We start from the raw sequence: 115,343 nt of genomic DNA on the forward strand, positions 1-115,343 counted from the left end.
ACCATACACTGTATTAACTTCAAACTTGTACAAGGGGGTTGCTTCATGCAATTGATCCGCCGCTTGGTTTCGTTTCGAGTGTCCAATCCGATTCTGTCAGGCCTCTGTCAGGCTTTTGTATGGATGTTTATCGGAGCATTAATCCTCTCCTTTTTTCTCTGGGTGAGCGGAATGCGGGAACAGGACCTCTCGTTGTATACTTATGTTGTGCATGGCTTATCGTTATTGGTTGGTGGTTTTGTGGCAGGCAAACGTTCTGGTGAAAAAGGATGGTACTACGGAGGAATTACCGGAATCGTATACGGACTGCTCGTACTGTTAATTGGATTTCTCGCGTTGGATGCTTCATTTAATTGGAAAGATAGTTTGCAACTGCTCAGCGCTTTCTTCATTTCAGCTCTCGGTGGCATGTTCGGCGTTAATACACATCGCTCCTAGCAGACTGGTGAAGAACATCGACTTTCCCTCATAAAACAAAAAAAAGAGAACCGGGTCTCCAGGAGATCCGGTTCTCTGCCAGGGAATACGCCATATAAACGCACCCTCGTTATTCTATGTTACAGCAACTATTCAACAGCCGTATCACGAGTTACAGCACTGCTGATTGCATTACGATCAAACGTCAGTTTAGTTACATCGTTTACACGCAATACAACTACATCATCTGTAATCTCAGCGATCGTACCGTGAAGGCCGCCAATCGTTACAATTTTATCGCCCTTTTTCAATTGGCTCAGCATGGAATTCCGTTGCTTTTGCTTTTTGTTCTGTGGACGAATCATCAAGAAGTAGAAGATTGCAACCATGAGTACCAAAGGTACGATCAAAGATACAATTCCACCGCCTGCTGGTGTTCCTGCTAGAGTCATTCCCTGAAACATTCAAACTCCCCCTTATCGACTATACATACAGATATTGCTTGTTACGCCGGTTCCCTCAACAACTCAATCAGAAACCTTTGTCATTGTCATGAAGACCATATTGATCGAAAAATTCATCCCGGAAATCAAGCAAACGATCTTCCATAATGGCTTTACGCACGTTACGCATCAAATTCTGCAAGAAATGAAGATTATGGATCGTTGTCAAACGCAGGCCAAATGTTTCATCTGCTTTGATCAGATGACGCAGGTAAGCTCTGGAATAGTTGCGACAAGTGTAGCAATCACACTCTGGGTCAAGTGGCCCAAAATCAGTTGCAAACTTGGCATTGCGAACTACCAGACGTCCTTGGCTGGTCATCGTTGTTCCGTTACGGGCAATCCGGGTAGGCAGAACACAATCGAACATGTCCACTCCACGAATAGATCCCTCAATCAACGCATCGGGCGAACCTACCCCCATCAAATAACGTGGTTTATTGGACGGCAACAAAGGTAACGTATAATCCAATACACCATACATCAAATGTTTCGGTTCTCCAACACTCAGTCCACCAATAGCATACCCCGGGAAATCCATGGAAGTCAAATCTGCGGCGCTCTGACGGCGAAGATCTTCATGCATGCCTCCCTGTACGATGGCAAACAGACCTTGGTCATGCGGACGAGCATGACTTTCAAGACAACGTTCTGCCCAGCGACTCGTTCGTTCGAGTGATTTTTTGACATATTCATATTCAGCTGGATACGGTGGACATTCATCAAATGCCATCATAATATCGGAGCCAAGTGCATTCTGGATTTCCATGGCCACTTCAGGAGAAAGGAACTTCTTATCTCCGTTCAGGTGAGAGCGGAAGTTAACGCCTTCTTCCGTAATTTTGCGCATCTCACTGAGCGAGAACACTTGGAATCCACCGCTGTCCGTCAGAATTGGACGATCCCAGTTCATGAACTTGTGCAATCCGCCAGCTTCACGAATGATTTCATGTCCTGGTCTCAGAAACAGGTGATACGTATTACTCAAAATAATCTGAGCATCCATGGCTTTTAACTCTTCAGGGCTCATTGTTTTGACGGTCGCCTGTGTACCTACAGGCATAAAGGTCGGTGTCTCAATCACACCGTGCGGTGTATGCACACGTCCCAGACGTGCGCCGGATTGTTTGCAAGTTTTGATATGTTCATACGTAATTGCTGCCATTGGTTTTAATCATCCTCTAAAAGTTAATCGTTATACCGTTATATTAATATATCAACATGGCATCGCCGAAGCTGAAGAACCGGTATTGTTCTTGAATGGCTTCCTGATATGCCTGCATAATATGTTCCCTGCCCGCAAGTGCACTAACCAGCATAACCAATGTGGATTTTGGGAGATGAAAATTCGTAAGCATCCCATCGATCACTTTGAAGGAGTAGCCCGGATAGATAAAAATACTTGTCCATCCGCTGCTTGCTTGCAGTACTCCATCTTCAAACTTGCTGCCCACTGTTTCCAGAGTCCGGCAACTGGTTGTCCCAACCGCGAAAACACGGTGTCCATTCTCTTTGGTCTGGTTAATAAGATCTGCCGTTTCTTGTGACAAAGAGTAATACTCCTCATGCATGACATGATCTTCTACGTTGTCTACCGACATTGGTCTAAACGTCCCCAGTCCTACATGAAGCGTAATGAAAGCGACATTAACGCCCTTGCCACGAATTTGATCCAACAATTCATCCGTAAAATGCAATCCCGCTGTGGGTGCAGCCGCTGATCCTTCATGCTTGGCATACACGGTCTGATACCGTTCGCGGTCATCCAAAGTCTCTTTAATATACGGTGGCAACGGCATCTCACCCAGACGGTCCAGAATTTCCTGAAAGATTCCATCATACGTAAACGTAAGTGTACGTGCCCCCATCTCGCCTTCTTCTTCAATGATTGCCTTCAGTTCGTCTCCAAATACGATAACCGAACCGGCTTTCAGCTTTTTACCCGGCTTAACCAGTGCTTCCCACTTGTCGCCCTCCACATTTTTAAGCAATAAGACTTCCGCTTTTGCTCCGGTGTCTTCCTTTGTACCGAACAGACGGGCTGGAAGAACACGCGTATCATTCAGAATCAATGTATCCCCAGAATCCAGAAAATCGATAATATCAGGAAACGTTTGATGATTAATCTCACCACTATCTTTGTTCAAGGTAAGCAAACGGGAAGCCGTGCGATCAAGCAACGGCGTCTGTGCTATCAATTGCTCTGGTAATTCAAAATCATATAAGTTCACATTCATTTTAGTTTCATTCCTTAACAATAGTCGCATTTTGATAATAGTGTTTCAATATTGTCTGGTAATCATACCCTTCATCTGCCATGCCTTTGGCTCCCCATTGGGACAAGCCCAACCCATGACCATTGCCCTGGCCGATGAACATGAAGTTTTGACCCTGCGTTACCGCTCTTGCTTGACCATCACCACTCATCACCACAAGAGCATTACCGGATGATGAGCCTGTACCAGAGGCAGACATTACAGCGGCACCATTTGAACCGGTTTTACTGGCTGTTTTGCCGTAAGCGCCTAATACAGTATAACTTCCGGTTCCTGCAATATCAAATAGAGTACTCGGTAATCCTCCAAGCGCAGAACGGTATGTATCAGCATATTTCACCGTCATAGCCTGGCCGTTGGCAGTGACTTCAAGTGCTCTTCCAGAAGGTCCACGCTTGGTTACTTCCAAGGTTGAGATTGAAGCAGGAACAGACGCTGTCGTTTTACCCTGAAGGGATTTAACCAACTGGGCAGACGTGAAAGGTCCTCTCACCCAAGCATAGTCGTTGGATTGAGCCACTTTTGCCAGTACAACAGCTTCATTGCCTGGATTCATTTTGGATACAGGTTCCACGGTGGACTGAATCAACGGAACAGGACGTACATTGGTGTTCTGAGCCGTTACCGTCACTTTTGCCAGACCCGCGTTGGTCTTGGTTGTTAATTCTTTGATGTTATCCTCACGAATGTACCCGCTAATGCCTGAACTGAGCAGCACATGGTACCACGTATGTAATCCTGCCTGCGCTGATGTATCCCCCGAGCTAATTACATTGGTGAACACACCTGCTCCGCCGTTCCATACCTCAGAAGGATGAGCCGTCTGACCGCCCGCATTGGAGGAGAATACAGCTTCGATGATTTTGCCACCGCTCTTAACCACTTCTCCGGCCGTTGCATCCACTGCACTGGTTACTTTATCGTTCTCCGAACCAATCCCGTTATAGGCTTGGCTGAGTGTCGTATCCACGACATTGGCAATTTTGAAACGATCTCCTTGTTGAAGCGCATAGGATCGAGCAGCTACTGCTTGAACTTTCAGAGCCTCAGCAGGCCAGGAGGAATATACCTCTGCCCCTACGACAGAGTACAGGTATTGTTCCAGTGGAACGACATTGACCAATGCCAGATCACCGCTGACGATGCTGATTTCCATATCTCCATGATACGTTCGCTGGGAACGTTCCACTACTTTGATGCCATTGCTATTCCCTTGTACCAATGCTTTGGATTCAGTACCTGCAATCGTGTAATGCGGAGCTGTTTTAAGCGCATCCGCACTTAATCCCGCATCCTGACGGATGATGAGACCTGCACTATTGTTAACAGTTGAGAGACTTATCCCTGGAATGGCCTCCACACTTTTCTTCACTGAGGATAATTCCGCATCTGTTACAGCTTCACCTACCCATACCGCATATGCTTGGCTTCCTCCACTCAGTAGGAGGACCGGATAAGCACTACTAACTCCTGCTGATAAAAGGTCCGCTTGCGTTGCCTCTGCTTCCTGAAGCGAACCATACGTTCCAGCAGACAGGCGCTTACTTCCGGTCACAGTTGGCTTTTGACCAGCCAATTGAGCTGCTGCTACCTTTTGTACCCGTGTAACAGCTTGTCCAGCCAGTGCCTCTGTTGCATAGTTACCTGTGTAGAGTTGATAGATGGCATTTCCATTCACAGACGTTGTAAACAGCAACGGCTTATCCGCGGTTGCCTGCAACAATTTGGCTGCTGCAGATGCTGCCTTGAAATCCCCTGTTTCCAACACTTTCACTCTGAATCCATCTGCACTGAAACGGACCTGTCCAGCCGGAAGACCTACATTTGCGCCACTTTCCGATTGGATACTCCATTGTCCCTTTGATTCAAGTGTAATAAGTGGTGTAGTTGATTTATACATACTGCCCAGATTCGCAAACATGGCTACACGGATTGTCTGTCCATCATTACCTGCTGCATACGCAGGCACTTGAAGACAACCTACTGTCAAAAGAGCTGCCGCCAGTACCTTCAATCGACGACTCCACTTCTTCGTTCGTATTGCTTTTCCCACATTCAGACTCCTCTCCATGCAATGCCTTCACTTTATATCGGATTAACAAACGTAAACTTCAATGTTTATGGTGAACCTTCAATTGGTAAACGTTCAAATCGTGGACTTTCACGTGGCTCGATTATTTTCCGTCTCTTGGTGGAACAGGTAGACCCAAATGATGATAGGCAAGATCTGTTACGATTCTCCCCCTTGGTGTACGCTGAATCATGCCAATCTGAAGCAGATACGGTTCGTAGACATCCTCAATCGTCTGACTTTCTTCACCGATTGTAGCAGCAATGGTATCCAAACCTACCGGGCCTCCCCGGAAGCTGTTGATCATCGATTTAAGCATCTTATGATCAATCTCATCCAGGCCACGCGGATCAATCTGAAGTCGTTGCAATGCTTCTTCCGCCAGTGTCTGCGTTATAATCCCATCACCACGCACCTGTGCAAAGTCACGTACTCGTTTAAGCAAACGGTTGGCAATCCTCGGTGTCCCACGTGAGCGCAATGCAATCTCTTGCGCAGCATCTCCCACAATCTCCACACCCAAAATCTCGGTAGAGCGCGAGACGATATAAGCCAGCTCATCAACCGTATAGAATTCCAAGCGGCTGATAACACCAAACCGATCTCGAAGTGGCGCAGACAGCAAGCCAGCGCGTGTTGTAGCCCCAATCAGAGTGAATGGCGGCAGATCCAGCCGAACGGACCGAGCACTTGGACCTTTACCAATCATTATATCCAATGCCGAATCTTCCATGGCGGGGTACATGACTTCTTCAACCGTACGATGCAAACGATGTATCTCATCAATAAACAGCACATCGCCTTCCTGCAGATTGGTTAACAATGCTGCAAGATCACCCGGGCGTTCAATGGCCGGGCCTGACGTAGTTCGTAAATTAACGCCCAATTCATTGGCAATAATATTGGCAAGTGTTGTCTTACCCAGTCCAGGTGGTCCATATAACAAAACGTGATCCAATGCCTCATTACGAAATTTGGCAGCTTCGATATATATCTTTAAATTTTCCTTCACCTGATTCTGTCCGATATATTCATTCAAATACCGGGGACGAAGACTCAACTCAACATTTTGGTCCTCCATCATCAGGTTCGCGGAAATAATCCGATCATCCATGTTCATCCCTACCTTTTTTTGCAGGCTACAGCTATATTATAATATGCAATTTGTATTATCCCGTAAACAGCATTTGCAGCGCTTTTTTCATCAACACATCAACGGAATCCGCTGTAGTAACATCCTTCTTCAATTTGAGCCATACTTTATCAAGTTCACTGTCAGTATACCCAAGTGCCTTGAGACCTTCACGTGCCTCATCCCAGGCTGAACCACTTCCCGACTCTTCCGATGGAGGAGCGAACAAACCTGTTGCATACGCTGCCGCGCCGAAACTATCCAGCTTATCCTTGAGATCCAGAATCATGCGTTGTGCAGTCTTCTTGCCGATGCCTGGCAATTTGGTCAAGAACGTTAAATTCTCTTGGTAAATCGCTGTAACCACATGTTCTGGTGTACCTCCAGCGAGTATGCCCAGCGCCACTTTGGGACCAATACCGGATACTTCAATCAGTTTGCGGAACAAACGCTGTTCATCCCGTGTCACAAATCCAAACAGCAGCATCGCATCCTCACGCACATGATGGTGAGTGTACACGGTAATTTCGCCTTCTTGCTTAGCGAACGCAAATGGATTCGGACAAAATACGCGATACCCCACACCATGAACGTCCAACACAATATAATCATTCTCTACATGAATGAACTGTCCTCTTAGAAAATCAATCATTTTCGCAATACCTCATTCAACTTGGAATTTAATGTATAAGAGTGCGCATGGCACACGGCTACAGCCAACGCATCCGCTACGTCATCCGGTTTAGGAATGACTTGAAGACGCAAGAACATTTTGACCATCTCCTGCACTTGCTTCTTCTCAGCCTTACCATACCCAACAACAGCCTGCTTGATCTGCATTGGTGTATACTCTGCAATAGGCAAACCCTTCTGTGCAGCAGCAAGTACCATGACGCCCCTAGCCTGACTGACAGACATCGCTGTTGTAACGTTCCGATTGAAAAAAAGTTTCTCCAGCGCTACTGCGTCCGGTTTGTACTTATCAATTAATTGCACCATACCTTCATATACGTGAAGCAACCGTTCCTCTTCAGGGGTATGAGCTTCCGTCTGAATACATCCATATTGTACGGGTACCACTTTACTGCCGATTTTATCCACAAAACCAAAACCAACAATCGCAATCCCCGGGTCAATTCCCAAAAAACGCAAAACCATCTCTCCCTCACAAAAGCGAACATATGTATCGTTCATTTCATTATAACAAAAGATAGACCCTGCGGCAGGAAAAACTTTGTCTAACCCATTACTCGTCTTTATTCGTGATTTTTTTCATGTTTATTCGTATTTTTATGTATTTCGGCACAAACGACAAAAAGGACATCTCTTCGATGTCCATCACCACATTCCACGTATATTGGATTTCTATCACTTAGCTTCGCGAAATACCAATGCCACTGGTCTCCAACCATCTAATTATTACTTCAGTATCTTAACGTTGTAAGTTAGCACAAAAGATTACCCGCCATTGCGGATTAAATGATGATCTTCATCCACCGCATAGTCACTAAACGTTGAGATTACGCTATCATACTCATCCTTGTCCTGAATCCGGATACCCTGCTGCAATTGCTCCAGCACCCCTTCAGGCAAAGAACTCTCCAACGTCCCCACATCCAATTGAAAAAACGTACGAATAACCTTCTCTTCTGCAGGCTTACCCTCATACAAATTAAGGTTCCCCACAGCATCTATGCTAATATACGCCTGCTGTTTGCAAAGCGGTGAAAGGTCATCTACACGTTGCTTCAAATGCAACTCATCTGATGTTCTAACGGTAGCATCCCATTCCGGATGTTGAACCAGCAGCATCTTCAACTGTGGTCTAGCCATCTTGCCCAACTGTTCTGTCTCCACTCCGCAAATGTACTGTGTTTCCAAAACCACACTCGTTAAATGATCCGGATCAGTATCAAGTTGCTCTACTAACGCCTGAATCTCCTGATCAGATCTAGTCTCCGGCGTAACAGGTCCCATCACACTAGTTGCCTCACTAAAATTAGTGGTCAGCAAACGTTCAATCGCCGATGAGATAGACAATCCGCTGTAAGCCAATATCGTAACTGCAAGCAAAGCAACCGTCATCCATACTGTTCGTTTCCACCGTCGCCAGCGTCTCTTGAATTGTTTCCTGAAGTTAAACGTGTTCACATGAACCCCTTCTATCACTTTTTAAACCTATTGTGACCTAAAGAACGAGGCTTTATGCAAAACTTGTCGTCTGAAGAGTAACCCGTATATTCATGAAGCAAGGGACCATGGGCCAATAGCTGATGGCATATTGAAAGTTATGTTAAGCACACATCGTAATCGTAATCCCTTTAATATCGCAACGTAATAAAGATAAACACAAAAAAAGTACTATCTATAAGTTAGATAGTACTTTTTCGAGATCGGGATGACACGATTTGAACATGCGACCCCCTGGTCCCAAACCAGGTGCTCTACCAAGCTGAGCTACATCCCGTTATATATACCGGCGAGAGGACTCGAACCTCCACGGTTTCCCACTCGATTTTGAGTCGAGCGCGTCTGCCATTCCGCCACGCCGGCAAATTATGAAGTTATAATGGCGCGCCCTGAGAGATTCGAACTCCCGGCCTTTTGATTCGTAGTCAAACGCTCTATCCAGCTGAGCTAAGGGCGCAAATATTGGAGCGGAAGACGGGAATCGAACCCGCGACCCTCGCCTTGGCAAGGCGATGCTCTACCGCTGAGCCACTTCCGCATACGGTATTGATAGATATAAAATGGCGGAACCGACGGGATTCGAACCCGCGATCTCCTGCGTGACAGGCAGGCATGTTAGGCCAACTACACCACGGTTCCAGATCACTTTCCATTGGGAAAGTCTAATTGCGGGGGCAGGATTTGAACCTGCGGCCTTCGGGTTATGAGCCCGACGAGCTACCGGGCTGCTCCACCCCGCGTCGTTATTAAAAATCTTATGGTGGAGGCTGAGGGGATCGAACCCCCGACCCTCTGCTTGTAAGGCAGATGCTCTCCCAGCTGAGCTAAGCCTCCATAATATGACCCGTAGGGGATACTCTCACTTCGTTCGAGACTGCGAAGCAGCTACTAACGAAGTACATCCTCCGACGAATCTTTGGGATTCTCATCCCTTGTTGAAGCAATAGGTATTGCTATGACCCGTAGGGGATTCGAACCCCTGTTACCTCCGTGAAAGGGAGGTGTCTTAACCCCTTGACCAACGGGCCTTAATGGCTCCCCGAACAGGGCTCGAACCTGTGACAACTCGATTAACAGTCGAGTGCTCTACCAACTGAGCTATCAGGGAATAATATGCATTTGCAGGGCAAATGCAATTCATCGTACAACGTCCACACGCAGAGCTTGTTTTCTATGTATGATGAAAGAGTTCGCTTGGCGGCGTCCTACTCTCCCAGGACCCTGCGGTCCAAGTACCATCGGCGCTAGAGGGCTTAACGGTCGTGTTCGGGATGGGTACGTGTGGAACCCCTCCGCCATCGCCACCAAACGCATAGCTTACATTTCAGAGTTCGTTCTCTGAAAACTAGATTCGAAACGAAACATGCGAATTATCACTTGCATATTTGGATAAGCCCTCGACCGATTAGTACTGGTCAGCTCCATGCATTGCTGCACTTCCACCCCCAGCCTATCTACCTCGTCGTCTTCAAGGGGTCTTACATACTGGGAAATCTCATCTTGAGGGGGGCTTCACGCTTAGATGCTTTCAGCGTTTATCCCGTCCGTACATAGCTACCCAGCGGTGCTCCTGGCGGAACAACTGGTACACCAGCGGTACGTCCATCCCGGTCCTCTCGTACTAAGGACAGCTCCTCTCAAATTTCCTACGCCCACGACAGATAGGGACCGAACTGTCTCACGACGTTCTGAACCCAGCTCGCGTACCGCTTTAATGGGCGAACAGCCCAACCCTTGGGACCTACTTCAGCCCCAGGATGCGATGAGCCGACATCGAGGTGCCAAACCTCCCCGTCGATGTGGACTCTTGGGGGAGATAAGCCTGTTATCCCCAGGGTAGCTTTTATCCGTTGAGCGATGGCCCTTCCATGCGGTACCACCGGATCACTAAGCCCGACTTTCGTCCCTGCTCGACTTGTAGGTCTCGCAGTCAAGCTCCCTTATGCCTTTGCACTCTTCGAATGATTTCCAACCATTCTGAGGGAACCTTTGGGCGCCTCCGTTACTCTTTAGGAGGCGACCGCCCCAGTCAAACTGCCCACCTGACACTGTCCCCGCACCGGATTACGGTACCAGGTTAGAACCTAGATACGATCAGGGTGGTATCCCAACGTTGCCTCCACGCAAGCTGGCGCTCACGTTTCAAAGGCTCCCACCTATCCTGTACAGATCGTACCCAAATTCAATATCAAGCTGCAGTAAAGCTCCATGGGGTCTTTCCGTCTTGTCGCGGGTAACCTGCATCTTCACAGGTATTAAAATTTCACCGGATCTCTCGTTGAGACAGCGCCCAAGTCGTTACGCCATTCGTGCGGGTCAGAATTTACCTGACAAGGAATTTCGCTACCTTAGGACCGTTATAGTTACGGCCGCCGTTTACTGGGGCTTCGGTTCACAGCTTCGGATTGCTCCTAACCACTCCCCTTAACCTTCCAGCACCGGGCAGGCGTCAGCCCGTATACTTCGCCTTACGGCTTCGCACAGACCTGTGTTTTTGCTAAACAGTCGCTTGGGCCTTTTCACTGCGGCCCCCTCGTGCTATTCACACTACCGGGGCACCCCTTCTCCCGAAGTTACGGGGTCATTTTGCCGAGTTCCTTAACGAGAGTTCTTCCGCGCGCCTTAGAATACTCTTCTCGCCTACCTGTGTCGGTTTGCGGTACGGGCACCTTCACCTGGCTAGAGGCTTTTCTTGGCAGTGTGAGATCATGACCTTCGCTACTACAATTTTCGCTCCCCATCACAGCTCAGCCTTATGATGTGCGGATTTGCCTACACATCAACCTCACTGCTTAGACGGACATCCATCAGTCCGCGTCACTACCCTACTGCGTCCCCCCATTGCTCATAACGGCTTACGGTGGTACAGGAATTTCGACCTGTTGTCCTTCGACTACGCCTTTCGGCCTCGCCTTAGGTCCCGACTTACCCTGAGCGGACGAGCCTTCCTCAGGAACCCTTAGGCTTTCGGCGGATCAGATTCTCACTGATCTTTTCGTTACTCATACCGGCATTCTCACTTGTATAATGTCCAGCGCTCCTTACGGTACACCTTCAACCCTTATACAACGCTCCCCTACCCCTGATGCAAGCATCAAGCCATAGCTTCGGTGGTGTGTTTAGCCCCGTTACATTTTCGGCGCAGAGTCACTCGACCAGTGAGCTATTACGCACTCTTTCAATGGTGGCTGCTTCTAAGCCAACATCCTGGTTGTCTGTGCAACTCCACATCCTTTCCCACTTAACACACACTTGGGGACCTTAGCTGATGGTCTGGGCTGTTTCCCTTTTGACAATGGATCTTAGCACTCACTGTCTGACTCCCGGAAGTAAGTCTATGGCATTCGGAGTTTGACTGAGCTTGGTAACCCTTGCGGGCCCCGCACCCAATCAGTGCTCTACCTCCACGACTCTGTTTTCCGAGGCTAGCCCTAAAGCTATTTCGGGGAGAACCAGCTATCTCCGAGTTCGATTGGAATTTCTCCGCTACCCCCACCTCATCCCCGCACTTTTCAACGTGCGTGGGTTCGGGCCTCCAGTGCGTGTTACCGCACCTTCACCCTGGACAGGGGTAGATCACCCGGTTTCGGGTCTACGTCCACGTACTATGTCGCCCTATTCAGACTCGCTTTCGCTGCGGCTCCGGCTCTTCACCTTAACCTTGCACGGGAACGTAACTCGCCGGTTCATTCTACAAAAGGCACGCCATCACCCCTAAAACGGGCTCTGACTTTTTGTAAGCACACGGTTTCAGGTTCTATTTCACTCCCCTTCCGGGGTGCTTTTCACCTTTCCCTCACGGTACTGCTTCACTATCGGTCGCTAGGAAGTATTTAGCCTTGGCAGATGGTCCTGCCGGATTCATACGGGGTTTCACGTGCCCCGCACTACTCGGGATCCGTCTCGGAGAGAGTCAACTTTCAATTACAGGGCTTTTACCTTCTTTGGCGGGCCTTTCCAGACCTCTTCGTTTAACTGACTCCTTTGTAACTCCATGTGAGACGTCCCACAACCCCAAAGAGCAAGCTCCTTGGTTTGGGCTTCTCCGCGTTCGCTCGCCGCTACTGACGGAATCACTATTGTTTTCTCTTCCTCAGGGTACTTAGATGTTTCAGTTCCCCTGGTATGCCTCTACACAACCTATGTATTCAGTTGTGAGTAACTGGAAATTACCCCAGCTGGGTTTCCCCATTCGGACACCCCCGGATCAAAGCTTGCTTACAGCTCCCCGAGGCAGTTTCGTTGTTCGCCACGTCCTTCATCGGCTCCTAGCGCCTAGGCATCCTCCGTGTGCTCTTAGTAGCTTAACCATATCGCTCGTGTTCGAGCTGTCACTCCGCTTGTTTTGGACTGCGTCCAAAGCCAAAAGTCGTTCCATTTCGATCACTCGCTCATGCAATCTACCGTTTTTATTGAAACTTGTTATACACAAGTTCAGCTAAAAAGGAATGTTCTAATTCGCGTTTGTTTCGTTTCGATATCTAGTTTTCAAAGAACAAGCTCCATGCAAAAGCAAGCTGTTTGAGAGTTTGAGCTCTCAAAACTGAGCAACGAGTGAGTAACTAGCCGACCTGGCTAGATTTTGTATTTGAATGTTTCCACGCGGGAAACGATTCTCCATAGAAAGGAGGTGATCCAGCCGCACCTTCCGATACGGCTACCTTGTTACGACTTCACCCCAATCATCTATCCCACCTTCGGCGGCTGGCTCCTTGCGGTTACCCCACCGACTTCGGGTGTTATAAACTCTCGTGGTGTGACGGGCGGTGTGTACAAGACCCGGGAACGTATTCACCGCGGCATGCTGATCCGCGATTACTAGCAATTCCGACTTCATGCAGGCGAGTTGCAGCCTGCAATCCGAACTGAGACCGGCTTTTTAGGATTCGTTCCACCTCGCGGCTTCACAGCCCGTTGTACCGGCCATTGTAGTACGTGTGTAGCCCAGGTCATAAGGGGCATGATGATTTGACGTCATCCCCACCTTCCTCCGGTTTGTCACCGGCAGTCACCTTAGAGTGCCCACCCGAAATGCTGGCAACTAAGATCAAGGGTTGCGCTCGTTGCGGGACTTAACCCAACATCTCACGACACGAGCTGACGACAACCATGCACCACCTGTCTCCTCTGTCCCGAAGGAAAGATACATCTCTGCATCGATCAGAGGGATGTCAAGACCTGGTAAGGTTCTTCGCGTTGCTTCGAATTAAACCACATACTCCACTGCTTGTGCGGGTCCCCGTCAATTCCTTTGAGTTTCAGTCTTGCGACCGTACTCCCCAGGCGGAGTGCTTAATGTGTTAACTTCGGCACCAAGGGTATCGAAACCCCTAACACCTAGCACTCATCGTTTACGGCGTGGACTACCAGGGTATCTAATCCTGTTTGCTCCCCACGCTTTCGCGCCTCAGCGTCAGTTACAGCCCAGAGAGTCGCCTTCGCCACTGGTGTTCCTCCACATATCTACGCATTTCACCGCTACACGTGGAATTCCACTCTCCTCTTCTGCACTCAAGTCACCCAGTTTCCAGTGCGATCCGGGGTTGAGCCCCGGGATTAAACACCAGACTTAAATGACCGCCTGCGCGCGCTTTACGCCCAATAATTCCGGACAACGCTTGCCCCCTACGTATTACCGCGGCTGCTGGCACGTAGTTAGCCGGGGCTTTCTTCTCAGGTACCGTCACCTTGAGAGCAGTTACTCTCCCAAGCGTTCTTCCCTGGCAACAGAGCTTTACGATCCGAAAACCTTCATCACTCACGCGGCATTGCTCCGTCAGGCTTTCGCCCATTGCGGAAGATTCCCTACTGCTGCCTCCCGTAGGAGTCTGGGCCGTGTCTCAGTCCCAGTGTGGCCGATCACCCTCTCAGGTCGGCTACGCATCGTCGCCTTGGTGAGCCGTTACCCCACCAACTAGCTAATGCGCCGCAGGCCCATCCCCAAGTGACAGATTGCTCCGTCTTTCCAGTTTCCTTCAGGCGAAGAAAACAACTATTCGGTATTAGCTACCGTTTCCGGTAGTTGTCCCAAACTTGAGGGCAGGTTGCCTACGTGTTACTCACCCGTCCGCCGCTAAGTCTCAAAGAAGCAAGCTTCTTATCAACTCCGCTCGACTTGCATGTATTAGGCATGCCGCCAGCGTTCGTCCTGAGCCAGGATCAAACTCTCCAATAAAGTATTGAAAAGAGCGATAAGCTCATTTTGAATCTGACGAGATTAAAAATCTCAATTGTGCTCCAGTCGATCCAAGCCAAGGCTTGTCTCAAACTTTCGCGTTCATTCTGCAAGCAGAATGTTTACTCACTCGTTGTTCAGTTTTCAAAGATCAAACTTGTTTCTTCATTTATTGTGTTTCCCGTGTCAGCCGTGTGTTTCAGCGGCGACTTAAATAATATATCATACGGCTGAATCTAATGCAACAGTTTTTTTCATTTCTTTTCTTTACTAGTTTTGCATTAGCTAAAGCGATCATATCGGTTCCCTAACTTGTCCTACTATCGCGGTACGCTCATAGGGTACAACAAATATTTTAGCACATATATGAAAGGGTTTTCAACATTTCTCCACAAAATGCTCCCATTATTCCTGAAAAATTATATTTCCTTTATATGCAATTCATTGTTCATTCAGAGTTAGCGGGAAGCCAGCTCCCTATTACAGAGTTAACTTCCCGCTAATATTATAGGTAACTTACTTCTCTATCGATCGCAGTCCTCTGGTTAGTTTTGTATCCATGGATTACGACGCTTTTTATTTGATTTCCGTTGGTTGGAAGTAGCTACACCCTCTCTGGATGTTTTTCCTGATACGGATACTTTGGATTTGTTCTTCAGAGGAGCCTTGCTCGTTCTGCGTTTTGCGGCTGCTGGCTTATTTCCGGTTTGCTTGGACTTCGCCTCCGAATCTGATCCAACCTCTTCAATGCTTACCTGACTTAAGTTAGCGTCTTCACGCCCTCCCTTTTTGCCACCACTGCCTTGCCCTTGAGGAGGATACATTTCGCCAAATGCTCCAAGTGGGGACGGCGGAACCATGTTCTGTGTAGGATACGGATTCTGATATGCATACTCAATAGGCTGGTTTGGCATCGTTGATGTAGACATTTCAGGTGGCATACCATACGAAGGACCGTACATGTTCATGTTCCAAGCCGGTTCCTGGTAACCATAAGAAGGATAAGTATACTGAGGGACATGTGTATGTGATCCACATCCGCATGGAGGATACGGAAGCATCGAGTATGGAGATATGAATGGTGGCTGATGATTCATATGACTAGGTGCTGCATACGTTGGAAATGGACTATTCACTTCGCCAGCTGGTGCAATCGGAAATGAGTTGTTTTGCATTTCTGGAGACAGATTTGGCATAACGTTATTGTGGTTATAGCTCTGCTCCGCACCCGTCCACGGGCTGTTAGTCATTTCACTGCCACTGTAAGGGCTAACTTCCGAAATCCCTGGAAACGGCGCATGATTACTCACTTCTGCCGTGTACATGTCTTGCTGAATACCATACGCCTCTTGTGCAGGAACCGGAATTTGAACATAAGGATGCTCCGCTGGCGCATGATGCAACTTGTTACCACAACCACAGGGCTTTTTCGTTGCTGGTGCAACCTCAGTTGGAGGCTCGGTATTAGGCATTACAGGCAAAGGCATAATTTCAGGCGAAAGATTAGGCATTGTATATTTCTTGGATTCCGCTACAGGTTTAACTTGAACTTCGGGTTTAACCTCTTCTTTTTTCGGCATTTCCTTTTCGGGTTTCACTTCAGGAAGTTCTGGCAACTGCGGCAGCACCTCCAGTTCAGGCTTCACATTCGGTTTTTCTGGATTAGCTGGTGGTGGAGCAGGTACTGGGACTGGAACCTCTGATACCGGAGCAGGAGGAGTTGGTGCAACTGGAGCAGGTTGTTCCGGTTCTTTGACTCCCGTGTATTCCTTACCTTCAGGCGACAATTTTTCATTTGCAGCAATGTTGCTGGCACCCGAGTTAGACATCGTGTTTCCTTGTGCATGCATCGAGGGAATGTAGACCGTTTCCCCCACCAGAAGAGCATTCGGATTTTTCAACTGTGGATTGGCATTGATCATATCTTTTAAAGGAACTCCCCAGGCTTGTGCCAACTTCCATAACGAATCTCCTTGCTGAACCTTGTGACTGTGGAGCATACCCTCCGGCTTCGGTGTTACTGGCTCTGCAGGGATTTTGACTTTCATGCCAATATCCAGCTTGTCGGGATTTGTGATTTGCGGATTAGCCGCGATCAATTTGTCCAGCGCAACATTGTATTTTTGGGACAGCAGATATAATGTGTCGCCTTTTTTCACCATGTGTATTTTCACAGGGAACTAACCTCCTAGACGTCATACTTGGGCAGTACATTCGCCCATACCGTTACTACATCCTATGCAGAAACCGGGCTAATGACATCAACTAAACAAAAAAAATCCTCCTGTCGCTAAAATCCCCATACACCAGGTATGCTGAATTTTATCGGACAAGGAGGATTCCTGTTCCCTATGCTATACAATTCTTACTTAAGATTCCCACACTTTATAACCATCTTTGTCAACAATCTGACGGAATGCTTCCAGCAGTCTCAGCGTTACAGGACCTGCGACACCCGTACCAATTGTTCTTCCATCCACTTCACATGCAGCGATAACTTCTGCAGCTGTCCCGGTGAAAAAGACTTCGTCTGCGATATACACATCATGCAGGGTGAATGGCACTTCTTTTAATTCAAGCTCCAGTTCTCCACATAGATCGATAATGGCTTGACGTGTAATCCCTTCAAGAGCACCGAGATAACAAGGCGGCGTGTATACTACACCATTTTTGATGATGAAGATGTTATCACTTGAACCCTCGGTAACGTAACCTTGGGAATTCAACATAATCGCTTCTCCAGCACCTGAATAGTTAGACTGGATTTTAACCAGGATGTTATTCAGATAGTTCAATGATTTAATTTTCGGATTCAAAGCGTCCGGGATGTTCCGACGTTGGGATACGGACACTGCTTTTAATCCAGTCAGATACGCTTCCTCCGGATAAATCGCCAATTGCTCCACGATGATGATTACGGATGCCTTAGGGCAACGAAGCGGGTCCAAACCAAGATTACCAGGGCCACGTGATACGATAAGACGAATATACCCATTACGCATATCATTGCGGCGCACCGTTTCAGCCATCACTTCCAACATCTCATCCATGGACAGCGGGATGTTCAAACTGATGGATTTTGCCGAATCATACAAACGATCCAAGTGAGCCTTACATCTGAAAATATTTCCGTTATAGATCCGAATACCTTCGAAAATCCCGTCTCCGTACAAAAATCCATGATCATATACCGAAACGGTTGCGTTCTCTTTGGTCACATACTGACCATCCAAATAGATCCACTGCTCTGCCACCGATGACTGCACCTCCATAAAATATCCATTTCCCTAACTCCGAATGTTATAACTCGTCCATTGTACACCAAATGAAAAGCTCTTACTTGTTCATTCTATCCAGAATTATGACAACCTTCGAACATTCCAACCATCATACAGGTCGATTACCTCGAAGGATATGTATAACAAGGATAGCTACCAAGAACACGCACCTGACAATTCAACGCCTCTATCTCAGCCATGGCCGCAGTGAGCAATACCGAATCGACCGTTTCCACAACATCAATGTAGAAATAATAACTGCCCAATCGTTTCTTCGTTGGACGAGATTCAAGACGGGTCAGATTCAGCTTCCGCCAGGCAAATGCCGACAATACCTGATGCAACGCTCCCGGTGCATCTTCTGGCAATGTCACGAGCAAGCTGGTTTTCACATGATCCGGTTCACGAGGAATAACCACAGGTTCATGGCCGATAAGCACAAAACGGGTATAGTTATTGTCATGATCTGTAACTCGTTCAGCCATAATGTCCAGACCATGCTTCTGAGCAGCAAGCTTGGTACCGATGGCTACCCAGCCCTTACCCGGATTTTTCTTCACAATTTCTACAGCTTCGGCTGTACTGTTCACACCTTCAAGATCCGCATCAGGTGAATGCAGCCGAATAAAGTTCTGACACTGCGGAATAGCCACAGGATGAGACATGATCTTGGTAATTTTACTAAAATCATACTCGCCGCTCTCCGTCCTGAATTCAACCCCATGTCCAATGACATTCTGGATGGACGGGTATATCCACTCTGCTTGCATTGGAATATCCACTTCATTCACAAGCCAGTCCATGTGAAGGCTAACGGAACCTTCAATTGTATTTTCCATCGGAATGACACTGTATTGTGTTTTTCCACTATCTGTTGCTCGAAAAACATCTGAAATCAGCTTGGAGTGAAGCAAATCTAACGGTTCACTGTTAAAAAGGAAATCAATCGCCTCATGGGAAACTGAGCCTTCAGGTAATACTGCAATTCTTTTCATGCATTAACTTCCCCTTTGATTCTGTCCAAAAAAAGGACGTTCGTCTTGATCAGGCAGCACGGTTACACCGTCCAAATCCGGATCGAGCCACAGTGCAGAAGCAGATATGCCCTCCCGCTCCATGGTGTTCAGCAAATATTGTTCCAATTCCGCTTTGCGGGTGTCATGACGATCTACCAAGGTTAATACGGTCGGTCCCGCTCCGCTCAGGGCAGCTCCCAACGCTCCATGATCGACAGCATGTTCCAATATCTCAGCCATGCCTGGCACCAATGATGCCCGGTACGGTTGGTGAATTCGATCTGACATCGCCTTCTGAATCATATCCAGTCGCCCACTCGCCAAAGCGGCAACGAGCAGCGAGGATCTGCTAATGTTATGCACCACATCAGACATGCCAAATTGCTCTGGAATAACATTCCTTGCTTTTGAAGTAGACAGTTGGAATTCAGGTACAACAACCAAAGCCTGCAAATCCTGGTGTGGCTCAATACGAATATGATCTACCCGCACACCATCCCATGCAGCCGTAATAATACCCCCATAGAGTGATGCACCCACATTATCAGGATGCTTCTCGAGGGAGGTGGCTATATCCAGAAGTTTCGCATCCGATAAAGGAGTACCAATTAATGCATTCGCTGCCGCCAGTGCACCAACGATGGCTGATGCACTACTGCCGAGTCCACGCGTAAGTGGAATATCGGAATACATGGAAATCTCCAATTCAGGTACAGACACCCCAGCTTCATCGAATACCATCTGTGCGACTTCGTAAATCAAATTCGATTTATCCGTAGGCAGGCCTGTCAAATGATCGCCGTGTAGATGAAATGTCGTCTGCTCGGCAGGTTTCATCTCCAACCAGGCATACAGAGACAATGCCATGCCCAGAGTATCAAAGCCCGGACCGAGATTGGCTGTGCTTGCAGGTATTTTTACAGTTACCTTTTCACGCAAACTCATACAGATTGCTGCTCCAATTGTGCAATGGCCGCCATTACTGCTTCTTCCGTATCTTCAACAACAAGCGGTTCAGTCGCTACTGTTTTGATCGCAATATTCGGATCTTTCAGGCCATTACCTGTCAGTACGCAAACTACAGTCTCTCCGCCTTTAAAGTACCCTTCGCTCTTCAGTTTGTATACACCAGCAAGGGAAGCCGCAGAAGCAGGTTCAGCAAAAATCCCTTCCCGAGATGCAAGCGTACGATACGCTGTCAGGATCTGTTCATCCGTTACATAGTTAATCTGTCCACCAGATTCCTCAGCTGCAGCTACAGCCGTTTTCCAGCTCGCCGGATTACCGATTCGAATCGCTGTGGCTACTGTTTCAGGCTCAAGAATCGGTTCACCTTTGACAATCGCCATCGCACCTTCGGCTTCGAAACCAACCATGCGTGGCAGCGTGTTGGATTTACCAGCCTCTTTGTATTCTTTGAAGCCTTTCCAATAGGCCGAGATATTCCCCGCATTACCAACTGGAATAGCCAGAACGTCAGGCGCTTCGCCCAGTTGTTCAACCACTTCAAACGCTGCTGTCTTCTGTCCTTCGATCCGGAACGGATTCACAGAGTTTACAAGCGTGATCGGATGTTTGGCTGTGATCTCACGCACAATCTCCAGTGCACGGTCAAAGTTACCATTAATCGCAATCACTTTGGCTCCATAAATCATGGCTTGGGCCAGTTTACCCAGTGCAATGTTATTATTAGGGATCAGCACGATACAATTGAGGCCACCACGTGCGGCGTAGGCTGCTGCAGCTGCTGACGTGTTACCTGTAGATGCACACATGATCGTACGGCTGCCCTCTTCCATCGCTTTGGCAACCGCCATAACCATACCGCGGTCTTTGAAAGATCCTGTAGGATTCAAACCTTCATACTTGAAGTATACTTTTAAGCCGAGCTCCTCAGACAGATTCTCTGCATAAATCAACGGTGTATTCCCTTCCTGAAGCGTAAGCAGTGGTGTATTTTCATTAACCGGAAGGTGCTCTCTGTACGTTTGCAAAAGTCCTTGATATCTCATTGTGGGTAAACTCCTTTATGTTTTAATAATCTGATATGATGACCTGATGATACGGGTATAATTTATAACGGAAATAAATGAAGATGCAGTATGGGGTGAGGACAATTATCCTTCGACCCGGTATACACTCTTAATGCGACGAATGACGCTGAGTGATTCAAAATGTTTTAACACTTTATCCATGCTTGCCTTACTTGCATTATGCGTAACGATAATGATCTCGGCATCCGGGTTGTGCTCATTCGGCTGTTGAACAACCGACGCCAGACTGACATCATATTCAGCGAAAATTTGTGTAATTTGTGCCAATACACCGGCTTTGTCGTCCACGTGCAGTAAAATAAAGTTTTTCGACACGATCTGCTCATCGCTTTGCATTCGCTTCTGCTTATAAGGAACAATTGCTTTGAGACCGTTCACGCCAAGTTTGAGGTTTTTGGTAACCGCCACAATATCAGCTACAACCGAAGTTGCCGTTGGCAGTTCTCCCGCACCCGCACCGTAGAACATAGTCTCCCCTACAGCTTCACCGTGTACATATACTGCGTTGAACACACCATTGACTGAAGCAATGGGGTGATTCTGTCTAACCATTGTCGGCTGTACGCTAATCGTAATCTCATCGTCAATCCGGTCCGCAATACCAAGTAACTTCATCTCATAGCCCAATCTTCTGGCATACGTTATGTCTTCACGGGTAACGGAGGATATGCCTTTAACAGTTACATCCTTCAACTCCACATTAGTGCGGAAACCCAGTGTGCTCAAGATCGCCATTTTGCGAGCTGCATCAAGTCCTTCCACATCGGAGGTTGGATCCGATTCAGCGTATCCCAGCGCCTGTGCTTCGGCCAGCACTTCTTCATAGGATGCACCTTCCTGACTCATTTTGGTCAGAATAAAGTTCGTTGTTCCGTTCACTATCCCCATAATGCGAGTAATCCGGTCGGAAGAGAAACCTTCAATTAACGTACGAATGATTGGTATCCCTCCCGCAACACTCGCCTCATAGAACACATCACATTGCTTTTCCTGCGCCTTCGCCAAAATCTCTGTACCATGCAGTGCCATGAGATCTTTGTTCGCTGTTACGATATGCTTCCCACGTTCCAACGCTTCAAGAATATACTCTTTCGTCTGATCAATGCCACCCATGACTTCAACGATGACATCAATATCCGGATGACGAATGACTTCCCAAGGATCTTCAGTGAGTTTGGCACGGTCTACAGCAATAACACGTTCTTTCTCTGTATTTTTCACCGCGATCTTCTCAATGACAATCGGCGATCCAACCTGACTGCTCAGATCCTCCTGATTCCCTTCCACAATGCGAACGACTCCCGTTCCCACAGTTCCCAGACCCAACAATCCGACTTTTACTGGTTTCACTAACGATCTACCCCCTAATGTCTATTCTTGTCTGTCAGTCCTGTATATTAAAGCCTCATTAACCTTGGCCTACAATACGTGTGCGTCTTACTCCAGGCATATCTTGCATTCGATCCAGCATTTCACCAATTTCGCCATGAAGATGTGTCGTTTCCACTGAAATGACAACATTGGCTCTTCCTTGAAGCGGTATACTCTGATTAATCGTGAGCACGTTGGCTCCATAACCTGCTACATGTCCAAGCACACGAGACAAGATCCCTGACTGATGCTCCAGATCAATAGAGATCGTTACAATTCTCTCCCGTTCAAGCTGGTTGATCAGATGAATTCCATCCTTGTACTTGTAAAAGGCGCTCCGGCTTAATCCAACCTGTTCAACCGCCTCATGCACTGTTTTAACATCACCAGAAGCCAGTAGTTCTTTTACCTGCATGGTCTTCACCACTGCCTCCGGTAAAATATCTTCCCGTACCAAGTAATAGCGTTCGTTCACAGAACGTCCTCTCCTCAAAGACTCATGTATTCATATAGTGGACATTATATAGGATCTACGACAAAAGGGCAATACATGACATGCCTATTTTTTTGAAATGTATTCCTCACAGTATACAAGTTTATGCCTCTCCCATGTCAGGAAAAAACAAAAAAAACGCAGAGCTGCGGGTCAACTTCCCACTTCTCTGCGTCTGTATATCAATCTGTCTATCCACGGAAGACGGTTACTTAGTAGTAACTGCTGCCTTCCACAAATTCAAATTCAAAGTCTCCAATACGCACGATGGTGCCTTCTACAGCTCCACGCTTACGCAACTCAGCGTCCACACCCATATAACGCATTGTACGTGCGAGTTTCAATATAGCTTCATGCGAGTTCAATTGCATCCGTTTCATCATGCGATCAATCTTGGCACTTTCGACAACGAACATTTCATTCTCACGCAAGATGCGGAAACCATCGTCCTCTTTTTTGTCCAAGCTGTACACTTTACGTTCGGATACGTCTGCTACCTCTTCAACCACTGGCTCGTCCGGAATCTGATCCAGGAGATCAGCGGCACGATACAGGAGCTCTTGAATCCCTTTACGAGTCAGAGATGAAATAGGCATCACTTCAATATCCGGTTGCACCTCACGAACTTGCTGCAAAAATTGCTCCAGGTTTGCTTCGGAGTCCGGCATATCCATTTTATTGGCTGCTACAACCTGCGGTCTCTCAGCCAAAAGCGGATTGTACAGTTTCAGTTCATCATTAATTTTCTGCCAGTCTTCAAATGGATCGCGTCCTTCTGAACCCGACATGTCCACCACATGAATAATAATACGGGTGCGCTCGACATGACGTAAAAACTCATGTCCCAGTCCGATTCCTTCATGTGCGCCTTCAATCAGACCAGGCAAATCGGCCATAACGAAGCTTCGGCCTTCTCCTACACCGACTACACCCAGGTTCGGTGTGATGGTTGTGAAATGATATGCACCAATCTTTGGCTTGGCTGACGAAACGACAGAAAGCAGCGTGGATTTCCCTACACTCGGGAACCCAACCAGACCAACATCTGCCATCACTTTTAGCTCTAATACGATGTAACGCTCTTGGCCTTCTTCACCATTCTCGGCAAGTTCAGGCGCAGGATTGTTCGGTGTGGCAAATCGGATGTTACCCCGACCACCCCGACCACCACGAGCAATAACAACTTGTTGACCGTGACGTGTCATATCCGCCAGTACTTCTCCACTGTCTTCATCCAGAATGACAGTTCCTGGTGGAATGCGCACAATCATGTTCTCAGCGTTTGCACCGTGCTGACTTTTATTACGTCCCTTCTCACCACGTGGGGCCTTGAAGTGACGCTGGTAACGGAAATCCATCAACGTCCGCAGACCTTCATCCACCCGGAAAATGATGTCAGCCCCTCTGCCTCCATCGCCCCCGGCGGGTCCACCGTTTGGAACATACTTCTCACGACGGAAGGAAATAATTCCGTCCCCTCCGTCTCCGGCTTTTACATAAATCTTCGCTTTATCTACAAACATTGGTTAACCCCTTCTTCCTATATTCCACACGGCATTCTGAATTGTATAAACGTATCCTCAGACGGAAACTGCTCCGTTCTGACTTTTTTTCCTTGGAGTACGGCAGTAAGCTGCCGCAATGTTTCCGGATCGGGTGTTTGATCCCCCTCCAGTCGGACAACCACATCTCCATGATCCTGCCCGAAGTTCAAGGTCAGTTTGCGAACCTCTCCCCAAGAAGACCGGCCGCCGCCATATTGATAGGCTCTGATTGCATCTGCAATCGCCCCGGTAAGTGACTCGCCATCCTCGGGAGAGACCAGAGCACTAAGCTGCAGCTCTTCTTCTATTTCCACATGCAATTCCAGCGGCATCCCACTGGCCCGAAAAGATTGAAGATAAAATACGAGCGAGGGAATACCCAACCTGGAGATTCGACTCTCTTCCGTAACCCGCTCTTTTATTCTTTCCACACATTGCAGGGATTTATCAAGTTTGCCCATCCGAAGATATCCATATAACACCTGAAGGTCGTTCATCCAGTCGTGTCGATGATGATTTAATGAAGCAATTGCTGTCTTTTCCATGGATTGTATGATGGTTCTGCGTTCCGCCTCCGCCTGTTTCTTCATCGCATTCACAGAAATGAACAATACTGCGACGGACCACAATGCGCATACGACGCTTGAGATCATCGCCGGATACAACATAACGAAAACCAAAGGAATCAGAAGTGAACATGCCGCAATCCACGGCACTCTTTTCCAAGATTTCATGGCTTCTCCCCGTTCTACAAAACTCGGTTGGTCTACACCCACCGTAACCAAGTATAACATGTCTTTTCTGCCAGTTCATTACCGAATAACCGTTGAATACAAAAAACCTTCGGCAAAAATGCCGAAGGCTCCTTAGGCGGAATGCCGATATTACGCTTCTACTGCTGCTGCTACAGGAGCAACATTAACAGGATAGATGCTTACTTTTTTGCGATCGCGTCCCCAACGTTCGAATTTTACAACGCCGTCGATTTTCGCGAACAAAGTGTCATCTTTACCGATGCCAACGTTAGTTCCTGGGTGAATTTTCGTTCCGCGTTGGCGAACGAGAATGCTACCACCAGTTACAGTTTGACCATCAGCACGTTTAACACCCAGACGTTGAGCATTACTGTCACGTCCGTTCTTCGTGGAACCTACACCTTTTTTCGATGCGAATAACTGAAGATTTAATTTCAACATGATTGGTTATCCTCCTTCTTTGCTTATTTGAATTGCTGTATTTTAATATACTTCCCGTATGACTCTGCAATATTAGAGAGCATAACCACCATGGATTCGAGTAACAGTTGTACCTGGGACCAGGTTTCCCCTCTCTCCAACAAAGGTAAAGAACCACTTAAAAAGCCATTCTTCATCTTGGCATCCATTTCGACACCGGTCAATGTTTCAATTGAGTTCACCGTACCCACTGTAACAGCGGATACCCCGGCACATACGATGTCTTCTCCCCGCTTGGCAAAATTGGCATGCCCTTCGATGGAAAAGCGTTCGATGCTCCCGTCCTCATCACGAAAGATTTGAACGATAATCACTTATCGCACCTTCTTTACGCTTTGATTGTTTCGATAGTTACTTTAGTGTACGGTTGACGGTGACCTTGCTTCACATGGTAGTTCTTTTTAGGTTTGTATTTGTATACGATAACCTTTTGTCCTTTGCCATGTTTCTCCACTTTAGCCGTTACAGTAGCTCCGGAAACCAACGGTGTACCTGCTGTCAAACCTTGATCGTTAGATACAGCCAGGACACGGTCGAACGTTACGCTTTCGCCATCGTTCGCAGTCAATTTCTCGATGAACAGAACATCGCCCTCTTGGACTTTGTACTGTTTGCCGCCTGTTTCAATAATTGCGTACATTTGCCTTGCACCTCCTCATGTCTCAGACTCGCCCGTTCTCAGGTGACAGCCTCCTTGCGGAACTGTTCTTATACCCGGCCAGTGCGGTTACAGCATGTGCAAGACCAATAGGCTAAACACATACTTGAAGATTATATCACGCAATATATCAAAAATCAATGCAAAGGTGAAATATATCTTTTTCCCGTTCCATGACAGGAAGAACACGGCTCAACATAGGGCAACGTACTTTCTTCCCGCACTTTCTTACGGGTAAGTTCGAGCAAACCCAGCTTGGTCCAACCCATTACAAACGCTTTGGTCCGATCCTTTTTGAGTTCACCCTCCAAGGTTGACGCAACTTCATGCCGATTCGAGGCTTCCTCCATATCAATGAAGTCGACAATTATCATGCCACCGATATCCCGCAGACGCATCAGACGGGCAATCTCCACTGCTGCCTGCATGTTGGTCTCCGTTACGGTCTCTTCTAGACTGTCACCGCCAGCTCCAGTATATTTGCCTGTGTTCACATCCACTACAGTCAGAGCTTCAGTATGGTCAATGACAATATATCCGCCTCCGGGCAGCCAGACTTTTCGGGCAAAATCCTTATTTAACTGTTCCTGTACACCATAGGCAGCAAAGATGGATTCTGTACCCCGATACACCTGAACTTTGGGTTGATGACCAGGACTAATCTCTTCCAGCAATGCTTTTACCTCACGGGCTTGTCCTTCACTATCGGTGATGACCTCATCACTGCCTGGTGTGTACACATCTCTGATGATTCGCTGCACCATGCTATGATCCCGATGCAGGAGGCTTGGCGAAGGCAAACTGTCCGCTTTTTCACGAATCAGGTACCACTGCGCACGTAATGTTTCCAAGTCCGACTTGATGGCTTCATGCTGCTCTTCTCCAGATACGGTTCGAATAATAAGTCCTTCTTCATCCCGCCTCAACTGCTCCCCAAGTGCCTTAAGACGAGAACGATCCCCTTCACGGGCAATCTTCTTGGAAACCGCCACATAGTCGGCAACAGGCATGTAGACAAGCCAGCGGCCCGGAAGTGAATAATGAGTCGTCACCCGGGCTCCCTTGCCTCCTACCGGTTCTTTCAGAACCTGAACAATGACTTCCTGACCTGGACGAAGCAACTCCGAGATGGAAGGCTTCACCTTAGGTTGCTTCTCCAGATGGGGATGTAACACATCATCCACATACAGAAACGCATTCTTTTTCTGACCGATATCCACAAAAGCAGCCTGCATACCCGGTAGCACATTAACTACCCGTCCCTTGAAAAAGGAACCCAACAGTCCACGTTCGCGTGTACGCTCTGCTGTAAATTCCACAGCTTTGCCTTCTTCCAGAAGCGCCATTTGCATGAGGTTATGTTCATTATGTACGATCATTTGTTTCATGGCTTCACCTCTAGAAGACAATTCAATTCATCCACATCCATTTCAGCTCTCTTTACCATTCTCATTGTACATGTATTAACCCATTTCAGAACAGGTCCACCAGAACACTACAATTTATCGCCATTTTGTTGAAAATAGGACCCGATAATGCGTTGTTCAGGCAATACGGCCATAATTTGTCCCTGTCTGTTCATCACGTATACCATATGGTATCTTTCTCTCTTTAATAGACGCAAAATAGTGTCCAAAGGTTTCGCTGGAAATGAGATTATTGGCTGCGCCAAACTGCCAGCAGCCGCGTGACGAGTGAACGCCCCTTCTCGATTCATCAGAAAACGAATAAAGCGATAAGGTACATTTCGGTAATCCGTCAGATTGGAATAGAACAAAAAAAGACCGATTAACAGAATGTTTAACGGTAAGCCGTAGTCTCCAGTAAACCATCGGCAGATCGCATACAAAACAACTCCTACGCTACACAGAATGCTAATTCTGTAAGTCCACATTAATGTTGTATAGTAGGGTGCCCACAGGCTGACAAGCGCCTGAACAATTTTTCCTCCGTCCAGAGGAAGTACAGGCAGCAGATTAAATAGGGCGATGAGCAGGTTTCCCTGAATGATATAATTGAGAAAAACCGGATCGCCGAGATGGCCATACTGCAACAATAAAACCACACCAACCATCAGCATGTTTTGTAATGGACCTGCAAGAGCAATCATGATTTCCCGGTAGGCCGTGATCGTACCTCCATCTTCAATAACCGCTACTCCTCCAAAAGGAAGCATCTGGATTGACAAAACACGATAGCCCAGAAGGGCCGCCGCCGCCGCATGTCCACACTCATGAATGAATACGATGGCAAACAGCGTAATAAGTTCAATGAAATGTCCAGTCAGGAGGGAGGCCATCATGATAATTACAAAAAACGGATGAAACGTAATACGGACCCCCCACACCCTAATCAAGGGCAACAACTTCCGCTGGGTCTACGTACTCCTCCCCCTCTTTGACCGCAAAATAGAGCGTGGCAGGTTGCTCACCACCCGTAGCTTTGAGACTCCCCACTGGATTCCCCGCTTCCACCCAATCATTCACGTTCACTTCACTTTCGTTCAGCCGACCGTATATTGCCGTGACATTGCCTGTATGTTGAATCACAACGGTGAATCCACTTGCTGCATCTCCGATAACCTCCATGACACGTCCAGCATCCGAACTTGCGACCTGTACAAGTTCTGCACCAGCAGCATCCGGAACGATCTCAATTCCTTTCATGCTCAGCGCGAATGGCTGAACCACTGTTCCTGAGATGGGTTTACCCAGTAATTGTCGTATGCCTGAGCCATTGACAGCATCCGTCGTATGACCAAGAACAGGCAGAAACGAAGGCGTTCCTCCAAAATGGCGTTCATACCAGGCTGCTGCAGAGGCAAAATCCATATCTCGATGGAGTGCATCGGCAATGACTGTTTTGGGAGCTTTCGTCCACGATGTATCTAATTGAAACAGCCCCCATACTCCGCCGAATATCAAAGCGCTAATGACCGTTCGTTTTAAAAGTGACTTGATTAGGTTGAATCTCGAATGCCCCCCTGGAACGAAACGACCGTTCTCTTTTTTCCACAACCATTCTGGATCTCTTTCTTGTATCCCTTCACTAGGCGTAAACGGTTTCCGGTGCATGATCTCATTCTTGTCCAACAATGAACCTACTTTTTGCTCCTGTAAGACCTCCACAGTGGCACCATCCATCAGTCGCCGAATGCGTTCTTCTCGTCTCTGCTTGATTCTGAGTTTCGTGTTCATGGAATATCCTCCCGCCGAGGCTTGTTTACTACATCCTATGAAGAGGTGGATGATAATATGAACAAGCCTGCCGGTCAGATAACAAAAAAAGCCGGGCTATGCGCCACGGCTGTCATGTATTTAAAATTATGAATAAGTTCGTTTAACGAGTTAACCCATTCCAAAGAACTTTTTGAAGCGAGAAAAAGCACCCTTCTTCTGCTCCAGCTGCATTAATGGGACCGTATCTCCCAGAATGCGGCGTGCAATATTCCGATACGCAATCGCTGCAAGTGAATCCGGATTCATGACCGTAGGTTCTCCTGAATTGGCAGCTTTGATGACCAGTTCATCATCAGGCACAATGCCAATCAGGTCAATATTAAGTACTTGTAAAATACCATCGATATCTAACATGTCACCCGATTTAACCATATTATTGCGAATTCGATTCACCACCAGTTTAGGTGATTGAATATGTGAACTCTCCAGCAGGCCGATGACACGATCCGCATCACGTACTGCAGCATTTTCCGGTGTAGTGACCACGATGGCCTGATCTGCTCCTGCTACCGCATTTTTGAACCCCTGCTCGATCCCTGCGGGGCAATCAATAATGACGTACTCAAAATCTTTTTTCAATTCAAGGATAATATCCTTCACCTGTTCTGGCGATACCGAGTTTTTATCTCTCGTCTGCGCCGCAGGCAACATGTATAATTCTTCGAAACGCTTGTCTTTGACCAAAGCCTGATTCAGACGGCAGCGGCCGTCCGCAACGTCGCACAGATCGTAAATAATACGGTTTTCGAGTCCCATCACGACATCCAAATTACGAAGGCCGATATCGGTATCTACCAGACAAACCTTTTTGCCGAGCAGCGCCAGCGCTGTCCCGATGTTTGCCGAGGTGGTTGTTTTACCCACGCCGCCTTTACCCGAAGTGATCACGATCGCCTCTCCCATGAGCTACACTCCTTTAAACACATTAAAATCTCGGCGTAACCGAACGATATTGCTCATTTTGTCTATCTGCATCTGATTGTCCTGTAAGTAAGCAAATTCCATTCCGGTCTCTCGGCTCTCCCATTCATCGGGAGGACGACTGATGATATCCGCAATCCGTAGCTGCGTCGGTGCAAATACCGATGCTGCAATGATTGCTTCCTCGTCCCCGCCAATTCCGGCATGAGCCATACCTCTGAGTGAACCCAACACATATATATCTCCGGTACACGTCACTGTGCCCCCCGGATTGATATCCCCAAGAAACAGGAGATTTCCTTCATGATGAAGCACCTGACCTGAACGCACCATACCACACATGGTTACAATGGGCGGCGGTCCTTTAACCTCCGGTTGGAGTGCAGGTGAATCGATGGATCGAATAAGCAGATTCCCTTTTTGTTTCAATATATCGAGAATTGCTTCTTTCTGGTCCTCTGTCACTTCGCGGGCACCCAACTTGATATCCACATGAACAATCGGTCCGGTCAAAATATTTTGATGGCTGTGTTCCAGCTTATAGCGGAGCTCATAGAGCAATTCCTCGAATTCACATTGATCGTCCAACAGGAAAACCAGGCCGTCTCGGATGCCTTTAATCGTTACGTGATTCGATTTTACCGTCATAAGCCTGTCCCTCCCATCTCATTACATTTCGTGCCCGGGGCCCCAAGTTCCTGCTTTGCGCTCCATAAATGTATTTAGGAAGCTTCTTCTGTCTTGCTCCGTCTCTTGCCGATCCGCTCCAGTTGTTTCCGAAGCGGGACATATATGATCAAGGCAAACACAAAATGAATGAACAAATTAGGAATCATGTATTCAATCAACGCCCAGTCAAAGGTCACGTGGTTAAGTTGGAAGAGCTTGTACAGGAAAAATAGCATGGTGTCATTCAGCAGACTTCCCAAAATGACAACCGATACCATAACGGGCAGTGGTGCACGAGGTGCTTGAAAAATGAGTCCCATCATGTACGCCGATAATCCCATCGAAAATCCATAAGGTCCAATCATCTCGCCGTAGAATACAACGTCATGCAATAGTCCAAAAAATATACCGAGCACTAGTGCCGTGTGTCGGTGATGATATACGGCGATAAACAAAATGACGATATAGACCAGATTGGCAGAAATACGCATCTGCCAGCCAGAAGGAATGAGCAGCGGCAAAATCGTACCTTCCGCAATGAACAAAACGAATAACAACAGGAACAAAACTTGCTTGCGCGTTACCATTATTCTTTTACCTCAGGCGGGATAATGACAATCAACTCTTTCCAATCAAGGAAACTTGCATATGGCTCAATTGTAGCTGTTTTGGTTAAACCATACTCACTTTTCTCGACACTCTTCACTTTCCCAATCCGCATGTACTTCGGAAAATTGTTTATAATTCCAGAGGAGATGATCTCATCATCCTTTTGGATATTAGAATCTTCTGAGATTTTGGTCATCTTGAGCATGCCCGTCTTCGGATCATAACTCTCAATCATACCAAACACTTTCTCCTTACCTACTGCCGTTGCTGCAATCGCGTTGGATGTTGGATCATTGGCGTCCATGGACGTTAACAGATTAACTGTTGATGTATAGGAGCTGACATGACTAATCACGCCGACCAGCCCTTCTTGCGAGGTTACAGCCATCCCCGGCTTAATTCCCGCATTTTCACCAATATCAATGTTAATGGTTCTGCTATTCGGATCTGAATTGGCACTGATAACCTGAGCAATTCGTGAACCATAATTATACCGGTTCTTCTGTTCTTCGGTGAAATTGAGCGCTTTCTGAAGCTGCTCATTCACTTGCTCCATATCATTGTACTTCAGCCGATCCCGGGTATAGTGACCCATCGCGATACGAAGCTCTTCATTCTCTTGATATACCGTACGCATGTTCGCTACATCTTTAAAAAAGCCCGCTACATAAGAAGCGGGCTTGTAAAATACGTATTGTACAAATCCAACTGAATCCTTCAGGAATTTCTCCGGCCAGGATAGAGTGGTTCGCGGACTGAGCGTAAAGCCCATTAACGCGATAAATGTAACAAGGCCCACCAGCAAAACAAAAAGTCTTTTGTTGCCTAGCAGTTTAAACAGTTCGAACACCCTCTAACATCCATATTCTCTTCCGAGCCATGCCCGGCGGGGAGACTGTCAGACTTGTAGTCCCTGCGAGAATATCAGCCGATCCTCCCCTGTTAAGCGGGTAATAGCTCATCCCCGGGGTTAACCGGGTCCTCTATAAAGATATCTTGCCACTTATTCGCAATGTCAAGTTAGGCAAATACCGATTAACGTTTGGAACGAACTGCCGAACTGCTTCTGCTTTTGAACAAATGAATATTCTCTAGCGCTTTACCTGTTCCGATTGCTACACAATCCAGCGGGTTCTCAGCCACAATGACAGGCATTCCTGTCTCACCAGCCAGAAGCTTGTCCAGATTGCGCAGAAGCGCCCCACCACCTGTAAGAACGATTCCACGATCCATAATATCGGCCGCAAGTTCAGGTGGGCATTTCTCAAGGGTTACTTTTACCGCTTCAACAATTGCATTCACCGTATCAGCCAATGCTTCGCTGATCTCGTCCGAAGTAATCGTAATGGTCTTCGGCAGACCTGTAACGAGGTCACGTCCACGAATTTCCATCGTTTCTACTTGCTCCAATGGCATTGCTGATCCGATGTCCATCTTCAACTGCTCCGATGTACGCTCACCGATCATCAGATTGTATTGGCGTTTGATGTATTGAATAACGGATTCATCCATCTCGTCACCTGCTACGCGAACCGAACGGCTCGTTACAATCCCACCAAGAGAGATAACAGCAACTTCCGTTGTACCGCCACCAATATCGACAACCATACTACCTGTTGGCTCCCATACGGGCAGATCCGCACCAATTGCAGCTGCAAAAGGCTCTTCAATGGTATAGGCTTCGCGTGCTCCAGCCTGTTTGGTTGCATCTTCAACCGCACGTTGTTCTACAGCCGTGATCCCGGACGGTACACATACCATCACGTTTGGATGACGTTGGAACATGGAGCGTTGTTTCTGCGCCTCACGGATGAAATATTTGATCATTGTTGCCGTTGTATCAAAGTCGGCGATAACGCCATCTTTCATTGGACGAATGGCACGAATGTTACCTGGTGTACGTCCAATCATTTTTTTGGCAGCTTCACCTACTGCTTCAATGCTTTTTGTATCTGTGCGTATAGCGACTACCGAAGGTTCGCGCACCACAATTCCTTTTCCTCGTACATAAACCAACGTATTTGCTGTCCCCAAGTCAATACCCAAATCTTTCGTAAAACCACCAAACATAACATAATCTCCTTTTCTGCCTCATATAGCCGCTCTATTCAGATCCAGAGCGTGATAATTTCATTCCCACGTAACACGTGGAGCTAATATTCGCATTTGTTTTTTTGCATTTGTAAAGTGAACCTATCTTTTACGGACAACGCCGTTAACATTCATAGGAAAACATCAACGCCAACCATTATATTATACTAAGCCCTTCTCCTTCAAACTTACGTACGTTCCATCTCCGATAATAATATGATCAAGCACGTCAATGCCAACAATAGCGCCTGCTTCAATCAGTCTCTTGGTTATTTGGATATCCTCCGGACTGGGCGTAGGATCACCGCTCGGATGGTTGTGTGCGCACACAATAGATGCGCTGCTGCATTTGATGGCAGCCCGGAACACTTCACGCGGATGTACAATCGAAGCGTTAAGGCTGCCCATGGAGAGTGTTTCCTGGGCAATAATATGATTTTTGCTATTCAGAAAGAGACACACAAAATGTTCTTTTTGCAAATAACGCAATTGTTCGATCAGGATGTCAGCTGCATCACGCGGTGTACGGATTGAAGCCGACTGTGTGAGTCTGCTCTTGGCAATCCGATGCCCCAGCTCAATGCCAGCTTTCAATTGTACAGCCTTGGCATTGCCAATCCCTTTCATCGCAGTCAATTCTTCCAGACTCAGATCCATTAACGAGCGAATGCCACCCGTTTCGGTCAGAATCCGCTGTGCCATATGCACCGCGGATTCCTGTCTTGTGCCTGTTCGAAGTAAAATGGCCAGCAATTCAGCATGGCTTAAGGCGCCCGCCCCATATTCCATCATGCGTTCTCTCGGGCGTTCTTCCTGGGGGATGTCGCGCATCATGTATTGAGGCGACTCCATATGTTCCCTCTTTTCATTTCACAACATTTGGCTTCATTCATGTTCGTGGCAACACATGTACGCCGAACCCGTCCAGCATGTCACTTAGCAAGGATAGCGGCAAGCCAACCACATTAAAATAACATCCTTCAATACGGTCGACCAGTGAAGCGCCAATGCCCTGAATGGCATAAGATCCTGCCTTGTCCGAAGGCTCACCTGTCTTCACATAAGCACGGATGGTCGCATCCGACAGTTCTTTCATCGTTACATCGGTCTGGCGGTAATGAACTAACGACTGTCCATTGCCCGCATCAATACAAGCGACGCCCGTAAACACCCGATGCACACGGCCCTGCAGCCGGGATAACATACGTTCAGCATCCGCTTCATCTACGGGTTTGCCCAGAATCTCACCATCCAGAACAACAACGGTGTCACTACCAACAATAATGGCTTCCTGCTCGCGGCCTTCAAGCCCCCGATACACAGCAAGCGCCTTGCGCAAAGCAAGCTCCTGTACCGTCTGTTCAGGGGTCCACTCTGGCGGTGTATCTTCATTGGCATGACTTGGTATTACATCAAACGCTAGGTGGAGTGATGCGATCAGTTCCTTGCGCCGAGGCGATGTGGAGGCCAGAATAATAGGGCGCTGCTTTGTGTTATCCAAAATGAACGGCTCCTTATGCCACGGCAACATCCTGTCCGGATCACGATAATAGATGTCACTGGTTAATTTTTTTCGTCATAACTCGTCATTCTCCTACAGTCTGCGATATAGCCACACAGCGGCAATCATACCGATCAGACTCAGAAGGCTCATTTGAAATTGAAGTGAAATATCATAACTGATAATATCAAGATCAGCCTGCGGCGACCAACGTATGGTCGTGGCTTTCGTAAGAAAGGCTACTGCCTTAACAGGCTGCAGTGCCTTGGCGATCCACGCTCCGGCCATCCAGCCGAGCAGCAGAAACAGCAATAACATGCCGAAGTTTTTTTTCATCGGTAATCTTCCCTCGCCATTTTTTGACACCCACATTATTATACGGGGTTTTGTACGTCAATACAAACACAAATCCGGCAAGGGGAACTATTTCCAGTTCCTTGCCGGATGGGTAATTCCAAGCGTTGTTATGGGAAAGAGCATGTTACTGCTTAATCGCTTCGAGCCATTTTTTCTGCTGTAGTACATATTCCATCAGATCGGACTGCACGGACCACATGTGCACATCATCCGGATTTTTGTTGTACTCTGCAATAGCCGTTATTGCATCGTTCATTGATTTCTCCATTCCACCAACAATAGGCTGTACCTCCGCAGTCAGGCCGGGTGAGAGACTATTCAAACCGGTTAACCATGACTGGTGTTTATTCTGAATCGCGGCCATCGTTTCTGCAGAGACTGCTGTCGGTGCAGATTGTCCCAACTGCTGAATGGACAAGGTAGACAATTGTTCGACCAGTGCAGAACTGTTTGTGAAGAAAAGCTGCACATCCTCTTGCTTGCCACCGAATATAGCCGGATTGATCTCAGGGTTCACGATCTCCTTGACATACAGTTCGACTCCCTGAGCTTTTAGCCTGGAGCTAAGTAGCTTGGCCTCTTCACGGTCAGCCGAAATGCCTGCATATACTCGATTACCATCTTCAGGATCAGACCCTGCGGCTATACCTGCCTGAGCCAGTTCAAGCTTGGCCTGCTCAGCTCGTTCAGGAGAACTGAACACGCCGTATTGAAGTGCATAATACGTGCTGCCAGTCGCCGCTGTCTGCTGTTCTGTACCTGCAGCCCCCTCCTGACCAGTCACAGTGGAAACTGCCTGATTGGCGGGCAGAAGATCGTCTGGCTTGACGGCTCCTTCTTTATTAAAAAATGAGAGAATCACCATGCCAAAGAGTGCTCCGGTAACAAGTGCCCCAGTGACAGAACCAATCATTTTCCAGCCCCTTGGAGGACGATTGCGCTTATAGGAATAGTTCTCCGAATCTGCAAGCCAGTCGTGGCCCTGATCCTCTTGGGCATTAGACCGATAGCGACGCTCTTCCTCCGGACCTTCTGAATAATTATCATAACCGTAACCGGAACGGTTTCCTAGATAATGGTGCTCATCAAAATTCGAGTTCGAATCAGGGCTCACCCTCTCGTCAGGTTCAGGTACAGTAGAGCTTGTCAGCACCGTCTCTCCCCAGTCTCCGGGAATATCCTCTGGCGTCCATGATGGGGTCGTATCCATCTGCTTAGGCGTTAGCAGTTGATTATGCGGTAATTCTTCACTTAACGACACCAATGGACTGGATGCGGAACTCCTCTTGTTTTCAGGCTTGTCCGACTCATGATCCCCGAAGCGAAACGTCATTCTAGCATTGCTCACCCGTACCCTCTCCTTTGTCCCATTTATATCAGCTATATGCAGAGAAGGCAGAAGACATTCCAATTAACGCAAAAAAACGCCTGCTTCATATCGAAGACAGGCGGTTTCGCAAATGATCTATTTCAAGCCTTTGGCAAGTGTATCTCCAACTTTCCAGATATCACCTGCACCCATCGTAATCACCAGGTCTCCTGGCTGCAAACGATGCTGCAGATCAGCTACAACTTCTTCTTTCGTAGGAAGGTACCGTGCAGAAGCATTACTGTTTTGAACGATTAGTTCAACCAGTTTGGCGGAGGTTACCCCTTCGATCTGTTTTTCGCCCGCAGGAGAATAGATATCCGTAATAAGCACCTCATCCGCTTCCGCGAAAGCACGACTGAACGCATCCAACAGGAAGAACGTACGCGTATAACGCTGTGGCTGGAATACCGCAATAATACGTTTGCCTGTCGCTTTGGCTGCACTAATAGTCGCTTCAATCTCCGTCGGGTGATGCGCATAATCATCGATGATCAGTATATCACGCGCCTCGCCCAATACCTGGAATCTGCGTTTGGCTCCGTGGAACTGGATGATCGCTGCCACAATCTTCTCAAATGGAATACCTGCTTCCAGACAGGTAATTACAGTAGCCATCGCATTATAAACGTTATGCTTACCTGGCACTGATAATTCCACCGTGCCCATAGGAGCACCCTGATGATTCATCGTAAAGGAGATACGGCGATCGCCCAATACAATATCCGTTGCCGTATAATCCGCAGCACGATCAATACCATAAGTTGTAATTCGTGACTTGAGTTCTGGCAAAATCGCTTGAACATTCTCGTCGTCTGAGCACACAATGGCTGTTCCTTCCGGACGAATCTGGCTCAGGAACTGCACATAAGCCTTTTTGAGTTCCTCAAAATCACTGTTGTAATTCTCCAGATGATCTGCCTCAATATTGGTTACAATACCGAGCCATGGATGGTACTGCAAAAATGAGCCATCGCTCTCGTCCGCCTCGGCAACTACCCAGTCGCCCTGGCCTGCCTTGGCGTTGGTGCCCACATTCATGATCTCTCCGCCAATGATATATGTCGGGTCCGTATCACATTTATCCATAACCAGTGCAATCATGGATGAGGTGGTGGTTTTACCGTGGGCTCCAGCCACAGCCACACCTTTACGTTCATTTAACAAACGTGCAAGCATCTGGGAACGATGCAGAATCGGAATGTTGAGCTCTGCAGCTGCTACCCGTTCCACATTATCAGCAGGCGCTGCCGTAGAGTAAACAACCAGGTCTGCTCCAGTGACGTGCTCTGCTGTATGGCCGATATATATTTTCGCTCCCTTGGCTGCCAACTTCTCGGTCAACTCCTGTGAAGCGACATCCGATCCGGTAACGGTGTATCCCATTTCCAACATAACTCTAGCGATGGCACTCATGCCATATCCGCCAATCCCTATAAAATGAACGTGTTCCGATGTATTTAACAAAACTTTCACCAACCTTTTTCAGAATCGGTTTGATGCAAAAGGGCTGCCCGCACATCCGCAATCAGGTACAGTGTGCCGGAGACCACCCCCAGATCCTCCGCTTCCGTCCGTGACTTCAATAGATCAAGAGCCTTTGCCCATTCGGGCTCGACGATGATTTCCAGTTCCTGCTTCGCAAAGGCGGGACGTACCCGTTCGACAATCTGCAGCAATTCATCTGCAGCCATTTTGCGTCGGAAGTCTGGCTCGGTCAGGATCAGCGTATCCACTAGTGGCAGTATATGCTGCAAATATGATTCGTGATGCTTATTTGCCAACATACCCATCATCAAAATTAACTTGTTGTGAGGATAGACATCCGTAATGCTCTTGGCCAGCGACTCTGCCCCTTCCGGATTATGTGCTCCATCGAGCACAATTCGGGGTTCATCGACGACTTTTTCGAATCTCCCTGCCCAGAAAGCATTCTCCAGTCCAAGTGCGATATCGTTGTCATCCAGCATAAATGCCATGTATTGTCTAAGCAATTCGAGCACCATCAGTGCGGCCGCTGCATTGTCACATTGGTGTGAGCCCTGCATGCGGATGCGAACGTCCAGGTCACGAAAAGGGCCTGTAAAATGAAAAGATTGTCCGTTCTCATTACTCTCCAGTCGATGATAAGAGAAATGATTTCCAGCCAAATACAGGCTTGATTGAAGCTGCTGTGCTTTCTCCTGAATCACTTTCACAGCTTCGGGTTGCGTCGCGCAGGTTACAACGGGTACTCCCGGCTTGATAATGCCTGCCTTTTCTCCAGCGATCTGCTCAATCGTATCTCCAAGCACATCCGTATGATCCATACCAATGTTGGTGATGACGGACACAACAGGCGAAACAATATTCGTTACGTCCATCCTTCCCCCCAGCCCCGTCTCCCATACCACAACATCAGGGTAGCACTCTTCTGCATAATACAGAAGCGCGAGAGCCGTAGACACCTCAAACATCGTTGGGGAACCAAGCGGTGTAGATGCCATTTCCATAACCAGCGGTCGCAAACGGTTAGAGATCTTCAACAGTGTCTCTTCCGGAATATCCTCGCCGTTGTATTGAAAACGGTTCGTAAACTTGGTGATATAAGGCGATGTAAAGGTACCCACATCATATCCAGCCTGAAGAAGCACTGACGTCAAAAAAGCGCAAGTCGAACCTTTGCCGTTCGTTCCCGCGACGTGAATAAATTTGAGACGTTGGTGAGGATTGCCTAACATAGACATCAGACCCTCGATTCGTTCCAATCCAGGTCGGATGCCAAAAGGAATAAGGCCATTGATCCAGTCCACGGCCTCGTTATACGTAAGTAAAGGAGCTGCTGCATCTGTCCCGTCTAATTCCGTCATCTGATTCACCTTCGGTTCCGAGTTTGAGTGAAAAAAGCGGCCGGATGGCATACTGGCTCTCCATCCGACCCAAATATATTAACCTTTCAGTTCCTTGATTCGTGCGATCACTTTATCCCGTTTATCGGAATAATCTGCTTGCTTGGCGCGCTCTTCCTCAATAACTTTGGCAGGCGCTTTGGCTACAAAGCCTTCATTCGACAGCTTTTTCTCCACACGGAGTACTTCGCCCTCAAGGTTCTGCAACTCTTTCTCCAGACGAGCCACTTCCTGTTCGATATCAATAAGACCAGCAAGCGGCAAGTATAGTTCTGCCCCTGTGATGATTGCAGTCATTGCCTTATCCGGGGAGCTCAGATCCAGCCCACTATCGAACTCGGACGTGTTACAGAAACGTTTGATGTAATGACTGTTACGTTCGATGATGCTGGACGCCTCAGGGCTGTTTGCTTTTACCATCAATTCAATCTTTTTGCTCATAGGCACGTTCACTTCTGCACGGATGTTCCGAACTGCACGAATGGTATCCATGAGCAGGTTCATCTCGGCAACAGCCTCTGGATTCTCAAAAGCAGGATCATATACCGGCCATGCTGCCAACGTAATCGTCTCACCTTCATGCGGCAGATGCTGCCAGATCTCTTCGGAGATGTATGGCATAAACGGATGAATCAGGCGCATGGTCTGATCCAGCACATAAGCCAGTACGGATTGTGTTTTCTTCTTGGCAACCGGATCTTCCCCATAGAAGGACAGTTTAGCGAACTCAATGTACCAATCACACAGGTCATCCCAGATAAAGTTATACAGCACACGACCTGTTTCCCCAAATTCATACGCTTCGATTAGACGCGTAATATCGCGGGAAGTTTCGTTCAGACGGTGCAAAATCCAATAATCCGCTGTACCAAGCTCTCCGCTGATGTCACGATCCTCATAGGTGAATCCTTCCAGATTCATCAATGCAAAGCGCGAAGCGTTCCAGATCTTGTTGGCAAAATTACGAGCCTGCTCCACCCGTTCCCAACGGAAACGGAGATCCTGGCCTGGCGTGCTGCTGGTTGAGATCATGTAACGCATTGCATCTGCGCCATATTTCTCGATCACATCCAGCGGATCTACACCGTTGCCCAGTGATTTGGACATTTTACGTCCATCTGCATCACGAACAAGACCATGCATCAGCACATCCTTGAACGGAATCTCATCCGTGAATTCCAGTGCAGTGAAAATCATACGTGCAACCCAGAAATATATGATGTCATACCCTGTCACAAGTACACTTGTCGGATAATAACGTTGCAGATCTTCCGTATCTTCCGGCCAGCCTAGTGTGGAGAATGGCCATAAGCCGGAGCTAAACCAAGTATCGAGTACATCTTCGTCCTGTCTGAGCTTGCGTCCTGCATTCTCTGGTAGCGTTGTCGGATCTTCAGCAGATACGATGATTTCACCCGTTTCCTCATCATACCAGGCCGGAATACGATGTCCCCACCACAGTTGACGGGAAATACACCAGTCACGAACGTTCTCGATCCAGTTCAGATATGTTTTCTCGAAACGGTCTGGAACAAAATTAACCCCTTCGCCGCTCTGTTGTTTCTTGATCGCTCTCTCTGCAAGTGGCTTCATCTCAACAAACCACTGAGTAGACAGATACGGTTCAACAACAGCGCCGGTACGTTCACTGTGTCCAACCTGATGCGTATGATCCTCGATGTTGATCAATATACCTTGCTCTTTCATATCAGCAACAATCTGCTTGCGGCATTCACTGCGATCCAGTCCCTGATACTTACCAGCTTCTGCATTCATTGTGCCACTCTCATCCATTACCGTAATCTGTGGCAGATCATGACGAAGACCTACTTCAAAGTCATTCGGATCATGTGCAGGCGTGATTTTTACTGCACCACTTCCGAACTCTTTATCCACATAATCATCAGCGATAATTGGAATTTCGCGTCCAATGATAGGCAGTACAAGGACTTTGCCAATCATATCTGCATAGCGCTCATCCTTCGGATGAACAGCGACCGCTGTATCACCCAGCATCGTTTCAGGACGCGTTGTTGCTACTGTAACGTAGCCACTTCCGTCTTTGAGCGGGTAACGCAGATGGTACAGGTGACCCTGAACCTCTTTATATTCAACCTCAATGTCAGACAGAGCAGTCCGGTTCACCGGATCCCAGTTAATGATGCGTTTGCCGCGGTAAATAAGGCCTTTTTCATACAGTTGAACAAATACTTTGCGAACCGCTTGGGACAGACCTTCATCCAGCGTAAAACGTTCACGTGAGTAGTCAAGGGACAAACCCATTTTGCCCCATTGCTGACGAATGGTTGTGGCATATTGATCTTTCCAATCCCATACTTTCTCCAGAAACTTCTCGCGTCCCAGATCATAACGAGTCAGACCTTCTTCACGCAGCTTCTGCTCCACTTTGGTTTGGGTAGCAATACCTGCATGGTCGGAACCCGGAAGCCACAGTGCATCATAACCCTGCATCCGTTTGGTGCGGATCAGAATATCCTGTAGTGTAAAGTCGAGCGCATGCCCGATGTGCAGCATCCCGGTCACATTTGGGGGTGGAATTACAATCGTATACGGCTCGGCATCTTTACGTTGACCGGCTTTGAAATATCCGCGCTCCATCCAGGTGGAGTACCATTTGTCTTCTGCCGCTTTAGGATCGTAAGTGGTCGGCATTTCTGTTGCAGCTGATTTTTTTTCCTCAGACATGTGTCATTCCTCCGTTACTTCATCTTCATCATCTTCGCCAAAAAAAACAAAAAAAACCTTTCATCCATCAAAGGACGAAAGGTTAGCTTTCGCGGTACCACCTTTGTTTCACGCCGAAAGCAAGGTAGACTTCCCCCTCTGTACATGACGTGACACTTCAAGCAGATAACGGCTGCTACCGGCCCATCCTACCTCAGAAATAAATGACGATAACGCTCATTCATCCCTTGAATTCAAACAGGCAACTCCCGGGCGACTTCGATCAGTTGGTTCCTGCGGAATCTCACAGCGTTGCAATTCCACTCTCTGAAAGGTCATACTGTCTACTACTCCCGTTCCACGTTGTTCTTCAAAAAACCTACACACATCATACCTTGCTCGTGCGCGATAGTCAACCTGACAACAGCGGATAAAGTGCGCTGGAATGCAGGTTTAGGGCAAATCATGCAAAAACCCGCAATCCTCAAGGGGATCACGGGTCATAACGAAGGCTTTAACTGCGGATTAAGGGATGTACAATATCTGACCTTCTTCCACAACTTGTTCAGATAATCGATTATACAACTGAAGTTCCCTCGTGCTCAATTGATATCGATCCGCAATGGCATCCAGTGTATCTTCCCGCTGGACGATACACAACTTCACTTTGCGGAATGGCGTCTGATCCACAATCGTTCCCAGGAACAGATTCTTCCATTCCACATCCTCAGGTGCATACGTTTCTTCCTGTATCACACCGGCTGGAACCTCTTCGCCTCTCTCCACTTCAGCATCGCGTGCTGATCTGCCGGAGGATAACAAGGAAGAGATCCCCACACCCTCCTCTTGTCTTGGAGCGGATTCCTTTTTACTGCCAAAAGCAACCTTCATCTCCGGCTTGTCTTCCGTCTCAGCAACAGGTTCAGGGACAAATGCTTCGTTCTGCACAAACTCATCTACCTCAGTCGCTTCAAAAGACTGGCGTTCTTCCTCTGCATTGACTGCTTCGGACGTACCGAATACACCTTGCCAGTTCTCCGCTTGTGGTTCAACCGGAACATCAACTGCCTGATTCTCCTGCTGAGGTACAGATCTCGCTGATTCGAAATGCCATACATCCGGTCCGTCCGGTACATCTGGTGCTGCGAACTCATTAGATGATTGAGCAGCAGGTTCTCGGACTTCTTGATCTGAATTTCTAGGCTCTGTAGGCAATGCATCCACGGAAGGCTCGGACCACGCTGAAGACTCATCTTCCAGAGGAAGCAATGGTTCCGACTCTGGGTAAGAAGCTAACCGATCAGCGGTCTCAGCCATAAATGACGAGATGGGAGAAGGTTCGCTGTATGGCTCCTGGGATGCCAGTTCATCTCCATTCGCTGTCAGAGATGCAGGATCTTCGTTTGCATCAGGTTGTCTGTTTTCGTTAGCGTACTCCGCACTTGGCTCCGCCGATTGGAGTGGCTCCGACGAGGATAAGTTTGCATATTCCTGATGATATTCCGGGGCACCATAGGCAAGCTCTGCTGCATTCGCAAGTCTCTCTTCCTCACTCCGCTGGAGCAGATACTCCTGTGCAAATGTGTTAGGATCGCTATCTGTCTCTTCTGCTTCATCGGAACGGTTGGATTGCTGAGCATCCGGTGAGTGGACTACTGTAAACTCATCTGCTGACCACACTTGCGGCTCTTCAGCATGAAAGCCCTCGATGCCTCGCAACGACAACACGCCAGTAATGTTCAGACTACGATTGGACAACAGATCCACGTCAAAATTCTCGATCTCAATGGAAATATCCTCAATCGATCTGACTCGGTTCAGCGGCACTGTAATCTCCACGGGAATGAAATGTTTGAGCTCCTCTGAAGCCTCATTTTCTCCTCTGTACGCACCTGTAAGTAAAAGATGCCCTCTTAAGGTGGCATGATCATCCTGCCCTATGACTTGAATGCGCGGGTATAATTCAATCTCCTCCAATTCCTCAATCGCAGGAACTCCCTCAGACAAATGAACGCGCTCATAAATATCGAACCGCAAACCATAAGGTTGATTCAACAAAGGTGGCGTCCTCCTTTCGGCATATGTTCACCATGATCCTTCTCATGGGACTGATCCATGGTCCAAATCCTTCGTTACCCCATCTATATGCCTTGAATGAGATGAGCATGCCACCTTTTGAAAAACCTTGCTATATAAAGCGAAATAGAGAATGTTGCACCTAGCCACTTCGATGACAGAATAACCTTCCGATCACTGTTATCCCTAGATTTTTTTGATTCCCTTCTTCAAAGGGAAAATCCGGGGATAGACTATGCTTCCGAAGCAGCTTTCTTTCAGAAAGCTTTTAGGCGACATAAAAGTATTAATACATCTTTTCGCGCTCTGCCAGTTGTGTAAAATCGGACGGCCAAGGGTCATTTACTTCAATCATGGCTCCAGTTAACGGGTGGTTAAACTTCAACACTTCTCCGTGAAGCGCCTGCCTATCAATGGCATCCGCTCTTCCTCCATACAACTCATCACCGATGAGCGGATGTCCCGCATAACTCAGATGTACACGAATTTGGTGTGTGCGTCCTGTGTCCAGCTTCAATCGTACAAGAGTTGCCCGTTCCCACACTTCGACGATCTCCACATGCGTAACAGCTTCTTGACCACCTTCAGAGACACGTCTGCGCTGTTTGTGATGTCTGTCCTTGCCAATGGGAGCATCAATTTTGTGCAGTTCGCGGGATAGTTGTCCCCCTGCAATGGCTACATAATGGCGACCAATCTCTTTGCGGCGCATCGCTTCATCCAGTTTGGCGAGAGCAAAAGCATTTTTGGCATACAGGACAGGTCCGGTTGTATCCTCATCCAGTCGATGAACATGGCGTACACTTGCCTGTATTCCGTTCATCTCATAATAGGAGGCAACCACATGATCCAGCGTGATGGCTTGATCAGAGCGGATTCCATCCGGATGCAGTTTCATGCCTGCCGGTTTGTGCATAACCAAACAGAAATCATCCTCAAACAAGACCTCCGCCTCAGCCCATCGTGGCTCGACATCGATTGGCTGAGACGCAAAAAGGGCCAGCCGAAGCCGGTCCCCTGCGAGTTGTATTCCTCGGTTTGCTTTAAGCTGACGTAGCAGTTTCTCCGGAAACTGAAGTTCAGACAATAGCCATTGCTCTGCAGCCATCTGTTTGTCCGAGCTGCCGGTTACGGCTTTGCCTGGCATCAGCTCAAGCCATTCCCCGCGGCGTTTCCAACTTTTGATCGTCATAGCGATTGAAGAGCTTTACGATTCGCCTCGATCGTATCGTCAATATCTTTCTCCGTGTGCACACCAGAGACAAACATGCCTTCGTATTGCGAAGGCGCAACACTCACACCTTGATCAATCATGGCCGCAAAATAACGACGGAATTGATCCAGATTGCTTTCTTTGGCAATATCATAATTAGTTACCGGAACGGCACTGAAGAATGGACAAACCATGGAACCCACCCGGTTAATGGTTATCGCGACACCCGCCTCAGATGCATTTTTCTCGAATCCGGCTTGCAGACGTGCAGACAGTGTCTCCAGACGGTCATAGACCTCTGGTGTTAACAATTTGAGCGTAGTATATCCTGCGGCCATAGCCAGCGGATTCCCGCTTAGTGTACCTGCTTGATAGATCGGTCCCGTAGGAGCAATCTGTTCCATCAGATCCCGGCGACCACCATAAGCACCAACCGGGAGTCCGCCACCGATAACTTTCCCCAGACAAGTCAGGTCGGGTGTAACCCCATATCGTCCCTGGGCACAGTTCAACCCTACGCGGAAACCGGTCATGACTTCGTCAAAAATAAGCAGGCTGCCATATTGCGTCGTCAAACTGCGCAAGCCTTCCAGGAAGCCGGAAGCCGGAGGTACAACCCCCATGTTACCTGCCACAGGTTCCACAATAACAGCGGCAAGTTCTTCACCATAACGTTCAAAAGCAAGTGTCACAGACTCCAGATCGTTATAAGGTACCGTAATGGTATTCACAGCTACGCCTTCAGGCACACCTGGACTATCTGGCAGACCCAATGTTGCAACACCTGAGCCAGCCTTGATCAGCAAACTGTCTGCATGTCCATGATATGATCCTTCAAACTTCAGAATTTTACTGCGTCCGGTTACCCCGCGTGCCAGTCGAATGGCACTCATGGTTGCTTCCGTACCGGAATTAACCATCCGCACAATATCGATGGAAGGTACACGCTCACAGACCAGTTTCGCCATCTCGGTCTCCAGCAAGGTAGGTGCACCAAAGCTTGTTCCTTTAAGGGCTGTCTCACGCAAAGCTTCTACAACGTCAGGGTGTGCATGTCCCATGATGAGTGGACCCCACGATCCTACATAGTCAATAAAAACATTGCCATCAATATCGTAGATTTTGGACCCTTCGCCGCGCTCCGCATAGATTGGCGTAAGTCCCACCGATTTGAATGCGCGTACAGGGCTGTTCACCCCCCCGGGTATGTACTGCTTTGCTTCCTCAAACGCGCTACGTGAGCGCTCATCATTACGACGATTACCTTGTTGTACAGTCATGTGTATCCTCCCCAATGTCGATTATTTTATTTCTCAGCCAACCAGCGAGAAGCGTCTTTTCCGTAGTAGGTAATGATCATATCTGCACCCGCGCGTTTCATACTGAGCAGGATTTCCATGGCAACTTTTTTCTCATCGATCCAGCCTTGAATCGCCGCCGCCTTAACCATGGCATACTCGCCACTTACATTATAGGCAACAAGCGGAAGATCAAATTGATCCTTGATGGTGCGCATAACATCCAGATAGGAAAGGGATGGTTTTACCATCAACATGTCCGCTCCTTCCAGCACATCCGTTTCGGCTTCACGCAGAGCTTCTCGTGCGTTGGCCGGGTCCATCTGATACGACTTGCGGTCCCCGAATTGTGGCGTTGAATCTGCTGCCTCGCGGAATGGGCCATAGAATGCAGAAGCATATTTTACAGAGTAGGACATGATCGGAATGTGACTGAATCCATTCTCATCCAGCCCGGCACGGATCGCTTGTACAAATCCATCCATCATGTTGGATGGTGCAATAATGTCCGCTCCTGCTTTGGCTTGGGACACTGCCGTTTGCACGAGCAGATCAAGTGATTCGTCATTTAACACATCTCCGCAGATGTGACCGTCAATCTCCACGGTGTGTACCATACCGCAGTGACCGTGATCTGTGAATTCACACAGACAAGTATCTGCAACAACCAGCAGCTCTGGATACCACGATTTGATCAATCTCGTCGCTTCCTGCACAATGCCATCTTCAGCGAAGCCAGATGAACCCACACTATCCTTCGTCTCAGGAATACCGAACAATAACACGGCTGGAATTCCCAACTCGGCAATTTCTGTTACTTCTTCCTGAAGACGATCCAGCGAGAAACGGAATACCCCAGGCATGGATTTGATTTCGGATTTAACATTTTCTCCATACGTTACATAGATCGGTTGAATAAAATCATCCACGGTTAGATGGGTCTCTCTGACCATATTGCGAATACCTGTGGATTGGCGTAAACGGCGATGCCGTACAATTGGAAAACTCATACGTGTAAACCTCCCTGAAAGTGTAATAGAGCAAAAAGGGAAGCGCGCTGGTATCCTATCGAATTCAGCACGCTTCGTATGTCAACATATTACTTGTGTATTAATTCCGAAGAACGCCTTCCTTGGCGCTTGTCCGTTTCCAGTCACATAGAACTGTGATCAAGCTATCCATCGTTGCTTCCTCTGCCATGAGCGTAACACGCAGTCCAGCGGCCTCTGCAGTCTTCGCTGTAACCGGTCCGATACATGCAACCTCCACATCTTTTAACAAAGGCAGCGGATCTTGCAATCCCATCCGTTTCAACATACTCATGAAGTTGGTAACCGTCGATGAACTTGTGAAGGTCACCGCATGTATACCGCCTTCTTCAAGCAGCTTGAGCAGTTCATCATCATCTTCACCAGCGAGGATCGTATCATAGATGATGGCTTCGGTGACTTGAAGTCCTCGTTCTCGCAGCTGGTCACGTAACCACGTACGAGCCAGATCACCGTGCGGAAGCAGGACTTTCTGGCCTTCCTTCAGTTCACTTTCAAAAGTCTCAAGCATGCCTTCGGCCTGGAAAGGACCTTTGACAACCTCTGCAACGATGCCATGTTTGCGCAAAGCGTCTGCTGTGGATGGTCCTACGGCAGCAATTCTTGCCTGATGAATGGAGCGAATATCCTTGCCTTCCTGTTCCAGATGGCGGAAGAAGAACTCCACGCCGTTCACACTTGTGAAAAATACCCAGTCATAGGTATTTAAAGCACTGAACGCGTCTTTGACACTTTGCTGCGCAGATTCACTGGAAGGCATGACCGTCTCAATGACCGGAAACTCATACGGTTCGCCGCCGAGTTCCTCAATGCGATTCACGAGTTCACTCGCCTGACTGCGAGCACGGGTCACCAGAATTCGTTTGCCAAACAGCGGCAGCGCCTCTGCCCATTTCAACTGTTCCCGTTGATTCACGACATCCCCTACCACAATAACAGCAGGCGGTTGGAAATTGGCTGCGATCACTTTCGCTTCTATATCTTCAAGGGTACCTGTAATGGTATCCTGTTCCGCTCGTGTTCCCCAACGAATCAGTGCTACTGGTGTTTGTGCTGGACGACCATGACGAATCAACTGTTCGCTGATATAGCCAATTTTGGCAACACCCATCATAAATACAAGTGTGCCCGTCGCATTCGTCACTTTATCCCAATGGATGCTGCGATCGAGCTTGTCCGGACTTTCATGCCCCGTAATGATGGAGATAGAGGACGCATAGTCACGGTGTGTCACGGGAATTCCGGCATACGCTGGCACACTTATCGCAGCTGTTACCCCAGGCACAATCTCAAATGGAATGCCGTTTTTGTGCAGCAAATCTGCCTCTTCGCCCACGCGTCCAAAGATCGTCGGATCGCCACCTTTAAGCCGTACCACAACCTTGCCTTCCAGAGCCAGATCAACCAACAGTTGATTGATCTCTTCCTGTTTCATCGTATGCCGATCCGGGCGCTTGCCCACGTAAATCTTGACCGCGCCAGGTTTCATTTGTTTCAACAATCTTGGACTTGCCAAACGATCATAGACTACAGCATCGGCTTTACCGATGGATTCCCACCCTTTTACCGTAATCAGCTTTGCATCCCCAGGACCTGCTCCTACCAAAAAGACCTTCCCCACCATGTCTTCATCCCCTAACTTCTGCCAGTATCTGCTCTGCTCCCCGTTCGATCAATCTCCAAGCCACTTCTTCTCCCAGACGAACCGGGTCTTTGCCAGTCAGAGCTTCCTTAAGAATCAGTCCACCATCCGGTGTACCGACCATACCTGTTAATTGTAACGTGTTTTTGCCATTCAGGGAATCTGCATCTTGCTGAGGCACCCACACCGCATGAGCACCAATCGGAACCTGACAACCCCCATTCAATACACTGAGAAAACGGCGTTCCGCCTGTACAGGAAATGCTGTCTCGGGATCATTATACAGCTGCAACAAGTGCAACAATTCCTCATCGTCTTCACGGCATTCGATACCAAGCGCCCCCTGGCCCACAGCCGGAAGGCAAGCTGTCTCGGTCAAGTACTCGGTAATCCGGTCTTCCCAGCCCATTCGGTACAACCCAGCAGCAGCCAGAATAATCGCATCAAGGCCTTCAGTCTCCAGCTTCCGCAGACGGGAATCGATATTGCCGCGAAGCGATTCCAATTGCAAATCTGGACGATAGGCTTTTAATTGACTGGATCGGCGCAGACTGCTTGTCCCAACTCTTGCGCCTTCTGGCAATTGATCCAGCGTAAGTCCACCATTGGAAATCAGCGCATCCCGTGGATCTGCACGACGGGGAACAGCGCCATTAATTAATCCTTCGGGTAACTCGGAGGGCATATCCTTCATGCTATGCACAGCCATATCAATGGTACGATCAAGCATCGCCTGTTCAATTTCTTTGACAAACAATCCTTTGCCTCCCACTTTTGACAGCGTTACATCCAGAATGAGATCTCCCTTTGTAACAATCTTATGTACTTCAAAGTCAAAAGCTAATCCTTCCCGCTCACAAATGTCGCGTAAATCCTGAATGACATGACCTGTCTGGGTTAACGCAAGCGCGCTCTGTCTACTTCCAACTTTAATTGTACGCATATCTATACTTCCTCCTGATTACGGGATATCCAGTCCCCGATTTCTTCTTCGGTCCACCACCGGAAATGGCCTGTACGAATATCTTCTAGTATGTTCATCTCAGTTAACTGCCGAAGCAACGTACTTCTAAGACTAGCAGAAGATACGCGTGCCTTCACCTCGTTCCTCATCTGGTGCAAAAACTCAAGGTACGTCTCATACTCATCACCGAACTGTCGTTCGAGTGTGGCTCGTATCTCAGCAGCTGCTGCCGGCCCCGCCCCTGCTGTGGATATCGCTATGCTTAATCTTCCACGTCTGACTACGCTTGGCGTAATAAAGCTGCTGTGCTCCGAAGACATCGCGTCATTCACCAATATGCCCGCATTCCCAGCATCCCGAACCACAGTTGAATTGACCTCTGATCGGTCAGTCGCTGCATATACGAGAAAGGCCCCCCGCAAATCTCCATTGCGGTAGGACCGGTCTATCCATTGAATTCGGGATTCATGATGCAGTTGTTTTAATAAGGGAGTAAGCTCCGGACTGATGACCGTAATCTGAGCCTCGGCATGCAGCAATCCCTTAATTTTACGCTCGGCAACACGTCCACCACCAACCACATAGCACTTCTTTCCTGAAGTATTCACAAATATTGGTGTGTAACGCTCCATCTCCTTCACTCTCCCGTCCAACGATGAAACGCTGAATACGCATTGGATAAAAAACTCACAATGACCAATCCGTATCCGATCAGGGTCCATCTTGCCATGATGATCGTAGAGAACTGTTTTCTTCTCTTGAATACGAAGTAACCTACGTAGATGGCTATAGCAAGACCTGTAGCAATTACTTTGAGGTCCAGTAGCAAGATCCATCGTCTTTCCGCCACAATGGATAATACGGCAAGCATTACAGAAACACCAAGGAGCGGCGTTCCTATCAATGTAGCACCATCCATGTACTTACCGATCACTTCCAGGCTTGGCAGCCGGCGCATCGTATCATTCCACTTTTTTTTCTTCAACTTATGGTGCAAGAAAAGATATAACAAGGCAAATACCGTAGCAACGGTTAACGCCGCAAAACCAAGATTCGCCAAGGTGATGTGCATGATGAGTAATCCATGTACTGTTTGCCAGTTATGCAGGGATATCTCTCCGGCCGTAAACCACAGTCGGTTTAATACCGTAACGGAAAAACCTACAACATTCAGCAATAAAATCACAAATTCAGAACGCTGGATACGAGTCATGACAAGAGACATCAGCACAATACTGAATGAAAATATAAACAAAAAATCAAAGGTGGTGTAGATGGGAAAATGCCCTTCAGTCCACATGCGCAAAATGACATGTGTGACCTGAAGTCCCCAAACAACGACAAGAAACCCTGTGCCTGTCCGCTTCGCCCCCGCATTGCGTCGAATGCAGTCCGAGAAATAGAACAGTAGGCTTAGGGCATACATATAGATTAAAGCTTCATAGACTTGTTCAGCAACGGTCAAGCTGCCCACCCGCCTTATACGCCTGCCGGAGCATAAGCCGGCACGGGGTCTTGCCGGTTTTCGTTAAGGTGAGCGGCTGGTTTCGCCAGAGCTGTGGCGTCACTCTGACTCACTTTTTCAGCGGCCATCTCCACTGCATTTTCCAAAGCGAAAATCTGAGTAAACATGCGCAGAGCTTCATCACCTTGCTTCGTTCCTGCCATTTCCTTAATCCGATTAATCGGATCTGTCGTCATTTGATTCACAATACTCTTGGTCAAACGACGAATGACTTTACGCTGATGTTCATCAAGCTCAGGCAGTTTATTAAACAGGCTATCCATCGTTTCTTCATGAATGGAGACACCTTTTTCCTGCAAAGCGCGAATAACGGGACGAACACCCAACGTTTTGAGCCAATGGTAATAATCTTCCATCTCAAGCTCAATCATTCTCTCAATCTTGGCAGCTTCCACCTTACGCATCTCCAGGTTGCTCTCCACGATTCCTTCCAGATCATCAATGTCATAGAGATATACGTTGGATAACTCAGCAATCGCCGGATCAATATCCCGTGGAACCGCAATATCAATCAGGAACAATGGACGGGATTGACGACGCTTCATGCTCTCCCGTACCACTGCCGCATCCATGACATAACGTTCAGCTCCAGTAGAACTAATCACAATGTCCACTTCATTAAGACGATCTATTGCTTGTTCCATCGTACAAGGTGTGCCCCGGAACTTCGCTGCCAACTCTTCGGCTCTTGCGAGCGTACGATTTGCCACGATGACTTCGGATGCCCCGTTGGCATAGAGATGTTTCACGGTTAGTTCACTCATCTTGCCGGCACCCAATATGAGCACCTTCTTATCTGTGAACATGCCAAAGATCCTCTTACCAAGCTCAACAGCAGCATAACTGACAGATACGGCGCTCTCCCCGATGGAGGTCTCCGAATGGGCCCGTTTGCCCAGTGTAACTGCCTGTTTGAACAGCATATTAAACCAGGTACCTGTTGATTTCTCTTCCTGAGCTTTAAGAAAAGCCTGTTTCACCTGTCCAAGTATCTGAGTCTCACCAATGACCATGGAATCAAGTCCGCAGATCACACGGAACAAATGGCGCATGGCTTGGTCATCTTCATATATATATAAGTGTTGCGTAAATTCTTCCCGTGGTACATTAAACCATTGTTCCATGAATGTTCGAATAAAATAACCACACATGTGAAGACGGTCCACCACAACATACAACTCGGTACGGTTACATGTGGCTACGATTACACCTTCCAATACACTCTTGGTCAGCTTGAGCTGCTGCAGCGCTTCAGACAAGTCCTTTTCTGCAAATGTGAATCGTTCCCTAACCTCTACAGGCGCCGTGCGATAATTCAAACCAACGACAACGATGTGCATTGCAAGTTCACCTGCCTAATAAATTTCCAATCAAAGTGCTTACTGCATATGTCTATCCATTTATGATTGACATGGTTAATTATATCACACATCATAGCCGTGACCGGGTCATTTTTATGAAATGTTTATGAAATCCCCATGTTCATCATCATATGCACTGTCATTTATTGTAGTGTCTCACCAAAGTTCCCCGTTATGCGTTAAAAAGTGTCGATTATGAATATTCATAATGATATGGACATTTAAAACAAATAGCCATGGAATGATTCCATGGCTATTAAAGTTTGGGAGGTTATGCGTCCATCCCGATATGTGAACATTGTGTATGCAATATACTATTTATTTAAACCCATTCTGAATGTTTGTTCATCTCTGGTGTTTCAACTTGCAATTCGCCCAATCCACGTACCAGCTTCTTTGCATACGTTTTTTCCGGCTTTAATACGGATACCAGGTAGTCAATGGCCAACTGTGGGTCAACGGTATCCCCGCAAGTGTAACAATCAATTGCTGCAAAACCTCTCTCAGGATACGTATGAATGGAGAGGTGACTCTCCGACAAGAGTACAAGTACGGTCGCTCCCTGTGGGTCAAACTGCTTGGACTGCACGGACATTACTGTCGCACCACATGCCTCCGCTGCTTCAACCATTTGGGCTTGCAAGTACTCCGCATTGTTCAGTAGATTAAAGTCGACACCCCAAGTATCAACAGCAACGTGTCTTCCGAAAGTTGAATATTCCACCCTTCGGTTCCCCCTTCCTAGGAATAAAATGTTTGAAAAATTTCATCCGCTAGGACCTACGTCATTCACTTCCCGAGGGAAAAATCTCTCGCAACATATAATGTCCTGAGTGAATCCTGGTTCCTATATTGTTTTCAACGAGATTAAAAATAACATTGAATCCGAGTGAAATCAACCCTTTTCCAGAAGATTGTAAAATAAATATTTTCATTCGGGATGATTTGACCCTACAACAAAAAATCCCCCTGAAACCTCCGCATTGGCAAGTGCCAAGACCCGGAAGATACAAGGGAATTCATTACATTTTTATACGTGTATAGACATACACTTTCAGGTTAATAAGCTTCAAGCTCAAACAACCGTTTTTGATAACGAACAAGAGTCTCATCAATCTGATGAAGCTGATCAGCAGTCGCATCTTTTCTAGTGTCCAGCAGTGAATCAATCTCGGCATACACACGGTTGATTTCGCGTTCTACATCTCTGGCCAGGAACAGATGTTGCAATTCGAGCAACGTATTTTTGTATTCATAGATCACTCGGGTATTCTCCCCGGTTTTCTCCACAATTTTACGGACAGTGCCTTGAGCATAAACATACGTCATGGTGAACCCTTTATAGATTCGATGAACGACCCCGTCACCCTTAAAAGTCATAAAGAGCTTCCGGACAACATTGGTCAGATGCAGATTCACCAGGCGGCAAGATAACTCACAGATATAAAATCCTTCTATGCGGTCAAAAGGGAAATGAACCTCTTCTCCACTTACATCCCCCAACACAACCTCCTGACATCCATTGTCCAACACCTTAACCCGATGATGGAGTCGGCCGTCTTCCGTCATGCGCAAAAACTGATGCATCTGGGGTTCTGACAATTTCATAGTGGCCTTAACATACTCTGTGGCTAACCGCTGAGCCATACAAATCTCCTCAATTCTTTCCCGATTGTTTTGCCTTCCTGCACTGTAGCAGTAATCTCAAAATTCTTCAGGCCGGCGAAGCCGGTGTTTTGGGTACTGTTGGCAACATGCACCTATGCTCATTATACACTACCTTAACGCTATATTTCTCCAGACCCAGATGATGAATTCTCACGAAATCCCATAAATAACCGGATTAATCTTGATCTCATCCAAGATTCACTTAACATGCTCACTTTCCCACACTAAAACTGTATACTATCTCGGTTATCCGTTAATTTCGTTGTTTTCTTCCTCTTCAGCAGTACCCTCTGCATCCAGCACTGGTGCATACTTATCTATGCGGGCATGGCGGGTAATGATGTCCCATAACTCCTCTTTCCCCAATCCCTCTTCGGATGAAAACGGCACAAACAAATCCCCTGAACGAAGACCCAGTGATTCCTTAATAACTTTGATATGTTTGGCTCTACGTGTTTTGGGAATCTTGTCCATCTTGGTTGCTACGACAACCAAAGGCAATCCATTGTGACGAAGCCATTCATTCATCATCTTATCTTCCTTGGATGGCTCATGTCTCATATCCACCATCTGCATAACCAGTTTCAATTCCTCGCGTCCGAGCAGGTATTTCTCCATCATTTTACCCCAGGCAAAGCGCTGCTCTTTGGAAACCTTGGCGTAACCATATCCCGGGAAATCGACGAAGTAGAGATCCTGATTAATTTTATAATAGTTCAGCTGCTGTGTTTTACCTGGTGTCGCACTCGTCCGAGCCAGATTTTTACGATTGATCAAACGGTTGATCAAGGAAGATTTTCCCACATTGGATCGACCCGCCAACGCAATCTCTGGCAGACCGTCCTCTGGGTATTGTTCAGGCCGAACGGCACTGATAATAAATTCAGATTGATTTACTTTCATATTGTATCTTTCCTCTCTTGAACGCCTTTGCTATGCATAACCTGTTGAAGTTATTATGCCATGGATTGTTCTATCATACCAAAAAAACCGTTCCAGCGGACGCCGAAGCCTCCGCAGAACGGTCTACTCTTCATACGAACCTTTCGGATACGTGGATTACAGGTGGATTCCTGCCTGCTCAACAAGCGCATGCTGCAATACCTGATCCATATGGGCGACCGGGACAAACTCCACATCTTCCTTGATGCTGTCTGGAATGTCACGCAGATCCCGTTCGTTATCCTTAGGCAATAATATTTTTTTATAACCTGCACGATGGGCTGCCAGTGATTTCTCTTTCAATCCACCAATGGGCAACACACGTCCACGCAATGTTATTTCACCAGTCATGGCGATATCCTTGGATACATGTTTGTTCGTCAGAGCTGAGATTAACGCTGTTGCCATCGTAATCCCGGCAGATGGACCATCCTTCGGAATCGCTCCTTCCGGAACGTGGATATGAATATCGTTCTTCTCATGAAAATCAGGCGCGATCCCAAGCTGCGTAGCTTTGGAACGTGTGTAACTGAATGCGGCTTGTGCCGATTCCTTCATGACATCCCCCAGTTTACCTGTAAGAGTCAATTTACCTGTTCCAGGCACAACAGTCACTTCAATGACAAGGGTATCTCCGCCAACTTCAGTCCACGCCAGACCCGTTACGGTACCAATCTGATCTTCCAGTTCGGCCATGCCATAACGGAACTTGCCAGGTCCAAGATAGTCTTTGATCTCATCTGATGTGATGTTAATCTGACCTTCCACACCAGACACGATATTCTTGGCAGCTTTCCGGCACAACGAAGCCATCTGCTGTTCCAGATTACGTACACCTGACTCCCGTGTATATTCACGAATTACACGCAACAACGCGTCATCCGGGATTTCCAGTTGCTCTTCTTCCAGACCATGGTCCTGCTTCTGTTTGGGCAACAAATAGTTTTTCGCAATTTGCAGCTTCTCCAGCTCCGTGTAACCAGGGATGTTGAGCATTTCCATCCGATCCAGCAATGGACGCGGAATATTGTGTACCGTATTGGCAGTTGTTATAAACATAACGTTGGATAAGTCAAACGGCAATTCTACAAAGTGATCACTAAACGTATTATTCTGTTCCGGATCAAGGACCTCAAGTAACGCTGCAGAAGGGTCTCCGCGGAAATCTGAAGCCATCTTATCAATCTCGTCGAGCAGGAATACCGGATTAAGTGAACCCGCCGTTTTCATACCCTGAATGATACGACCAGGCATGGCTCCTACATAGGTGCGTCGGTGTCCACGAATCTCGGCTTCATCGCGCACGCCGCCAAGAGAGATTCTGACAAACTCCCGTCCCAGCGATCTCGCGATCGAACGGGCAAGTGATGTTTTACCGACCCCTGGAGGTCCAACCAGGCAGAGAATTGGCCCTTTAAGCTTCTTGACGAGCTTCTGGACCGCCAGATATTCAAGCACACGTTCTTTGGGCTTTTCCAATCCGTAATGATCTGCATTGAGCACATCCTCGGCTTTTTGGATATCCAGATCATCTGCTGTCATCTGGCTCCAAGGAAGGCCAAGCAGCCAATCCACATAGTTGCGGATGACTCCGCCCTCGGCTGAGCTTGCAGGCATTTTCTCCAGTCGATCAATTTCTTTCTCAACCTTTTCTTTCACCTTGTCCGGCAAGCCGAGTTCTTCCATCTGCGTGCGAAGTTCCTCAACCTCACCCGCTCGGCCTTCTTTTTCACCCAGTTCTTTCTGGATTGCTTTCATCTGCTCACGCAAATAATATTCCTTCTGCGTTTTCTCCATCTGTTTCTTCACACGTTGGCTGATCTTGCGTTCAAGCTCCAGCACTTCACGCTCATTGTTCAGGATATCCAGCAATTTCTCCAGACGTTCCCGAACGTCGATGGTCTCCAGAATTTCCTGTTTATCCTTGATCTTCAAGGACAGGTGACTCGTGATGACATCGGCCAAACGCCCTGGTTCTTCGATGTCAGACACCGCAGCAAGTGTCTCTGGCGTCACTTTTTTGGACAGATTAATATAATTCTCGAACTGGTTCAGAACGGTACGCATCAAGGCATCCGTCTCCGGATGGGTATTCTCCTCTTCAGGCAGCTCTTTTGCCAGTACTTCATAATATTCCTCGTTGTCCGTATATTCAATAATTTCAGCCCGTTCCAAGCCTTCCACGAGTACACGAATCGTACCATTCGGAAGCTTCAGCATCTGTCTGACCTTGGCCACGGTTCCGATTCTGAAAATGTCTTCTTGTGTTGGTTCTTCAATATTTACTTCGGCTTGGGAACATAGGAGAATCAGATGTTCTTCTACCATCGCTTTTTCTAAAGCCTTGACCGATTTCTCCCGGCCCACATCGAGATGCAGTACCATACTCGGGTAGACGAGAAGTCCTCTTAAAGGCAGTAAAGGAAAACGACGACCTTTCGCTTTGCTCGGTCCCATCGCTTTCGCACCTCCAATGGCTCTCAGGTTGTAGTCATTCATTATTCTATCAAATGTTCACATAAAAAACCAATGAAGGGAAGCGTTTAGCAGCTTCCCGAATCTGTAACCTGTCCTGGACGAGGCACGTCAGCACGCAAATAGGAAGCAGATGCCGGTGGAAAAATCTCCGGTGCAGGGGTAACTGTCTCCTCTGCAAGCTTCGTCTGTTCTATCTGTTGTTCCGGAACCCAGGCGAACACTTCACGAAATACGTCCTGTACCGTATCTACCGGAATAACGCGCAAGCCATCCAGATTCTCGAAAATGGACTGCCAGTTCTCCGCGGGAATAATAACCGTCTTCGCTCCCGCCTGAAAAGCAGCCTCCACTTTGGCCAGCACGCCACCAATTGGCTTGACCCGACCATGAATACTGATCTCGCCAGTCATCGCTGTCTCATGATCCACAGGACGTCCCTGAATGGCTGATGTAATGGCAGTCGCCATGGCAATTCCGGCTGATGGACCATCAATAGGCGTCCCACCTGGGAAATTCACGTGTAAATCGTAATCATTCGGACGAATACCCATGGCTTTTAATACGGTTAACACATTTTCAACCGAGCCTTTAGCCATACTTTTCCGCCGGAGTGTACGCGAACCGCCTCCAATCTCTTCTTCATCCACAACGCCTGTAATGTTAATTCGGCCTTGATCTTTAAGAGCCGGAACAGCAGACACTTCAATTTCCAAAATGGTTCCCATATTCGGTCCGTATACCGCCAAGCCGTTAACAAACCCCACCTGAGGCTGTGAAGGGACCTTCCGGTCAGGCCGTGGCTGAATCTGACTGCTACCAGCCACCCACTCTACATCGGAAGCTTGAAGCGTCTCACGCTTCTCTGTCAGCGCAAGTCCAGCAGCCAGCTGGATGATATTGACCGCTTCACGTCCGTTGGTTGCATATCGCTTGACCACCTCAACGGCTTCTGGACACGGACTGAACCCTATTTTCTGAACAGCATCTTCTGCAATTCGTCCAATTTCTTCAGGCAACAAAGGACGGAAATAAACTTCCATGCAGCGCGAACGCAAGGCCGGTGGCAGTTCATGAGGGGAACGTGTCGTTGCTCCAACAAGGCGGAAATCGGCCGGCAGGCCATTTTGAAAAATATCGTGGATATAAGCAGGAGTATGCGTGTCTTCCGAGTTATAGTACGCACTCTCCAAAAACACCTTGCGATCCTCCAACACTTTCAACAGCTTATTCATCTGAATCGAATGCAATTCACCAATTTCATCAATAAAAAGCATTCCCCCATGCGCTTTGGTCACAGCCCCCGGTTTCGGTTGGGGAATACCTGCAACGCCCATGGCTCCTGCTCCCTGATATATCGGATCATGAACCGAACCAATTAAGGGGTCCGCAATACCACGTTCATCAAAACGGGCTGTTGTTGCATCCAGCTCGGTGAATTTCGCGTCTGGTTTGAAAGGGGAAGATGGATTCTTCTTCGCCTCTTCCAGCACAACCCTTGCGGCAGCTGTCTTCCCGACTCCGGGAGGGCCATAAATGATAACATGTTGCGGATTCGCACTGCATAATGCAGCTTTAAGGGCACGAAGCCCGTCTTTTTGCCCAACAATATCATTAATGGTAGCTGGACGCGTCTTCTCCGACAGCGGCTTGGTGAGTGAGATCGAGCGCAGCTTGCGCAGTTTCTCCAGTTCCTTGCGAGATTCACGCTCAACAGCACTGCGGTTGGTTTTCTGGCCACGCAGCAGGTTCCAGAAATACAAACCAATCACCACTCCAAAAAATAACTGAATCAACATTATGAACATTCCGAAATCACCCATGTCTCAACATCCTCCTTCTGTCCCTATTCTCATATGAGATCATGCTAATACTTGGTAGTATAGCCTTTTCAACGAGACGTAAACGGGCAATGCGGAATTTGTAGACGAGAATATAAAAAGCCCGCCATTGCTGGCGAGCTTTTGTTGTGACAGGATATGAATCAATCAGTGCGAACGACCAGGAATAACACCTGTCTCTTCGTAAGCTTCGACGATTTTGTCGATCTCTTTTTTCAATTCCTCAACCATGATTTCTTCAGGTACTTTACGGATCATCTTGCCATGACGGAACAAGAGACCTTCTCCACGAGCACCAGCAATCCCGATATCCGCTTCTTTGGCCTCACCTGGACCATTAACCGCACAACCCAATACCGATACTTTGATCGGTACCTTAAGTTTGGAGATATACTCTTCCACTTCGTTGGCGATGGAGAACAGGTCGATATCCAAACGTCCACATGTTGGGCAAGAGATCAATGTGGCTGCATTCGTAATGAGTCCAAATGTTTTGAGCAGATCACGAGCAACCTTGATTTCTTCTACCGGGTCCGCACTCAGTGAGATCCGCATTGTAGAACCAATACCCATGGACAACAAGGCTCCCATACCTGCAGAGCTTTTGATCGTACCGGAGAACAGTGTACCTGCTTCGGTAATCCCGAGGTGCAGCGGATACGGAATAATCTGAGCTGCTTTGGTATACGCCTCAATGGCCATCGGCACATCCGATGCTTTGAGTGACACGATGATATCGTGGAAATCAAGCTCTTCCAGAATACCAATGTGATACAATGCACTTTCTACCATAGCATCAGCCGTAGGATACCCATACTTCTCAAGAAGATGGTTTTCCAGAGATCCCGCATTTACCCCGATCCGAATTGGAATACCGCGCTCTTTACATGCTTTCACGACTTCTTCCACTTTGGAACGTTTACCGATGTTACCTGGATTAATCCGTACTTTATCAATACCGTTCTCAATCGCAAGCAAAGCCAGCTTATAGTTAAAATGAATGTCCGCTACGAGCGGTATATTAATACGTTTTTTGATTTCCTTGATGGCTGCGGCAGCTTCCTCGTTATTCACCGTGACACGTACCACTTGACAGCCCGCTTCTTCCAGTCGCAGAATCTCTGCAACCGTTGCTTCAACATCTGCCGTTTTGGTTGTACACATACTTTGGATAATGACTTCGTTACTGCCACCGATCGTTACGTTTCCCACTTTCACGGGACGTGTATCCTGTCTTAAATACATGAGTGATTTCTCTCCCCACAACGTCAAAGCTCCACCCTGACAGAGACATGAATTCGCCTTCTGCCAAAGTGGAGAACTGACAAGTCTATATTTCAGAGTTCAACGGGATTCAGGCCTTCATTAGGCGCTTTCTTCCTGCTTATCGTCCTTCGATTGGCTTAGTTCAGGCACAACTCTTTTCTCAACTACTTCTTCGGTAATGACACAATTCGTAACATCTTCACGTGAAGGCACTTCATACATGATTTCAAGCATGATCCCTTCAATGATGGCACGTAATCCACGTGCACCTGTGTTACGTTTAATTGCTTCTTTTGCAATCGCAAGCAATGCAGCTGGTTCAAATACCAGATTCACATTATCAAGCTCAAGCAATTTTTGGTACTGTTTGGTAAGCGCATTTTTTGGTTCGGAAAGAATCCGTACCAACGTATCTTCATCCAGCGGCTCCAAAGTGGAGATAACTGGCAGACGGCCTACAAACTCCGGAATCAGACCAAATTTCAGCAAATCTTCCGGCAATACCATGCCTAGGTATTCGCCTGGTTTCAGATCTTTTTGCTCGGAAACGGTATTGAAGCCAATGACTTTTTTACCGATACGGCGTTTGATCATTTGCTCCAGACCATCAAAGGCACCGCCGCAGATGAACAGAATGTTCGTTGTATCGATCTGAATGAATTCTTGATGAGGATGTTTGCGGCCACCTTGTGGTGGTACAGAAGCCACAGTTCCTTCAAGAATTTTCAAGAGAGCCTGTTGCACACCTTCGCCCGAGACATCACGAGTGATGGATGGGTTTTCGGATTTACGCGCTACTTTATCAATCTCATCGATATAAATAATGCCACGCTCTGCTTTTTCCACATCATAATCAGCAGCCTGGATCAGTTTGAGCAGGATGTTCTCTACATCCTCACCCACATAACCTGCTTCTGTTAATGACGTAGCATCCGCAATCGCAAAAGGTACATTCAAAATTTTTGCCATCGTTTGTGCAAGCAACGTTTTACCGGAACCTGTAGGTCCTAACAGCAAAATGTTACTCTTCGACAATTCAACGTCTTCGATCTTGCTTTGGGTGTTGATCCGTTTGTAGTGATTATACACCGCAACAGACAATGATTTTTTCGCTTGTTCCTGTCCAATAACATATTGATCCAGAATATTACGAATTTCTTTTGGTTTTGGAATATCTTTGAGGTCTATTTCTTCATCATGACCGAGTTCTTCCTCAACGATTTCGGTGCAAAGTTCGATACATTCATCACAAATGTACACGCCTGGTCCAGCGACCAGCTTACGTACCTGCTCCTGAGATTTACCGCAAAAAGAGCATTTCAGTTGCCCTTTCTCATCGTTAAATTTAAACATGAAACCACCCCTTTAGGAATTGATCGGTCTACTGAGCACCTGGTCAATAATGCCGTACGTCTTAGCTTCTTCAGCGCTCATGAAGAAGTCACGGTCTGTATCCCGCTCAATTTTCTCAAGAGGTTGACCCGTACGATCGACGTATATTTGATTCAGTTTCTGACGTGTTTTAATAATCCATTCTGCGTGTATCTTAATATCCGCAGCCTGTCCTTGAATACCGCCAAGTGGCTGATGAATCATTACTTCACTGTTCGTCAGCGCATATCTCTTGCCAGGTGCACCGGCTGTTAGCAATAACGAGCCCATGCTTGCTGCCATCCCTACGCAAATGGTAGATACATCCGGCTTGATAAATTGCATCGTATCGTATATACCCATCCCTGCGGTGACAGAACCACCAGGTGAGTTAATGTACAAGCTGATATCCTTTTCAGGATCGTCGGCTGCCAAAAACAAAAGCTGTGCTATGACAAGATTGGCTACATCGTCATCAATCGCACTGGTTAGAAAGATAATGCGATCTTTCAGCAAACGTGAATATATATCGTAAGACCGCTCGCCTCGATTGGTTTGTTCTATAACCATTGGCACCAGACTCATGAGACCAACCTCTTTTCTACATGTAATTAGACATAGGCCACCTGTAAAGCAAACCCAAATTCATTCTAACACTTTCCTGTGACAATGTCATTTTTCACAAGAGGGGTCAGATATCAGTTTGATTACTTTTTTAGCCTGATCATATTTAACCATGTTTTCTATGTATGTGCAAATTGAAGCCATCCTATGCCGTCTTGCCGTTTTTTATTTGCTTGAAGTACATAGGTATGTAAAAAGTGTACACACAGATCAGTAAAATTAGTTTACATCCATATAATTACTTCATTTTCTATAAAATGGATGTAATAATTTAAAAATAAGGCACGCAATAATTCACGTGCCTTATCGTTTATTCAACTGACAAGTTGATCACAGCTTGTCTTATTTTTCGTCAGCTTCTGCAACAACTTCTTCAGCCGGAGCTTCAACTGGTTCAACAACTGTGCTGTTCTCAACAAGAACGTCAATCGTTTTACGCAGTTTCACTTCATCGCGAAGGCTGTCCAGGGAACCATTACCTTCGAGGATGCCACGGATCTCTTCAGCAGGACGCTTGTAAGATTCAGCCATTTTCTCGAGTTCTTGATTCACTTCTTCATCAGATACTTCAATGTTCTCCGCTTTACCTACAGCTTCAAGCACCAGGTTGTTGCGAACACGTTTGGAAGCATCTTCTTGCATTTGTCCTCTCAGGTCAGCTTGAGTCTGGCCAGAGAAGCTCAGGAACATTTCAAGGTTCATACCTTGGTTACGCAGACGGTTGTCGAAATCACGCATCATGTTTTGTACTTCGCTGTCAACCATTGCAGCCGGAATGTCCACTTCAGCGTTCTCAGCCACTTTTTCTACAACTGCATTTTCTTGTGCAGCTTTGGCTTCGTCTGCTTTACGGGATTCCAATTGTGTTTTCAGGTCAGCTTTGTACTCTTCAAGCGTGTCAAATTCGCTAACATCTTTAGCAAACTCATCATCCAATGCAGGAAGCTGTTTGCGCTTGATTTCGTGAATTTTCACTTTGAATACCGCTTGTTTGCCAGCAAGTTCTGCTGCATGGTAGCTCTCTGGGAAAGTCACTTCAACGTCTTTGAAGTCACCTGTGGACAGACCCACAACTTGCTCTTCAAATCCAGGAATGAATGTGTTGGAACCCAGTTCCAGGGAATAACGCTCAGCTTGTCCACCTTCGAAAGGTACACCATCAACGGAACCGTCGAAGTCGATTACTGCAACGTCGCCGTTAGCAGCGGAACCTTCGTCAAGTACAACGAGTTCAGCGTGACGTTGTTGAAGACGCTCAAGTTCTTCATTCACGTCTGCTTCAGTTACTTCACCTTTTGCTACAGCAACTTCGATTCCTTTGTACTCACCCAGAGTCACTTCAGGTTTCACAGTTACTTTCGCTTTGAACTTGAATGTTTGTCCTTTAGCGAATTGTTCAACATCTACGTCAGGACGATCAACCGGGAAGATATCCGTTTGGTCGATTGCTTCTGTATAAGCTTCAGGAAGCAAAATGTCGATTGCTTCTTGATAAAGACTCTCTACACCAAAACGTGCTTCGAAGATGGAACGTGGTACTTTACCTTTACGGAATCCAGGTACGTTTGCTTGTTTAACCACTTTATTAAAAGCTTTGTCGAGTGCTGCGGTTACACGATCCGCATCCACTTCAACCTCAAGAACCCCAAGGTTCTTCTCTATCTTTTCCCAAGTTGCTTTCATTGTATACTTTCCCCTCCAAAATTCACATGTTCACGTAGGCAATCACGTACAAAATAACCATTTTAGTATAAACAAGATTAGATTCTTTTTCAAGGGGAATCCCTTGATAGAGTTTAAGGAAAACGTTTCCGGCCTCGATTACCCGTCCAAACCGGCAGATACAAACTGTTTCATGGAACGATAAGCCTGCTCGAGTCGAAAGCGCATCGCCCCTGTCACAGCATACATTGAGCGTGTATTCTCCTCATCATGCGAACCACCTAGACTGTCTGCAACGGTCATATGTAGGGCTGCTGCCCATATATCTGTCATGGAATCATTTTCTTCCAGCATCGATATATAATCGCGGGTTCCATACACCGCCATGACATATTGTATCCACAGTTCCTGGGCAAAGTAAAAGAGCGTAGGTTCGTGAACCTCCGTCTGATCTGCCACTCGTTCCAGAATCTGAACAATTTGAAGCGGGAATTCCTCTGGTTTAAGAGGCACCGTATCGATCTCGACTTCAACCTGCTCTTCGCCTCTCGTAAACTGGATCATACCTTGAACACCTCGGCGACGCAAGGTTTGCAACACCCGAAATTGAAGCAAAGGGTGAAGCGTCTTGTCTTTTAACCAATGGGTAAGTGCCTCGTCAATCTTCGGTAGATCCAGATAGGCCAGCTGCTCCAAGGCCAGCATCGTCTGTTCGGATAGCGGCTCCTCCATTACAGTACGAAGCATCTTATCTGCATATCCATCATCCTGTTCAAGCTTCATTCGAGCATGATGCCGTGCCATGTCATCCTCACTGATCTCTTCTTCCTCTTCCCGTTCTTCAAGAATGGCAGGCGAGGTTTCTTCATATTGAGGGAACGCCGCCTGAAGCCATTCGAGCAGGGCCCGCCATTCATCATAATGGCGCTCTTCCTGTCCCTGACATTGCAGCAAAAAGTGAAGCAATTTCATCGCTTCACCATACCGTTCATTTTCAAGCATAACTGTCAATTGAATCTGGTAATAGTCCAGCGTCTTAGGAAACAGCACAATATTGTTGTTATGCTCGGTTTCCGGGGTCGTGGATTCCTTAATGGGAGCACCTCCTCTATATCCTGAATCTCCAGTTGGAATCAACTTAAATAGATGTATATATTAAAACGAATGTCGATCTATTTTTTGAGTTCTCCTGATATTCTAACATAACCGTAAATATAATGAAAAAAACGTTACTGCCGCCAAATATCATATACGAAAAACAGATTAAAATAAAATGCTTGATATTCCTGTATGCATATGATAAAATCAATTTTGCTTGAAAAAATTCATGTCTCAGTAGCTCAGCTGGATAGAGCAACGCCCTTCTAAGGCGTCGGTCGGGGGTTCGAATCCCTCCTGGGACGTAAAAAAAGAGAACTTCCTTCGGGAAGTTTTTTTGCGTTCTGGGGATGAGAACCCCAACGGTTCGTCGAAGCATTCGCTTCGGTAGCACCACTTCGCAGTCTCGACTGCAAGGAGAGTATCCCTCCTGGGACGTAAAAAAAGAGAACTTCCTTCGGGAAGTTTTTTTGCGTTCTGGGGATGAGAACCCCAACGGTTCGTCGAAGCATTCGCTTCGGTAGCACCACTTCGCAGTCTCGACTGCAAGGAGAGTATCCCTCCTGGGACGTAATAAAGAGAACTTCCTTCGGGAAGTTTTTTTTGCGTTCTGGGGATGAGAACCCCAACGGTTCGTCGGAGCATTCGCTTCGGTAGTTCGGTACCTGGTGTCGCTGCATTGAAACGTTTGATTCGTTCATTATATGGACGACACGTTGCAGTATCGAAGATCTAACGAACCTAGGACACTTTATTAGACCCAATTTTAGCATCATGGAGTTCTAACGAATTTTAGAGAGCTTATTTCACCATTCCGGCGGATTAACTCACTCAGATTGCAGTAAATTACCTGATTAACGTTGCTGAGGTTCATTAGAATCTGCGCATAGCGGTTAACCATTACTATAAGACCTCTTCGATTCGTTAAGAAGTTTGTCAGCCCATGATCGTCTGAGCTCCGCATTCTTGTGGGTGCTTTTTTTTCATTTCATTGCTCAATATTGACACGGAATGTTATGCTTGCGAAGTGGATAATGTAACAATCCATACATATCAACTTCATAGAAAACAGGAGATTTTATCAATGTCATCTTCAATACAGCAGCACTCGTCCCTCCATGCCGAGGAAGAACATTCTTCGACATCCAAAAGATTCGGCCTGTTATTAGCAGGCATTATCGTTATCGCCGCTACCATGAGGTCACCGATCACAGCAACCGGACCTGTAGTGGAGATGATTCGCTCAGATACAGGTATCGGCCATACGATGGCCGGGCTTCTGACCTCACTACCTTTGCTCGCCTTTGCAGCAGTCTCTCCTTTTGCACCACGTCTTGCCAAACGGTTAGGACTGGAATCTGCTCTGCTATTGGCTGTTATCATCGTGACCATCGGAGTGGCCTTACGCTTGTTGCCTTCCGTTCTCTCTTTATATACCGGAACCGCAATATTGGGATGCGGCATTGCATTAAGCAACGTGCTGTTGCCAAGTTTGATCAAACGTGATTTTCCATTGCGGGTGGGGATCGTTACCGGATTATATTCTGTATCCATGAACATTTTTGGCGCCATCGCCTCAGGCGTGAGCGTGCCCCTAGCCGGATCTACATCTATGGGTTGGCGCGCTTCGTTAGGTATGTGGGCCCTGTTGTCCATACTTGCGCTTCTCTTGTGGCTCCCCCAGATCGCAGCAGGACGCAAGCAGATGTTATATGTTACCTCCCAGAGCGAAGGGACACCCGTGCGTCTAAGGACCTCTACACTAGCCTGGTTCATTACTTTATTTATGGGTCTGCAATCTCTAATATTCTATACGACGATTACCTGGCTACCCGAAATTCTCGCCGAGCAAGGGTTCAGCCCCACTTCAGCAGGGTGGATGCTCTCCTTGATGCAGATGGTTAGTGTACCGGCTACCTTTATCGTTCCGATCCTGGCCGGCCGAACGCAGAATCAGCGTGTTCTAACCACGATAACGTGCTCTTCATTAATTGTCGGGTATGCACTATTATTAAGTGGCATCGCTTCGCTCGTTACCATCGGCGTCACATTGGCTGGAATCGGTGCCGGAGCTTCGTTTGGACTGGTAACCATGTTCTTCGTCCTTCGCTCAAAAGATGCCAGGCAAGCTGCCAGCCTGTCCGGTATGGCCCAGTCCTTCGGATATATGCTGGCGGCAGTGGGACCTCTACTGTTCGGCATGCTTCATGACTGGACAAAAGGATGGACCCTTCCGTTGCTCATTCAGGTCATTCTGGCCATTGCTTTATTAATCGCAGGGCTTCAAGCCAGTAAAAATCGGATGATCGGTTAGTCATACCATTCATTAACAAAAAATAAATTAAAACAAAACGGCCTCTATCCTCGAAAATCAGGATGGAGGCCGTTTATGCTAGAACCATTCCTTCATTAGTTTACTCAGTTTCAATGAGGAAGAACTCACTTCACTTTCACCTTAATCGTGTCTGTGCTGGTAACTCCAGCTGCGTTAATTAACTCGGCCCGATACGTATACGTACCCGATGCTTTGCCGGACAGTTTAGTCACAGCACTTTGCGCAAGAGGTGATACCGCACGGAGTTCTTGCGTGTCGATCAACTTATCATTCTCATAGAGACGATACTCGGTAGCATTGGTCCCCCACCACAGGTTCATGGTCACCTTATAATTGCCATCGCCGTCCCAGTTATCCTGAGATAGAACTGCTTTGCCTGGCGCTGCGTTGGTAACCTTAACAGTCAACGTCTGACTCCGCGTTGTTCCCTTGTCGTTAGTGAGCTCAGCCACGTACGTATATGTGCCATTGGCTTTGCCTGTGATTTTCGTCTGAGCAAACTGCGCCCAAGGCGCGTTATAAGTCAACTTCTGCGTATCAATTAGAACCCCGTCCTCATATAACTTGTAGCTAGTTCCGTTCTCGCCCCACCATAGGTTCATGGAAACGATATACGAACCCTCTGGCAGGCCGTTACCTATCCAGTTATTGTGAGACAATACAGGTGTACCCGGAGCCTTGGTAGCCGGAGTTTCAGGTTCGGTCTCCACAGCTTCCAACTTCAGTACCGTATTGGCTGTACCCGAAAGCCCCTGTTGGTCTTTTACCGTAAGTTCAACGGCATACTCACCTGCGTCTATTCCTTCCAAAGGAAGGCTAAAGGTGCCATCAGCTTGTACCTCAAAGCCTCCCTCTTTATAAACCGAACCATCCTCTTTACTCACAACATACGTTGCTTCCAGGGAAGCTGCCGCATCAAAAGCAATGTCCCATCCGCTGGCAAGCGCAGGCGCAACACGGAAGTACAAATCTTCCACGCTACCATTAAGGACAGCAGACTCATCCGCTTTGAACTCCAATGTTTCTGGTGCAGTTACAGCCGGAGCTGTCTTTTTCACCAAAAATGGCGAAGTGTCTTCCTTATAGGTTTTGCCGTCCGTTCCAATAGTAGTGATATCAACGGTGTATAAACCATCCGGAATCTCTGTCACTTCATCGGTTGTGTAATCCGCATATGTGCCATCCCAGGCAAGATTATATCTTGCGTTAGCATTGAAATTATAATAGTTACCGAAGATGGAGCCGATATAACCATCTTGATAATATCCACCTTCCGGATTAAGACCATCAAAAATCTCAATCAGGGCGAATGTCATCGGATTGTAGAATTCCATCGCTACATTAAGCGTATCCAACGTACCATCAGCCTTCAATGGATAGTGGAAAGGATTTTTTTCAGTGCCTTTTACGGTTTCAATATATTTAACTCCACTCAACGTAACGTTGAAATGAGCAACATATGGCACAGTAAATGTATTGGTTCCGTTCGAGAACTCAATGTATCCTTGTGCTTCTGTAGTCGCAGTAACCCCTCGTGGAACGGTAATTGTCACTGCAAGCTCTTCCTCACCATTCAGTGTGAAGGAACTCTTGTCTACCGCAACGGATACACCAGCAACATTACGAGTTGGATTCACATTTACAGTGTAATCCCCTCCACTGCCATTCCGCGCTTCAACTTTAATCGTTTTGGTAATCGTCTTTTCATCTGTGCTCAGGAAATTACCGTAGTTGATGCTTCCGGTGATATTCTCCTTTTCAACAACAGCGCCACTTTCGGTATATTGAGTTACATCAAGCACTTTGACAAAAGCAGCAGGATCAATAGTATTCACTGCTTGAATACGGCCAGCACCTTGATCAAATACATCAAATTGGGTTGTATCCAACACTTTACTATTGTTCATCAGCGCAACTTTGATATCAAATGGCGTCCAGTCCGGATGCTTCTCAATCAACAGTGCAACCAACCCTGCTACATGAGGTGTAGCCATACTTGTACCTGATTTACGGTCATAAGCTTGTGCGTAATCTGCGTCTGGCTCATCCTTGCCGTAGGCAGGAATCGTAGACAGAATGCTTGTACCTGGTGCAACAATATCCGGTTTGATGTCCAGCGTTACCTTGGCAGGTCCGCGTGAACTGGATGAATTCATTTCATCACCCGGCGTTTGGCTGCGTTCAAAATCACTAAAGCTCACTTCAACGGCTTGGCCTGCGTCCAACTCAGCCTTGATAACCTCTCCATCTTCCTTGGACATGCTCAGTGTTGGAATGAGTTCAAAGTTATCTCCCAGACTTACACCGATTGGGCCCGGAATGTTGTTATATACAATAACAGCCACGGCCCCAGCCGCTTTGGCATTGGCGATTTTCTCTACAAATGCGAGTTCACCACGTTGTATTAATGCTACTTTGCCTGTAAAATCCTTACCTTCAAAATCAGTGGGCTTACCCAGTGCTGCAAATTCAAGCTCATATTTCCCAGTCAAAACAGTCTCAGGGTCTGCTGACAGGCTCCATCCCATCACATCCAAACGGTAAACCGACTCTGTAACAGCCAGTGGAGCTTCAGTTAGAGCAATTACAGGCTCTTCTTCCACAGGAGCAGCTTCAGGAGAAGCTTCAACTGGTGCAGAAGGTGATGCAGATGGCGTATTTTCTTCAGTTGCAGCCTCTTCTACATTCGAAACTCCAGCTTCGTCAGAAACCACATCCTCCACAGCTGCTGCACTATCTTCAGTAGCAGTTGCGGGTACACCTTGCTCCGAACCTTCAGGCTCTTCTGTTCCAGATGCCGTCCCCAGTTCAGGAGATGATTCAACCTCTGGCACCGGTTGTTGCTCAGGCAGAGTCTCTTCGCCTTCCTCACCAATCCAGAAGTGAGTATCCGCTGTAATAAGCTGGCTAGGGCCCGTGGAGTTACCTACAGTGATGGCCATGGCAGATGCCCCCGGAGAACCGAGTGTATAGCGGTTCGGTCCGTCATTGCCACTGGCAACTACTGCTGTCACACCAGACAGCATCGCATTATTCAGGGCTACCGAGGTAATATAACTTGGATCGTTAGCGGCATTCCCCAAAGAGAGATTAATTATATCCATGCCATCTTCAACGGAACGATCAATTCCGCCGAGCACCCATGAGGTTTGACCACTACCATACGGCCCAAGTACACGGTATGCATAGATATCTGCTTCAGGAGCAACGCCAACAATCCCGTAATCCCCTGCTTCACGAGCAGCAATGGTACCAGCTACGTGCGTACCGTGGGATGTGTAAAAGGCACTTCCCCTTTCGTTAAACTCAGGTTCCCCTGAACTTTTCCATTCCTGATATGTCGCTTCATACGGATCATTGTCGTTACCAACAAAGTCCCATCCGCCTTTGTAAGCTTCCTGCAAATTAGGATGCTCATAGTCAATCCCTGTATCGATGACACCCACTTTGATGCCATTTCCTTTGTAACCCAGATCCCATACTTCAGGTGCACCAATAAAAGGCGCCGTGTCTTTCATGTACGGGTTCACTTCATCGGTCTCAGGCGCTATTGTAACTTCAAGGTCAGGATATACGCTGACCACGCCAGGTATTTGAAGCAATTGTCCCACTTGGTTTCCTTTAAGCTCAATCGCTACACCATTTAGGGCATATGCATACTCTTCCAATACTTCATGTTTGATTTTCTTCTGAGTGAGGCTATGTACAAATGACTGTTGTTGTTGCTCAACTTGAGTCACAGCCTTTGTTTCCATAGAGGAGGTAAAAGATTTTCCGGAGAGGGTTGATTCACCTTGCGCTACTGCAACAGGTTTATTGGAAAGCTCAACGATCACTCGGGTGTTCTCTCCACCCAGGCCTTCCAGGCTTTTATCCAAAAATGGATCTGCGGCAAGTTTGGCTTCCCGTCCTGCAAGAATTTCTCTCCATTGTTTGGCTTCGGCTGTACTCGGTAAGTTTTCAAGCTGAATAAATGAATCTGCGGGAGCGGCTCCAGCCGCGGGGAGAATAATGGAAAAGACCATCAGAACACTTAATAACGTGGATATCAATCGTTTACTCAAGGCTTTGCCCCTCCTTTTAAATGTGAATACCTCACCAAATGATGGGTTCCTGCTGTTTGTGCGTACTGCAATACGCACTCCAATTTCACCACCTATCTGCAAGAAGATTGACCCTTGGTAAATTATTCTATCAAAATACCACATTTTCCTTCTAAATACTTACATAAATGATATAAAAATTACTTATATGGGTCTTGAGTATGATAAAAATATCTACTTGTAATTATTTGTCGTTCGAATATTTTATTTTTAAAATAATGCATCAAAAAAAAAGACCAAGCGCCTCTTTGTCAGCAAGAGAATCTTGGTATATGGTAAAGTTATTTAGTGTACAAAGCATAAAATCAATTCGGTTAACATCGATAACTATCACAAAATCAACTTCATTCCGGCTTCACGGCTTCAATACGCAGACGCTTGTAATCTGCATACAAAGCATCACTCTTCCAAAGTTTAGGCACCACGATCTGACTGGTTTCATGGCATATTTGTTGTATCTCATCATGACTGAAACCTTCAAAATAGTCTCCTCCAAAATGAGCCAACCAGCCTACTATACCCTGCTCACCATCTTCCAATCTGGTAGGACGGTCATAGTGATAGGCATGACGTACCAGAAATCCGCCTTGTTCCAAAATATAGCTATATTCTCCGATCGACGGAAAATACCAAGGATTACGTTCAGAAGCACGAATGCCCGTGTTTCGCTCGATAACCTCTTCCAAGGCATTCACGATAGTCTGCACGTTCCCTTTACCACCGAATTCTGATACAAATCGCCCTCCGGGCTTCAAAGATTTCCATATACTGTCCACCACTAATCTCGGACTTCGCATCCAGTGCAAGGCTGCATTGGAGAAGACGGCATCATACTGTCTATTCGTCTCAAACTGATGACCGTCTCCTCCCACGAACTCAATTCCAGAGAATTTCTCCCTCGCACGGCGAATCATGTCCAGCGATGCATCCATACCAACAACTTCAGCTTCGGCCAGAGAAATTTCGTACGTCAAATCCCCCGTACCGCAACCCAGATCAAGAATGTATTCCCCTTTTTGAGGTTGAAGCCAAGAGATCAGGTTTTTGCCATATTCGGAGACAAAAGCCAGTTTGTTGTCATAGTCATCTGCTTGCCATTGATTTATTGATTTCATGGATACCACCGTCGCTTCCGTTATTGATATCCTCATTGTGGCACAGAATTGTTTATTATTTAAATATATAAATTCTATATTATTTATAGGTATAACCAATAAATGAATTCAGGAGGGATACTCTCCTTCCAGTCGAGACTGCGAAGTGGTGCTAACGAAGCGAATGCTCCGACGAACCATTGGGGTTCTCTTCCCCTGAACGTAAAACAAGAAGCTTCCCAAAGGAAGCTTCTTGTTTTTTACGTCCCAGGAGGGATTCGAACCCCCGACCGACGCCTTAGAAGGGCGTTGCTCTATCCAGCTGAGCTACTGAGACAAATATGTATTATAAATTTTCGGCGCGGTTCTTATTATACTCTGATTTCTATATTTTTCAATAGTTTTATAAAAAAATTAATAATTATACTTCAATGCGAGTTCCACAGGCATCCTTCGTAATCAAATTCGGAATTTTTGAACAACCTTTCTAAATGTACTTTCGGTATTATTCTCATACTCCATTCCCTTTAAGAATATGATTGCTTGAACCAGGTTATATTGAGGAGATGGGGACATTTAGAGCAAGATTAACATAAGACATGTTCAATGGTAGAATTGCTGGGTAATCTTTTGCATACATACATTTCAATGATGCATTGAAGGAGAGAATCGTCATGAGACAACTTTTATCAGCCCTATCCTACTTTAGTATTTTCTTTGCCCCGTTCCTGTTTCCAATCATCGTATGGATTGTTGCCAAGGATGCTTACATTGAGGGACATGCAAAACGCGCCTTATTCTCACATGTATTCCCCTTTCTTGCTGCCATCCCGCTATTTTATTTCTTCGTGACTGCACATAGTTTGGGTTCAGCCGTCGGCTTTGTCGTTCTATTCTTTGTGATCTACGGATTAAGCTTTGTATATAACGTGGTCAAAGGGATTCAAGTGCTGCGTGAGTACGCTTGATCACCTATCCGCCCGGACTGACTTGCATAACAAAACCCCGCTGTTTGTTAACAGCGGGGTTTTCCAGTTGCAGCTGTGGTTACAACAATTCGTTTACTATCGATGTATGCTCGACAAGAAACTCCTATTCTGCCATCCATCAATCCAACTCATACAAACGTTCCCGGTTAAGCCTTTCCGATTAGATAACGCTGAAGCGTTGGACCAAGCAAACCAAAGGCAAACAACTCATTTTGAAACTGAGCCTTATCTTCCTCCACCGTCATACCTTCGCTGTTCTCAAAGGCGGTTTCTGTCGCCTCTTCAAATGCGGTGTGCATATTATTGTTATACCAGTCGATCGCTGAATCAGAGTGGTTGCGTACAATCCGAACGACTTCCAGCGAATTTCCGGGTTGAGTAGAGGCCACGTATACAAGTAATGACGGATCTCCGACATTTCCAGGCTGCACTTCCACTTCTGCACAGGATAATCCGTCTACCTCGGTTAATCTGCGTATTTTGGCATCTTGAATGGCATACATTCGTTATCGCGCTCCTTTTTCTGTGTTCTTATCACGTAGTTTGTTCAATCTGGTATCGTGTCTCTGGTGTGCCCAATCGGTAAATCTCCCGATACACCTGTTGTAATACCGTTTCATACGCCCGGTTTACGGATTCCTCCGGTGTATCTGGCCATGGGAACACCATGCCAGGAAAGGCCTCTTCCTCCTTTTCCTGCATGAGGCTCAGCAGTCCCAGTAAGTGCTCCGCTTCCTGCGGCGTTGCCTGAATGATCCATTCATACGATGTTACCGACGGATCCGGAATAACGGAGCGGCCCATGACAGACACATAATACTTCATACTGTCCATTGCACGTTCTCTCCTTCACAGGCATGTTTAGGTCGTTGTCCCTAGAACTAGTTTCCGAAGAGGACAGACATTTTATGCCTGCTTTCGGCATATATTTGTTACGACCTCTGACGAAAAAGACAACATTTGCTGGTTGCCCGTAATTAAGCAGCCATACGGATGAATGACTCGACCAAGAAAGGATGAACAAACCATGTGCGGTATTACCGGCTTCATACAGTGGAATCGGGATCTGACCCAGGAATCAGAGCTGCTGGTCCGTATGACGGATAGCTTGTCGAACCGGGGGCCCGACGCTTCAGGTACATGGATCTCCAATCCTTGTGCCTTTGGACATCGGCGTCTTAGTGTAATGGACCCCGAGAACGGGGCACAGCCCATGCATGCGTTACAGGGAGATACCTCCTATACCGTCGTGTATAACGGAGAACTATACAATGCACCCGAGTTGAAAAAGGAATTGCTCCAGCGGGGGCATCCGTTCCGCACGCAATGTGATACGGAAGTGTTGCTCGCCTCTTATATCGAGTGGGGACCGGCATGCGTTGACCGGTTTAACGGTATTTTCGCTTTTGCCATATGGGATGGGGGACGCGAACAGGTTTTTATGGCACGGGATCGCCTTGGCGTGAAACCTCTGTTCTACAGTAATGCCAAAGACACACTCGTATTCGGCTCAGAGCCCAAAGCTCTGCTCATTCATCCAGATGTAGAAGCCGCGGTTGGCCCGGAAGGGTTGGCCGAAGTGTTTATTGTAGGACCTGCGCGGACACCAGGGCACGGTGTATACTCTTCACTGAGTGAACTCAAGCCTGGGCACGCGCTGATCTACAACCGAAACGGGATCAGAACCTATGCCTACTGGAAACTGGAAAGCCTGCATCACGAACATAATCTGGAAGAGACAGCAGCCGAAGTGCGAACACTCTTGCAAGATACACTGGAGCGCCAGTTGGCTTCGGATGTCCCAGTATGCTCTCTTTTATCAGGAGGACTGGATTCCAGTGCCTTGTCTGCTTTAGCCGTGGATTATTACAACCGGACCGGGCAAGGCCAAGTCAGTACGTATTCTGTCGATTATGTGGATAACGCCAAGCATTTCCAGGCACATTCCTTTCAGCCAGGTGCAGATGGCCCCTGGATTAAACGAATGGTAGATGAACTCAAGACCGATCATCACTGGATTGAGATTGAGAACGGAGAGCTGGTTCATGCCCTGACACAGGCCATGCTAGTAAGGGATTTGCCGGGCATGGCAGATGTAGACTCCTCGCTCTATCTGTTCTGTAAAGAAATCAAAAAAGGGGCCACGGTTGCCATTTCAGGCGAAGCAGCGGATGAAGTGTTTGGCGGTTACCCCTGGTTCCATCGAGAAGATATGCTGAACTCCGGTACGTTCCCGTGGTCTGTAGCACCTGACATGAGAGCAGCGCTATTATCCCCGGATATTCGGGAATGGATTCGGCCACTCGACTATTTGGCAGACCGCTATTCCGATGCAGTGGCTGAAGTGCCTCTTCTGGATGGTGAAACGGGTAAAGATGCACAAATGCGGGTGATGTCCTACCTGAACATTACACGTTTCATGCCTACACTTCTGGATCGCAAAGATCGGATGAGTATGGGGGCAGGATTGGAAGTGCGGGTTCCATACTGTGACCATCGCCTGATTCAATATGTATTCAATATCCCTTGGGAGATGAAAATAACCGGCGGGCGGGAAAAAGGTATTCTGCGCAAAGCACTCGAAGGTGTCCTGCCTGATGATGTGTTATATCGCAAAAAGAGTCCTTACCCGAAAACACATAATCCGCAATATCTGGCCGCGGTTAAACAACAGGTCCTTGACATACTGGACGATCCAACCTCGCCAATTTTGCCTTTGATCGACAAAGCCCAAATTCGCAATTTAGCTTCTTCTGCAGATGCCGCATCCAATCTCCCATGGTTCGGACAATTAATGTCTGGTCCACAACTGTTCGCCTATCTAACGCAGATCAATACCTGGTTGCGGACGTATAAAGTCGCTATTCGTTAACCTATCTTATCTTGCAGCACATGGTTCTAGATCAAGACCAAAAAGGGTGCCCCGACAGCAGTTAGCTGTACGGACACCCTTTATTATGTGAGAGGCTACATAAGCCTAAGCCCAACCTTTCACCCACACTTTACTCTCAAGCCGGAATTTATTGAACTTTGAATTGACGGACAGTCTGTTGCAACTGCTCTGCCATGGACGAGAGATCATTGGCTGCGGAAGCGATCTCCTGCATTGCAGACAACTGTTCCTCTGAAGAAGCACTCACCTCTTCCGTTCCCGCTGCTCCACTTTCCGTCACTTCCATAATGGTTTTCATGGAAATACTAATCTGCTCTACACCTGCTGACATCTGCTCGATTGAAGCAGAGACTTCTTGTGTTTGACCCGCTACATTACCAACTGCTTCCCGAATTTCATTAAATGTAGCACCTGCCTGGTGAACAAGTTCAATTCCCTCTTGCACCTCTGCCGTCACTATACTCATGGATTGAGCAGCGTTCCGCATCCCTTTCTCCATGGAGGCTACCAAAGGCACAATCTGTTCCGCTGAACGTGCTGATTGTTCAGATAATTTACGAACCTCTGTGGCAACAACCTGGAACCCTCTCCCATGTTCACCAGCTCTAGCGGCCTCAATGGCAGCGTTAAGGGATAAAAGATTGGTCTGGGCTGATATTTCAGAGATGCTCTCCACCATTTTCACAATATCCCGAGAATGTCTGCTCAATTCTTCGATAACTGCCGACAGACCTGAGACCGTAACATGTATGGAATTCATCTGTCCTACAGCGGATTCAACAGACTCACTGCCAGATACCGTCTTCGCTGAAACTTTCGTCGCTTCCTCCGACATATTTAAGGTGTTCACCGTAACCTGCTGAAAACCTGTCGTCAACTCAGTCATCGTCTGGAATCCGTCACTGACCATCCGTACCTGGGTATCCATTCCCGTCGCAATCTCCCCCATCGTGATGGCTACTTGTTCCGTGGCGGTGGATGTCTGCTCCGTACTTGCTGTCAGTTCTTCGGAAGAAGCAGCTACGTGTTCTGCGCTATTCCCAACCTGATGAATAAGTGTACGCAGATTCCCGGACATGATGTTGAAGGCTTGGGCCAGATCACCAATCTCATCCTTGTTACGAACTGTAATAGGTTCACCAGTCAGATCCCCTTCCGCAATGCGACTTGCGGCTTGAGCAACTGCAGCGACAGGCAGGGAGATCAGTCTGCCTATGATGAACGCAACGAGTGTTCCAATGAGAATGGAAGCTACCCCAATAATAGTAATCCAACGAAGAACTTGAGCAATCTGAAGATTGGCATTCACAACGCCAGCATCCATGGAGTCTTGTTGATGTTTCTCCATATTATTGACAATGGCTTCAAACTCACCGATCAGAGCTGGAGCCGTATCCTGCATTAGTCTCGAGATCTCGCTGTTATTCCCCTGTCTTGTCAGTGTCATAATATTCTTGGCAAATTGATGATACTTACTCATCGCTTCATCTGATTGGGTGAGGTAGTCTTTCATGCTCTGACTTGTAACCGTTGATTGTAACTCCTTGCTTAACGCTATGTAGTCTTCATATGCCTTATTGAATTCATCCTCGTTAACCTCATTGTCTTCCATCACAAAATTCCTCAAAGCAATCTGCTGTGTTTTAAGATCTATCGTCATATTTTTGATGAGCAATAGTTTACTTGTTCTATTATTAATTAATTCTGTATACGTTTTCTCAATGGATACAAATTGGGTATACGCTATAACCGTTACAGCCACCAGTAATAACAGTACCGATGAGAAACCCATAAGTAACTTGCGGCTAATTGATATTCTTTTCATGTCTATTCCCCCGAGATTCAAATAACGTGCGCGTTTCCCCGACATCGGTCCCCCTTCCACAGATTAATAAAGATAAGACTTTAGACCTATAAATAGATACATATACAGATTGTATGTATAAATACTATTTGAAACAGGTCTTTTTTCCTATTTATATTAACCCAAAAAACACAGGATTTGAATCATAAACCCGGAAAATATTTCAACAAGAATAGTCAAGACCCTTTTTCATCAAAAATATTAAACAATATGTATCTGAGAATATCAAAAAAAACACACTTTTCAGCGTAGCCTGTTCAAACCCAAGGTCTGATCCCGCTTACACTGAAAAATGCATTTCAGAGTTATGCTGACATATGAAATTCGGATCAAGGAATCAGGACCGGATTACGCTCCAACAGCCCACTACCAAATGTTTCTCTGAAGGGAGAATCCTCCATATGAATGTAGCCGATGTAACAGCCACATTTTTTCATGCGGCAAGGCCGATCCTCGGCCAAAGCTTGCAGACCATCGCGATAGAGATGCCCAATGATCCGGCGATCCTTGTAACACCGCTTCACATGCCCTGACCCTTGTACATAAAATACTTCCGAACCGGCAGCACAACGTTTGCCCAAACTCTCATAGTCCTGCAGATTACCTTCAAAAAGCGGATCGATCCCACGTAAAAACTGAATTTCCTCCGGCGTGTAATACTTGGGCCGATCTTTGAAGGCATTTACCCACATATACACATCATCCGGCAAAGCCTGTCTCATGGACTCAATTGCGGGGAAAGCACTACGGAGTCCGACAGTACCGACACTAAAAGCAAGTCCCATCTGACGCAAGGTCAGACATTGTTTTACAAAGGAAGACTCTTTTGTCTCACGAGGATGATACGTCGCCCAAAAAGCTGCTTTATTCGCATCCAGCTCCCTCGCCCAATCCAGCTTGACGGACAGATTGGTTTGGATCGCAACTTTATCCACATGTGGCATATGTGACAGCTCAACCATAGCTTCCCGATACCAGCGTCGTACCAACGCTTCACCATAAGGATTGAAGAAAATAGAGAAGCGGTGACCTTCGTCTTCCTGAGCCTTAACCCAATTCACAAATTGACACAATTGTTGTTCATCCACTTCCAGCGTCTCTTTGGAATCGACGGTTTTGCTAAAAGGGCAGTATGGACAGTCATAATTGCAGGAAGACAACTTGCCGCGATAATACAAAGTCGCTCTCATGAGAAAACAAACCCTTCCATCTGTTCACGAATTTCGGCGGATATAAGCCAATCTCCAATTGCATCGGAGTAACCCAGTCCTTCTTCTGTCAGACGTAATACACGTTCGCCTTCCTCCAGTTCAACCCGCCCCATATCTTCCGTAAACAACTCGCTAAGCCAAGGATAATCAGCCATCACATCGGTACCGAAGCGCTGTTGGTAGTCAGACAACGTCAATCCCTCCCGATGCAGCAAGGCTTTCAGAATAAAGCGACGTCTCTGTTCCTCGCGACTTAACACGATACCATAATCCGCCACATCGTAGCGCTCAGTCGCCACATAATCGGCAATGATGCTCTGTGTAGCCTTGTAACTCACACCGTACTTGGAAGCATAGTGTACCTCACTCGTATAAGAGCGTGCGCCGCATCCCAGACCAACCATGCCCTCCTCCTGACAGCTATAAGGCAGAAGCACTTTGGAGGACGATTGTTCCTTGGCAAATCTTCGCATCGAATACTGCACATATCCTTTACTTTTTAAAGTCTCACGTGCAGCAATATACAGCTCCATCCGAATGTCAGGTCCCTGACGACGAATATCATCAGGCTTCACGATTGTATTTTCCCGAGTATACAAAGGATAGATAAAGACTTCGCCCGGCTCGTAAGCCAAAACTCTTTCCAGTGAATAGATCCACGATTCGACCGTTTGACCTGGCAGACCATAGATCAGATCCAGATTCAACAATGGGAAATCATAACGGGTAAGCTTCTCAAGCGCCCGTTCGACCTCCTGCGGTTTTTGTGGACGATAGATGGCAGATGCTTCAGCTTCTATGAAACTCTGGATACCCATACTAATACGATCCACACTTCGCTCCTTCATAATAGCCAGCTTGGCTTCCGTAACGGTATCCGGGGACGTTTCCACCGAAATCGATGCTTGCGCAGGGTCCAGCCCCATCACATGTTCAGCAATATCAAACAGACGATTCAACTGAACCTCATTTAATAATGTAGGCGTTCCTCCACCAATCGCGAACCGCGAATACGGTCTTCGAGATGTGATGGGTGCCCACTGTTTCGCCTGACGTTCCAGCGCATCCACATAACGTTCATGCGTATCATCCCGTCGATCCGGCAGGGTGAACAGATTACAGAATCCGCAACGTGCAGCACAGAAGGGAATATGCATATATAAAAAATACGTATCGGTATTTTCTCGTTCCCACATTGGTCCCAGCGGCAGTGGTGGGTCAAGCTCCCGATATGCGGTCTTGTGCGGGTATGAGTACAGATACGAACGATAAGGGAATGCGAGTACTTCACGAAGACCTGTAATCGTTGTATTGGATCCGGACTGATCGGAATCGCCTGTTGTCATGGGTTGTGAATGATTGTCCATCGGTCTCCTCCTGTCTCCGGTTGTTATCATCATCATAAGATTAATACGTTAAGAGCAATACGTTCTATACGAAAAATTCACGGTATGGCACCGTCCAGACGACATCATGTGCAAGCCGGTGTCCTTGATACCCGTCTTCACCGTAAGCTGTACCATGATCGGAAAAAGCTAAACAAAAGGCAGGCCGGGAACGTTTCCTCATCGCCTCGAACAATGGCCCAAGTGCCTCATCTACATATCGAAGTGCAGCTCGCTGAGTCTCCACCGAGTCCTCCCTGGCACCTTCCACAAAGTAACGATTGGGGCCATGAATGGCAGACACGTTCAAAAACATAAATATCTTTTCATCCGGCGGCGTCTGTTCAAGCAGCTTTAATGCATGCTGTACCTGATGTACTGTCGATTTGGGGTTGGTTACCCCAAAGTTCATTCGCCAGTAGCTCTGTTGGAAATAGCCGGGCAATACTTTCGCAAGCGGGTTTTTTTTCGTAAAAAAAATGACGCCGCCAATACAGATGGTACGGTAACCTTCAGCTGCGAACCCGGACACGATATCCGGTGTATCAAACAGCCAGGTATGCGGATGAGTCTTGAGTCCGGTATTCCGGGAATGGAACAATCTTATATGCGATGCCTTATCCGTATTGGCAGGGGTCGGCATAAAACCACCAAAAAAAGCATGGTGTGCCGCATATGTAAAACTGCCTGGAGTATGACGCTTCTCCCACGGACCGGAACCACACAGATTGGGACAATTCGCCTCTTCCAGCTTGGCTACGTCATAGCGTAACGTATCCAGCGTAATCATTAACAGATCATGGGAGCCCACAATGGTGTTCATATCAGGCATGTTGAATAGGCTCCTTTCGCAAAAGTTCCATTTCCCACTCATAGGTTCCAAGGCCATGATGCTCAACCCTGTATAACAGATCTCCAAACGGATTCACATCCAGCACATAGGCACGCGGATTCGAATCACTTGTAAGCATCACATCAATCCCGGCTGACCACGAGTTGGGAAAAGCAGACATGGCTGCCTGCGCTGCCGTCCGAACCAGCGACATCCGCTGTTCATCCAGACCAGCTTCAGCAGGCAACATACGTTCATTGCGCAGATGCAGATTGGTTATAGGGGTACGACTTAGTCGCATAATCGCATGGCCTGCCTGTCCACCCGCAACCAGTTGGCGAATATCATAGGCCCGCTGATCAAACGTGGCTTTGGGCATCCACCGTTCAATCTGTGCGCCTTCTGCACATAACCAGTTCATTAACGCAGCAACCTCGCCATTACGGGAATACTTGCGTAAACGTCCTTCATTATAAAAAATTGTCTTGCCCTGCGCCTGTTCCATTCCCATCGTCGTTATGGCGATTTCGTCACCCGTACGTGGGTTAATCTGATACGCGACAACACCTGAGGCACCCGAACCACACGCAAGCTTCACAAATACACGGTTCATACCGGCCGATTGCATCGCTGTACGCAAGTCAGTGTAACTTCGAATCGGCAGTGAAGACTGGAGCGTAGGAGGTACATGAACCCCCTGAGAGTATAGATGCTGCTGACATGTTCTCTTGTCAAACATCAATTGGATGTCAGCAGGATCATTCATGAATCGAACTTCAGGCCATATTTCCCGAGTCTCACGGCCGATTCGATCCAGACATGCTTTCCAGCCGCGGAACCACTGAGCAGGGGCATAGATTCTTCCCCACTCCTGTTCCAACGCAAGTACCTGCTCTGCTGTGAATGCCTCTGCCGCCATTTCTTTTGTTAAGCATGACGTATCATTCATAACTCCAAGGAATAACAATTCACGCTCTACTTCCCAATCCTCACCAGGAGCGTCAATCCGAACGAGGGGCACAGGCAGATTGGAATCTACTATATCAACGATCGTTCCCCCCTGTCTCCAGTTCTGGAGCAATTGGGCATAAGGCAATACAACGGCAGGTTTCATCCCTAATCTATACCTGGCTTCTTGCATCCCTTGCGTTCGTCGGTTATGAGGATTTCCGATCAATACTAATGGCTGCTCCCGATCCAGATCAGGAACATCATCTAATTGATGCAGACTTTCAACTATTTTCGTAAAACCTGACATCCTCTACTCCGTTAATGACGGGTAACGCCAGTCATCCTCATCACTTTGTTGCTGGTCGCTAACGTCTACGGATATACCCGATTGGTTCCAGCGACGGATCATTTCATCGGTCATGTAATGGTAACTTAGATCGAGATGTTTCAGCTGCTTGATCTTGTCACTGGCAAGTAAGGCCTCTGCCCCTTCATCGGACAACGTTCCTTCCGATAGATCCAGTATTTCAAGTTGATCCAGAATAGGTGCTTCCGCTGCTGCTTTCGCAATCTCATCCTGAATTTCACTGTCTTTCAGACCCAAGTAAACCAGCTTTGGAAATAATCCTTTTTCTAACAAAGGCAGTATATCTTCAATTGAACCATTGAAGCCATAATTATCGACGCCAATATATAATTCCAGTTTACGCAATTCAGGCAATTTGGCATGGGTGATCGAAGATAACACTTCTTTCGGGAGACCGCCACAGATAATAATCAATTCTTCAAGCTTGGCATGCTGGAGCGGTTCCAGACTAAGGCCGCTACTGCCCTTAATCGAGAATGATGTTAATTCTGGAAAGGCACCCAACAAGGGGGTAAGATTCGTCTGAATAATCCACGACACTTCACATTCTTCGAATCCCATATCCCCGATGAACAGTTTCTTCAATGACGGAAAGCTTGAAGCCGACTGGATGAGTGTGCTCATGAACTCTTGAGGTGAGCTCTCATAAGCCTGTCCCCAATCTCCGATGACCAGACTTTCCAGTGAGCTGGCCTCCGGTTTAGCCGCCAAATCCTTAATTAATTTTTCCATACGAATGCCGTCCTCATAATCATCGTAGGATACAACAAGCTTCACTTCTTGCATGAGCAAATCCCTCCGTTTAAGGTTCATATATGATTCGTTAATTTGAATGTTAACCCATACCACACACAGCTTGCAACTTCTTCCAACTCCAGTCCCAATGAGGTTCCCAATCATGCAATGTTAAGCATTTCTTATGTAGGTACAGGAACATACGTTCTGGAATGAAGTCGCGGAAATAGCCCCCATCATTAGGTATATGGAAGGAGCTTACCTAACCCCGTTGGACAACTTCAATTCATATAAAAAAAGCGTTAATGGCTGGTGAATCATTCCATCGGAATGCTCCTTTCCTTCCATTAACGCTTTTGATGTTCACATCTGATACGCTAAATCAAAAAGTCTCGTTGCGACTCAGCCTTCAAGTCTGGATACGAGTGCTCTCAGCGCATGACCACGGTGGCTAATCGCCTGCTTTTGTTCCAGCGTCAGCTCTGCCATTGTCATCTCGTATTCAGGTACATAGAAGAGAGGGTCATATCCAAAACCACCAGCACCCGCAGCTTCAGCCGTGATCCAGCCTTCCGCAGTGCCTTCCGATTCATATTTATCACCAGTTGTCGGGTCGTACAGGACCAATGCGCAGACGAATCGAGCCGGACTGAGAAGCGGCTGCTCAGTGTCCTCACCGGATTTCAACGATTCCAGCGTCTCCAGCAACTTCGCATTGTTCTGTGCATCCGTTGCTCCTTCGCCTGCATATCTCGCTGAATAAACTCCGGGCTCCCCGTCCAACAGATCTACACAAAGTCCAGAATCGTCTGCCAGTACGGGCAAACCAAGCGCGTCGCCTACCGCCTTCGCTTTCTTCCAGGCATTTTCCGCAAACGTTACGCCATCTTCCACCACATCCGGCAGCTCCGGGTAGTCAAACATGCTCTTGACCTCTTTGCCAAGCGGTGCGAAAGCATGTGCGAATTCACGGACTTTACCCGCGTTGCGGGTTGCGACAATGAGGATTGGGCTGTCCAAACTCATCTTAGGCTTCCCCTAATCCACGCGCGCCAATCTTGAGCGCAATCGGTCCAAGTACTTCTTTTTGACGCTCGATCATCTCCAAAATTCCCTGCTCGCCCAGTTCCAGCATTGCGTTCAGCTCACGGCGATCAAATGGCGCTTCTTCACCTGTTCCCTGGAGCTCGACGTATTTGCCGCCGCCTGTCATTACCAGATTCATATCCACCTTGGCTTTGGAATCTTCATCATAGTTCAGATCCAGTACAGGCTGTTCACCCACAACACCTACACTTACTGCTGCTATGAAATCCGTAATCGGGAATACTTGCAGTTTGTGTTGTTGAGAAATCTTGTTCACAGCGAGCGCCAACGCTACAAACGCACCGGTAATGGACGTTGTGCGTGTGCCTCCGTCAGCTTGAATAACATCGCAGTCCAGCGTAATCGTACGCTCACCAAGCGCCTGCAAATTGACCACTGAACGCAGTGCCCGACCAATCAGACGTTGGATTTCCATGGTGCGTCCAGTCAATTTGCCGCGATTGGCTTCACGTTGGTTACGAGTATGTGTTGCACGTGGCAGCATGGAATATTCAGCCGTTACCCAGCCTTTCCCTTGCCCTTTCATAAAGGGAGGAACACGTTCCTCCACTGTAGCTGTACAGATCACCTTTGTATCTCCAACTTCAATCAGTACAGAGCCCTCGGCGTATTTATTCGTGTTCACTGTTAAATTCAGCGGGCGCAGCTGTTCGCTGTTTCGTCCGTTTGATCTCATTTTTTCTGCCTCCTACGACTTAAGCATCCTGTAATGTTGAGCTTGTTAACAATTTTACGAATCCCTTATATTTTACCAAAGAGTTCAATTAAAAGCATCCTTATGCATTCTGCGTTCATTAAATCGGAATTTCGTTGATATATTCAGGCTTGGAAACAGGCGTACTGTAATCCCGGTTATCATCACCCATGACCGTTTTTTGGCCGTTCCATTCGATCTGCACTTTGGCATCCTTGCCGGCTGTATTCTCCGCAGTGGTTAATACAACAGACTGTAACAGCTCGCTAGGTACGATATCCCCTTCGGCAAACATATCATCTTTCAAGGCAACTGTTACTGTGCCATCCTCGGCCGTTTTGACCGATTGCAGCTCTGTTCCGCCTGTCATGACTTCTTCCAGTTCACCGCCTTTGTCAGGTCCCTTGATCAGCTCATTCAATGCTGCCTGCACCCGATCTTCGCCAGGGGTAACGAGACGTGTAACTGGAACATAATATTGGATGCCTGCTGGTGAAGCTGCTGAGAAATAGACCGTGACCGGACTGCTGTTCGCCACCAAAGTATCACCCAGATCCAGATTGATTCCCACAGCCCGATTCAGCGGTTCAGGCAACGGCGTACTGTTTACCGGCATTTGTGTTAACTTTTTGCCATCCACCCAGATCTGCACATTCTCCACATCTGGTGTTCCCGTCAATGTCCAGGTAACAGCTTCTAGCATTTTCCGTTCTTCCTTCGCATCATACTTGGCAAAATTACCCGAGAACTCCACGACTGCCAGCTTGTCATCCGCGTGAATCGTTACATTCTGTACAACCGTTCCCTGCGGGAGAACGCCCTGGAATCCTTCTGGCAACATACCCGCGTAGGCCCCGCCTGTGACAAGTGTATCCAGTGCTGTCTTGGGACTGCTGGCATCTGTTCCAGAAGGAAGAGTCAGGGATACCGGAGCGAGCAGTCCCTGCTGGTCTTGCAGATATACTGTCGTTAACGGGAGCGTTGCGAGTGCCCCATTCCCTTCGGCTGCCTGGATCATGGCTGCTTCCTGAATGGGCGGTGGCGGATCAACAGCTTCGGAAGACTGGGCTCCAAACATGCCACAACCTGACAACACCATAGGAATGCTCAGCAGCGCAGCTGCCGATACCGTACGCAAAGATTGGATCTTTCTCATGATCACGTTCCCCCTCATCATTTTTACAGTTTGTACTACCATGTATACGAGCCTTTGTCCAAAAAATAACTAAAAGATAAAAGCTTCGCTGAAAAGTTATACGTTCGATGATCTTAAAGAAACGTAAAACCGGTTAATACGTATTAGGAAGCAAGAGTAGGGACATTGCTAACTTCAGAGGAGGAATCGCCCATGGAACATCCTGAGCAAGAAAAAATCCCTTACAGCCTGAATAGCCGCAAGGTCGCGGAGGCAACTAGGGAATGGCTGCATAAGCGGGGCGTCACGATCCCTGAGATCGCAGAACTGGTCATGTTATTGCAGAAAAAATATTATCCTGGTCTTACGATGGAAGAGTGTATCGAAAATGTGGAGATGGTTCTCCGCAAACGTGAGGTACAGAACGCCGTCCTGACCGGGATTCAGCTTGATATTCTGGCGGAACAGGGGCAGCTCATATCTCCTTTGCAGGAGATGATTGAGAATGACGAAGGGCTGTATGGCGTGGATGAGATTTTGGCATTCTCCATCGTCAATGTATATGGCAGTATCGGATTTACGAATTATGGCTATGTGGACAAGCTGAAGCCAGGGGTGCTCGAACGACTGAATGACAAGAGCCTGGGTCCTGTCCACACCTTTTTCGATGATATTGTCGGTGCAATTGCATCGGCAGCGAGCAGTCGGATCGCCCATCGCAAACAATCCGAGCTTGAAGAAGCACTGGGAGAAAAACCGGTCAGCGATGACACGGTATAACACGTAACTCGTTTCGTACTTGAAATCAAGTGAAAGATTGGACATGTATGTAGATGCTTAGTGCAATAACTGTTTGAAGAAATAACTGTTCATGGAAAAAGCGGCCTGATGGCCGCTTCTTTTGCATGTGTACCATAATTTTTGGATGATCCACATGTTATTATTTGAGATGTTTAGGTCGTACCGTTCCCGCCAGACCATAACCTTCAACCCACTTCTGCTCGGCAGCTGGCTCAGCGGATGTCCATTTCGGTCCAATCGTGATCTCCGGGCCCTTGCGTTCTCGCAACATGCCACGTAATACGGTGATACCAAGTATACTGAGTCCGGTAAATACATACATCATTCGCATGATAATGTTGCCAGAATCTGATCCTGTTACCATGCCGTGAACCAGCAGACCAATGAACACGGGGTAGGACAGCATGTGGAACAAGAACCACCATTTGCGGCCCAATTTGCTCCGCAGGTCACTGGATAACAGGACGATCACTAATCCGTAGAAGGATAACGTTCCCAGACCACTGCCAATCGGATGCACGGAGGCGGTAAAAGGAATCAGAAGTTCTCCCCAGCTAAATGGGCTGTAATGATCAATATATAACGTTAACGCATGCACGAGTCCAAGTCCGAAGGCGAGCCAGGTCGTTCGAGTATGCCATTTGAACATGGCTGCTTTTGGTTTGCCCTTGGCCATAGGCATCCCTTGAGCAATGCCCAGAAATACACCGGCAAAGAGCAGCACATAAGCAGCAATTCCACTAATTCGAATGATATTCCACGTCGGCAGGTAATCTACAATCCATTGTGCCATAACCGGCTCCCCCATATCTGTTAGACTTGTCCTCGTTTAAATCAGACTGAAGCGATGATCCGGATCAAAACCGGGCCAGTGCTCAGCGAGCGTATCCGTATTTCCTCTAAAATAAGTGCTTCCCTCCTGTGTTATCCACAGGACGTCATGACGATCATAGTGTCGGTTTAACCAGCCCACCGCCTCGGCACTCCCCAGAATGCAGACCGTCTTGGCAATAATCTCGCATTGCGACGCATGCTGTCCCAAAACGGTACACTGTAGCACATCCGTATCCGCCGGTTCCATTGTCCGGGGGTCAATGAGATGATGCGCAAGGCTTCCGTCTGAATTTTGCCATTGCCTATGCGAGATACCCGAAGTGGCAACAGCTCCTCGCTGTAAACGAATCGTACCTGACACATCTCCCTGTTCTTGCAAAGGATCTGTTACTTTCAAGGTCCACTGGGGATAGTCCGGTGTACCCCATACTTGAATATCTCCACCCGCGTTAATTAAACCCGCCGGGATATGCAATGTTCGCTGCAACCAGTCCGCAATGCGCTCCACTGCCCAACCCTTAACAATTCCTCCCAGATCCAACTCAGCTCCAGGGTCCAGATGAACCATCCGGCTACCTTCCCGCTGAATCCATCCCGGACGACTGTGGTCATGCCGATCTTCCATCATTCCTGAACTTTCAGGTGTTCTCGTTCGCAAAATGCGTTCAAGCAGCGGGCGCTGCAGTTGTCGTTGTTGCACTTTCTCGAAGCTTAGATCATATCCCGAAGCCTGAAGAGCCTGCGAGATACCCGGTTGGAAAATCCCTTCAGTCAGTCCAATATACCCATAGGCCAGACTCAAAACTTCATCCATCGCAGCGGAAATGGGCATCCATCCGGTTGCATGATTCAGACGATTCAGTTCACTATCTGCGACAAACCGGCTAAAGCGCTGCTCTTGCGTCTCAAACCAATTCTTCACTAAGTTTGCTGCATGTTCAACTTGTTCCTTCCCAGCAGACAGCTGTACTTCAACATCCGTGTTCATCGCACGGAATTGAAACCGGAGCGGACGAGCAACTTGCACTGTGCGGCTCATGATGCACCTGTGCGTGACTGAAAGTTGCCACTGCTATATCCGGAATCTGAATCCTGATTATGTTGGCTCGGACGTTCAGAATCTGAGTACCTTCTCTCGTTATTCATGCTCTGATCAGGCCCAGCAGATTGTGTGTTATCGGTTGTTCCATTATATTGACTATCATCATTATCATTGTCCTGTGTACTCCAGTTGCTGCTGTCCGTTGTGCTGTTGAACCATTCATCCATCACATCATCCCGCGTATCCACCTGGCTTGAAGCAGTAACGCTTGTGTCTGTACCATTCGCTGCTGCGTAGGCTACATCAAAGGCATCCGAAGTTCTTACATATTGAAAGAGTGCAGCCACAGTCAACGTTGCTGCCGCTGAAGCTTGCCATTTTCTCCATTGATTTCGTTTTTTTCTGGTCATCGCTCATCCCTGCTTTCTTTAGGGTGTGTCTCATAATCTGCTTCCTTCGGAGTTCTAAGACACGCCCTAGCGAAGTTCATAGTTGTATGATAGACGCGGTGGCTTAAAAATAGATGAATGAACTGTTAAGACAGGCTAAAAAGACCCCGAACAGGTGAGTTTCCTGTCCCGAGCCTCTATATAAGATCGAATTATCATTTTCTTAACGATACCATCATTCCGTATAGATTTGAAAATAGAGCGAACCATCCGATTGCTGCACTTGCTTCACTACTTCACGTCGAATTAACTCCTGCAAATGAGCCAACGTCTCACTCATGGCAAACCGCAGTTGATGGGTACCAAGCCGATTGCCAAACATGTATAGACAGATGTCATACGCATTCGCGGGTGACTCCTGCATTCGATCTGCCAGCTTCTGAAGTCGTTCCTCATGGTGTTCGAGCAGTTGAACGGTCCGTTCGTTGAATGTGGAAAATGGATTCCGATGCCCCGGATATGCCTGCTTGACGTTCAGCTCTCCGAGACGTTGCAATCCTTCCATATAAGACAATAATGGCTGAGGGTCACTGCCGGGTTGCAGACTGATATTCGGTGAAATCTGTGGCAAAACTGCATCTCCGCACAGAATCTCCATGGACTCTGGCGCATAAAAGGATAAATGGCCTGGGGCATGTCCCCCCGTTTCGACAGCAACCCAACGTCGCCCGCCCATATCGAGCCACTCGCCATCTTCAACAGGTATGACATTCGGAAGGGGCGTGATCTGCGAAGTAAATGTCTTCATATGTTCATATATCTGTTCAGTCTTGTCTATCGGCATACCATGACGACTATAGTAATCAGGTAATATTGTATTGATGCGTGAATCAGGTCCCCACATATAATCGGCCTCTTGGCGGGAGCGTGTGGACATTCGAACAGGTGCCCCCGTCACCTGTTGCATCCAACCCGACAACCCAAGATGATCGGGGTGATGGTGGGTCAGTACAATTTGACGAATATCGCCAAAGGTCAGACCGAGATCTGCCAGCGCTTCACTCCACTCCTGTTCTGTTTCCGAATTACGCGGTCCGGGATCTATAATGGTTATCTTTCCATCCGGTTCTGATAACACATAACTGTTCACCCATCGCAAGGGAAACGACATGCTGATCTTGACCCGGTATATGCCCTCTGTCATGGACATCTCTTCTGTTCGCTTCATATGATCCCCCTTCCTGACGATCTCCGTTCACTCCACAGGACGACGCCCCACAAAAATCATGCGTGGAGAAGTCTGCTCGTCATATTTCTCTTCATCATAGCTGCCGTGAACCTGATCTACCCGGAGCCCGGCTGCACTTAACATCTGACTCAGTTGATCACGAGTGTACAACTTTACACGCTCCTGATATACTCGCGGTTCATGTCCGGATGTGGTGTCGGTAATACGAATTTCCTTTTGCACAAATCCATCTTCAATCTTGCGGAATTCCTCAATTCGCTGCCCTTCATCCTCTCGGACGGAGTGCGGCACCAGATGACGAGTCACATACGCCGTATTCATAAAATCAATAATATAGCTGCCACCCGGCCGAAGCATGCGATGAATGGCTCGTAATACTTTCAGTTGTTCTCCGTCCTCCAGGAAATAACCAAACGATGTGAACAGATTAACTACGGCGTCGAAACCACCTTTCAGCGGCAGTTCACGCATATCCGCATGACACCAAGATACTCGGTGTTCGGTGTCTGTTAGGCGCGCTTCGCGTAAAAGCACATCGGACAGATCAACTCCGGTCACTCGCAATCCTGCATCAGCAAGTGCCAGGGAGTGTCGCCCCATACCGCAGCATAGATCCAATACTTCAGCATTAGGCTTAAGCTTCAACCAATTGATCATTTTATGTACTTCATGATAGGCACCGTGCACATCCCGATGCTTGTATACGAGAAGATAATCTTCTCCAAAACTCTTTTCATACCATTCCGTCATTCAATCTCGCCCTCCACCTGGTCCTTGGCCCTCTATCTGTAGTGCGCTTTGTACAGGCCTGGTCATTTCCCCTAGCTTTAATGTATTGTAACGTCTTTATTCTGCAAACTCAAAAAAATCCCGGTACATTGCCTACATTGAAGAGCCAAAATGTACACGATATAATATTAATCATACGCATATCCCTGCGAATCGGGTAATTATAAGAGGTTGTTCTAAAAGCAACAGGAGGTGTTCTTATGATTCACATCGGACTTACCGGATGGGGGGATCAGGAAGATCTCTATCCGAACCGTACCAAAGCCAAAGACAAGCTCAGTCTATACGGACAATATTTCTCCACCGTGGAGGTGGATAGTTCCTTCTACGCCGTACAGCCGCGGGATCGCATGGCACGATGGGCTGCTGAGACGCCTGAATCCTTTGCTTTTATCATCAAAGCCTATCAGGGAATGACCGGACATCTTAGAGGCAAACCCTACTTCACCAGCACGTCGGAGATGTATAAAGCCTTTCGGGAATCACTGGAACCCGTCATAGAAGCAGGCAAAATGCAGGCAGCCTTATTTCAATATCCGCCCTGGTTCGAATGTAATAAGGACAATGTGAAAGAGCTTCGTGAAGTGAAGCTTCGAATGGAGGGCATTCCGTGCGCCCTGGAATTCCGCCATCGCAGCTGGTATGAAGATGACATGCGTGAGCGAACACTTGCGTTCATGAAAGAGCAAGGCTGGATTCACAGCGTCTGTGACGAACCTCAGGCGGGGTTGGGTTCCATTCCCATCGTGCCCCAGGCCACGGATTCGGACATGACACTGGTTCGCATGCATGGGCGCAATGTGTCCGGTTGGTATCAGAATGGTGCACCCAATTGGCGCGAGACCCGTTATCTGTACCGTTACAACAAGGAAGAGCTGTTGGAGTGGAAAGGATATCTGGAGCAATTGCAGGAGCAGAGCAAGGATGTCTATGTTATTTTTAACAACAACTCCGGTGGCGATGCAGCGGCGAATGCACAGATGATGATGGATCTGCTGGATTTGCCAGTGAAGCCTTTTCCTGACCGTACTGAACCGGAGAAGGAAGAAGGACCGGAGCAGTTGGAATTATTTTGATCTGTGTTTGGGGTCAACTAAAAGCGGCAAGCCCGAGGGCATTGCCGCTTTTTTCATCTCGTTATCTATAGCCACTATATCGATTGTCTTCATTTGAATTTATCGAACTTTCGTTAATTATTCAGGGCTCTAAGGTATAGTCAATGATTCATATAATGGGCATATAGTTGCTCGAAGGTTGTAAAACGTTCGACTTCTCTGCCGACCTTATCATATTCGTCTAGATATTCATCCATCACTTCAAGGAACTTTTCTTTCACAACTGGTAAATTGCTTGCATCAAAGTACTGCATAATATCAAATTTCTTAGTTCCTTTCTCCAGAGCCATTTCATCAAGATACCCTTGTGCTCCATAGACCGAAAGAAAGACGTAGGAAGCATCGTTCGTCATAACACTGTTCAGAATTTTATTACCGTAGTTGCACCACAATTCTTCATATGTTCCCCTCAGATTATCAAAAGTCGGAGCAGATTTAATTATGAAGTTATCACACATCGTGCTATATAACCTCGTAACACTATTCAACATATTAAAGGAGGCTATTCGAATATCTTCAATGGTATGAGCTTCGATGATTGACATGTATAAGGAATCGAGATCATCAGGAACATAGCGAAACGTACGAATCTCTTCCAAATATCGCTTGATTCCTCGTTGTATGCACGTGTTATTCATACTAACCAAGGCATTGACTAAATTAAACAGAACGTCGGCAGATGCATGTCGCACTGAACCGATATCTTCACCTAGCATCGTATCACTGTATGCTTGCTTAGCCAGATCGATCCATTTATTTGCTCGATCAAGACACGCTTCTCCTATCGGGTTCGCAAGTGCATCAAGTGCTTTTTGCCTGAAGTCGTTCAATTTCTCCAAATCCTCAGGCTTTGCATAGTAGAGTATTTTGAGCTCAGTTAAGCTCGATACGTTGGGACTCTCCAAAGTGGATTGCTCTTGTATTCTTGAATTCCATGGCGTGCAATAGATGTCGTATCCAACGTCATCTAAGATAAAGCAATCGGATATTTCCCATCCTTTTTCTGTATTATTAATGATAATTAAATCAAGATCGCTCTTCTCGTGAAAGTCTCCCGTGCTAAATGAACCCGTAAGCCCAATAATTGCGATATCGTCTATAAAATCTCTTTTTGCGCGTTCAATCACCATGTTAATGAGTCGTTCATTTTTGTCCAGTAACTTCTTCTTTATGATTTCGTCCATTCGTTGCACCCCTTCGTATGATCGGGCCGTCCTTTATCACAACAACCTGAACTTGAGTCTATCGATTTAGATGTGCGGTTACTATGTATAAGTTGATTTAATTCATCTTTGAACAAAATCCGCTAAACCGTCGATAGGACGATTTAGCGGATTTCATTAGTTCTTTGTATAGACAATTTTCTTTATGCTTTCGCAGGACAAGAAATATCGCCCCGCCAACTCCTCTATGCTGACTCCATTGTGGAATAAAGATTTAATCTCAGCGTTTCGAGCAGAGACTCTACTCTTGCTGTTCGTTTTCTCGCCCCATTTTAAATGTGCCTCTTTGGGTTTGGGGATATAAACCAATTCCCCTTGAACGTATTCTTGAATGATACGTAGCAATTCTTCCGGAAAAATAGACTCGGCTTTTGAATATTTCACGGGCATCACTCCCTTATTTAATAAATCAATAAGGTGCAAAGCCAGTCAGTAGAATATTACGATTCTTCGTTGGCAATATGATTGTTTCTAAACTCTATGCAAAGCATTGCCATATCCTCCACTGGCTTTGCATAGAGCCGTGCATGTAAGAATCCTACCCCGATTGTTTTCAATAGCCTCACCTCCATGGAAAACAGATAGTTGTTATGTGCTATTATATCAGAGCCTGTTGTTCAAGTGTTTAACGGATGAGTCGCCCTAATGCAAATTGACGGCACCAAAATTCTAAGTATTTTCTGAAATACTTTTAGGTAATTATCCGATCCTTTTTTGGTTAAGCCTCAGATAGACGCCTTGCACAGCTGCTGGTTCATCTTATGTGCTTCAATACCTGCCAAAAGAACAATGCCGATCCCATGGGTATCGTTCAGATTCCACCCCAGATCATCGCGATAATACAAGGCAGTAAACGAGTACCCGGAACCCCGGCATACCCCATATACATTGCCCTTATAGTCAATTGACAAGCGCGTCATTCCCTCCCATCCTTTGCGTACCGCCTCCAGATAAGGCTCTGGCTGTTCCAGCCAGCCTTCGCGAATACCACGGGCATAAGCGTAGATGAACATGGATGTGCAGGAGGTTTCTTCATAGGAATCCGGGCGATTCAGCACCTGATGCCAAAGTCCATTTTCCCCTTGCAGCGCCAGATACCCTTGACTTAGATCACGATAGAAACGTAACAGTTCCGGCCGCTTCGCATGATCATGTGGCAAGATCGTTAACAGTTCGGTCAATGAAAAGAGCACCCACCCGTTCCCGCGTCCCCATGGAATACCTGTTGACCGACCACGCACAAAATCATACACATGGGACATGATCTGTTGTTCGGGAAGATAGAGGTATTTACGAAACATCAGGAACTGATTGATCGCCTCATCCCAGAACGCGCTATCTCCTGTCAACTGACCATAACGCATCAGAAATGGTGTGCTCATGTACAAGTCATCACACCACATCGTCTCCTGACGCATCTCCCCACTGCCGCGAACCCGGTAAAAGGCGCCATCCTCCAGACGTTCCTGCTCATCCGTAATGTAACCCGCAATCCGTTCCGCCGTATCTCTTCCTCCGTGAATATCGCCCAACTCCATCGCAGCAAGCAGCGTGGACCCAAACGAACCGCAATCATCCAGACTGTCGATGGCAGACAGTTGATTATTGATCCCTGCCGCACCGTATGCTTCCCGATCCCACAGACCATAGCGGTCAAATGAAGTGCTCAGTTCAATATGTTGCCGAACATACTGAATGTAGTCGTCCCGTCCCAATTCCTGTCCCGTCTGGAGCAGTCCAAGCAGGGTAACACCAAGTGGATAATTCCACTTTCCGTAATGTATGTTCTCCAGATAGGGACGAACATGAGTGTCGGGCAGGTCTACCCGCCAATAGACACCTTGTGCGCCATCATCAAATACGGTATCTGTTCGCACGATGTCGGTGTGGGATGGCTCAGCGCCAGGAACAAACACACCTGTGTACAGCCAAGGGTCAGAGCACCCCGCAACCGGATAAGGTGATTTTAGTCTCCAGCCTGTGGAACCCGCACGCTTAGCATCTTCCAACGTGAATCCCCATGAGCCACCTTGTGCCTGGATTTCACCTTTCACGACCAGATCCCAAGAACCGTAACGGCGCGGGAGTTCAACGTGCAATTTAGCACTGCTTCCAGCAGAGTATATTTCCTTGCCATCTACATACAGAGTCAAAGCACCATCATGATTGCCTTTTAAAATAATTGGCGATGATCCTGGTAAGGTTACATCCAGCCTCGTCCATGCATAGGCCACAGCAGGTTGTTCCGTACCATAGATGCGTGCAAATGAACCCTTGCTCTGTTCCTCCCCTGTCCAGTTCCTGCTTGGATACCAGATAAGACCTGTTTCTTCTTCCGCCATGCCATCACGAGGAAGAGATAGTACAGGTTCATCGACAGGTTCTGAATATAACCAGCCTTCCTGACCCTGACGATCTGTCCCAGGAGTAAGGAAGTGCAGCGGGAAATTTTTGAAAGAGGCTGTTCCGTAGATACCGCCGAATCCCACTTCTGTTTTGACAAAACACAGCAACACATCATTCCAGCCATAGTGAACGGAAATCGGAATCTGGGTTCTTCGCTCGGGAAATAATTCCTGCAACAACTCGGACTTGAATACCTCTTCTCCGTTCACATAGATCATTACTGGACTATAACAGTTCAGGCCTGTATTTAACGTTGCATTCTGCTCGCTCCATAACTTACCCCATACATACACGTACTGCCCTGTACGCGCCTCTGCACATTTCTCATTCAGATTCAGGTCGTAGCGATAATCCCCCAGTCTGCGAAAACCTCCCTGATGATAAGCTCTGAACAAAAAGGATTGTTGCGGGTGATCGCCAATATAACGCTGAGCCACCGTGGTCAATATATCCGGAATTGAATCGTACACCTTGCCTGCAATCGCCTCGTTCTCATGGAAATAACGAATGATCGTCAGCCCCTTCCTTATACCTTGATTCGTTCGCTTAGCCGCAATGTCTCCCCACCCTGCACTTCAACTACCTGCTGATCTGCCGTGAACCAAACCGGGATGGCAGACGGATTATGAATGATGGATCGATCGGCTGAACACTCCAGTCGTTGCACCGCTTTCCAATAGGCAATCACTTCGATGTTCGTGGCGTACCAGATGTCGTTCCTGCGACCAATCTGCTCACCAAACTGTTCGATGATCTCCCAGTTGTCGTTATCATTGAACTCATAACTGTGGCCCCAGACGTAGAGTAATAGTGGTGTACCTGTTTTGGAATGTTGGATAAAACGTTCAGCATGCCCCGCCAGATCATGGTTATGATGACAGGTCGGATGCCATTCAAGCGGCCGGTCTGGCAGTGTGTATTTGCCATGAGATTCAACGGTACGAGCATAGTCGATGCCGAGCCACGCAAGCTTTGTACTTAACGTACGGTCGTATCCTCCATTGGGATAAGCCATGCCTCGTACCGGATAACCGACGAGCTTCTCCAACGCTTTTCGGTCCTCGATAATCTCTTCGGTCAATAGTTCATTCGGAACATAAGGCAGCGTAGGGTGAGTAACCGTGTGAACGGCCACTTCATGACCCGCATACAGTTCAGCAACTTCCCACGCCTCAATACGTCCTGGATTACCCAGGGTACCGGAGTTCAGATTAAAGGTTCCCCGTAGACCATACCGATTACAGATTTCCACCAGTCTGCGATCATGCACCACTCCGTCGTCATAACTTAGCGTTAACGCTTTCATCACACCACCTGGATAGCGGTCAAACTGAATACGATGTCCCATCCCTTACTTCCACTCCTTTATCCTAATTCTTCAACAGGTACATGACCTGCATCCTGTAATTGATGATGTTCCGAATCAAAATACGTACCTTCCAGCAGGCCGATCAATGTATTCGTAATCCGCACTTCAATGTCGTTGTCTCCCCGACGCAACCAGGAGGCCTCTCCCTTCCAGCGATACGGAGACCAGCATCTCACACCCAGACTATGTCCGTTCACCCGCACTTCCACCACATCCTGCACACGCCAATCGCTAAATTCCATTTCAAACGAAGTAATATCTTCCCCTGGCTCATCCAGCCAGAACGTGCGTTTATAACTCATTTCCCCGGCAAAATGAGGATACAGCGGCTGAGGTTCAGGTCCGATGCGAAGGGCTGTGTCTGACTCCCGCACGAGCGAAGCGATGCCTTCATGATGAAACTCCACCCCGAATCTCCCTTGCAGATATAAGGGATCAACGATACCATCCTCATCTTTCGTCACCTGCACAATCACCGTCATTTCATTGAGACCGCTGTGTAGCCATTCCGTAATATCACAAGCGATATTATTGTGGTCGGTTATTTCGATTGGATCGAATTGTTCTTTTTCAAGTGGTTGCCCATTAATCTCCATCGACCAACTGCCCGAAATCGCCGCTTTATCCAGGAATAACAGGCATGCAGGTAACGCCGTTCTTAGCTCAAATGTGGTCGTATAACGGCACTCGATCGGGTAAGCAACGGATGCCTTTTTCGGTGTGCCAAATACCTGACTAAACTGGACTGGCAGATGCTGCTGCTCCGATAATTCTGCTGCCTGATCAATAAACGGTTTCACAGCTACATGCTGGCTTTCCAGTATTATTCCGTTAGCATTAGTTGCCTGAAGATGGAATTGTCCCATTCGCAGGATGTTAGGCTGCACCGTTTCCAGTCGCCATGGTCCCTCCGCAGGAATACTGATCTTAGTGGCTTGCTTCACTTCTGCTGAAACATCCGTTTGGAATGTCGAATTTATTGGGTCTGTGACATCCACCTTCGTTAGTCCAGTCTCTACCTTCACTGGTTGTAAAGTAAGGCGTACAGCATGCGCTTCGTAAGGCGCCAGCGTTAGTGAAATGCACCATTCCCCGCCACTGCTCGTATACGGCAATGCCTGAAGCTGCCCCGTCTCCAGATCGAGTCGTTCCGCCACCAGACAAGCACCATCTGTCAGCTCCGCTCCATCCCACAGCTGTCGGGCAACCAACTTCAATTGCCCCTTCAGCTCCTGACCCTCCTGATTAGTCAAGAAAATCATATGCTCCCCAGCCGACAATTGACGGGTGTGCATCAGCAGAGAGGCACTTTCCTCCTCCATGATCCAGCAGATGGGTTCAGGCAATACCTGATCGAGCAGCAGAGAGATTAGCTCCAGCGAAAAGTCATCTCCCTGCCCTGTTCCTGCGGGTAGAAAATACGCATTCCCCTCACCTTGATGCCACATGGTTTCACGGTTATCGTGATCTGTTGTCACGCTACGGCCCCAGTACACCTCTTGCGGCTGCTCGCCCGCACCAAAGAACTGGGCAGCTTCATCTCCCTCCGGACTTCCCGGCTGGATGGCAATATGCGGAGGCATCCCAACAGAAATGGCGGTTCCTCCCTGCTGAACAAATCGCTTCACCTGTTCCCAGGCCGCGACCTCCAGATTCAGCATCGGTGGCAGAATCAATACGTCATAACGGGCAACGCCAATCTGAATGATGCCATCCGTTAAGTCAGCTTCAGCCAACAATTCGGGATCAAGGTGGTCATAGTCACGTCTGTTCTCGAGCAGATGGGTCGTGATCCGCATCCAGTCCTTCGTCAGACGATTCAATTGCACCCGTTCTGCTTCGTCTTCGCCGCTATACTCGAATCCATGCAGCGGATTACCCATCAGACTCCAGAATGTCGTCGTTGGGTCAAGTACAGCAATACGAATGGCTGCTGCTCCGGTGCTCATGAGATAGCTCAACCGTCCGGTGTAATCCCCCAACTGCCGGAAATGCTTCCAGTAGGGATTTTGCAAAAATTGAGACGGCGGTGCATCATGCTTCGCAAGCCCACCGATCGTATAGAAAAAGGCGTGAAAGTTATAGAAATTGGTGCCCATGGCGGCCATTCGGTCAATCATCCACTTGGCATCCTGTAGCGTCATGGACCAGCCTACACTGTGAAAACATTCAATCAGATTGCGACTTCGCCCCAGTTGTCTGGCAAGCGAACTGACCATCTTGGGATTGTCACGCATCTTTTGGCCGTATCGTTCCAGAATCCACGATAAGGATCGTCCAATTTTCTCATGGGCCGAATCACCACCTGGCATATGGCTGAACAACTGGGTGGTCATCCGTACGCCAGGTACCTCAGCCGCGTACTGGATTCCTGCTTCCTCACACCAATCATGCACCTGTTTGTGATAGGACTCCCTGAGAAGCAGATGCAGGGACTGATAGTAGTCATACCGAATCCGGTGCGCGTCCGGAACATCAGCATATAACAGGGCCGGTAGCGAATCGATCAGACTATAACCACAACGCTCACTGAAATAACGGGGAAGCTGTTGGGACCAGGGGATACGGCCCAGCGGTGCAATCTCATCCGAGAACATGCCTTTGATTACGCTCTCAAATTGATCTCCAACCGCTGACTTATAACGCTCGTGCGTCAGTTCAATAAATCGGCTCATCGCTTCCTTGTGACAAGGATCAACAAAGTTGCCGTAATATTTGAAATCATCGATCTCCATCTCTTGAAATACAATCAACTCCCAATCACCCTCGGGCACATCCCACAACAATCGAAACGCTGTTCGGTAGGTGAAGAACCTCTTCCGGTTATACGAAGTAAGTCCGGTCTCCTGATACACCTGATCCGTCTGAATATTGCCGATTTTGCTGCGCAGATCGATGGATTCATGCCATAACCGTTTACCCTGTGCATCCTTGGGAATCGCCTTGGCAACCAATACTCGTCCCCATGGCAGCTCCAGATTCACAGCTTCTCCGCCCTGAACCATCAGTTGATGATGGATGAGCTGACGCTGCTTGGCTTCAGGAAAATCAAGAGTCACTTCCCCGCCAGCCATCCCGCTTGGATATGGATATTCGTCATATAACCATACCTGCATGCCGTGAGTGGCCGCCGCTTCCACTGCCATCCGCACCTTATCAAACCACACTTCGGAGAGATAGGGAATTTGCAGTCCTTGACGTGGACAGATAAAGAATCCACCCACGCCTTGCACGGCCATCTCAGCCACCTGCCGCTTCATCTGTTCTTCTTCCATATCCCCGTTCCAGAACCAAAAGGGATGAACCCGGTACTGCGCCTCGGGATTACTAAATGCATCCCCGTTCCACATGTCGCCTTCCTCCCTGCCTGTTCAAGAGTATCGTTGGTCTCCAACTACTTCAGTGCAGCGTACAGTTCATTGACTTCTTTCACATAATCATCTCCGCCGTTGTTCTTCCACAGGGTAACAGCATCTTCGAATCCATTCTCATCAATCTGTCCTACAATATATTTGATCCGTGCATCGTTAATGATATTGTCCAGCTGCGGCCCTTTCTGAGCATAAACATCAGAGATCAGCGGTTCGCCAGGATTGGCAATGACAATCTCTTCGTTGGCTTTCTGTACCTGTGCAACTTTTTCACGGACAGGTGTCTGTTGTACACGAAGGGTTTTGTCCTCCGGTACAAACATCAATATCTGATTCAAGCCCTGCAGATCGCGGAGAGCAAGCTTGTCAGTGGAAGGAATGATGTAGTTTTCTTTTTTCTCATACTGCTTGCCTTCCAGTCCATTCCCAAGCAGCGCCTGCAATTCTGGTTCATTGAGTTGATCCAGGAAACGCAGTACCTTCTTCAGTTCCTCTTCCGTTTTGACACTGCCTTTGGAGATGGCAATCATTCCGGAATATCCGGACGTTGGCATATCACGCAGCCCCTTCGGACCTTCCATGGCTTGCAGCACATCGACACGTCCTGTCGCATTCGGATCTTTATCCAGTATCTTCTGGTCCATGCGCTGGGCATTATCTGCTACATCCACCATGACACCCGCTTGCCCATTCACAAATGGATCAGGCAGTTTCGTTGCATCCATCACGGCAAAGTCCTTGTTCACCAGACCCTCGCTGTAGATCTGACGGAAAAATTTCAGGGCTTCCATGTATTCCGGTGTCTCATGTGCAGGGATTAGACCCCCGTTGCCATCCTCTCCCCATTTGTTGGGGGCACCGAACCATACCTGCATGTTATCCCACGGTCCCGTGAATTTGCTGGCTACCAGACCGTACGTATCATCCTTTCCGTTACCGTCCGGGTCATCCTTCGTGAACGCTTTCAATACATTGTAAAATTCATCAATCGTCTTCGGCTCTTCCAGCCCCAGATTCTCCAGCCAGTCCTTACGGATAGTCACCCCATTACGTCCCAGAGGGCGAGCCCGATATATCCCATACGTTTTGCCATCGATAGAGGCATTGTTGGTGATGATTTCATTCATCTGGCTCAGATTTGGATAGTCCTTCAGATAAGGACCCAGTTCCCAGAATGCCCCTGTCCGGGCTGCATTGATAAAGCTTGGGGATTTCCCCAATACGACCATAATTTGCGGAAGTTTGCCCGAAGCCAGTGTGATATTGAATTTGTCCTCATAGGAACTGCTGGGCACCCATTGCAGATTGACATCAACCTTGGTCAATTCCTCCAGCTTCTGAATCACAGGGCTGTTGTCCGGCGGATTCTCCGCTTCAAAGTTCGGCAGCATAATCGTGAGCTGATCGGTGCCACCCGCAGCGGTTCCTGAATCTGCTTTGTCCGTGGAGCATGCGCCCAGAATTGTACTAAGTACCAATGACGCTGAGAGCAGCAGTGCACCTTTTTTGAATCCCGTTTTTTGTCCCATACGTTCTCCCCCTTGGCTTTAGCCTTTGATTGAACCTAACATGACACCTTTGGCAAAATGCTTCTGCAAAAACGGATACACCAGCAAAATTGGAATCGTACCTACAACGATTACCGCCATTTTGATCGACTGCTCTGGTGGCTGGACAAAATTAGGGTCCATGTTTGCCATATCTCCGACACTGGCTTGCGAGAGCAATACGATCTGTCTCAGCATGACCTGCAGCGGCCATTTGTCACTGTCGGAAATGTACAGAAGTGCCGAGAAAAAGTTGTTCCAATGTCCCACGGCGTAAAACAAGGCAAACGTGGCAATGACCGGCTTCGATAAAGGCAGTACGATTCGCCACAGCACGCCGAGATCCGAACAGCCGTCGATGCGGGCCGCTTCCTCCAGCCCGGGCGGCATTTGCTGAAAAAAATTTTTGACTACTATTAAGTTAAAAGCGCTGATCGCGCCAGGAAGCATAAGGGCCCAGTAAGAATCGAGCAGTCCCAGTCCACGAATGACGAGATACGTTGGGATCATGCCACCGCCGAATAACATGGAGAAGATCACCATGTTCATCATGACGTTACGGCCCCAGAAGTCACTTCTGGATAGGGGATAGGCCATCGTCAGGGTGAAGAACAGATTCACCAGTGTACCTGCCACTGTGATGAAGATGGAAACGCCAATGCTGCGAAAGATCGTGGAAGAAGAGAAAATATACTCATATGCACTGAAAGAAAACACCTTCGGAATAAGGAAAAAACTCCGTTCGGTGATCTCGGCTTCCGTTGCGAAGGAATTCCCTATAATATACAGGAAAGGAAGGACAGTTAATATGCCCAGAATCCCCAGCATGGCGTAATTGAAGATATCAAATACCTTGCCGGCAGGGCTGTTGTATAGACGGCTGTTCATGGGCGCTCCTCCTTAATAAATTCCGGGGTGACCGAATTTTTTCGCAAGTTTATTACTGCCAAGCACCAGAATGATGCCCACCACAGACTTGAATAGTCCAACAGCGGTACTGTAACTGAATGCCCCTTGCGTAATCCCCACCGTGTACACATACGTATCAAATACGTCTGCGACATCCCGGTTGAGGGAATTGGTCATCAGATAGATCTGCTCAAATCCGGTATCCAGAAAATTCCCCAGTCTGAGAATGAGCAAGATGACTATGGTCGTACGAATCGCGGGAAGCGTAATATGCCACATTCGCCGCAATCGTCCTGCGCCATCCACAATGGAGGCTTCATACTGTTCCGTATCCACACCTGCGAGGGCCGCCAGGAAGATAATTGTGCCCCAGCCCATCTCCTTCCACATCATCTGAACAATAATGAGCGGCCGGAACGAACCCGGACTGGAGAGCACATCAATAGGTTTGCCTGTAATCCAGGCGATCAGATCATATAACACTCCGCCCTGCGGGGTCAGAAACACGTACGTGATACTCGCGATAATCACCATGGATACAAAGTGGGGTACATAGACCAGCGTTTGAATGGTTCTTTTGAAGAATGCAACCCGAATTTCATTTAATAACAAAGCGATAATGATGGGTGCCGGGAAAAAGAAGATCAGATCATACAGCGCAAGGACCAGCGTATTGCGTAATAGTCGGAAGAAGTCCGGGTTGGAGAAAAAGTTCGTAAAGTTCTCCAGCCCCACCCAGTTACTCTCCCGGATGCCCAAGAAAGGCTGGTAGTCCTGAAAGGCAATGACGATCCCCCACATGGGCAAGTATTTAAAGATGACAAAGTACAAAAAGCCGGGAAGCACAAGTACATATAACCATTTGTTTCGTTGGATCTGCCTTTTCCAGTTCGACTCTCGTCTCATGGGCCTTGTGGCCATATCCGCTTGAGCAGTTGCAGTGGCGTTGGTGTTCCAATCTGTCTTCCCCTTCATCATGTCTCCCCTTCCCTAGTTATGTAAGCGTTATCAATAATCCTGATACTCAGACTATACAGCCCTTCTTTTTCCGGCAACCTTCATTTTTTGCATGTCTACGACATGATGGTCGGGAAACCCGCTATAACGCCATTCTTCCTTGATATTGGACATATCGTAGCAGATAGAATTGCACATTTTTGCAGGTTTATCCTTCTTTGTATGACGGTAAAAAAAGAAAAAAACGACATCCGTTAAAGCTGGATGCCGGTCAGAAATGACAGACGGATGAACGGTTATTGTCCAAACCATTGTTCTCGATACTGACTCGGGGTAATGCCCTCCTGTTTCTTGAAGATCCGATTAAAATAACTATGCTGATAGCCCACAGCCACGGCAACATCATTGATTTTCATCGTTGTCTCCCGTAGCAATTGCTTCGCGGCCTCCATTCTCACACGTGTCAGATAATCAATAAAATTGATGCCAGATACCTGTTTGAAAGCCTTGCTCAGTGCATAGGGTGTCATCTGCTCCGCATCAGCGCAGTTTTCCAGCGAAATATCGCTGCGGTAATGCGTATCGATATACAACATTGTACGTTCCACCACCTGTTTCAGCGGTTCCTGGGATCGTGCTTCAATCTCTTGGATATACGGTGTGAATACCTCATTCATCATCCATTGTCTCATCTGAAAAGGTTCACGAATACCGGATAGCCGTTCATACATGTTGCAACCACCAAACAGCTTATAAGGTGTCACTCCCGTTTGCAGCATCATGTGCTGAATACTGCCGAGTAATTGCAGCATCATCTGCTGCACCTGAAATTCGGTACTACCCGTCCGCGTAATCTCACTCATGAATTGTTCCAGCACACGTTCAGCTTCGTCCTGCTTGCCCAGCCTGATCGCCTGCAGCAACTCGCGTTCCAGCCCAAGCGGATAGGAAGCTGCTTCGTTTCTGCGGAAACACTCCTCATCCTCCAGATCGAGAATCTGACTTCCTTCGTCCACACTGCGATAAGCCACAGCCTGTTCCATCTCAACGAATCGTCCAGGCAGTTCCTGTAGTGAAGCCGCCGGGCGACTGATCATCAAGGTCACCTTCATTCTGAGTGTTCGTCCAATGACCTCCACGAGCTCCTGTCCCCATAACATCGCTTGTGACTTCACAGGTTCGTCCTGAGGAGCGATCACAAGCATGGCGGAAGACAGGTCATGAAAGTTCATGACACTGATCTGCTTGAAAACATTTTTTGCCACTTCCTGTGTAATATTCACTGCTGCAAAAGTGACCAAACCCGTGTCCTGGCTTCCAAATCTGCCTTGCAGCTGCTCATATCCCGTAAAATACATCTGCACCAGCAAAAACTGCTGGCCCTCCACTTCAAAGCCAAGATTACGCATCCGCTGCTGGAGATCCTGCTCGTTATAGGCATATAGATGCCCCTGTACAAGTTGTAAGACAAAGCTGTCGCGCAGATGGGGAAGCTGCTCCTGCAACTGGCGATGTGCCGTTACACTGCGGGAGGTCAGTTCGTTCCATTGTTGCTCCAGCAGCTCAAACTCGTCCAGCTTCTCATCCGTTGGTGTAGTTTCGTTTCTGCCAGGCGTAAGCAGGTGCAGCATCCGTGCTACAGGCGAATAGATGCGGCGGGAAGCAAACCAGGATAACAACAATCCCAGGATGAGACTGCCTGCACTCGCAATGACGATGATCTTGGATACCAGCTTGACGGGCGAAGTGACTGAGGTCAAAGGTGCTGCGGAGACGTACGTCCAGTCCGAATCAATCCGACTCAACGAGCCATACGAGACAGAATAGGTCTGATCCTCATATCGGAACAGGAATGAGCGGCTATCGGCATGCAGGGCCACTTCTTTTTTTAGCTGCTGTTCAAAAGCAGAAGTCTCCCCCGCCGTTCCCGGATTCCCTGTAACCAGTGTGTTGCCTTCCTGATCCATAAGGAACGTTAAACCTTCATCATAAGGCGTAAGCGTTTTCAATAAACTGGCGACTTTCTCGTTATCCAGCGTAATAATCAGTGCACCAAATGGATTCATGCTCTCCCCTGGGATCTTATGTACGAGAACGAGTGCATTGCCTGCATCCGTATGCAGTAGACTATTGTTGGTCGAAGGGGCGGTATCTCGGTTGATGACCGAAACCCAGTCTGTCCAGTACACGTGGTTGCCCATGGAGAGATAACGATCATACGCTTGTACTTTGGCATCATCATTCAACTCGTTATAATCCCGATTAAACAAGATCGGCTTCGGTTCCTGCAAATATAGCTGTGCTGACTTGATCAACGGGTGGGAACCTTGTAGTACATATAATGTAGTGACGATCTCCTGCGTTTCATTAAAATAATACACAAAATCCAGCGTTCGTAACGCATTGCCAAACCTCGGTTCAAAAGCCCAATGAGATAAGTTCATCTCCAGATAGGCCAGTTGATCATCCACATTGCGTGCCCGATTCTCGATCTGGTTCTGATGCATCCGATTGAATTCGGTTTCCATCCGGCCAACCACCTGTTGATACATCACGATACCTGTGATTAACCCGGGAATACTGGCAATGAGTAAAATAAGCATAAGGCTGTTTCGATAAAATCGTCCTTTATGTCTTCCTGCTTTGAAATCGGATAACCGCTTGAATCTGCCCAATATTCGATCATTCCTCGTCGGTTCCATCGCTACTCACCTGCCTGCTTGCATCGGGTCTGACTGTCATGGAAACTTCCTCAACTCCCTTGAGAATATATGGATGAAATCCTTTTCTTGTATTATACGCATAATCATCAGGTGAATGAAATGATCTGTAACCGATCATTTTTTTAACCAATGTTTTATTAACATGACAAAATGGATTACAATGAGATAAAGCAAACATCAAGGAGGCCTTTTTAATGAAAGAACAGACTTACTTTGAACAAAATAGAGAAAAACACCTGGCAGAACTGAATGAATGGTTATCCATTCCAAGTATCTCCGCCATTTCTGAGCATAAAGAGGATGTTAATCGTGCAGCACAATGGGCAGCAGATGCACTTACACGTGCAGGTATGGAAAACGTTGAGGTCATTCCAACGGCTGGACATCCGATTGTCTATGCAGATCACCTGCATGCACCCGGCAAACCGACAGCTCTGATCTATGGTCATTATGATGTACAACCTGTAGATCCACTTAATCTGTGGGACACGCCTCCTTTCGAACCTACCATTCGTGATGGCAAGCTGTTCGCTCGTGGTGCAACAGATGACAAAGGACAGATCTTCCTACATATCAAGGCAGTAGAAGCCATTCTCGCCGAAAACAAAGAACTTCCGGTTAACATCAAGTTCTGTATCGAAGGTGAAGAGGAAATCTCCAGTCCGAACCTGCCCATCTATCTGAATGACAATACGGACAAGCTGCGTGCAGACATGATACTGATCTCGGATACGTCCCTGCTTGAAAAAGGGAAACCGGCGATCTCCACTGGCCTGCGTGGTCTATGTTCGCTTCACGTAGATCTGAACACAGCCAATACCGACTTGCACTCCGGTTCATTTGGTGGTGGTGTACCCAACGCACTGCATGCACTCGTGTCTCTGCTCGCATCGTTGCATGATGAGCAAGGCCGTGTGAGTGTAGATGGATTTTACGATGGCGTTCTGCCACTGTCTCCTGAGATGAGAGAAGAATTTGTGAAACAGGGCTTCAATGAAGAACAGCTTCGTCAAGACCTCGGACTGGAGCAATTGTACGGCGAAGAAGGTTATTCGTTCGTGGAACGTGTTGGCGCTCGTCCAACATTGGAGCTGAATGGGGTATGGGGTGGTTTCCAGGGTGAAGGCAGCAAAACGGTTATTCCGAAGGAAGCTCATGCCAAAATCACCTGCCGCCTCGTAGCGGACCAAGACCCACAACATGTATTGGATCGTATCGAAGCACATCTGCGCGCTCACGTTCAACCGGGTGCAACCCTGCATGTGAAACAGATCGAGAAAGCTTTTGCTTTCAATATCGATCCTGCCAATCCCATTCTGCAAAAAGCGGCAGATGCATATGAGCATGTGTATGGCGTTCGTGCCCTCTTTACCAAAGATGGCGGCTCCATTCCGATTGTTGAGAAGCTCTCACGTGTACTCGAAATCCCTGCAGTCATGATGGGCTTTGGTTTGCCGGATGAGAATCTGCATGCACCGAACGAGCACTTCAACCTGGAGAACTTTGATAAAGGGTTGTTGACGATTGTTCAGTTCTTGAAGAGTTTGTAATCATCACGTTTAAAACCAGTTCATGCTGAGAGCGTGCGGACGTGACGTTCCGGTGCCGAATCGTTCTTTCGATCGCTGTTATCGTCGGATTTTTTGGATTTCCCTTCTCGAAGGGTAAAATCCGACGATAAAGGCGAACGCTCCGCTTCTTCAGAATCGATTTCGTCCCCTTCACTACGTTGCAGCCTCTCGCAGACTGATTTTAGGATTGATCCTAACTTTTTATATGGGTTAGTGTAATAGGGATAGTAAAAGAACGGCCTTCGGGTCGTTCTTTTTTTATTTGATTTTGTTTTAATTCTTTGTTTATTTGTTTCCTTTGTAATGTTGTATTTTTTTTCTTTCTTGAGTGTTGTTCCAGTTTTCCAAAGGCTACCTTTCATGATGGCGGGCATTAGTAAAGGTTTGTGTGATAGAGACAAAAACGATGTTCTTCGGGATTTTTTTATTTTCCTCTCCATCATTCGTTTTAGTGCTTCCTATGATTGATTTTATAGACGGGGTCTCGGTTTTAATGGTTCAGTGTATTGGAGATAACCTGCGCGTCGGCTTATCAGTTCTTTTAGATTGATTTTCTCTCGCAAGCTAATTCAAAATGATGAGGTGATTATTGTGTCTGCTTCTCACCTAACCAAACATGCGCTGGCTCACTCGCTCAAATCACTGATGGAGCATACTCCGCTGAACAAGATTACGGTCAAACATCTGGTGGATCATTGCGGATTGAATCGGCAAACCTTTTATTATCATTTTCAGGATATTTACGCGTTGCTTGGATGGATCTATCAGACTGAAGCGGTGGAGAGCCTTACGGAATACCGAAGCTACAGCACATGGACGGACGGATTCTATAAAATCTTTTGTTACATCGAGAACAATAAATCATTCTGCTGCAACACACTCGACTCGCTCGGTCGCACCCACCTGGATACATACCTCTATGAAGTAACGCATGATCTGATTATGGGTGTGATTGATGAGCTAGCCTGTGGGATAAAGGTCCGCAGTGAAGACAAAGAGTTTATCGCCAACTTCTATACCCTGGCCTTCACCGGGCTAATCATTCAGTGGATGAGGGGTAATATGCAAGAACCGCCAAAACAGATTATTGAAAAGCTCAGTGAGCTGATCGAAGGCAATGTCCTGAAGGCATTGCATAGGTATGAGAATAAGCTGCCATCCGATTAGGATGCGCGGATTTTTTGCATACAATCTAACTCTAGGTTTTAGACATTTTTCCAAAAGTGACCAAAAATTGGACACTCTCGTTCTTTTGATCATACCTTACGGGACCTGCAAGGTTTACATTAGGGATGTGACTACAGTACCTTTTGGAGGCGAATGATCGTGAAGAAAGAACACGGTAATAAACAGGTCTATTTTGTAGGCGGCGGTATTGCATCATTGGCGGGTGCAGCTTATCTGGTTAGAGATTGTGACTTTCCTGGAGAACACATTCACATTATCGAAGAAATGCCGATTCTCGGTGGTAGCAATGATGGGGCTGGTAATCCCGATCAAGGATATATTATCCGCGGCGGTCGAATGCTCAATGACGAGGCTTATGAAAATCTATGGGAGTTGTTGGCGTCCATCCCTTCCATCGACCGTCCGAGCATATCTGTCCGACAGGAAATTACCGAATTTGACGATGCCAATCCCACACATTCTAATGCGCGGCTCATCAACCGTGACGGCAAAGTCGAGGATGTGCTCTCCATGGGTTTTGATATGGCCGATCGTCTGGCGATGGGCAAGCTGATTATTACTCCTGAAGACACGCTGGGTAAACTGCGAATCAACGACTGGTTTGGCCCTCACTTTTTCAAAACGAACTTCTGGTATATGTGGGCGACCACCTTTGCCTTCCAACCTTGGCACAGCGCCGTGGAATTCAAAAGATACATGCTTCGCTTTTTTCACGAATTCCCAAGAATTCAGACGCTGGAAGGTGTCACCCGCACACCGTTCAACCAATATGACTCAATTATCCTGCCACTGTATAACTATCTGGAACCGTTTGGCGTAGATTTCACGCTGAAATGTACCGTCACCGATCTGGACTTCAAAGAGGGCGACGGCATTACGGTAAGTCGGATGCATGTGCTCAAGGGAGGTAAAGAGGAGGTCATTGACATCCACGAAGGCGATCTGGTCATTGTCACCAATGGCTCGATGACCGAAGGGGCCGACCTTGGCTCCATGACTTCTGCACCGAAACTGAACGGCAAGGGCAGCTCATGGAAGCTGTGGGAGAACATTGCCGCCAAGAAACCGATGCTGGGTAATCCCTCTTCATTTAATGATCATGTGCATGAGTCCAAATGGGAGTCGTTTACGGTCACCTTCCAGGATTCGGTCTTCTTTGATCTGATGGAGAAATTCACACGCAACCGGGCAGGTACCGGCGCTCTGGTTACTTTCAAGGATTCCAGTTGGTTCATGTCTGTCGTTCTGGCCTTCCAACCACATTTCCGTGGTCAGCCGGAGCATGTCAAGGTGTTCTGGGGATACGGATTATACCCGGATAATGTTGGCGACTACGTGAAGAAAAGAATGAGTGATTGTACCGGGGAAGAAATTATGCAGGAGTTGATCGGCCATCTTCATTTTCAGGAACATCAAGAGGCGATCATGGCTACCGCCAACTGCATTCCATGCATGATGCCTTACATCACTGCCCAATTTATGCCTAGACTGAACAGCGATAGACCAAAAGTTGTGCCTGAGGGCTCCACCAACCTGGCCTTTATTAGCCAATTCTGCGAGATTCCCGATGACGTGGTATTCACGGAAGAATATTCGGTCCGGGCAGCACGGATTGCCGTCTACACTCTTCTCGGAGAGAACCGACCAATTGAGCCGATTAACCAGTACCAGTATGATGTTCGGACGCTGTTCAGCAGTTTTGTGACATCGTTTAGATAACTGTTTAGCATGAGGATTGCGAAATAACAGAAGCTTGATTTTCGTCGAACCAGTCAATAAGTTAATGTTGGTGTAACGTCTGATGCCGGATTGAAAGGTTTTTTATAAGGCAAATAGAGATTTCCGTCAGTGATGACAGAAATCTCTATTTCGTTGAGTATGAAGCCACACACATAATCTCCATCAAGATTGCCAACTGTCGTCTAAAGAACCTTACAAGCCTTATTGCTCGAAATTTCGCAGGTTTGAGAATCTAACGAATCGTATGCGCCTTATTTTGAGTCTAAGCATAGTTTTGTAACGTAATATCGCTCATTTTCATTACATAGCGTGTCTGAGATTCGTTACGATTTGTATGACAGCAAAATCTTGGAAATAAGACTTCGCAGGTTCGTTAGAACTGAGCGTTCCTTCAGAGGTTATTACGTATGAGATGCACTCGTTGCCATGTCTTATTGTCGAGATCCTAGTCCGTTCTTTATTGAAACCTGACTAATCATGCTTCCATGTTCTCATGCATACTCATGTGCGTGTTGCTCATGTATGCTCATGTGGTTGTTCTTATTATTCTTGGTGTTACTTTTCATTTTTTCATTGTTACCCATCGCGCTTATGTGCGGAAAGTCGTAAACTTCAGCATGTGCACAAGTTTGGAGAAATGTGCGATCTCCTGTTGGACGCCAGAAGTATCAGTCCCCGACATGGCCTGATTCGCTCGTAATGTTCTACGGGTGTTCAGCATACCTTCGATCAGTTTCATGACCGTGTTGCGTCCACGATGATCGACAATCATATACTTTTTGCGTGCATCCAGCTCTACCCATACGATGTTGCTGAATGATGTGAACAGATGCTTGCGGTACTGCTCCATATCGGTTTCATTGTAATGCTCGCCATAAAAGGCATAGTATCCGTGTATGTGCAACTTCTCCGCCAACACTGTGATGAACGGATCATGTTCGAGCATAGCGTTACGTTCCATGTTTCACGCCTCCGTTATGCGTGATCCGCAGATCCCGTCTTTTTGAGATCTATTTTAACATATTACGCAAGCTGTTGCCTCTCTTGCCTCTCTTGCCTCTCTTGCCTCTCCGCAAACATATCCCAGCTACAACTTACTCGCCGACCCGTCTGCCCTTCACCCACACACCCTCAATATCCAGCTCAGCGTTCAGCAAAACGATATCTGCCTGTTTTCCCTGAGCCAGGGAACCTGTCCGGTAATCAATGCCCAGCAGGCGTGCCGGGGTCAGACTTGCTGCACGTGATGCAGCGTTCAGACTCAGGCCCACTTCCTGTACCAGGTAACGGAAACCGCGAATCATCGTCAGTGTGCTTCCGGCCAGTGCGCCGCCGTCCTTCAGTCTGGCCTCACCGTGCTTCACGATGACGGGCAGGTCGCCGATCTTGTATTCCCCGTCATCCAATCCCGCAGCAGACATGGCATCTGTGATCAACACGAGTTGATCATTATGTTGCTTCAATTGAGCGAGGATGGAAATCGCCGCAGGGTGCACGTGAATACCATCGGCAATCACCTCAGCACTGATACGCGGATCATTTAGCACCGCTCCGGCAGCTCCCGGTAGCCGGTGATGCAGCGGTGTCATCGCATTAAACGTATGCACT

General features: G+C 47.5%; 92 protein-coding genes, 11 tRNA genes, 3 rRNA genes, 1 pseudogene and 2 other annotated features (1 of these 109 cut by a window edge). Of the genes and pseudogenes, 10 read left to right on the forward strand and 97 right to left on the reverse strand.

Annotated elements, in window-relative coordinates; genetic code table 11:
- Nucleotides 1–45 precede the first annotated feature (45 nt).
- Nucleotides 46–438: a TIGR04086 family membrane protein gene (locus MKY85_RS23390; RefSeq protein ID WP_339237035.1), complete on the forward strand. Its 393-nt coding sequence runs from the start codon at nt 46–48 to the stop codon at nt 436–438.
- Nucleotides 439–566: 128 nt separating this feature from the next.
- On the opposite strand, the gene yajC is transcribed toward MKY85_RS23390, so the two are convergent.
- The 66 genes and pseudogenes from yajC to MKY85_RS23720 form a co-directional block, all read right to left on the reverse strand.
- Entirely contained in the window at nt 567–881 is a 315-nt protein-coding gene (yajC, locus tag MKY85_RS23395; RefSeq protein ID WP_342570887.1) for a preprotein translocase subunit YajC, read from the reverse strand.
- A gap of 67 nt (nt 882–948) precedes the next feature.
- Complete coding sequence (gene tgt, locus MKY85_RS23400; protein ID WP_342570888.1) at nt 949–2,085, reverse strand: tRNA guanosine(34) transglycosylase Tgt; 1,137 nt, start codon at nt 2,083–2,085, stop codon at nt 949–951.
- Between the two features lie 43 nt (nt 2,086–2,128).
- Nucleotides 2,129–3,157: a tRNA preQ1(34) S-adenosylmethionine ribosyltransferase-isomerase QueA gene (queA, locus tag MKY85_RS23405; protein ID WP_342570889.1), complete on the reverse strand. Its 1,029-nt coding sequence runs from the start codon at nt 3,155–3,157 to the stop codon at nt 2,129–2,131.
- Between the two features lie 7 nt (nt 3,158–3,164).
- Nucleotides 3,165–5,249: a SpoIID/LytB domain-containing protein gene (locus MKY85_RS23410; RefSeq protein ID WP_342570890.1), complete on the reverse strand. Its 2,085-nt coding sequence runs from the start codon at nt 5,247–5,249 to the stop codon at nt 3,165–3,167.
- Nucleotides 5,250–5,370: 121 nt separating this feature from the next.
- A complete protein-coding gene (gene ruvB, locus MKY85_RS23415) occupies nt 5,371–6,381 on the reverse strand; it encodes a Holliday junction branch migration DNA helicase RuvB (protein ID WP_091020485.1) in 1,011 nt (336 codons plus the stop codon).
- A 55-nt stretch (nt 6,382–6,436) separates the two neighbouring features.
- Nucleotides 6,437–7,051: a Holliday junction branch migration protein RuvA gene (gene ruvA, locus MKY85_RS23420; RefSeq protein WP_036616866.1), complete on the reverse strand. Its 615-nt coding sequence runs from the start codon at nt 7,049–7,051 to the stop codon at nt 6,437–6,439.
- A complete protein-coding gene (gene ruvC, locus MKY85_RS23425; protein ID WP_076252971.1) occupies nt 7,048–7,551 on the reverse strand; it encodes a crossover junction endodeoxyribonuclease RuvC in 504 nt (167 codons plus the stop codon). The genes ruvA and ruvC overlap by 4 nt, the downstream gene beginning before the upstream one ends.
- A 306-nt stretch (nt 7,552–7,857) precedes the next feature.
- Entirely contained in the window at nt 7,858–8,550 is a 693-nt protein-coding gene (locus MKY85_RS23430; protein WP_342570891.1) for a BofC C-terminal domain-containing protein, read from the reverse strand.
- A gap of 242 nt (nt 8,551–8,792) precedes the next feature.
- Nucleotides 8,793–8,866: transfer RNA gene (locus tag MKY85_RS23435), tRNA-Pro, on the reverse strand.
- Nucleotides 8,867–8,873: 7 nt separating this feature from the next.
- Nucleotides 8,874–8,952: transfer RNA gene (locus tag MKY85_RS23440), tRNA-Leu, on the reverse strand.
- Between the two features lie 17 nt (nt 8,953–8,969).
- Nucleotides 8,970–9,046, reverse strand: a tRNA-Arg gene (locus tag MKY85_RS23445).
- A gap of 6 nt (nt 9,047–9,052) precedes the next feature.
- Nucleotides 9,053–9,127, reverse strand: a tRNA-Gly gene (locus tag MKY85_RS23450).
- Nucleotides 9,128–9,150: 23 nt separating this feature from the next.
- A tRNA-Asp gene (locus tag MKY85_RS23455) sits at nt 9,151–9,228 on the reverse strand.
- Between the two features lie 27 nt (nt 9,229–9,255).
- A tRNA-Met gene (locus MKY85_RS23460) sits at nt 9,256–9,329 on the reverse strand.
- Nucleotides 9,330–9,347: 18 nt separating this feature from the next.
- A tRNA-Val gene (locus MKY85_RS23465) sits at nt 9,348–9,423 on the reverse strand.
- A 122-nt stretch (nt 9,424–9,545) separates the two neighbouring features.
- Nucleotides 9,546–9,617: transfer RNA gene (locus MKY85_RS23470), tRNA-Glu, on the reverse strand.
- A 4-nt stretch (nt 9,618–9,621) separates the two neighbouring features.
- Nucleotides 9,622–9,697 (reverse strand) — tRNA-Asn (locus tag MKY85_RS23475).
- 84 nt (nt 9,698–9,781) lie between these two features.
- Nucleotides 9,782–9,898 (reverse strand): 5S ribosomal RNA (rrf, locus tag MKY85_RS23480).
- A 76-nt stretch (nt 9,899–9,974) separates the two neighbouring features.
- Nucleotides 9,975–12,899, reverse strand: a 23S ribosomal RNA gene (locus MKY85_RS23485).
- Nucleotides 12,900–13,212: 313 nt separating this feature from the next.
- Nucleotides 13,213–14,764, reverse strand: a 16S ribosomal RNA gene (locus MKY85_RS23490).
- The 16S, 23S and 5S rRNA genes sit together here with 9 tRNA genes alongside, the layout of an rRNA operon.
- Nucleotides 14,765–15,309: 545 nt before the next feature.
- Nucleotides 15,310–16,938, reverse strand: coding sequence for a LysM domain-containing protein (locus MKY85_RS23495; RefSeq protein ID WP_342570892.1), 1,629 nt, complete (start codon nt 16,936–16,938; stop codon nt 15,310–15,312).
- Between the two features lie 195 nt (nt 16,939–17,133).
- Complete coding sequence (gene ilvE / locus MKY85_RS23500) at nt 17,134–18,018, reverse strand: branched-chain-amino-acid transaminase (RefSeq protein WP_339237053.1); 885 nt, start codon at nt 18,016–18,018, stop codon at nt 17,134–17,136.
- 146 nt (nt 18,019–18,164) lie between these two features.
- Nucleotides 18,165–19,037 (reverse strand): prephenate dehydratase, encoded by an 873-nt coding sequence (gene pheA / locus MKY85_RS23505; protein WP_339237055.1) that lies wholly within the window; start codon nt 19,035–19,037, stop codon nt 18,165–18,167.
- Nucleotides 19,034–20,003: pseudogene (gene thrB, locus MKY85_RS23510) on the reverse strand (homoserine kinase). The gene pheA and the pseudogene thrB overlap by 4 nt, the downstream one beginning before the upstream one ends.
- Complete coding sequence (thrC, locus tag MKY85_RS23515) at nt 20,000–21,070, reverse strand: threonine synthase (protein ID WP_339237058.1); 1,071 nt, start codon at nt 21,068–21,070, stop codon at nt 20,000–20,002. The pseudogene thrB and the gene thrC overlap by 4 nt, the downstream one beginning before the upstream one ends.
- Before the next feature lie 105 nt (nt 21,071–21,175).
- On the reverse strand, nt 21,176–22,462 hold the full coding sequence (locus MKY85_RS23520; RefSeq protein ID WP_339237060.1) for a homoserine dehydrogenase: 1,287 nt from the start codon (nt 22,460–22,462) through the stop codon (nt 21,176–21,178).
- A 58-nt stretch (nt 22,463–22,520) separates the two neighbouring features.
- Nucleotides 22,521–22,958 carry an ACT domain-containing protein gene (locus MKY85_RS23525; protein WP_017692625.1) on the reverse strand — a complete coding sequence of 146 codons (438 nt, stop codon included), beginning with the start codon at nt 22,956–22,958 and terminating at the stop codon, nt 22,521–22,523.
- A 230-nt stretch (nt 22,959–23,188) separates the two neighbouring features.
- Entirely contained in the window at nt 23,189–24,499 is a 1,311-nt protein-coding gene (obgE, locus tag MKY85_RS23530) for a GTPase ObgE (RefSeq protein WP_339237061.1), read from the reverse strand.
- Between the two features lie 17 nt (nt 24,500–24,516).
- On the reverse strand, nt 24,517–25,254 hold the full coding sequence (locus MKY85_RS23535; protein ID WP_339237064.1) for a Spo0B domain-containing protein: 738 nt from the start codon (nt 25,252–25,254) through the stop codon (nt 24,517–24,519).
- A gap of 150 nt (nt 25,255–25,404) precedes the next feature.
- A complete protein-coding gene (gene rpmA / locus MKY85_RS23540) occupies nt 25,405–25,716 on the reverse strand; it encodes a 50S ribosomal protein L27 (protein WP_017692622.1) in 312 nt (103 codons plus the stop codon).
- A gap of 23 nt (nt 25,717–25,739) precedes the next feature.
- On the reverse strand, nt 25,740–26,069 hold the full coding sequence (locus MKY85_RS23545) for a ribosomal-processing cysteine protease Prp (RefSeq protein ID WP_342570893.1): 330 nt from the start codon (nt 26,067–26,069) through the stop codon (nt 25,740–25,742).
- A 14-nt stretch (nt 26,070–26,083) separates the two neighbouring features.
- Nucleotides 26,084–26,395: a 50S ribosomal protein L21 gene (gene rplU / locus MKY85_RS23550; RefSeq protein WP_342570894.1), complete on the reverse strand. Its 312-nt coding sequence runs from the start codon at nt 26,393–26,395 to the stop codon at nt 26,084–26,086.
- A 14-nt stretch (nt 26,396–26,409) separates the two neighbouring features.
- Nucleotides 26,410–26,494: a sequence feature (ribosomal protein L21 leader region), on the reverse strand.
- 56 nt (nt 26,495–26,550) lie between these two features.
- Nucleotides 26,551–27,801, reverse strand: a complete 1,251-nt coding sequence (locus tag MKY85_RS23555; protein ID WP_339237066.1) for an Rne/Rng family ribonuclease — start codon at nt 27,799–27,801, stop codon at nt 26,551–26,553.
- A gap of 107 nt (nt 27,802–27,908) precedes the next feature.
- Nucleotides 27,909–28,769 (reverse strand): site-2 protease family protein, encoded by an 861-nt coding sequence (locus tag MKY85_RS23560; RefSeq protein ID WP_342570895.1) that lies wholly within the window; start codon nt 28,767–28,769, stop codon nt 27,909–27,911.
- Entirely contained in the window at nt 28,762–29,610 is an 849-nt protein-coding gene (locus MKY85_RS23565; RefSeq protein ID WP_339257031.1) for a M23 family metallopeptidase, read from the reverse strand. Before MKY85_RS23565 ends, MKY85_RS23560 begins: the two co-directional genes overlap by 8 nt.
- A gap of 150 nt (nt 29,611–29,760) precedes the next feature.
- On the reverse strand, nt 29,761–30,555 hold the full coding sequence (gene minD / locus MKY85_RS23570; protein WP_024633965.1) for a septum site-determining protein MinD: 795 nt from the start codon (nt 30,553–30,555) through the stop codon (nt 29,761–29,763).
- 3 nt (nt 30,556–30,558) lie between these two features.
- Nucleotides 30,559–31,221, reverse strand: coding sequence for a septum site-determining protein MinC (minC, locus tag MKY85_RS23575; protein ID WP_017692615.1), 663 nt, complete (start codon nt 31,219–31,221; stop codon nt 30,559–30,561).
- Between the two features lie 74 nt (nt 31,222–31,295).
- Nucleotides 31,296–31,829 (reverse strand): rod shape-determining protein MreD, encoded by a 534-nt coding sequence (gene mreD / locus MKY85_RS23580; RefSeq protein ID WP_036605906.1) that lies wholly within the window; start codon nt 31,827–31,829, stop codon nt 31,296–31,298.
- Nucleotides 31,829–32,701 (reverse strand): rod shape-determining protein MreC, encoded by an 873-nt coding sequence (gene mreC / locus MKY85_RS23585; protein ID WP_339237077.1) that lies wholly within the window; start codon nt 32,699–32,701, stop codon nt 31,829–31,831. The genes mreD and mreC overlap by 1 nt, the downstream gene beginning before the upstream one ends.
- A gap of 185 nt (nt 32,702–32,886) precedes the next feature.
- Entirely contained in the window at nt 32,887–33,921 is a 1,035-nt protein-coding gene (locus MKY85_RS23590; RefSeq protein ID WP_024633969.1) for a rod shape-determining protein, read from the reverse strand.
- A gap of 183 nt (nt 33,922–34,104) precedes the next feature.
- On the reverse strand, nt 34,105–34,794 hold the full coding sequence (radC, locus tag MKY85_RS23595) for a DNA repair protein RadC (RefSeq protein ID WP_339237080.1): 690 nt from the start codon (nt 34,792–34,794) through the stop codon (nt 34,105–34,107).
- 37 nt (nt 34,795–34,831) lie between these two features.
- A complete protein-coding gene (locus MKY85_RS23600; protein WP_342570896.1) occupies nt 34,832–35,443 on the reverse strand; it encodes a Maf family protein in 612 nt (203 codons plus the stop codon).
- Nucleotides 35,444–35,536: 93 nt separating this feature from the next.
- Nucleotides 35,537–35,779 (reverse strand): DUF4321 domain-containing protein, encoded by a 243-nt coding sequence (locus tag MKY85_RS23605; RefSeq protein ID WP_047841183.1) that lies wholly within the window; start codon nt 35,777–35,779, stop codon nt 35,537–35,539.
- 145 nt (nt 35,780–35,924) lie between these two features.
- Complete coding sequence (locus MKY85_RS23610) at nt 35,925–37,148, reverse strand: SPOR domain-containing protein (protein ID WP_342570897.1); 1,224 nt, start codon at nt 37,146–37,148, stop codon at nt 35,925–35,927.
- A gap of 117 nt (nt 37,149–37,265) precedes the next feature.
- A complete protein-coding gene (murC, locus tag MKY85_RS23615) occupies nt 37,266–38,585 on the reverse strand; it encodes a UDP-N-acetylmuramate--L-alanine ligase (RefSeq protein WP_342573469.1) in 1,320 nt (439 codons plus the stop codon).
- 56 nt (nt 38,586–38,641) lie between these two features.
- Nucleotides 38,642–40,018 (reverse strand): folylpolyglutamate synthase/dihydrofolate synthase family protein, encoded by a 1,377-nt coding sequence (locus MKY85_RS23620; protein WP_342570898.1) that lies wholly within the window; start codon nt 40,016–40,018, stop codon nt 38,642–38,644.
- Nucleotides 40,019–40,096: 78 nt separating this feature from the next.
- Nucleotides 40,097–42,763, reverse strand: coding sequence for a valine--tRNA ligase (locus tag MKY85_RS23625; protein WP_339237088.1), 2,667 nt, complete (start codon nt 42,761–42,763; stop codon nt 40,097–40,099).
- A 67-nt stretch (nt 42,764–42,830) separates the two neighbouring features.
- Nucleotides 42,831–43,112, reverse strand: a binding site (T-box leader).
- A 155-nt stretch (nt 43,113–43,267) separates the two neighbouring features.
- Nucleotides 43,268–44,800 carry a LysM peptidoglycan-binding domain-containing protein gene (locus MKY85_RS23630; protein ID WP_342570899.1) on the reverse strand — a complete coding sequence of 511 codons (1,533 nt, stop codon included), beginning with the start codon at nt 44,798–44,800 and terminating at the stop codon, nt 43,268–43,270.
- Nucleotides 44,801–45,104: 304 nt separating this feature from the next.
- Nucleotides 45,105–46,010: an RluA family pseudouridine synthase gene (locus tag MKY85_RS23635; protein ID WP_342570900.1), complete on the reverse strand. Its 906-nt coding sequence runs from the start codon at nt 46,008–46,010 to the stop codon at nt 45,105–45,107.
- A complete protein-coding gene (hemL, locus tag MKY85_RS23640; protein WP_342570901.1) occupies nt 46,007–47,311 on the reverse strand; it encodes a glutamate-1-semialdehyde 2,1-aminomutase in 1,305 nt (434 codons plus the stop codon). The genes MKY85_RS23635 and hemL overlap by 4 nt, the downstream gene beginning before the upstream one ends.
- 26 nt (nt 47,312–47,337) lie before the next feature.
- Nucleotides 47,338–48,339 (reverse strand): porphobilinogen synthase, encoded by a 1,002-nt coding sequence (gene hemB, locus MKY85_RS23645; protein WP_017692601.1) that lies wholly within the window; start codon nt 48,337–48,339, stop codon nt 47,338–47,340.
- A 100-nt stretch (nt 48,340–48,439) separates the two neighbouring features.
- Nucleotides 48,440–50,002 (reverse strand): uroporphyrinogen-III C-methyltransferase, encoded by a 1,563-nt coding sequence (gene cobA, locus MKY85_RS23650; protein ID WP_339237099.1) that lies wholly within the window; start codon nt 50,000–50,002, stop codon nt 48,440–48,442.
- A 4-nt stretch (nt 50,003–50,006) separates the two neighbouring features.
- Nucleotides 50,007–50,963 carry a hydroxymethylbilane synthase gene (hemC, locus tag MKY85_RS23655; RefSeq protein WP_342570902.1) on the reverse strand — a complete coding sequence of 319 codons (957 nt, stop codon included), beginning with the start codon at nt 50,961–50,963 and terminating at the stop codon, nt 50,007–50,009.
- A 2-nt stretch (nt 50,964–50,965) separates the two neighbouring features.
- On the reverse strand, nt 50,966–51,616 hold the full coding sequence (locus tag MKY85_RS23660; RefSeq protein WP_342570903.1) for a bifunctional precorrin-2 dehydrogenase/sirohydrochlorin ferrochelatase: 651 nt from the start codon (nt 51,614–51,616) through the stop codon (nt 50,966–50,968).
- 5 nt (nt 51,617–51,621) lie between these two features.
- Nucleotides 51,622–52,410: a cytochrome c biogenesis protein CcsA gene (ccsA, locus tag MKY85_RS23665; protein WP_339243188.1), complete on the reverse strand. Its 789-nt coding sequence runs from the start codon at nt 52,408–52,410 to the stop codon at nt 51,622–51,624.
- A gap of 53 nt (nt 52,411–52,463) precedes the next feature.
- Nucleotides 52,464–53,849, reverse strand: a complete 1,386-nt coding sequence (hemA, locus tag MKY85_RS23670; RefSeq protein WP_342570904.1) for a glutamyl-tRNA reductase — start codon at nt 53,847–53,849, stop codon at nt 52,464–52,466.
- A 343-nt stretch (nt 53,850–54,192) separates the two neighbouring features.
- Nucleotides 54,193–54,594: an adenosylmethionine decarboxylase gene (gene speD / locus MKY85_RS23675; protein WP_339237107.1), complete on the reverse strand. Its 402-nt coding sequence runs from the start codon at nt 54,592–54,594 to the stop codon at nt 54,193–54,195.
- A 335-nt stretch (nt 54,595–54,929) separates the two neighbouring features.
- Nucleotides 54,930–55,517 (reverse strand): non-ribosomal peptide synthetase module, encoded by a 588-nt coding sequence (locus MKY85_RS23680; RefSeq protein WP_339237109.1) that lies wholly within the window; start codon nt 55,515–55,517, stop codon nt 54,930–54,932.
- Between the two features lie 267 nt (nt 55,518–55,784).
- Nucleotides 55,785–56,441 carry a ribosome biogenesis GTP-binding protein YihA/YsxC gene (yihA, locus tag MKY85_RS23685; protein ID WP_339237111.1) on the reverse strand — a complete coding sequence of 219 codons (657 nt, stop codon included), beginning with the start codon at nt 56,439–56,441 and terminating at the stop codon, nt 55,785–55,787.
- 156 nt (nt 56,442–56,597) lie between these two features.
- Entirely contained in the window at nt 56,598–58,937 is a 2,340-nt protein-coding gene (gene lon, locus MKY85_RS23690; RefSeq protein WP_339305988.1) for an endopeptidase La, read from the reverse strand.
- Nucleotides 58,938–59,023: 86 nt separating this feature from the next.
- On the reverse strand, nt 59,024–60,778 hold the full coding sequence (gene lonB / locus MKY85_RS23695; RefSeq protein WP_342570905.1) for an ATP-dependent protease LonB: 1,755 nt from the start codon (nt 60,776–60,778) through the stop codon (nt 59,024–59,026).
- Nucleotides 60,779–60,943: 165 nt separating this feature from the next.
- Nucleotides 60,944–62,041 carry a flavodoxin-dependent (E)-4-hydroxy-3-methylbut-2-enyl-diphosphate synthase gene (gene ispG / locus MKY85_RS23700; protein ID WP_339237119.1) on the reverse strand — a complete coding sequence of 366 codons (1,098 nt, stop codon included), beginning with the start codon at nt 62,039–62,041 and terminating at the stop codon, nt 60,944–60,946.
- Nucleotides 62,042–62,161: 120 nt separating this feature from the next.
- The gene (gene clpX / locus MKY85_RS23705) at nt 62,162–63,415 is read right to left on the reverse strand and encodes an ATP-dependent protease ATP-binding subunit ClpX (RefSeq protein WP_253440333.1); all 1,254 of its coding nucleotides are present in this window, start codon (nt 63,413–63,415) and stop codon (nt 62,162–62,164) included.
- A gap of 12 nt (nt 63,416–63,427) precedes the next feature.
- Nucleotides 63,428–64,018: an ATP-dependent Clp endopeptidase proteolytic subunit ClpP gene (gene clpP, locus MKY85_RS23710; protein WP_036605886.1), complete on the reverse strand. Its 591-nt coding sequence runs from the start codon at nt 64,016–64,018 to the stop codon at nt 63,428–63,430.
- 381 nt (nt 64,019–64,399) lie between these two features.
- Nucleotides 64,400–65,740: a trigger factor gene (tig, locus tag MKY85_RS23715; RefSeq protein WP_342570906.1), complete on the reverse strand. Its 1,341-nt coding sequence runs from the start codon at nt 65,738–65,740 to the stop codon at nt 64,400–64,402.
- A 138-nt stretch (nt 65,741–65,878) separates the two neighbouring features.
- On the reverse strand, nt 65,879–66,721 hold the full coding sequence (locus MKY85_RS23720) for a hypothetical protein (RefSeq protein ID WP_339243189.1): 843 nt from the start codon (nt 66,719–66,721) through the stop codon (nt 65,879–65,881).
- Nucleotides 66,722–67,048: 327 nt separating this feature from the next.
- On the opposite strand from MKY85_RS23720, the gene MKY85_RS23725 reads away from it, so the two are divergent.
- Together MKY85_RS23725 and MKY85_RS23730 are read left to right on the forward strand one after the other, a co-directional pair.
- Nucleotides 67,049–67,122: transfer RNA gene (locus tag MKY85_RS23725), tRNA-Arg, on the forward strand.
- A 779-nt stretch (nt 67,123–67,901) separates the two neighbouring features.
- Complete coding sequence (locus tag MKY85_RS23730; protein WP_339237125.1) at nt 67,902–69,131, forward strand: MFS transporter; 1,230 nt, start codon at nt 67,902–67,904, stop codon at nt 69,129–69,131.
- Between the two features lie 125 nt (nt 69,132–69,256).
- Here MKY85_RS23730 and MKY85_RS23735 read toward each other — a convergent pair whose 3' ends face one another.
- The 3 genes from MKY85_RS23735 to MKY85_RS23745 all read right to left on the reverse strand — a co-directional run bounded on the left by MKY85_RS23735 (nt 69,257) and on the right by MKY85_RS23745 (nt 74,686).
- A complete protein-coding gene (locus tag MKY85_RS23735; RefSeq protein ID WP_342570907.1) occupies nt 69,257–73,216 on the reverse strand; it encodes a S8 family serine peptidase in 3,960 nt (1,319 codons plus the stop codon).
- Nucleotides 73,217–73,599: 383 nt separating this feature from the next.
- The gene (locus MKY85_RS23740; protein WP_342570908.1) at nt 73,600–74,370 is read right to left on the reverse strand and encodes a class I SAM-dependent methyltransferase; all 771 of its coding nucleotides are present in this window, start codon (nt 74,368–74,370) and stop codon (nt 73,600–73,602) included.
- Between the two features lie 242 nt (nt 74,371–74,612).
- A tRNA-Arg gene (locus MKY85_RS23745) sits at nt 74,613–74,686 on the reverse strand.
- A 337-nt stretch (nt 74,687–75,023) separates the two neighbouring features.
- On the opposite strand from MKY85_RS23745, the gene MKY85_RS23750 reads away from it, so the two are divergent.
- Nucleotides 75,024–75,317 (forward strand): DUF4870 domain-containing protein, encoded by a 294-nt coding sequence (locus MKY85_RS23750; RefSeq protein ID WP_253440343.1) that lies wholly within the window; start codon nt 75,024–75,026, stop codon nt 75,315–75,317.
- Between the two features lie 167 nt (nt 75,318–75,484).
- Here MKY85_RS23750 and MKY85_RS23755 read toward each other — a convergent pair whose 3' ends face one another.
- Nucleotides 75,485–75,841, reverse strand: a complete 357-nt coding sequence (locus MKY85_RS23755) for a hypothetical protein (RefSeq protein ID WP_342570909.1) — start codon at nt 75,839–75,841, stop codon at nt 75,485–75,487.
- Between the two features lie 31 nt (nt 75,842–75,872).
- Nucleotides 75,873–76,172, reverse strand: coding sequence for a hypothetical protein (locus tag MKY85_RS23760; RefSeq protein ID WP_342570910.1), 300 nt, complete (start codon nt 76,170–76,172; stop codon nt 75,873–75,875).
- Nucleotides 76,173–76,365: 193 nt separating this feature from the next.
- Between MKY85_RS23760 and asnB the strand changes: the two genes are divergently transcribed.
- A complete protein-coding gene (asnB, locus tag MKY85_RS23765; RefSeq protein WP_339237139.1) occupies nt 76,366–78,210 on the forward strand; it encodes an asparagine synthase (glutamine-hydrolyzing) in 1,845 nt (614 codons plus the stop codon).
- 148 nt (nt 78,211–78,358) lie between these two features.
- Here asnB and MKY85_RS23770 read toward each other — a convergent pair whose 3' ends face one another.
- From MKY85_RS23770 to MKY85_RS23810, 9 genes are all read right to left on the reverse strand, one after another.
- A complete protein-coding gene (locus MKY85_RS23770; protein ID WP_342570911.1) occupies nt 78,359–80,056 on the reverse strand; it encodes a methyl-accepting chemotaxis protein in 1,698 nt (565 codons plus the stop codon).
- A 368-nt stretch (nt 80,057–80,424) separates the two neighbouring features.
- A complete protein-coding gene (locus MKY85_RS23775) occupies nt 80,425–81,285 on the reverse strand; it encodes an STM4011 family radical SAM protein (protein ID WP_342570912.1) in 861 nt (286 codons plus the stop codon).
- Entirely contained in the window at nt 81,282–82,652 is a 1,371-nt protein-coding gene (locus MKY85_RS23780) for an STM4012 family radical SAM protein (RefSeq protein ID WP_339243192.1), read from the reverse strand. Before MKY85_RS23780 ends, MKY85_RS23775 begins: the two co-directional genes overlap by 4 nt.
- 85 nt (nt 82,653–82,737) lie before the next feature.
- The gene (locus tag MKY85_RS23785) at nt 82,738–83,523 is read right to left on the reverse strand and encodes an STM4013/SEN3800 family hydrolase (RefSeq protein ID WP_342570913.1); all 786 of its coding nucleotides are present in this window, start codon (nt 83,521–83,523) and stop codon (nt 82,738–82,740) included.
- A complete protein-coding gene (locus tag MKY85_RS23790; protein ID WP_342570914.1) occupies nt 83,516–84,781 on the reverse strand; it encodes an STM4014 family protein in 1,266 nt (421 codons plus the stop codon). The genes MKY85_RS23785 and MKY85_RS23790 overlap by 8 nt, the downstream gene beginning before the upstream one ends.
- A gap of 3 nt (nt 84,782–84,784) precedes the next feature.
- Nucleotides 84,785–85,627: an STM4015 family protein gene (locus MKY85_RS23795; RefSeq protein WP_342570915.1), complete on the reverse strand. Its 843-nt coding sequence runs from the start codon at nt 85,625–85,627 to the stop codon at nt 84,785–84,787.
- 351 nt (nt 85,628–85,978) lie between these two features.
- The gene (locus tag MKY85_RS23800) at nt 85,979–86,602 is read right to left on the reverse strand and encodes an XTP/dITP diphosphatase (RefSeq protein WP_091011846.1); all 624 of its coding nucleotides are present in this window, start codon (nt 86,600–86,602) and stop codon (nt 85,979–85,981) included.
- Between the two features lies 1 nt (nt 86,603).
- Nucleotides 86,604–87,359 carry a ribonuclease PH gene (gene rph, locus MKY85_RS23805; protein WP_253440370.1) on the reverse strand — a complete coding sequence of 252 codons (756 nt, stop codon included), beginning with the start codon at nt 87,357–87,359 and terminating at the stop codon, nt 86,604–86,606.
- A gap of 118 nt (nt 87,360–87,477) precedes the next feature.
- The gene (locus tag MKY85_RS23810) at nt 87,478–88,533 is read right to left on the reverse strand and encodes a GerMN domain-containing protein (RefSeq protein ID WP_339237159.1); all 1,056 of its coding nucleotides are present in this window, start codon (nt 88,531–88,533) and stop codon (nt 87,478–87,480) included.
- Between the two features lie 192 nt (nt 88,534–88,725).
- Here MKY85_RS23810 and MKY85_RS23815 point away from each other — a divergent pair, with 192 nt between their 5' ends.
- Nucleotides 88,726–89,292, forward strand: a complete 567-nt coding sequence (locus MKY85_RS23815) for a phosphatidylglycerophosphatase A (protein WP_105601152.1) — start codon at nt 88,726–88,728, stop codon at nt 89,290–89,292.
- Nucleotides 89,293–89,452: 160 nt separating this feature from the next.
- Here the strand turns inward: MKY85_RS23815 and MKY85_RS23820 are convergent, their stop codons facing one another.
- The 5 genes from MKY85_RS23820 to MKY85_RS23840 all read right to left on the reverse strand — a co-directional run bounded on the left by MKY85_RS23820 (nt 89,453) and on the right by MKY85_RS23840 (nt 93,577).
- Nucleotides 89,453–90,106, reverse strand: coding sequence for a ferric reductase-like transmembrane domain-containing protein (locus MKY85_RS23820; RefSeq protein ID WP_339237176.1), 654 nt, complete (start codon nt 90,104–90,106; stop codon nt 89,453–89,455).
- Nucleotides 90,107–90,142: 36 nt separating this feature from the next.
- Nucleotides 90,143–91,186, reverse strand: coding sequence for an FAD:protein FMN transferase (locus tag MKY85_RS23825; protein WP_339305963.1), 1,044 nt, complete (start codon nt 91,184–91,186; stop codon nt 90,143–90,145).
- A complete protein-coding gene (locus MKY85_RS23830; RefSeq protein ID WP_342570916.1) occupies nt 91,183–91,599 on the reverse strand; it encodes a hypothetical protein in 417 nt (138 codons plus the stop codon). Before MKY85_RS23830 ends, MKY85_RS23825 begins: the two co-directional genes overlap by 4 nt.
- Before the next feature lie 214 nt (nt 91,600–91,813).
- Nucleotides 91,814–92,806, reverse strand: a complete 993-nt coding sequence (locus MKY85_RS23835) for an MBL fold metallo-hydrolase (RefSeq protein WP_342570917.1) — start codon at nt 92,804–92,806, stop codon at nt 91,814–91,816.
- Between the two features lie 27 nt (nt 92,807–92,833).
- A complete protein-coding gene (locus tag MKY85_RS23840; RefSeq protein ID WP_342570918.1) occupies nt 92,834–93,577 on the reverse strand; it encodes a methyltransferase domain-containing protein in 744 nt (247 codons plus the stop codon).
- A gap of 239 nt (nt 93,578–93,816) precedes the next feature.
- On the opposite strand from MKY85_RS23840, the gene MKY85_RS23845 reads away from it, so the two are divergent.
- Nucleotides 93,817–94,692, forward strand: coding sequence for a DUF72 domain-containing protein (locus MKY85_RS23845; RefSeq protein WP_342570919.1), 876 nt, complete (start codon nt 93,817–93,819; stop codon nt 94,690–94,692).
- A gap of 140 nt (nt 94,693–94,832) precedes the next feature.
- Here MKY85_RS23845 and MKY85_RS23850 read toward each other — a convergent pair whose 3' ends face one another.
- The 9 genes from MKY85_RS23850 to MKY85_RS23890 all read right to left on the reverse strand — a co-directional run bounded on the left by MKY85_RS23850 (nt 94,833) and on the right by MKY85_RS23890 (nt 109,215).
- The gene (locus MKY85_RS23850; RefSeq protein ID WP_342570920.1) at nt 94,833–95,915 is read right to left on the reverse strand and encodes a nucleotidyltransferase domain-containing protein; all 1,083 of its coding nucleotides are present in this window, start codon (nt 95,913–95,915) and stop codon (nt 94,833–94,835) included.
- A 156-nt stretch (nt 95,916–96,071) separates the two neighbouring features.
- On the reverse strand, nt 96,072–96,338 hold the full coding sequence (locus MKY85_RS23855) for a CD3324 family protein (protein ID WP_339237191.1): 267 nt from the start codon (nt 96,336–96,338) through the stop codon (nt 96,072–96,074).
- A 341-nt stretch (nt 96,339–96,679) separates the two neighbouring features.
- Nucleotides 96,680–98,830 carry a glycoside hydrolase family 88 protein gene (locus tag MKY85_RS23860; RefSeq protein WP_342570921.1) on the reverse strand — a complete coding sequence of 717 codons (2,151 nt, stop codon included), beginning with the start codon at nt 98,828–98,830 and terminating at the stop codon, nt 96,680–96,682.
- Between the two features lie 56 nt (nt 98,831–98,886).
- Nucleotides 98,887–99,708, reverse strand: a complete 822-nt coding sequence (locus tag MKY85_RS23865; RefSeq protein WP_339257081.1) for a polysaccharide deacetylase family protein — start codon at nt 99,706–99,708, stop codon at nt 98,887–98,889.
- A 17-nt stretch (nt 99,709–99,725) separates the two neighbouring features.
- The gene (locus tag MKY85_RS23870) at nt 99,726–103,079 is read right to left on the reverse strand and encodes a glycosyl hydrolase (protein WP_342570922.1); all 3,354 of its coding nucleotides are present in this window, start codon (nt 103,077–103,079) and stop codon (nt 99,726–99,728) included.
- A 44-nt stretch (nt 103,080–103,123) separates the two neighbouring features.
- The gene (locus MKY85_RS23875) at nt 103,124–104,629 is read right to left on the reverse strand and encodes an extracellular solute-binding protein (RefSeq protein WP_342570923.1); all 1,506 of its coding nucleotides are present in this window, start codon (nt 104,627–104,629) and stop codon (nt 103,124–103,126) included.
- A gap of 18 nt (nt 104,630–104,647) precedes the next feature.
- Nucleotides 104,648–105,535, reverse strand: a complete 888-nt coding sequence (locus tag MKY85_RS23880; RefSeq protein WP_253440410.1) for a carbohydrate ABC transporter permease — start codon at nt 105,533–105,535, stop codon at nt 104,648–104,650.
- A gap of 12 nt (nt 105,536–105,547) precedes the next feature.
- A complete protein-coding gene (locus MKY85_RS23885) occupies nt 105,548–106,477 on the reverse strand; it encodes a sugar ABC transporter permease (RefSeq protein WP_339261506.1) in 930 nt (309 codons plus the stop codon).
- Nucleotides 106,478–106,809: 332 nt separating this feature from the next.
- The gene (locus tag MKY85_RS23890) at nt 106,810–109,215 is read right to left on the reverse strand and encodes an AraC family transcriptional regulator (RefSeq protein ID WP_342570924.1); all 2,406 of its coding nucleotides are present in this window, start codon (nt 109,213–109,215) and stop codon (nt 106,810–106,812) included.
- Between the two features lie 215 nt (nt 109,216–109,430).
- Between MKY85_RS23890 and MKY85_RS23895 the strand changes: the two genes are divergently transcribed.
- Nucleotides 109,431–110,786: a dipeptidase gene (locus MKY85_RS23895; protein ID WP_339237208.1), complete on the forward strand. Its 1,356-nt coding sequence runs from the start codon at nt 109,431–109,433 to the stop codon at nt 110,784–110,786.
- Between the two features lie 20 nt (nt 110,787–110,806).
- On the opposite strand, the gene MKY85_RS23900 is transcribed toward MKY85_RS23895, so the two are convergent.
- Nucleotides 110,807–111,250, reverse strand: coding sequence for a hypothetical protein (locus MKY85_RS23900; RefSeq protein ID WP_342570925.1), 444 nt, complete (start codon nt 111,248–111,250; stop codon nt 110,807–110,809).
- 148 nt (nt 111,251–111,398) lie between these two features.
- Between MKY85_RS23900 and MKY85_RS23905 the strand changes: the two genes are divergently transcribed.
- Both MKY85_RS23905 and MKY85_RS23910 read left to right on the forward strand, forming a co-directional pair.
- Nucleotides 111,399–111,974, forward strand: coding sequence for a TetR-like C-terminal domain-containing protein (locus MKY85_RS23905; RefSeq protein ID WP_342570926.1), 576 nt, complete (start codon nt 111,399–111,401; stop codon nt 111,972–111,974).
- A 153-nt stretch (nt 111,975–112,127) separates the two neighbouring features.
- A complete protein-coding gene (locus tag MKY85_RS23910) occupies nt 112,128–113,714 on the forward strand; it encodes an oleate hydratase (RefSeq protein ID WP_342570927.1) in 1,587 nt (528 codons plus the stop codon).
- A 610-nt stretch (nt 113,715–114,324) separates the two neighbouring features.
- Here the strand turns inward: MKY85_RS23910 and MKY85_RS23915 are convergent.
- A complete protein-coding gene (locus tag MKY85_RS23915; protein WP_339237218.1) occupies nt 114,325–114,696 on the reverse strand; it encodes a hypothetical protein in 372 nt (123 codons plus the stop codon).
- A 133-nt stretch (nt 114,697–114,829) separates the two neighbouring features.
- Nucleotides 114,830–115,343, reverse strand: partial view of an N-acetylglucosamine-6-phosphate deacetylase gene (gene nagA, locus MKY85_RS23920; RefSeq protein ID WP_342570928.1) — the 3' end only. 701 nt of this gene lie beyond the right edge of the window; the window shows 514 of its 1,215 coding nt (coding positions 702–1,215); its start codon lies off the right edge, out of view — the gene reads right to left on this strand; the stop codon is at nt 114,830–114,832.

This window comes from Paenibacillus sp. FSL R5-0749, from assembly GCF_038595085.1.
In the GTDB taxonomy this organism is placed as follows: Bacteria; Bacillota; Bacilli; order Paenibacillales; family Paenibacillaceae; genus Paenibacillus.

Bases quoted from the DNA above. Each gene is read 5' to 3' on its own strand.
- MKY85_RS23390 (WP_339237035.1), top strand. From the start codon at position 46: ATGCAATTGATCCGCCGCTTGGTTTCGTTTCGAGTGTCCAATCCGATT.
- yajC (WP_342570887.1), bottom strand. From the start codon at position 881: ATGTTTCAGGGAATGACTCTAGCAGGAACACCAGCAGGCGGTGGAATT.
- tgt (WP_342570888.1), bottom strand. From the start codon at position 2,085: ATGGCAGCAATTACGTATGAACATATCAAAACTTGCAAACAATCCGGC.
- queA (WP_342570889.1), bottom strand. From the start codon at position 3,157: ATGAATGTGAACTTATATGATTTTGAATTACCAGAGCAATTGATAGCA.
- ruvB (WP_091020485.1), bottom strand. From the start codon at position 6,381: ATGGATGATCGGATTATTTCCGCGAACCTGATGATGGAGGACCAAAAT.
- ruvA (WP_036616866.1), bottom strand. From the start codon at position 7,051: ATGATTGATTTTCTAAGAGGACAGTTCATTCATGTAGAGAATGATTAT.
- pheA (WP_339237055.1), bottom strand. From the start codon at position 19,037: ATGAAAAGAATTGCAGTATTACCTGAAGGCTCAGTTTCCCATGAGGCG.
- thrC (WP_339237058.1), bottom strand. From the start codon at position 21,070: ATGAGATATCAAGGACTTTTGCAAACGTACAGAGAGCACCTTCCGGTT.
- obgE (WP_339237061.1), bottom strand. From the start codon at position 24,499: ATGTTTGTAGATAAAGCGAAGATTTATGTAAAAGCCGGAGACGGAGGG.
- MKY85_RS23535 (WP_339237064.1), bottom strand. From the start codon at position 25,254: ATGAAATCTTGGAAAAGAGTGCCGTGGATTGCGGCATGTTCACTTCTG.
- rpmA (WP_017692622.1), bottom strand. From the start codon at position 25,716: ATGTTGAAATTAAATCTTCAGTTATTCGCATCGAAAAAAGGTGTAGGT.
- rplU (WP_342570894.1), bottom strand. From the start codon at position 26,395: ATGTACGCAATTATTGAAACAGGCGGCAAACAGTACAAAGTCCAAGAG.
- MKY85_RS23555 (WP_339237066.1), bottom strand. From the start codon at position 27,801: ATGAAACAAATGATCGTACATAATGAACATAACCTCATGCAAATGGCG.
- MKY85_RS23565 (WP_339257031.1), bottom strand. From the start codon at position 29,610: ATGAACACGAAACTCAGAATCAAGCAGAGACGAGAAGAACGCATTCGG.
- minD (WP_024633965.1), bottom strand. From the start codon at position 30,555: ATGGGAGAGGCGATCGTGATCACTTCGGGTAAAGGCGGCGTGGGTAAA.
- minC (WP_017692615.1), bottom strand. From the start codon at position 31,221: ATGACGGTAAAATCGAATCACGTAACGATTAAAGGCATCCGAGACGGC.
- mreD (WP_036605906.1), bottom strand. From the start codon at position 31,829: ATGGTAACGCGCAAGCAAGTTTTGTTCCTGTTGTTATTCGTTTTGTTC.
- MKY85_RS23590 (WP_024633969.1), bottom strand. From the start codon at position 33,921: ATGTTTGGTGGTTTTACGAAAGATTTGGGTATTGACTTGGGGACAGCA.
- radC (WP_339237080.1), bottom strand. From the start codon at position 34,794: ATGGAGTCGCCTCAATACATGATGCGCGACATCCCCCAGGAAGAACGC.
- MKY85_RS23605 (WP_047841183.1), bottom strand. From the start codon at position 35,779: ATGAAAAAAAACTTCGGCATGTTATTGCTGTTTCTGCTGCTCGGCTGG.
- murC (WP_342573469.1), bottom strand. From the start codon at position 38,585: ATGAGTGCCATCGCTAGAGTTATGTTGGAAATGGGATACACCGTTACC.
- MKY85_RS23620 (WP_342570898.1), bottom strand. From the start codon at position 40,018: ATGACGGAATTAGACGGGACAGATGCAGCAGCTCCTTTACTTACGTAT.
- MKY85_RS23625 (WP_339237088.1), bottom strand. From the start codon at position 42,763: ATGTCTGAGGAAAAAAAATCAGCTGCAACAGAAATGCCGACCACTTAC.
- MKY85_RS23635 (WP_342570900.1), bottom strand. From the start codon at position 46,010: ATGACGATCAAAAGTTGGAAACGCCGCGGGGAATGGCTTGAGCTGATG.
- hemL (WP_342570901.1), bottom strand. From the start codon at position 47,311: ATGACTGTACAACAAGGTAATCGTCGTAATGATGAGCGCTCACGTAGC.
- hemB (WP_017692601.1), bottom strand. From the start codon at position 48,339: ATGAGTTTTCCAATTGTACGGCATCGCCGTTTACGCCAATCCACAGGT.
- cobA (WP_339237099.1), bottom strand. From the start codon at position 50,002: ATGGTGGGGAAGGTCTTTTTGGTAGGAGCAGGTCCTGGGGATGCAAAG.
- hemC (WP_342570902.1), bottom strand. From the start codon at position 50,963: ATGCGTACAATTAAAGTTGGAAGTAGACAGAGCGCGCTTGCGTTAACC.
- MKY85_RS23660 (WP_342570903.1), bottom strand. From the start codon at position 51,616: ATGGAGCGTTACACACCAATATTTGTGAATACTTCAGGAAAGAAGTGC.
- ccsA (WP_339243188.1), bottom strand. From the start codon at position 52,410: ATGTATGCCCTAAGCCTACTGTTCTATTTCTCGGACTGCATTCGACGC.
- hemA (WP_342570904.1), bottom strand. From the start codon at position 53,849: ATGCACATCGTTGTCGTTGGTTTGAATTATCGCACGGCGCCTGTAGAG.
- MKY85_RS23680 (WP_339237109.1), bottom strand. From the start codon at position 55,517: ATGGCTCAGCGGTTAGCCACAGAGTATGTTAAGGCCACTATGAAATTG.
- yihA (WP_339237111.1), bottom strand. From the start codon at position 56,441: ATGAAAGTAAATCAATCTGAATTTATTATCAGTGCCGTTCGGCCTGAA.
- lon (WP_339305988.1), bottom strand. From the start codon at position 58,937: ATGGGACCGAGCAAAGCGAAAGGTCGTCGTTTTCCTTTACTGCCTTTA.
- lonB (WP_342570905.1), bottom strand. From the start codon at position 60,778: ATGGGTGATTTCGGAATGTTCATAATGTTGATTCAGTTATTTTTTGGA.
- ispG (WP_339237119.1), bottom strand. From the start codon at position 62,041: ATGTATTTAAGACAGGATACACGTCCCGTGAAAGTGGGAAACGTAACG.
- clpX (WP_253440333.1), bottom strand. From the start codon at position 63,415: ATGTTTAAATTTAACGATGAGAAAGGGCAACTGAAATGCTCTTTTTGC.
- clpP (WP_036605886.1), bottom strand. From the start codon at position 64,018: ATGAGTCTGGTGCCAATGGTTATAGAACAAACCAATCGAGGCGAGCGG.
- tig (WP_342570906.1), bottom strand. From the start codon at position 65,740: ATGAAAGCAACTTGGGAAAAGATAGAGAAGAACCTTGGGGTTCTTGAG.
- MKY85_RS23720 (WP_339243189.1), bottom strand. From the start codon at position 66,721: ATGCTTGAAAATGAACGGTATGGTGAAGCGATGAAATTGCTTCACTTT.
- MKY85_RS23730 (WP_339237125.1), top strand. From the start codon at position 67,902: ATGTCATCTTCAATACAGCAGCACTCGTCCCTCCATGCCGAGGAAGAA.
- MKY85_RS23740 (WP_342570908.1), bottom strand. From the start codon at position 74,370: ATGAAATCAATAAATCAATGGCAAGCAGATGACTATGACAACAAACTG.
- MKY85_RS23750 (WP_253440343.1), top strand. From the start codon at position 75,024: ATGAGACAACTTTTATCAGCCCTATCCTACTTTAGTATTTTCTTTGCC.
- MKY85_RS23755 (WP_342570909.1), bottom strand. From the start codon at position 75,841: ATGTATGCCATTCAAGATGCCAAAATACGCAGATTAACCGAGGTAGAC.
- MKY85_RS23760 (WP_342570910.1), bottom strand. From the start codon at position 76,172: ATGGACAGTATGAAGTATTATGTGTCTGTCATGGGCCGCTCCGTTATT.
- asnB (WP_339237139.1), top strand. From the start codon at position 76,366: ATGTGCGGTATTACCGGCTTCATACAGTGGAATCGGGATCTGACCCAG.
- MKY85_RS23770 (WP_342570911.1), bottom strand. From the start codon at position 80,056: ATGAAAAGAATATCAATTAGCCGCAAGTTACTTATGGGTTTCTCATCG.
- MKY85_RS23775 (WP_342570912.1), bottom strand. From the start codon at position 81,285: ATGAGAGCGACTTTGTATTATCGCGGCAAGTTGTCTTCCTGCAATTAT.
- MKY85_RS23780 (WP_339243192.1), bottom strand. From the start codon at position 82,652: ATGACAACAGGCGATTCCGATCAGTCCGGATCCAATACAACGATTACA.
- MKY85_RS23785 (WP_342570913.1), bottom strand. From the start codon at position 83,523: ATGCCTGATATGAACACCATTGTGGGCTCCCATGATCTGTTAATGATT.
- MKY85_RS23790 (WP_342570914.1), bottom strand. From the start codon at position 84,781: ATGTCAGGTTTTACGAAAATAGTTGAAAGTCTGCATCAATTAGATGAT.
- MKY85_RS23795 (WP_342570915.1), bottom strand. From the start codon at position 85,627: ATGCAAGAAGTGAAGCTTGTTGTATCCTACGATGATTATGAGGACGGC.
- MKY85_RS23800 (WP_091011846.1), bottom strand. From the start codon at position 86,602: ATGAGTTTGGACAGCCCAATCCTCATTGTCGCAACCCGCAACGCGGGT.
- rph (WP_253440370.1), bottom strand. From the start codon at position 87,359: ATGAGATCAAACGGACGAAACAGCGAACAGCTGCGCCCGCTGAATTTA.
- MKY85_RS23810 (WP_339237159.1), bottom strand. From the start codon at position 88,533: ATGAGAAAGATCCAATCTTTGCGTACGGTATCGGCAGCTGCGCTGCTG.
- MKY85_RS23815 (WP_105601152.1), top strand. From the start codon at position 88,726: ATGGAACATCCTGAGCAAGAAAAAATCCCTTACAGCCTGAATAGCCGC.
- MKY85_RS23820 (WP_339237176.1), bottom strand. From the start codon at position 90,106: ATGGCACAATGGATTGTAGATTACCTGCCGACGTGGAATATCATTCGA.
- MKY85_RS23825 (WP_339305963.1), bottom strand. From the start codon at position 91,186: ATGAGCCGCACAGTGCAAGTTGCTCGTCCGCTCCGGTTTCAATTCCGT.
- MKY85_RS23830 (WP_342570916.1), bottom strand. From the start codon at position 91,599: ATGACCAGAAAAAAACGAAATCAATGGAGAAAATGGCAAGCTTCAGCG.
- MKY85_RS23835 (WP_342570917.1), bottom strand. From the start codon at position 92,806: ATGAAGCGAACAGAAGAGATGTCCATGACAGAGGGCATATACCGGGTC.
- MKY85_RS23840 (WP_342570918.1), bottom strand. From the start codon at position 93,577: ATGACGGAATGGTATGAAAAGAGTTTTGGAGAAGATTATCTTCTCGTA.
- MKY85_RS23845 (WP_342570919.1), top strand. From the start codon at position 93,817: ATGATTCACATCGGACTTACCGGATGGGGGGATCAGGAAGATCTCTAT.
- MKY85_RS23850 (WP_342570920.1), bottom strand. From the start codon at position 95,915: ATGGACGAAATCATAAAGAAGAAGTTACTGGACAAAAATGAACGACTC.
- MKY85_RS23865 (WP_339257081.1), bottom strand. From the start codon at position 99,708: ATGGGACATCGTATTCAGTTTGACCGCTATCCAGGTGGTGTGATGAAA.
- MKY85_RS23870 (WP_342570922.1), bottom strand. From the start codon at position 103,079: ATGTGGAACGGGGATGCATTTAGTAATCCCGAGGCGCAGTACCGGGTT.
- MKY85_RS23875 (WP_342570923.1), bottom strand. From the start codon at position 104,629: ATGGGACAAAAAACGGGATTCAAAAAAGGTGCACTGCTGCTCTCAGCG.
- MKY85_RS23880 (WP_253440410.1), bottom strand. From the start codon at position 105,535: ATGAACAGCCGTCTATACAACAGCCCTGCCGGCAAGGTATTTGATATC.
- MKY85_RS23885 (WP_339261506.1), bottom strand. From the start codon at position 106,477: ATGGCCACAAGGCCCATGAGACGAGAGTCGAACTGGAAAAGGCAGATC.
- MKY85_RS23890 (WP_342570924.1), bottom strand. From the start codon at position 109,215: ATGGAACCGACGAGGAATGATCGAATATTGGGCAGATTCAAGCGGTTA.
- MKY85_RS23895 (WP_339237208.1), top strand. From the start codon at position 109,431: ATGAAAGAACAGACTTACTTTGAACAAAATAGAGAAAAACACCTGGCA.
- MKY85_RS23900 (WP_342570925.1), bottom strand. From the start codon at position 111,250: ATGATGGAGAGGAAAATAAAAAAATCCCGAAGAACATCGTTTTTGTCT.
- MKY85_RS23910 (WP_342570927.1), top strand. From the start codon at position 112,128: ATGATCGTGAAGAAAGAACACGGTAATAAACAGGTCTATTTTGTAGGC.
- MKY85_RS23915 (WP_339237218.1), bottom strand. From the start codon at position 114,696: ATGGAACGTAACGCTATGCTCGAACATGATCCGTTCATCACAGTGTTG.